Raw genomic sequence first — 115343 nt, 5'->3', positions numbered from 1 at the left:
ATACCTCGTTATAGAGAAGGCTACCGATTCCAACTGCAATAAATGGTGAAATGTACAGCCACATGGAAGGAAACAGCGGATTCGTATGTGCGACAAGCCAATAAAAGATCGTATGCCCCACCATAGACCCAATGACGATTAAATAGATCTGAGAACCAATCACTTCTAAAGATAGCAGTGATTCCAGATGAATACGTTCGCTAAACACGGACAATAGGAGCAGCAGTATTCCACCACATAGCATTTGTGCCGCATTTTGTGCAATTGGTGATGTATCAGAAAAACGGCTTATCACTTTTTTAGAGTACAAAGCACCACCTGCATAAAATAGCTGTCCAACTAAAATAGCGATACATCCCAGCAGCCACACACTGTCTGTTCCTAGCGATAGTTGTGGAAGGACTAGCACAACTACCCCTGCCAAACTGATAAAGCTGCCGACTATTTTTCTGCTCTCCACACGATCTCGATACATCACCGTCTGCAGCAATATCATGACGATTGGAGCTGTTGCGGAAAGAATAGCGGCAGTACCTGAACTCACATACTGCTCTGCCCAATACAGCAAGGAAAAGGTGCCAAACGTGAGTCCTAGTCCAATCAACCACATTTCTTTACGTAGCAGCAGCGTAAAGCTCACTTTCTTTTTCCAAGCCATCCACATAAGGATCAAGAAGCCTGCCATTACAAATCGACTACCCGCTGAAAAGAAAGGAGGGGCACCAGCATCCACACCTACCTTGATTGCCAAAAAAGTCGTACCAAATACGATACACATCAAAACAAAATTTACGACGATCATCCATATGCCTCCTTGACAGTACACTTGACATCATTATAATGAGGCGATGATAGAACAGTTTAGTTTGAATAGAACAGATTTGGTACATGCAAGCGAAATAAGAGTTCGTTACATAAGGAGGCATTTCGCCATGAACCATATTGAATTGGACCGATCACAAGGAAAACCGCTGCGTAGACTTGTATACGAATATGTATGGAATCGAATCCAACGTGGAGAATGGCCAGAACATCATAAGCTGCCATCGGTTCGCGTGCTTGCAGAAGAAATGAAGGTCAATCGACTAACTGTATTTAAAGCTTTCCAGCAGCTTAAGGATGAAAAGAAAGTTTACGTCAAAGACAAATCTGGCTATTACGTTCAACCTGGTGTAACAATGCCTTTCGACAATCTGGAAAGTCCCATCGTATTTTCCTATGTACATAAAAGTCACCTATCCGAAATCCATCGCGTACCTGCGAACTATCAATTTTCGTATGCGCTTATCGATCCGAGTTTGCTGCCTAATCGCTATTTTTCCGAATCCATGATCGATATTGTGACACGCTACCCGAAAATGCTTAGCACCTATTCCACGCCCCAAGGGGATGAGGAACTGCGGCAGTCACTGTCTCACTTTTTCACCAACAAATACGGATTTCATCTGACTCAAGATGACATTATGATCACATCAGGCTCCCAACAGGCAATTGATTTGTTAGCACGAATGCTTGTCCAGCCTATGGACGTGGTGCTCATGGAACGCCCGACTTATAGCGCTGCCATTGATATGTTCAGAAATCAAGGAGCGCAAATTATTCCGATTGATATTTATCCATATGGATATGATCTGGAACAGGTAGAAACCTATATGAAACAGTTTAAGCCACGCTTGTTCTACCTTAACCCGACTTTTCATAATCCAACAGGCTACACCGTCCCAGCTGAACAGCGGAAGAAGCTCGTTGAGCTCGCCGAACGGTATCGCTGTTTAATCATCGAAGACGATCCAATGCATGATATTTACTTTCAACACAAGCCTCCTCTGCCTTTATTTTCATACAGTACGGAAGGCTATGTCATTTATATTTGCAGCTTTAGCAAATACATTGCACCTGGACTGCGGATTGCCGCGATTTGCTGCCAGCCAGGGGTTATGAAGCATCTTCTGACCATAAAGTCATTAGCGGACAATGGAACACCATTGTTAAACCAGAAAATTTTCTTGCATTACTTTATGTCCGAACGTCTGCAACAGCATACTGCGAAGCTTCGAACTGCGTTAAGCATCCGTAAAACCGTTATGGAAGAAGCTCTTTCGGTAACGAATTGGAAATGGGATAGCCCTGATGGAGGTCTCAACTTGTGGATTCAACTTCCCGAAACGCTTTCCTTGGAAAAGCTTTTAGCTAAAGGCATCGAGCATTCGATATCATTTGTTCCTGGTTCCATTTGCGATCCGACTAAGGAACTGCAATCTTGGATTCGTTTAAGTTATTCGTATATAAATGAGCAGCAGATCAAAGACGGTATGAAACTACTCATTCAATTAGCGCAGCAAATAGAGCATGCAGATCGGCATATATAAATTAAATGCCTTGGAAAAGGATGTGTGAGATCAAATTCCAAGGCATGATATCTATTACTAATTAATCAGCTCCGCATAACGAAGGCAGCGTTCTAGTATTTTTACAGTTTCCGCCCTTGTCGCCTGCTCCTTCGGAGCGAGCTTATCTGCGGTTAGGCCAACCATCAACTTACTGGATACTAGCTGTTCCATTGACGACTGCGCCCAACTGCTAATATGGCTAGCATCACTATAATAATTCCCCAACGCTAGGGCGTTCTCGGGCATCATTTGCAGTTCCGTATCAACAAGTTTCATGAATCGATCGATCATGACAGCCATCTGTTCGCGCGATATTGGCGCATCTGGTTGGAAAGAGCCATCCTGCATCCCTTTCACCAAGCCAAGTTCTGCCGCCGTCTGCACAGCGCCAGCAAACCAGTCATCTACACGGACATCCTTGAAGACATTCGATTGAAGCGGAGAACTGTCTTTCAATCCAGCCGCTCGGACAAGCATCGCTGCGAATTCAGCACGCGTAACCTGCCCATTTGGATCGAAGCTGTTGATACCAACTCCTTTGACGATCTGCTTGGCCGCCAAATGCTCAATGGACGACTGCGCCCAGTGTCCAGCCGTGTCCTTAAATGCTGGTTGGGATGAAACGACCATATAGATTTCATTTGCTGCGTGATGCTTAATATTCACTGTCGTTACGCCATCTACCGACGTTTGGAACACAGCTGGGACAAAGCGTATCTTGCGCGTAGTCGGATCGACAGCTACAACCGTCGACTTTTTCGAATCGATGTTGAGCTTTGAGCTAATACTCAACGTTTTGTTAATAACATTGTTGCCTAACGTTGCTATCGTCACTTGCTTGCCGTTAGGTGTGGCGGCCGCGATGTTAAAGGAAATGGGCTCTGACACTTTAGTGATTCCATCGCTCAACATGATTTGTTTCTCTTTCTCCGTGAACAGCGAGGTCATCGTTCTCGTCGTTACAACAATGTTCATGTCAGCAGCGGAACTGTTCAAGGTACGCTCTAACTGAGCGGTGTTAATACCCTTAATCGGCAGCTCGATTGATGCTCCGTGTGCTTGAATGGCAACAAACGAATTTGGGACTATGCTCTGAGCATCTTTCAGCACACCCGCTGGAAGCTCTACCCTAGCACCCTCGACATCACTGCCCTGATCAGGAACCGTGACCCCAACAACCAATGCTTTTCCGCCTTCGTTCGGTTTAGCCTTCAATGCTTCGAACGCTGCGGATAGCACCGTTTTATCTACAGTGACTTTTGCTAAAGATGCTCCATTTTCATTCACTTTCGTAACATTCATAGCCGAAGATGGAATAATAGCTGTAATCTCGCTTCCATTCTCATTAACGGTTATATCAGCTTTTTCGGCAGGTGGCGTTCCACCGTTGTTTCCGTTGCCAGAGCCACCTGACGAACCAGAACCGCCATCCGACTTCTTCGCAACCGTAAACGTTTGCTGCGTCACTTTATCCGGTCCACCCTGACCAACGATCACCGTGTAAGTGCCTAGCATCGCATCACTTGGTAGTGTGATCATATCTTTATATGCGCCTTGTGTCACTTTCACAGCATTGTAGTACAGTACGGTTCCATCTGGACGGACTATTTTCACGATAACATCGCTGAGCGGCGATGCTCCGGTTATGTGAATCGCATCGCCAGGGTATTTCGTAGATGTATCCAGCTTTAGCACGGGCACCGCTTCCTTGGCACCTACCACAACTGGTATAGATACCATAAGCATGGTCACCATGATGAAGGAAATAAAGCTTCTCTTGTTCCCCAAGCAAATCTCCTCTTTCTTCGTTTGTTTAGGCCGCAAAATTGCGCTGAAATGCACAGTTTTGCGGCAATACGCACCTTATTTCAGTGTTACAGGCTCAGCAAGCAGTGTACCTATATTCGTCAAGTCAGCGCTGAAATCGGAGACAACCAGTACTCGAACCTGATAGCCGTCTTTGCGGTTCACATTAAATTTGGCATTAAACGTGCTGCCTTCAGCCGGCACCTTTGCTTCATAGGCTGCAAGGCTAATCGGTGTGTTACCCTTCATCAGCTGGAAGACAACAACAGCCTTGTCCAATTTACCAGTTGGCTTCAACGACACCGTTGCATCAACCATTGCTGTATTGGCATTCATTGCTGCATTCGTCACGACAAACGGGCGCTCGACGGGCGGTGCAACACCTGTATCCGTAATACTTACTTCTGCGTAAGTCATCGATTCTTTACCTTTACCCTCGGAAAAAGCAAGCAGCTTCGTAGCCCCAAGTGGCAAGCTCGTTCCCGCAGGAATCGTATACCCGATGCTTCCACCTGTCTTCGCAACTGATGCAATTGGAGCAAGGCCAGCAAGCTTGCCGTTGTCATCACCCCAATACAACACATATTGCTCAATGTTCATTTCGTTCACAGCTTGTGTGATTCCAACTTCGCCGCCAACCTTACCTACATTCGTATCCGTATCCGTGAATGCTAACGCTTGCGGAGCCTCCAATTGGTCGACCACTTTGTCCGATACCTCGAATGTTACACGTCCAAGCTCCAAGTTATCATTGTCTGTCCGGTATTCCGATTCCCCAACATACACCGCATCGTATTTGCCTGGTGCAAGGTTCAAGCCTGCGAATGTTATCGTTCCGTTAGGCTGTTGGACGCTGCTCGTTCTTTGCTTCGCGATTGGTTTCGCGGACTTGTTTAATACCGTACCTTCAGGGAAAATACCGATCCAATCTTCTCTCACCGAGCTTGTATAAGCCACTTGTACCGCTTCCGCTGGTGTGAAGGCTCCTTTGACCATCTTGATCGTTGGATTGCTCAACGTTAAGTCAGGGTCATTTGCTGGATCGACAACTGGAATCTGTGCCGGAACACTTACCTCGAACTGTGCATTAGGGATCCATTTATCATTTCTGAAATCTCTACCCTTTACCAGCACTTTATCATCGTAAACTTCCACGAAATAACCTTGGCTTCCGTCCTTGCTCTTATTTTCATCCGTGTACAAATAGGATGTTGCTGCTGCATTAAACATCGTCGCATACTTCGCATTGTACATCGTATCCTGGGCACCCAATTCCCAATGGGTATGACCGCTAAACAAAATGGATTGCGGATACTTCGTCAAAATTTTCTTCAATTCCGTATCCTGTCTCACACCATACCAATAGTTCGTTTTAAGCCTTTCTTCGTTTGCCCCAGCGACTGTATTTTTCAAAGGCTGATGATGGAAAATGAATTTAGGCTTGTCCTTAGACGCGTTTTCAGCCAGCTTCTCGTCCAACCATTTTAACTGCGCTTCCGATAAATAAGAGAAATCCTTCAGCCCTTTTTCTGTACCGATAAAAATAAAATGATAGCCATCAATCCATACGTCAAAATAATTCGATTGCATATTCGTGTACTTTGCAAACAACTCGGAACTCTTGCCCCAATCGCTCCAACGGACATCATGGTTTCCTTGTACAAAGTACGTTTCTGGAAGATCATTTTTATATAGGTTGAAAATACGTTCAAGTTCCTTATATTCCGACTCCGTGCCATTTTCGGTATTGTCCCCGACCATCATCAGACCGGAGCTATCTGGATTCAAAGCAATGATATCTTGCAGCGCATCCTCAATATTTTTGTTATGAACATGGTTCTTGTTGTTCGTAATATGCATATCCGTAATGACTTCAAAGCTAACTAGTGGCTTCTTCACAGGCACACCAGGAATGGCCATTTCAACGCCTGCTGCCGATTCGCCCGCTAATGACTGGGAATAAGCAAATAGTTTCGTAGCGCCGTTCGGAATCGAAGTATCAGGTGCGAATGTATATGTTTCATACTCCGCATACGTTGCACCAGTTACCGTCAATGGTATGTTAGCGATAACTGAATGACCAGGCAGCTTACCAACATCATTGCCCCAATACAGGTTGTAGTTGAGGATGTTGGATACATCCGCTGGATTTTTAATTTTCACATCGCCTGCTACTTGATCAGGATCGGAATCTGTATCCACGAAGCTCATGCTTTCTGGCGATTTCAACGAAATAATAGCAAACGGTACACGTTCAAAAATGTTATAACCACCGTCCTCCATGTAGATCGCCTCGTATTCACCTGGCGGTAATGCTTTTGTAAATGTTAGCTTGCCATCAGGCTGGCCCGTTACATCCGTATAGCTCCATGTTAATGAAGGACTGCTGCCCTGAGGAGCGGTGCCTTTCGGGTATAAGCCGATCCAATCTTTTTTTGAAGCTCCTGTATAAGAGAGCGTGATTGGCTGGCCCTCTATGTAAGCCAGCTTATCCATCGTGATAGTTTGATTAGCCGCATTAGCCTCACGAGCAGGAACAGCCTGAAAAATAGCCATAAAAGCAATAACGACGCAAAGCATAGCAGATAAATGTTTAGAAGCGGATTTCAACATGAACCAGGCACCTCTATTCGCATATGAATGGTAGATTATTTTGATAAACACAATCAGAATCAATAATTCTATATTTTTAAATTAATGCTCAATTTTTCTTTAAATCTATAAATTGCACCTCCATATTTGATGTAAAACACCATTTTCGTACAAAATAATTGTAATCCCCTTGTTTTCGTATTGTGTCAAATGGCTGTTAACAGAACATTAAAGTTATTTGCAAATGTAATAGGAATGTTATCTCTCTTGGTTTCCTACAAAATAAAAAGGATCGCACAGAGAGTCCCCCTGTCGATCCTTTTGCGCTGACCTATTATCGTTCGTACTTACTAGCAAGAAACTTCCTTACTTGCACAGCAGATCTCAGCCTCATTCATGATTGTCTCTTCCAACTATCTATTTATACCACCTCTACCAGAAACGTGAATATGATAATCATAGATTGGAACCTTATTAACTCTGAGGAGAGCACCCATATGCCAAGTAGAAAAATAAATAATAGAAAAGCTGTCCGTAAGCATAAAAATCAAGGCTTAATTCTGCCACCATCCCCCAAAAGTAAACCTTTTTTGCTGCCACTTCCTACCCAAGCTGCTGTAAAAAATGGTGGATTTGAAAACCGAACGTTAGCTCCTTGGGATCCTGGCCCGAAAACACCTTCAGGCGAAATATTTGTTACAACAGTTAATCCTCATAGTGGCTTGCAGGCTGCACGAATGCAATGTATAGGTAATACATCGATGACGTTGAAGCAACGAATTACCCAATTACGAAGAGGTAGAAATTATCAACTAACTATTTGGATACGTAGAAATGTAATTTCCACATTAGGTTTAGTTATTTTAAGATTGGCAAATACAACTATCGTATATCCTATTACGAGTATACCCATGACCACCTACGGACGGTTTACAAAAACGATTCAAATCCCCGGAAACTCAGGGTCTACTTCTAGCAATTTAGAAATACAGTTAGTATCCGGCACTTTGGGTGCAGATATTACGATTGATGATGTTTCTATTACTCAGCTAAATACGTAATTCGCAAATGCAAACTGTTTTCTAACTATATCGTTATTTGAATGATTAGCAATCGGCAGTAAACTCCACACAAGAAGCTGTTTCCAGTACTGCTGGACACAGCTTTTTTGCATATCAGACGTACCTCTTTACCATTGGAACGTTAACCTGCATCATTTTATCCCAATCCCCCCTTCTACTAAAGCAGCTCCATGGTCAAATGTAATATCTGAACATGTCACTTACATGAGCACGAGATATACCACAGGGGAAATTAGTCCACCCTTAACAAACCGGCAATTAGAATGGAATTTATCATTATATAAAGATCATTTTCGTAGAAAAACGACCAATAAATGTAACTTATTGATACGATGCCAATCTTTTAAGCCGCTAACTTCTATATACTAATTTGATTTATTGGTACAAATATACTTTTTTTACCTACACACAATCAAAACCTTAATCTATAACATTTTTATAAAGTTCAACTTTACTTAGCCACTAATTATTGAGGAAAAATATCATTTCTTTTTCAAAATTCATTCCGTTTTCTTTATTTCAAAGTGAATAGATCGCACACAATCTACCGCTAAGCTATTATCCGCGGCAATTCGAAAGTAAATTCCTGTAATTACTTCCTCGCTATATGATACTATTCGTCGATTTATAAATTTTTGGGTACAAGCTTTTGACTTAAATCTTCAAATTGCCCTCATATTATGCAATCCTGTTCAATAGAATGGTGTGTGGAAAGGAGGAGTGATAAGACTTAGAAGCAAATAAATCAAAACCCATATTTCGAGGAGGTAGTTTAATGTACAAAACGTTTAGTATGTCTCGCTTCACTCTGAAACATCTATTCATTGGGGGTGGCGCAGCAATTGTTGCACTGCTCGCTTTCATGCTTTTCTCTCAACAGGTGTCCGCGCACGGTTATGTAGATGGACCAGCTAGCCGAGCCTATCTGTGTAAACTAGGACAAAATACAGATTGTGGCGCCATTATATATGAGCCGCAAAGCTTAGAAGCACCTAAAGGATTCCCCGCTGCTGGACCTGCCGATGGAAAAATAGCCAGTGCAGGCGGTATCTTCCCAAAACTTGATGAACAATCTTCCACTCGTTGGGCGAAAGTAAATATTTCATCTGGAACCAACACATTTAAATGGACGCTGACTGCACGACATTCAACAGCAAGTTGGAAGTACTATATTACGAAACCAAACTGGAATCCAAATGCCGCACTTAGCCGCAACTCCTTCGACCTGACGCCATTCTGCGATGTCCCTTATAACCGTACTCAACCGCCTGCAACTTATACAGATACGTGTAATGTTCCATCCCGCTCTGGATATCATGTCATTCTAGCCGTTTGGGAAATCGCTGACACGGGCAACGCCTTCTACAATGTTATCGATGTAAACTTTGGCGGCTCCAATCCAGTCGATACGACTGCACCAACTACTCCAGGCGCACTAGCATCTCCATCCAAAACTACTAATAGTATTGCATTAACGTGGAGCGCATCTACAGATGCTGTAGGTGTAACTGGATACAATGTTTACTCTGGTTCCACACTTGTAGGAACGGTTTCCGGAAGCACCCTGAACTATAATGTTACTGGATTATCACCAAATACAGCATATACGCTGAAAGTAAAAGCATTCGATGCCGCAGGAAATCTGTCCCCAGATAGCAACAGCATAACCGTCACGACCAATCCGCTCGTACCAGACAATACCCCACCTACTGCACCTGGCAATCTGCATGTCATGGGAACGCCAACAGGTAATAGTATTCAGCTCATGTGGAATCCTTCCACTGACAATATCGGTGTAACAAATTACCGTGTCTACAACGGCACTGCTTTAGTAGCAACCGTATCTGCCACTACAACTTCTTACACGGTAACAGGGCTTTCACCATCCACATCCTATACGTTTAACGTAGTTGCCTTAGACGCGTCTGGCAATCAGTCGCCAGCTAGCACAGTGACAGGTACAACTACAGCTCAACCAACTGTTCCTGCGTGGACACCGAATACAGCTTATACGACAGGTACCCTTGTTTCTTATAACGGAGCTGTCTATAAATGTCGCCAACCGCATACTTCGCTCGTAGGCTGGGAGCCTGCAAACGTTCCATCTTTATGGCAGCTGCAATAATCACTTCTATATCTTTCAGATAAAAATAGGGACTAGCATCGTTCGAGTTAACGTGCTAGTCCCTTTTACATAAGAGCCCTCCTTATCTAAAAAGGACCGTCCCCAATGGACGATCCTTCGTTTACACCCTATAGACTATGCTTTCACATCATACTCAATCAGCCAGCAATCGCCCAGTTCGCCCTCATGCCATTCATGCTTCTCTAAGTATTTTTTCTTTACAAAGCCCGCTTTCTCGTACACTCTCAACGCTCGTTCATTGCGAACTTGTGGATCCATTACTATTTTCGTCGCGCCCTTATGATCGATGAGATAAGCAACTATAGCTTGAATGAGTTGAGTACCAATCCCACGATTCCAATGATCTGTCTCCCCAATAAACTGATCCATCCCATAAACTCGGCCATTATAAGACTCATACTCATATTTCTTAATTTCATCTTCACCTATCGGATAAAATTGAATATATCCAATATTTTTGGATTGATATTGGATGATACATCGCGCCTCATCTGCTTCTTGATCACCGAAGAAACTTTCTATGACCATCTCTTTATCATGTGGACGATCACGACCTTCATAGTACATGAGTACGGCAGGATCTGATAACCATTTCACAAGTAAATCAACATCTCCACGTTCAAGTTCCCTAATAGAAAGTTCTTGTTCTTGAAACAGTACCATGCATCCACATTCCTCTCCCATGTATTCCTCTAGCTAACAAATCCCTTATATTAGACAGTCTCATTTCCTTTTACACTTAAGTAATAATGATAAAAATCTTCGTCACGGCCATATCCATTTCGCTCATACAAACGTTGGGCTTGCTTATTATCAATCGCTGTGGACAGCTCAAGGCCTTTCGCTTTAATCGACTGAGCATATTGCTTCGCTTCATCCAGCAAGAGTTGTGCTATTCCTTGTCTACGATACGATTCACCCACGTACAAATCATTTAGAATTAAAGATCGCTCCATTGAGATAGATGAGAAGACAGGATAAAGCTGCGTAAAACCAGCAATTGCCCTCGTACTCTTATCTCTTACGATGAAAATAATAGATTCCCGATGCTCAAACCGATCAAATAAAAAGGCACGGGCTTGGGTTACATCTGACTGTTGTCCATAAAATATACGATATTGATCGAATATTTCTGCTACTGCCTCTAAATCTTGTATAGTTGCTTGGTATGCTTCAAATTGTGCACTCATTATAGTCATCTCCTAGTAATAAAATGATAGTTACAACGGATGTTACAAACTTTATCTTTCAATTAACAGGCTCGACACCTAACAACGGCTTAAATACAGCTTGTCCGGACTCGATTTGACTTTTATCCAAATACAATAGTGAACTGTTTGTACCTTTATTGATTCGCATAAACATATAACGTTCGTCACCCGCGACAAGATCAGGATCTGGCGGTAATGAAGACATATCCACTTCATGAACTTTTTTATTTTGCTTGAAAATTTTCATAGTTACCGGTATGTCTAATTTGGAGGAACGAACATAACCTGCAGAAGGATGAATGTAAGCGTAATTCTTGTCCTTGTACATATGCGAAAAGACCGGAGGATATTCGATCTTCTCCTCTATGATGTTCTTGCCATGAAGATCAGATGAATACAATTTGTGAGACCTCTTGTCCTCCATTTCCCGGTATAAATAAGAGAAGTAAAGTCTGTTTTCTGAAATACTTAGTAAGAAGTTATAGCTTCCATCCTTGCGATCAAAAAGGGTCTTTATCTCTCCATTGAGAGAATCATATCGCTGAGTTTTATAGTTATCTTTTGCGAGTATCGTCCAATACAGTTGATTCCCATAAGGAGTAATAGTCATAACTGACATAATGTTATCCGTTTCGCTATAGAGAACTTCTGGACTTTTGTCGAGTGCCGTAAGCTTTGCCTTCAATACTTTGGCTTGTTCACTACCGTCCTTATTGTCCTCCCAAATCGAATAATAAAGATAACCGCGATGCAAGGCTAACCAATCTGGCGGAGCTTCAAATGTCTTCACAACTTTACGATTGCTACCATCAACATCCATGCTAGTTAGTTTCCATGTTAAGTATGATCGTTCATTCTCTTTTTCAGGATTCCGATCGTTCTCCAACACATATAGTTTAGAATCATAATACTGCAAAAAACGCGGCGGATCGATAAATGTATTTCCTCTCTTATACGTACGATGTGTTCTTTGTACATACGCTAAACAATTGCTACGGTTTGGACTATCTGCACACTTATTATCGACTCGCGAATCGATTAATTGCGGTTTCGTGTCACCGTGTTTCATAAAATAAATCAAATTATTGAGTAAAAAATAATAGCCTTTTTCCGTTCGCGCAGTCTCCAAACCTTGTCCAACATACATATACGGGTAGTCCCATTGAGCATGATAAGCATCATCCTCAGGGTATGTCGAGCTTGTACATCCTGCAAGAACGAGCAGAACGAACAACGCCCCTACCAAGAAGCTTTTCTTCATCGAATTCCCCCTTTATGTCTATACATCAGGCAGATGAAAACTCAAAAAGCCTTAGAAAAGGATACCAGGATGTCCAGTTCTAAGGCACAGGATGCAGGATACTACAGCACGATGATTGATACATATTTTACCACGCCAGTATTGAATATGTACATATTTAATTACTTGCACTATTTCACTCTTTTTATGACAAAAGCATTATCTGCCTTGCTAAAACCAAGCTTTTCATAATAGTCCATGGCACCTGGTGCCGATAACAATACGAGTGAACATTCCTCACCAATCTTCTCTCTTACAAGATTGACGAGCTTCTTTCCAATACCGCCTTTTTGATAATCTATGTCTATTGCCAAATCAGATAAATAACAGCAGTATGAATAATCGGTTACAGCTCTCGCTATACCAATCATTTTTCTATCATGCCATGCTGTAATGACAATATCCGAGTTCTCCATCATTCGTTGCAATCTTTCTAGGTCTTGATAAGGTCTCTTAATGCCAGACGTTTCGAACACACGTGAAACATCTTCTGCTTGAATTTCATTCGTAACCATATAAATGATTTCCATAAAGATGCGCAGGAGTTTCACTCATGAATCTCTTAAAGCCTTATTTCTGAACGTTCATCTCGTACTTTTCAAAGGCTTCAAGACCTTTCTCCTGCTCCCCCTCTCTTTGTAAAAGAACTATATTCATCTATGATTCTTTGCTAGTCTACCACTAAGAGCACTTTCCCGGTACTATTTCTGCTTTCGACTAATTCATGCGCAAGTGCAGCATCCTGTAAGGAATAGCGGCTGCCAATGTTTATCTCAAGCTTCCCCTGTTCAAACAGTCGAAATACTTGTGCAACTGCTTCGCGCAAACTTTCAGGCCGTTCTTTCCTCGTCGTCCCAAAGCTGTATCCAAGCACAGAGCGACAGCTTGCATGAAAGTTCTTTGTATTCAATTCTCCATACTCCCCACATGAATTGCCGAACACGATAAGACGTCCATAGGGAGCGAGATAATGCATACTTTCTTCTGTTATCTTCCCACCTACGGAATCCAAGATAATATCTACGCCTCGACCTGCTGTAAGCTGCATAACTTGTTCGATAAAGTCCTCGGATTCATTATGCAATACGTAGTCAGCACCAGCGCTTTGGGCTGCTTCTAGTTTGTGTACACTGCCTACCGTCCCAATAATGTTCGCTGCACCTAACGCTCGAGCAACTTGTATCGCTGTCGTGCCAACACCACCTGCAGCTGAGTGAATAAGTACAGATTCTCCTGCTTTCATACGAGCTATTTCGACCAGCAAACTATAGGAAAGTAAAGAAACAATGCCGCATGCTCCCGCAGTATCTTCATCCATATGGTCTGAGATAGCAAAAGTTAAATTCTCATCAGCCACGATATATTCAGCATACGACCCATTGTGCGGAAAAGCGATAACACGCTGTCCAACACGTACAGAGGTCACCTCATCCCCAACCTGTTCGACGACTCCCGCTGCCTCTAGTCCAGGTATGAAGGGAAGCTTGCCTTTCCCTTTGTTTCCATGCCTAGCTTTAATATCGGCGAAATTTACACAAGTACGCCGCACACGAATTAACACTTGTGTGGAGTGAAAAGAAGGTAGATCAACGTCAACGTATTTCATATGTTCTGTCGAACCATACTGCTCAACCACAACAGCTTTCATCGTACTCCTCCTCAATGGTGTCAATGGGTCACTTATATCGTGTTTCTCGTTACCATTTTATAACTGTCACAGGAGAATGTCACGAAACATGTGGATAAACGTTACTGCTTAACAGCCGTACGCTCAGAGCGTGGCAGTGTGATTCTAATAACTATTTCCGCTAAAATAGGAAGAATAATAAGTGCGCAATAAATGCTTATCGTATAGCTGCTAACATATGCCAAGCCCAACCCTTTATGAATAACAAATGTAATCAAGTGTATAAACGTATTCGTAAAGCAGTAGGCAAAACTGCGAATCATCCATTTACGATGCTGAAGCAGCCGCTTTTTACGAATACTTATAATCGCCATCCCCGTCATAAAAGGCCAGATGATATTCAGCATGTTAAATGCAATACTGCTTGCCTTACCACCGGTTGAATAAGGCGCCATGTATCCTGAAGTAAGGGCCACCATAAATACAGATACAACATAGATGTATCCATTCACTCGATGAAACTTGCGATTATTATGCAGCAGCCAAGTAGAAAAGTTCAGCAATCCAGACACAAGTGCAATACAAGCGAACACTACATGTATATACATCACATTCAACCATATCGGAAGCTGAAGCGGACGCTTAAGTCCTTCTTTGTGGTTTAAAAATTCTTCTGCTCGTGGATCATGAATAAAATTGATGTAGGAAACGTAAGCGATAATTCCGAATGAAACCAGCACTAGCACTGTATAAAATGACTTACCTTTAAGCAAAATCCGACCACCTTTCTAGTAGCTGCTGCTACCATTCAGTTATAGACCTCAGGTCAACAGATTAATAAATATCCATTTTGTAGTTATCAAACTTGTTATGGCACAAGATTATGTAAAAAGATATATTTGCACGCGCATGTAACTTTTAAGACAGCTCCCATTATACGACAAAGCACTATTCAGATGGTTTTTTAAATTCGTATAAAATGGTAACTCTGGCTGCACACGGTAACAGATTGCATAACCCATCATTAAAAAAGTAAAGGATAGCAGGCTTCTCGTCGAAAAGCCGCTATCCTCCATTAGCTCGTTCAATTACAACATAAGACGTTTTTTAGGACTGTTTGCCCTCTTGTTTTTGCTTAGACCCTGACTCGTCAGCCAGCTTATCTCCAAACTGCTCAAGACGGCTAGGGCTTGATGCTGGTCCATTATTTTTCGGCTTACTGTTTCTTCCTGCCATTATGTTCACCTCCACAGTCCATAAGATGGGCCTAAGAAGTTATTTTCATACGACACGTGCAAATTCATGCTGACAGACGAATAAGCCAGCAGATGGCGCTTGCATGCGCATTCACTGGCTAAACATCAAATGATATGAAAATCGTCCCCAGCCTCCCATTCCAACTTCTATGCAGGATTCTTATATACATGTAAGCTTACAATGTACTTGATTGCTCATATTGAATAGGAGTTTCGATCCTCAGCTTCAGCAGCGTTCTTGCAACTTGTTCGCTACTAAGTTTGAACACCCAGATTTCTGTTTTAACTTCTGCAGCGTCACAATATGGTCGTCCAATTCTTGACTTAAAGAAACCACTTTCTGATCGGTTAAACTCTTTCTTTCTTCAAACGCTTTAACTAATTCTCTTTGAACGACATCGAATCTTCTCACTGGTATTTCCCTCATTTTTCACCAAATTGCCAAGCTTTCATGGAATTATTTCCATTTTTTCTACCATTTTAGTAGTAGTTTCTATCGGATATTGCAATATCTTTTTAAGGAAACGACTATCTACTCGAATTGTGTAATCTGCTCTTTGTGCCACAGCTCGACTCCACTCACGTATTTAGTCTAAGTAAAAGCGTTTATCTCCAAATCCTATATTCCCTACATTGCTGTAAATAGATATGTACAACAAATGGCGATACAGAAACTACACACTGTACCGCCATTTTGTTAAGATGACTACTTGCGACAGCTCCAGACTTTATGCATCAATCGGTTACATAGCTATATAGCTATTTATTCTTCCTGCTCCTCTTTAATCGTAACAATAACCTGATTAGACTGTGTACTAGTGGTAATGGTTCTTCCTTGTGGATCCCTGAATGTAAATCGTACTGTTGCCTGATTCACGAGCTGGGTTACCCTTGATTTCTTAATTGGCTCGACTTTTACTTTGAACTGCACTTCAGCCTGCTGTCCAGCAGCCAAATCTGGGACGGTAATTCCCGTCTCTAGTTGTTGATTCGTGACAGGACATCCGTTAAGCTTCAGGCTGCCCACTACAAAAGTAGAACCTATAGGAATGTTGTCTGTTAATGTTATATTGCTAACCGTGGTCGAACTCGTATTCCGCAGAAGAATCGTGTACGTCACAATTTCGCATTCAACGACGGATTTGCGGTTAGCAGACTTTACAACTTGAAGCGGTGAAGCTGCAACATTTACAGAAACAGATGTACTCACAAGTCCTGTTTCGTTGGAAGTCGCATTAAATGTATTCGTAATCGTAGTACCAGGAACCGCATTGCTTGGTACCGTAAATGGCACAATCGCTTCTCTAGACTCTCCAGGACCAATAGGTGCCCTCGCTTCGACTCGAATATTAAGCAGCGGATCGGTTACGACAACACCTGTTAATGGGACATTGCCCGCATTCCGCAACCGAAGTCTAAATTGGATACGTTCCCCAGGGATAGCGGATTGTTTGGATGCCGTTTTGGTAATGACAAGCCTCGGGCTGCTGCCTACGGTCACACTTGCAGATGCACGTTGAACGACAGTCTCATCTGATAAAAATACGGCTTCGTTGACAATAACCGTTCCTGCTGCTGTTCCTAGTGGCACAATAAAGGATGCGCTAAATGTTAATGTCGCACCTGGCTCCAGTCGGGAAACTTGCTCTTCAATGTCAATCACGGGATCAAACAACCGGAGGTTCGTTAATGTGAAACTCGACGAATTCGTTATCGTCAGCGTGTAGTTGACCTGCTCTCCCGGTAAGGCAACTGTGCGATCTGCCACTTTCGTGAACTGGACCGTTAAGTCTGGGATAATTTGAATGGTGGCTACCACTTGTTGTGCAGCAGTTTGATCAGAAGAGATCGTAGCCGTGTTCGTCAGTTCAGTCCCTGTAAAATTCCGTGGAACCTCAAACGGAATAACAAGGTCGAAGCTTGAACCGACTGGAATGATACTTATGTTGTTATTTAGATTAAGCAACGGATCTGTGATTCGTACATTCGTAATGTCTGTATTCCCACTGTTCGTAATTCGGAACGTATACAAAATAGGTTCACCTGGAACAGCGACTGTTTGTGAAGGAAGTTTCGCAATAGTCAATGTAGATACTGGAAGTATAGATACCGTTACACTTCCGGTTACTGTGTCTGTCTCGTTTGCAAAAACTTCTGTCGTATTTACAAAGGAACCTGGTAATTCATTGCTCGGAATCGTAAATGGAACCGCCAGCACTTGAGAAGCTCCAGGGCCAAGCGACGGGATCGTCTGCGTGAAGCCAATAAGCGGGTCACTCACTAAAATATTAGTTAACGTCACTGCCGATAAATTAGTAACTGTAATCGAGAATACCACTGGTGTCCCAGGCGCAGCTTCTGCTGGTGCTGCTGTTTTGCTAACTTGAAGTCCTACAATTGGTTCTACAATGATTCTTTCTGTAGCCGTAATTGGAGTCGTCTGATCCGAAGAGGCGGTTACTGTATTTAAAAATACGGTTAATGCTGGTGTAGCAACTGGTATAGGGAACGTTTGCGTGATCGTTTGCTCTGCCCCGCTTGCAAGCAGCGGAATCGTCTGATCAATGCCGAGCATCGGATCTTGAACGATCACATTTGACAACGGAACATTGCCTGTATTACTCACTAAGATTGTATACGTAACCGTAGCACCAGGCACGACACTCGTTTGATCTGCTGTCTTCGTGATTGTCAAATCTGGTGCAGCGCCTATTTCCACTGTAGCCGTAAAGCTCTGTGTAGGCACACTATCCGCAGAAGCGGTAGCGGTATTTTCGAAATTGCCAATAGGAGTTCCAGCAGGAATGATAAGGAATGAAGTAATGTCTACCTCTCCACCAGGCGCTAAGTTCTCTAGCACGGTATCAAGCTCAACGATTGGGTCTGTAATACGCACATTCGTAAGTGTACGATTACCTGTATTTCGAACAATAATCGTAAACTGAACTTCGTCACCAGGAAGAGCAGTAGCAGGCTCAACCGTTTTGGTAATTTCCAATCCAAAAATCGACTGAACAGGTAGTACATTCGTGGTCTCTACTGGCAGTGTTTGATCCGATGTAGCTGTGACCGTATTAACGATAGAAGAACCATCAGGCGTATCTAACGGAACCGTGAAATCAGATTCAATAATAAACGAATCACTAGGCAATATCTCTGGGATAACCTGATTAATACCTAATAGCGGGTCGATTACATTCACATTTGTCAAAGAAATAAAACCCGTATTTGAAATAATGATAGTATAGGTAATCGTCTCCCCAGGAGCGGTTGTCTCACGATCTACAAATTTGCTTAATTCAATAATAGGAAACGCTGGCTGAAGTACAGTAACGGTCGCTTGTGAAGTTTGAGTTCCAACTTGATCGGATGAAACGGTAACCGTATTGGTAATAACCGTACCCGGTGGAGTGCCAAATGGAATATCCAACGCACCCGTTATTATAAATGCTTCGCCTGGTTCCAAAACTGGGACGACTTCATTAATATTTAATTGAGGGTCGGACACGACGACATTGGTTAACGTGACATTTCCTGCATTTCCATATTCGATCTCAAACATGGCCGGAGATCCAGCTTCCACTTCAGGCTGTACGGCCCGCTTGCGCACAAACAACGCTGGCTGCGGAGTAATCGTGACCGTTTCACTATCACTCACAGTCGCAGCTTCGTTAGAAGTCCCCGTTGCCGTATTCGTAACCGTACCCGATGAACCCACCGGCACCGTGAACTCGCCAAACACAAACTGACTTTCTCCTTCAAGCAGCGTTCCAATAAGTGTATCAATACCTAATAACGAATCTGTTACTCGTACGTTAGTAAGGGTGCTATTTCCCGTGTTAACAACTTCTATCGTGTAAAATATCGTATCTCCCGCTGCTACCATCGTTCGATCTGCCACTTTATTAATGGATAGTGACGGTGCAGCCAACACATTCACTTGGAAAAAGGCTTCATCTGATGTTTCATTCGTGACAACAGCCGCTCTATTCACAAATATCGAGCCCGCTGGCGTCCCAAGTGGAATTGTGAAATTAATCTCAAATCTTAATGATTCCCCAGGAGCCAACATGGAAAGCGTTTCGTTCAATCCTAGCGTGGCATCCGTAATTCTCACATTGGTTAATGTCGCACCGCCATTATTAAGAACCGTAACTGTATACAGTACATCTTGACCTGGAAGAGCGGATGTTGGGGTGGCTGTTTTCGTAATACTGACCGAAATCAAGTTGACGACTACTTCGTTGGATACGACACTTCCCTCTAGAACAGGCCCTCCTGGAACACTTATAAATGTAAATGTCGCACTCGATGTATTCGAAATTTGTGGCGGCACCCCACCTGTATTTACACGTACCTGGAACGTAACTCTTCTACTTCCACTGACAGGAATGGTGCCTAAATTAATTCCGGTTATAGGGCTTAGACCTGTTTGCGGGGGTCCACCATCAATCGATACGGTGTTTGGAATAAATGTCGTTCCCACTGGAATCGGATCGGTGAAAATAACGCTGTCTGCATTAGCAGCACCACTGTTTGTAATAACAGCAGTATAAGTAATAACATCCCCTTCACGAGCAGTAGTGGTACTACTCTCCTTGTCAATCGATAATAAAGGCTGATTGACATCGATCTGAATCCCTATTCCATTCGGAAGAATAACATCCGATGAGGTCGTAATTCGCAGTACGCCAGACGTCTGTGAGTTAAACAAACCAGCTGAGGCATCTACATTTGTAATATCATAGGCCAAGCGAGATCCTGTCGTATAGAAGCCTGGGTTGCCTGCAACTGCATTACGGTTCCCGAACGTACCTGAAGTATCTAAGTTGCCTGAGTCATTATTAATTTGAGCTTGGAAAAAGTTAGTTGCTAAGTTATTAGGTCCCGATAATGTCACTAAGCTGGACGTATTGGGACCGAACATGGCAACATCCCCACCTGCAAATGGATCTCCATCATGCGAAGATAGGAGAATTCGACCAGTTACAGGGCCTGTTGTTGGAGATGAAAAGCCAGAAACCGTAATGTCGATATTAAATATAGGGGGAAGGCCCACTAAATCCTGCCCCACAAAAATAGATTTATTCCGAAACGGAAAAGCAGGATTCCGATAGGATACCGCCAGTGTCCAACCGGAATGAGTGGTTTGATTATCAGCTGCGGCAATAAATGCTGGTACACTCCCCGTTGCATAAGTACCTGCTCCGCCAGCCTGCACAAGTGAAGTAACATCAGCGGTATTGGTATACCATTGGACACTTGGATTAACTGGGCTGGCATTGGTAAAAAAGTTTGTCGGAGTAATCGTAAAAGTCCCTTGCGGAGTTCTAAATTGAACCGGATCTCGAATAAAAGGCGTTACATTCCCAATAGGTGTTGAGTAGTTCGCTGACCAAATTAACTCCGCATGCTCTATCGTACTGCCTGATGGAATGCGAAGCACAGCTGCAGAGGAGTTGAGCGTATAATCAAGTGTCGTTCCTGGAAACCAGCCTGGAGCTGTAAGTGCGGTGTTCGTCGTAATAAATGTCCCCGAAGCATCAAGAGTTCCTGGCAGAAGCTGATTAGCAATTTTCGTTAAAGATAAAGCGTTCCCTGTGAATGTGAGTGCACCTGCACTGGTCACGGTGAACCGCTGTACGAATGGCATCGTTCATCCTCCTTTCACCGCTATCACATGCGATGAACATCATAATATCATCTATATGTATATTGAGGTTCGAGCACGAAATTGCAAGTCCGTTACTCAGGACAAATCTAATTATTTCACCCTCTAACACATATAAAGAATGAAGTGGATAATAGATAAACAGCACGCAAAAAAAGGAGAGCATATCGCTCTCCTTGGCTTCATTTATATATATATCACGTCAATGGCTTTCCTACTGCTGTCTGGACACATAGAATAATGCAACCCAAATGAGAACAAAGCCTGTTAATTGTGCAATTGTAACCACTTGATTGAAAACAATCCAGTTCATCATCATCCCTACAAGGGGGAATGACAGCTCTGCTAGCGTAGCGTAGGATGCCTTTGTTTCGGACAAGCCTCGGTAGTACAGTAAAATACTGAATAACCCTAGCAGTACCGCTTGCAAAATAATATAAAATGTAATCGATCCGTACTCACTAGGCGGCACGCTCCAACTCGCATTCTCAGACCAAGTAAAGACGAACAATAATGGAAGTGCCAGTAAAAATCTTAATGCCGTAACCGTTTCATATTGCATTTTATCAAGCATGAATCGCCCCATAACCGTCGATCCACCCCATAGCAATGCAGCTCCCAATGCCAGCAAACTGCTCATACCTACGACATCATTCATCGTACCTTGTGGCAATGACCATCCGAATGTAAGTAAATACGTGCCGATAAGTGCTACAGCTAATAAATAACCAAATCGATTCGGCAGCTTCTCCTTCAGAAGAAAGCGTGCTAGTATAACGGCAAATAACGGTTGCAGTTTCTGTAACAGAAGTACAGTGTTCACATTTCCTGTTGCAAATGCTTCTGTGAACATAATGGTTGCCATTACAGAGCCTCCCCAAGAAACGAAGAGCAAAGCACCCCAATGTTTCCAATTGGCCCCTTTTAACTCTGCACGATGTTTCCACACGATAGGTGCAGCAAACACCAACAATACGAGATGTTCCAATAATACGATTTGTGTGGATGTTAAATACTCCAACACAAGTACACGGAACAGCGGTCCTAATCCCCAAAATGCGGCCCCAAGTGCAACGAGCCACACCCCTTTGCTTGAGAATGTACTCCGCTGATCAGCCAATGCATGCGTGTCCATATTCAATAACCTCCTGGGTCGTTGAATATAGGATCTTAGCTGAAAAGGACAAACATCGCTTATCTGTCATTGGATGACTCGATATAAGCTGATCTCAACAATAGACCTAAAATATTCAATTGGTCATGCGAAACGCTTATGCGATCTTCTCCCATCCGGACTTTAACCGTCGGCCTTGGATTCACACCAAGTCAGTCCCTACGTAAACGCAGGGAGTCGCGGGCTTGAGCTATCGAACAGCTTTTACCGCCGGTAAGGAATTTCACCTTGCCCTGAAGATCCATATTCAATACGAATATATAGTAGCTTATTTTTTCTCCGTTAAGCTCTATCCACTATTATAACGAATTATTTTCATTTTGGGAATGATTCGTTTTATTGCATTTTCTGCCTAAGAAACAATTACGACCTCCATTATTTTGGACCAACCCATTTCATGTTAATACGTTGATAGATGCTGTTCTCAACTCATTTACCATCATCATCCAGATTAAATGACTACTAGTGGTCACACAATAGATGGAGAATTCAAGCAACCCATTACGTTCTTGGTGTTCAAATACTTAATCAAACATAAGGTGATACGTATGCGCAAACAATCAGGCTACTGGCTCCTTCTCGTATTTTGTTTCATAATTGCCACCCAAACAGCATTTTCAGCTCCTGCAAAAAGAAGTCGGCAAGAATATGAACAACAAGGTTCAATCATATGGGAGGCAAAGACAGAACATAAAATGATGGCACTTACGTTCGATGATGGTCCGGACCCAAGACAAACAGTGGCCATATTGGATATTTTGAAGCGATATGACGTAAAAAGTACGTTCTTCGTCATTGGCAAACGCGTAACCAAATATCCTCAGCTCGCCAAAAGAATTGTAGAAGATGGACACGAAATGGCCAATCATACGTACAATCACGTATATTTCAATCGCAAGTCATCTCCCAATCTGATCCTTAAAGAAATCCAGATGACGCAGCAAGCCATTCAAACCGCGACTGGACAAACACCTACTTTGTTCCGACCACCAGGCGGTAATTATAACGACCTTATCGTTGATACGAGCAAACAGCAGGGGTTGAAATGTATTATGTGGTCGTGGCACCAAGATACGAGAGACTGGGATTTACCTGGTATTAACAAAATTAAAAACAAGGTATTAAACAATGCGCGAAATGGCGATATTGTTCTGTTCCACGATTATGTACATGGGCGCACCCAGACTCCACAAGCACTTGAATTAATTTTGCCTGAATTAAAACGAAGAGGCTATCAATTTGTAACGGTATCTGAATTAATTAAACACTCGGATCCACAGCGAAAAGTTCACCAAAAGCGCCAAGAAGGAAGAGAACGAAAACAGCCACGTTTATGAATCAAATACAGGCAATATACAAATAGTAATACAATAACCGCACATAACAGGAATTTATCGTAAGGAGTTACCTATGCTAAAACGTTATTTTGCAGCTCTCTTGGCAATTGCCATCTTGACTGTTCCATACGGACTATCTGTACAAGCAGCTGCCTACAGCCCGACTTTCCATTTTGGATTCAAAAAGAGCAAGAACGGCCAGCTACCTTCCATTGATGAGGAAGGGTTTAAAAGCGTTATTGAAAAGCATGGCTCCATTTTTCTTGGAAACACTCGCTCGAAAACGCTCTATCTCACTTTCGATAACGGCTATGAAAATGGATTAACCTCCAATATACTTGATACGTTGAAATCCAAAAAAGTACCTGCCATTTTCTTCGTGACAGGCCATTATATTGATACGCAACCTGACTTGCTAAAACGCATGATCGCAGAAGGTCATCTCATTGGTAACCATTCCTGGAGCCATCCTGATATGACCACGATTTCTGACGCAAAACTTACCGAAGAATTGGAGAAAGTTAAAACGGCAGTATCTGCTGTGACGGGTCAGAAGCAAATGCGTTATCTTCGTCCCCCTCGTGGAATATTTAACGAACGCTCACTTGCGCTTAGTCACAAACTTGGATACACCAATGTATTTTGGTCCATCGCTTATAAAGATTGGGATGTCAATCAACAGCGCGGGGGCCAGTATGCATACGATAATGTCGTTCGACAACTGCATCCAGGAGCCGTACTTCTGCTCCACTCTATATCCAAAGATAATGCAGCAGCCCTTGGCAGAATTATCGACGAAGCTCACAGACAAGGATATGAATTCGCAAGTTTAGACCATTTGATGGCACCTCCCCAGCTGCCAATTGCTCCAGCACCTGCAAAGTGATACTTGTACGCGCAGGATCATAATTACAATTTTCAGCCTAGCCGCCTCTTGCTTTTGTGCAGGAGGCATTTGCCTTCTTAGGAATCTCCCTTTCTAACTAATGTTATCTTGGTCAATTCAGGTGCATTCATAAATCGGATCGGCAGCCGAGTTGTCCCAATGCCGCGATTCACATAAAGCTGCATCGGTTTATTTCCATCACGGATCATATACCTTCCCTCTACATAGGTTACTGCTAATGGCGGTGTATAAATAGGCTTCGACCATGGCGTTTGCACTTGACCACCATGACTATGTCCAGATAGCTGCAAATCTACTGGATAATTAGCAATTTCATCTGCCAAATCAGGCTGATGCACAACTGCAATGTTAAAGTCCTCTGCTCGCAGTTGGCTAAGCGTATTCGGGATATCTGGATTACCTAGCATGGCATCATCAAGTCCAGCTAATACTATTTTCTCTCCATTAGGTAACACGATAGGATGCGTTTCATTCATCAGCACTTCAAATCCTGCTTCTTTTAAATACCGTTCATACTTGCGACTTCCGCCTCCACCGCGATCGTGGTTGCCATAGACGGCATATTTACCTAAATGAGCTTTCATTTGGCCAAGCAATTGCTGTGCCTCGTCCCGTTTCGCGCCGTACTTGCTGTAATGATCGAACAAATCTCCTGTGAAAATAATCAAATCAGGATGTAATTGATTTACTCGGTCAACCAGTTTCTTTAGATTTTCGTTATCATAATATTCACCTATATGTGTATCTGAGAAATGAACGATTGTCATATCATCAAACGAAGGTGGAATATACTCACTTGCAATGTTAATATCCTTTACTCTTAACATCTTCGGCTCTATGTAAGTTGAATAGGCTAACAAGGTTAATAACAGTATAAATACTATTCCTGCGGCTACTGCAACTCGACGAATTAATTTATAATCATGATGCCGTTTATTTACATGCAACTCCCTCACCTCAAAAGTAATGATACGCTTGCTTTGTTACACCAATATGACATATTACAGAAACAAAAGTAGTATACAAAAAGGCAGCCCTACGGCTGCCTAAACTTTTTTGTCCAACTTATTCCATTTAAGTTCTAGGTTCTAGCTTCACAGCTGATACAACTGAAACAAGCTCACCCGCTAGAGAACTCGACCTCAAAATAAAAATCGATGTCATTATTGATCGTTCTAACACCAAAGTCTGATTGATGCTTCAACAAAATCGTTTTGACGATAGATAACCCTAGTCCTGTCCCGCTTAACTGTTTGTTGCGCGACTGTTCCACCACATAAAAGGGTTCCCATAGAAAATCCAATTGTTTTTCATCTATAGGCCCAACTCCATTTTTGATGGAGCAGTGTATCAGATTGCCTTGTCGTGCCAAAGTAATATCTATTCGTCGATTGGTTGTGTAACTTATTGCATTACGTATCAAATTGCTCCACACGATCATCATCTTCGTTTTATCTGCTAAGACCATATACGCAGCGTCCTTATCATCATGCATCGTCAGCTCTATTCCTTGCTGTTGAAGCGTCAGTTTATACGTATCAACCACCTGAGCAACTAGCTCTCTCATATCAAACGAAGCAACTGCATAGGGCTCGACTTGCAGTCTCGACAGCTCTAGAAGCGTTTCCACCATCGTCGTCATATCATCCGCTTGCTTCTCAATCACTTCCAAATAGCTGCCGTCATCATAACCATCTCTCATTCCAGCAGCGTAAGCCTTGATCAAAGCAATCGGCGTCTTAAGTTCATGAGACACATCAGAAATAAAGCCTTGAAGATTCTGGTTGCGAATCGCCAACTCTTGATGTGCTTGCTGCAACTTGTCGCTCATTTCATTTACACTATGGGCAAGTGACTCCACTTCATCTCCGGTCTTGATTTCTACTTTACGAAAATGTAAGTTAGCGATATCTTCCGTTGCACGCTTTAGCTGATCAAGTGGACGCAGCAGCCGGTTCGAGAACAAGCCGACAAGTACCAGCGTCAAGACCAACGCAACGAGCAAAATCCAAGTATGGAATTGGTTCGCCATCATTATCGTTTCTGTTGCATGTGCAATCGAATCCGCAACTGCAAAGACGATATCGTCTTTCATCACAAATGAGACGAACACTCTCGATTTGAGTTTCTCCTGATCATATAACTTGTTAACATGCGTCCCGCTCTTCAGCTTCTCCATACTCTCTTCTGTAATCCAGAACTTACTCATAGCGATACCACGACTGTTGAATTTATCACGCAGTGTTCCGTTAAGATCGTTAACACTGCCATCGTGACGCGCAAATACAATCGTTACATTATGTTTGTAAGAAAGCTGCTCTGCTTCTGCAGTCAAGCTGCTTGCAGACATTGTATCTAATTGCTGCATAATTTCAGCCATATTAGACTTTTTCTCATGCAAGAAATAAGTGGGCAGAAGATACGTATTTGCCAAAAAAGTCAGCACATAAACAAATGCAATTATGCATGAGATAGTAAGAAATAGCTTGCGGCCAATTTTATTCATGGTTATGTTCAAAACTGTATCCAAGTCCTCTATGGGTTACAATCCACTCTTCACCGATTTTCTCTCTCAGCCTGCGAATATGTGTATCTACAGTTCGATCTTCGCCAACATAATCAATGCCCCACACTTGATCCAGCAATACCTCTCGGGTAAGGACACGTCCTCGATTGTTCATAAAACACTTCAGCAGTTGAAATTCCTTCTTCGTTACGTGCAAATCTTTGCCTGCTTTCCATACTTTATGACCTTCCCTATCGATAACTAAATCTCCAATTCGAGCTTGTCCGTCTATTTGCAGCAGCTTCTTAGCTCGTATAAGCAATACACGCGGATCAAAAGGCTTTTTCACATAATCATCTGCTCCCGCTTCCAACGCTTGGAGTTCTGCTTCGTGATCGCCTTTTGCGGTTAACATCAATACTTTTATTTGACCCCGTCGCTTCATCTCTTTACACGCTTGAATACCGCTCATAATCGGCATCATCCAATCCAGTACCGCCAGATCAATGGAGTGATGTTCAATAATTTCAAGCGCTTCTTCCCCATTTTTGGCCGTATGCACTTGAAATCCTGCTTGCTCAAAATATACTTGGATCAACTTCACCATTTGCCATTCATCATCTGCGACTAAAATATTCATGCAACTGGGTTCAACTGTACAGCTGCCTGCTTACCACTTAATTGAATGCCCGATTGTTTCACACCCACGGCTGCCAAATCACGCAACAGCTCTTCAAGCAACTTCTTCGCCTTTTCGCCTTCCTTGCCCGAAATACGAACGACGAGAAGAACGGCATCCCCAGCTCGTAAAATACGTTCTGCCTGCTGCTTCTTAGTCTCGTAATCATGCTCTTCAATTTGAGGAGTTAGGCGGATCTCTTTCACTTTTGCATTCTGCTCGCGTTTACGAGCTTGTTGTGCTTCTTCCTTTGCCGCTCCAGCACGTACCAGCTTACACGGAGGTGGGCTGCTCATCATCGATGTACAAACGAGATCAACTTTCAACCTCTTCGCCATTGCCAGCGCCTCTGATGTTGGTACAATCCCGAGATCTTCTCCATCTATACCAGTCAATTGAACCTCAGCAGCTTTAATCTTGTTATTGATAATCATTGTATACCACCTGCTCCTTCGTTATAATGAATGAACCCATATTACCTTCTGTAAGGAGATTTATCAATGAACACGAAAGAAATGGAAGAACAAATTATCCGCACCTATCAACAGGAAGAGAACATGATGATTCTTATTTTTGCGCAATGGTGCATCAATAACAATCTTGATCCTGTGGCGCTCTATCAAAAAGCCTACCCGAAACAAGTAGACAACCATTTGCTCCAGCAAGCAATGGAATTGACCGTATCCAAGGAAGAGGCAGGAGATATTCTCGATGATACCGTACTCGCAATTCTCTCTCTATTCGGAAATGAGGACCTTGCTTTTGTTGTAACGGAAGAGATACAAGCGCGTTCTGATAAGAAATAACACTGAGTCTTCCGCAGTGAAAAAACTAGAGCTGATAGGTTTCGTTGGTTCTAGTGAATCCATACCTCTTAATAAAAAGCCCTTTAACAAGGGCTTTTTTATTTGGGACAAAAGTTCAAAAATACTGAGGAGTGATAGGTTTATGAAAAAAACGATCATCAGTCTTGCAGCTTTTGCTCTTTTGACTTCTGCCGTCCCAGCTCTTGCACAGCAAATCCAACAGGCCCCTGCTCTTACTACATCTACTAAAGCACAAAACAGTGTGACACCCCCTACACTTAGCTATATCACATCTCAAATAAATTAGGATTAAATCCCAAGTGCGGAAGGTTATCAAATTATCGTTTTCAACTTAATGAACGGTAATAGCGTAGCCCAAACTACAGTACCAGCGAGTACTACGAATTATACCGTTCAATTAACTGAAAATCATAATCATTTAATAATTCTCCATGCTCTTAAGCAAGAGGGAGTTGTAGTGGCTGCTGGAGGATATCAAGCCCTCCCTGTAACTCCAAGTCATAGTACCATTACAATTCACTTGCAATAGTACACCAAACTATTTTAGGCAAAATGAAAAAGCGTCGATCACCTCATTTGACTAGTGATCGACGCTTTTCATCTATTTCTTCAATAACTCTTCTTCATGAATAACGAATTGAGCAATATTTTTACTATGGTCTCCAACACGCTCAAGATTACTGAGGATATCGAGATACACGGCTCCAGAACTGCCTGAGCATTGATTTTGATTTAGGCGCTGAATATGATTTTTACGGAATTTCTTCTCCATCTCATCAAGTTCACGCTCATATTCCAATACCTGCTGCGCAGCTTGAGCATCCGTGTGCTCCAAGGAGAACAATGCCCGCTCCACTGTCTTATCTGTAAGTGTAGTCATCTCTTTTAACTCAGCCCCAGCTTCGCTGGACAAATCTACTTTCTTATTAATGCTAAATTCAGACAATTCCGCAATGTTCTCTGCGTGATCGCCAATTCGTTCGATATCATTTATCAATTGGAACCAGCCAGATGCTTTCTCCGACTGCCCTTCAGACAGTCCATTCTGCTGATTGATTCTCACCATATAGTCCGTAATTTTACGGTTCAACTCGTTAATAAGCGCTTCTTTCTGCAAGGCAAGCTCGCCAACTTTAGCATCCTTAGTGAAGAAGTAAGTAGAAGCGTCATTCAATGTCTCGCGTGCAAATTGACCCATACGCAAAATTTCATGCTGTGCTTGGCCAAATGCTACCGCTGGAGTTGCTAGCAATCTTTCGTCCAAATAAATCGCTTTGAACTCAATCTCTTGTACTTTTCCTGGGATGACTTTCGTTACAAGCCATGCCAAAACCGGAATGAACGGCAGGAAGAGCAATGCGTTGGTCGTGTTGAACATTCCATGCGCATATGCGATCTGCATACGGATGTTCACCCCTTCTCCAAGCCACAGCACAATACTGTGTACAAGCGGAAGCAGCAGCATGAAAATAATCGAGCCCACAACGTTGAAAATGACATGCACGAGTGCCGTACGCTTTGCGACTACGGTAGCACCGATGGAAGCAAGAACAGCAGTAACCGTCGTTCCGATATTATCACCAAACAGGATCGGAAGTGCACCCATTAAACTAATCATGCCTTCGTCAGCGATAGTTTGCAAAATACCAATCGTTGCACTGGAGCTTTGTACAATAAGTGTAAATACAGTACCTACTAATAGCGCAAGAACCGGTTGATCTTGCAGCTGAATCATAAAATCAGTAAAAGCAGGAAGCTTGCTAAGCGGCTTAACGCCACTGCCCATCGTGGACAATCCTAAGAATAGTGTACCGAAGCCAAAAATAACTTGGCCTATGTACTGAAGCTTCTTCTTAGTGAAAAAGAACAAGAATATCGCACCTACTGCGATAATAGGCAGCGCATAGTCATCAATTTTAATGCCAACGATAAACGCTGTCATCGTTGTACCGATGTTCGCACCAATAATAACACCAATGGCTTGTCTTAATGTCATAAGACCTGCATTCACTAAGCCAATTGCCATTACAGTCGTACCTGACGAAGATTGAATCAGCACCGTAACTCCAACACCAACCAACAATCCAAGTACCGGGTTCGATGTATATTTCTCTAACAAACCCCGCATTTTATCCCCTGCTGATTTTTGCAAACCGTCGGACATATACTTAATCCCGAACAGGAATAAACCCAATCCACCTACAAATTTAAAAATAATGTCTTGCCAATCCAAGGATGATCCTCCTCTAATCTAGTAGTTAGGCACTTTCTTCCCTTTAACAATTTATCATATTAAAGCAAAAATTTGTTGAATTATTTCGAAAGTTTTCAAACCTATTATTTCCTTTCAATAGAAAAATTTTGATTGTAATCACAACACTTCATTACCCTAGTTGGTCAATCAGCACAATAACATTCTATTATCAATGATTTCCCCACTACATTTCTTCTACATTCAAATATGACAACTAAACCCATTGTTTACAATCCCAAATATATGTATAATAAATACAAACATACGTTTGGTTATTCAATAATCAAATCCGTGTAATACATAAGTAGTAGGAGGAAGTATGAAAGGAACTACCCATTTGGCAATTGGCGTCACGATCGGCATGGGAGCTGCTGCTTATTTTCCATTCTCCTTTAAGAGTGCGGGCTTATACGTAGCCATATCGGCATTTTCTGCTCTCAGTGCAGATCTAGATGGACCAAGTATCCTAAGCAAGCGGATTGGACAATTATCACGTTGGATTCGCGAATCGATCGTATGGCTTGGCGCTGTACTCGTTGCTGGTCTTGGTTATCAATATGTGATAAACGAGCATGTAAATATGGAATGGGCTATGTGCGCATTTATTATTTTCTTACTTGGTTTCGTCACTAAGGAAGGTATTATTCGCAATTCCATCGTCAGCCTAATTGGGGCTGTATTAATGTTCATCGGTTGGCAGAGCCACATGTATTGGCTTATTGGATTCGGACTGTTTGTGGCTTGGGCACCTTGGCTTAGCCATCGAGGATTAACGCATACAATATGGGCGGTCATCTTCTGGGGAATGATTGGCTATGGATTAGAACAGCAGCTTCAAGTTGAAGGTATTATGGCTGTAGCTGTGCTCGGATATGTATCTCATTTAGTGGCTGATACGTTAACCCCACGAGGAGTAAAGTGGTTCTATCCATTGTATAAGAAGTCGATTCGATTATAACCTCATTACAAATAGTCGTTCTTGAGATCACCATGTCGAGCGTGGTAGTTGACCGATAACTGCACGCTCGATTTTTTTATACGAATGACACCTTCCTCCAACTCCTTCCATCGCCTACATTTCGATATTAATCTAGTTGCCATCATAATCCTATATACATATTTTCATATTAATCATTTAATATCACACAAAAATGTCAAAAAAACTTACAACTTTTATATAAAAATAGCGAAACTTTTTAAAACTCACTTCCGTTATGGAAAAAGTTAGTTATAATAGGCTTTAGATTACACAAATAAGACACGAGCTGAGATACGATCAGCTGACGATGTCTAAAAAGGAGTAGGAGTAAGAAATGCATATGCAAACATTGCCGTCTTGGGTGTGGATGGTCTATTACAGCTTTTTATTTATCACCCTAGTAACAACTGTCATTAGTATTATTCGTAAGAAAAACACCTTTTTCTCCATTATTGTGGCTGCTGTCACCATGTTAGTACCCGCCGTATCGCTGATTAACAACATCGGAAGAGATGGAAATGAATTTGAGTATTGGTTTGAACAATTACAGGAAGGACAAATGTGGTCGATTTTCGTTACCATAGGGTATGTCATTATCGTTATCTGGCTGCTGACATTTTCCTTTAATAAACAACAATCCAGCAGTGATAAGTCATCCGAATAAAAAAACGAGCAGCACACGCTAGCCGCACGTCCGTGAACTAACTTATCCAGTATATACTCCGAAATCACCTCGCTTGCTCACTTTGCGAGACTACCGCTTCTTGTAAAACTCATAAATACGAGGTACCTATCGATTGCTTCCTAATCAGCTAACACAGGATGTATAGGGTCAACCGAATGAAATGCATCTGTTGTCCCTACTTGCGTCCTACCGCTATAGAATGTGTCCACCATACGGACCATACTACCATCCACTCTATCGAAGTAAACCTCTTGCTACTAGGAAAGCTTCATTTCACCTTGATCGCTGCTCACTTATGTAAATAGGTTTGCGAACTTCGAACAATCATCGAACGAAGAAAAGTTTGAGTCTGTTTAGCCCGATTCCATCGCGCCCAAATAGAAAGAGACTTGCGGTGTCCCTCACGTATCGCAATGGATTCCAGCAGCAATGGATGCCATTCCTCCGGAAGCTCGTTCAGCACATGCCTTACAGCCTTAACTTTAGGAGCAACTTGTTGATGTTCTAGACTGAACATAATCCTGCACATCGTACATACAGCGTCCGCACGAATGCCATCCTGCAAAAACGGCAGACTGTTGTTGGATCTACGCTTCCAATAATGATTGAGGTTATAATCCAATGTCTGCACAACATCATCCCAGCAAAGATCGATGAGCAGTTCCTTACACTCAGGCCCATAGATCGTAATGCCATGTTGTTTCAATGTCCACCATGTCACTGCATTTAGATCCCATTTCCCTTTTCGTACCTTTCCATCCGTGACATACAAATAAGGTGGAACATTGTCATTTTGTTTGCCTAGATAACGAATAGGAATGAACATGCCGTCCATCCGTTTCGCTAAAGGATTAGCCGATACTAGCGATTGATGAATGTGGGTGATCGTTTGTATGGTAGACTCTGTTGGATCAGTATGTAATAGTACTACAATATCAATGTCACTGTTTATAGGGTCATATGCATCTAGTGCAATCGATCCGTATAAATAGATGCCGTAGATTTGATTAGGAAGCTCGATAAGTAGCTGCTGCCGAAATGCCTGGAGCAGCGTTTCTACTTCACGGGGTAGATTCGTTGTCAGACCCATTCTATCACTCCTATTTTCCAATCTTATATCATCTAGTCCATAGAAGAATCACAATTCGGACTACTAATCAATCGAACAATCATTGCATGCACAAAAAAAGTATCCTATTCCCACTGAAGTGGCAACAGGATACTTTTTATTATATTCGCTATACAGAGCAAGTTCCATCGACACATCCCGAACCAGCGGCATCCTCGTTAGTCGACACTTCTTCAGATTGTTCACGATGCTGCCACGCATACTGCAGCGCCTCTGTAAAATGTTCACTCGACTGTGCACCAGTAACCGCGAGTTTGCCATCCACTAAGAAATAAGGAACACCGCGGACGCCCATCGCTTGTGCACGCTGTTCTTCTGCCAGCACTTCTTGTACGTATGCATCTGATTCCCACAACTGTGTTACTTCAACACGATCAAGGCCAATTTCAACGGCCAAATCTGTTAACACGTCACGATTACCAACATGTTGAGATTCCGTAAATGCGGCGAAGAACAATCGTTCTGTCATTTGAGCCCCTTTGCCTTTATCCGAAGCATAACGAGTAAGTCGATGAGCATCACGAGTGTTGGTGTTTATCATCTTGTCAAAGTTAAACGTAAGACCAACAGTCGAAGCTTGCGCTGCAACCTGATTTTGCATCGCACTTGCTTGCTCAATGCTCATGCTGTATTTTGCAGCCAACATTTCTACTACACGTTGGTTCAAATCACGGGGCGCATGTGGATCCAACTCAAAACTGCGATACGTCAGCTCCACTTGATCTCGATGCTCAAATTGCTGCAGCGCCGTTTCCAATCGTTTCTTCCCAATATAACAAAATGGGCACATATAGTCCGACCAAATTTCGATTTTCATTTTAAACCCTCCCATCATCATGTTTCTTTAAAGTATCACACTATTAATATGAAAGCAACTATACTGACGTAACTGAAATCACGTTCATATACTTCACCTTGCATCGTAACACAGTTGAATCTTCATAACCTACAAACTATAATGTTGATTAGTAAACCGTCCAGACGGTATAGTAAGGTGGTTGCGAACATGTCCAAACGCGAACAGATTTTGAATGCAGCTTCTCAGGTTATCGCCTCCAAAGGGGCGAATCAATTGACACTTGATGCTGTAGCAGCTGAAGCTGGTGTTAGCAAAGGTGGTTTGCTGTATCATTTTCACAATAAAGACGAATTAATAAAGGGATTGAACATCCATGTCATTGCATGCTTCCGGAAGATGATTGAAGCCGAGTTGGAATCCGCTATCCCGTACAGCCAGGCCTACTTACAAGCAACGATGAAAGCGTCCGCAGATCCCGACTTTCTGCTCGTCAACTCTAGTCTGATAGCGACCGTCTCGAACAATGCAGAGCTTTTAAATTTGTGGGCCGAAGAATATGAGCGTTTTCATCAAGCTTGGGAACAAGAAGGTTTGTCCAAAGAGAAATCTGTCGTGCTTCGCACCTTATGTGATGGATTGTGGTTCTCATCCATGTTCCAGCTCTGTCCTGTTGCTGAGGAGGACCACCAGATCGTGTTCGATTATATGATGAAATTACTGAGGGAGGAACCATCGTAATGCCTTATGTTTTATTGCTTTTTTCGATTGTATTTGAAGTATTCGGATCCTTTATGCTGAAGCTATCCAACGGATTTACACGGGGACTGCCTGTCGCAGGTGTAGTTGTCGGTTATGGGCTTTGTTTCTATTTGCTTTCTAACGTACTTCAGTTTCTGCCATTGGGTCCGGTATATGCAACTTGGAGTGGACTTGGGACGATTTTAACTGTACTCGTTGGTGTTCTTTTCTTCAAAGAGCGAATCAACCGCACAGGTATTATCGGTATCCTTCTGCTTGTAATAGGTCTTGTTCTGTTAAATATGACAAAATAACGCTATCCACATAAGGAGTTCGATTTATGAAAGGTATATTTTTCTTATCCTTATCTATTATCACAGAAGCCGTAGGTACTGTGATGCTGAAACTTTCTAATGGCTTTACGGCCATTTATCCTACGCTCGGCTTTGCTATCTGTTATCTCGCAGCATTCACTTTCTTAAGTTTCTCGTTAAAAACGATACCGCTATCTTCTGCCTATGCAACATGGTCAGGGATCGGCACCGCATTAGCAGTCATACTCGGCATTATTTTCTTCCAAGAAGAAATTAGCATGCTGAAGATTGTTGCCCTACTGCTGGTCGTTGTCGGTATTATGATGCTGAACAAAGGCACAACAAGAAGTGATCAAGGCTCCGAAACAGCGGATACCACATCCAAAGCGGTCTAAGTCTTGTAGTGAAACAAGGATTTGTTAGTTCTTCGCCAAGCTTCCCTACATATAAAACATATTCATAGGGAAGCTTGTAGAACCTTGTTATTTTGAAAATATAGAAAAAAACAACTCGTGGGAAATCCCTAGAGCTGTTTTGATTTTCGTTATAGATTTATAAATTTCATTGCATTCTGTTTTAGTTATATTTGTTTCCTTAAAAATAGATTTATTTTGATTATACAGGCAAATCACTTGAACATTTTATCATGTAGTCATGGCTGGCTGACCAATTTAATAAACTCTCCCAATATTTTTCGCATGAATTAATAATTTGTTTTGAGTCAGAAAGATCTCCCGACATCACCATTTTGCAGAGCTCGTCAAATCCATCAGGTTTATCAGTAAAAGACATGGCCTCGGGTAATACTTGAGCTGATGTTGTAAAATATCGTTTGTTGTGTAATCCTAAAATCATCGCACCTGTAGTTGATATTTTCATCGCCAATGTAGGTAAGAATGTTTTGGGACCTTGAAATTCTATATTTCTTAATTTCCCAATGTATTCATACATTTCCTCGACTAATGTTTTACAAATGGCCTCTTTGAAAAAGCTATTTTCTACCGAACCAGCTTTTTGTCTTAACTCTTGGAAAAATTCATCAGGATCATAAATTGGAGATATATTGAAGAATTGTCCATGTGTAAGCGGCCAATCTTCCTCAACTGTGGTAGCCTCTTCTATAATATCTTTTACGCAATCCATGTTTACCTCTGCCTTCCAATCTCCTGATGTCCATTCATAGCTATAGCCCTCTTCTAAAGCATTTAAAATACATTTAATTTCAATATCAGAAAAGGGACCATCTGTTTTTCTAGCTAAAGAGCCATAGATCCCAATAGCTTTAACGTTTGAACCATATTTTATTAATACTTGATTTGCTATCGTATAAGCAATTTCCATTCTTTCTTCTCTTGTCACTTTTCTTGGGCCAATCATATATCATTTCTCCTTTTTAAATAAAATGATGAATGGGATAATATATGAATGGTCAAGGAGGATCACGCGCTTAACGAGGAATTTTATCTGCTGTCATTTACTAACACCTCACAATAATAGTAAGTATACTTTATTTACTTTCATAAAGCTTACACACCATTCAACTAAAAGACTTGTATATAAGAGATTTTGGCTGTTTTGACTTACAGAATATTCATGATAAAGACGCGCACTAGGTTTATTTGTGATGCATATCTTTATTGTGGCGGTAGAATTTTCAAACTATCACACTCACATATACTTTCTTAGCCCCTTAGCTTGATGGCGATGTGGAATCTCCCCCTAGCAACAAGCATTGTCAGGGGGAAGAGCTACTTACAATATCCCAAACCCCTCTTTCCATATAAAAAATCTAGTTACCATGCAAAACCTGCACCATAACTAGATAATAGTCGCTATATCAATGTTAACTTGCAGATAACTTATTCTTTTTCTTAAAGTAATGAATAATTTGTGCAATTGCACCGTCACCCGTAACGTTGGTAGCTGTACCGAAGCTATCTTGTGCGATATACAACGCAATCGCCAAGCTAATCATCGCATCATCAAAACCGAGCATCGTTGTAAATAGACCCAACGCAGCCATTACCCCACCGCCCGGTACACTTGGGGCCGCAATCATCGTGATGCCAAGCATCAAAATGAACGGTACCATTACCTCAAGCGACAGTGTATGTCCATTTAACAGCAAGATGGCTGCTGACACCGACGTCAACGTAATGGTCGAGCCTGTAATATGAATCGTTGCGCATAGCGGAACAACAAAGTCTGCAACTTCCTCATCTGTACCAAGCTCTTTTACCTGCTTCAATGTCACCGGAATCGTCGCTGCTGACGATTGCGTGCCTAGTGCTGTAAAGTATGCTGGCACCATTGTACGCAGCATGCGGAACGGATTACGTCTATTTAATACCCCTGCAACAGAAAATTGCAAGATCAGAATAACCAAGTGCAGCACTAGAATAATCACAAACACTTTAACGAACACCTGTAAAATCATCGCCACTTCGCCTGCTTGCGTCATATTCATAAAAATACCCGCAATATGGACTGGCAGTAGCGGTACAATAATCGTGGAAATGACTTTACCAACGATGTCTTTCAATTCAAGCGATATTTTCATCAATCCATCGGCCTGTACAACTGTAATCCCAATCCCAATCAGGAAAGCAAGCAGCAAAGCGGTCATAATATCAAATACAGGTGGCATTCCAATGTCAAAATAACTCTCCAACAGCTTTTGTCCCATACCATGATTCGTTTGATCAACATTAGACGCATTGAGAAACTTCGGAAATGTCGAATAAGCCACGAAATAAGCCAGGAAGCCTGCAACTATTGTAGACATATAGACTACACCTGCCGTTAACCCGACTAACTTACCCGCTCCACGACCCAACTCCCCTATACCTGGAATAATAAATCCAATAATAATAAGTGGAATAATGAAGCTCAGGAAGTTACCAAATACTTTGTTAAAGGTAACAAAAATGCGAATAATCCAGTCCGGTGCGACAAGTCCAAGTCCAATTCCGAGGGCTATAGCAATAATAATGCGCATAAAAAGTCCAATTCGTTTCATCGCTGTATCTCCTTAGCATGTTCTATCCATGGAAAAATCATCACTTTGTCCTCTGTAAAAAGACACTTGTTCTCTTATTGAGAACAAAAATGATATTAGCATAAATCCACGGAAATTTCATTTACAATTTAAGGGGATTGTTTTTCCCACTATGGACGACAACCTACATATCAAATAGGATTCAATCATGACTATTTAAGCCAGCTTTTCCCCCTATCACTATAATTCTGTCCTGTATGGGTGGCCGCATTAACTTATCGCCGCACTCTATTCATAGCAAATTCGCTATTTTTTCTCGTCGATATCTATTCTCCTTTTCGTCCGAATGTTGCTTGAACGCAGATATTCAGGGTTGCCGATACTTGTCCAATATGACATAGACGACATATCCAAATCTATGGGACGAGCTGCTCAAGTTTGGAACCAATCTGATAGAGTCCTCATAGATTGGTGTTAGTTCAAGAGAAAAGGAGGTGCAAAACTATGATGATGGATGTTGCACAATTACTAGGTGTTGATCTTTCGGTAGCACTTGAAATTATCCGTAACCTAATCGATACAGGTATCCTTCCCCCACAGCTCGAGCCAATTAGAGGACTTCTCGAGACTCTTATTAATCTTGGATTAATCGATACTGCTGTAGCGCTGTAATACCCTATACGAGTACACCTGATAGATTTAGGTGTACTTTTATTTATGTCTATTTATGTAATTCAAAATTATCAAACACATCATGAGGTGAAAAACAGCATGAAAATCAACCTAAAGCAAGTATGGCAAGAAGAAAAGAAACGCTTTATTTTAGCTGCCTTGTTTCTATTAGCGGGGCTTTTACTTGGAATTACTTTGGGCAACTATGTCGATATTGATCCAAAAACGTACTATAATCCACAGTACCCCGAGTGGTATACGCTAGCGTTTAATAATATCGTGACGGGACTCATTATTGCTGCTAGCGGCATTTTACTATCCATTCCTACGATTATGTTTTTGTTATTCAACGGGATCATGATCGGGTTTGTTTCCGTCTTAGCCACATCCTTTAGCTCCGTCGAAACGATTTTGGCAGGCTTGCTGCCCCATGGAATATTAGAAATTCCTGCCTTGCTAATTGCAGGCGCAATCGGTTTGAAGCCGCTAGTCTGGGCAGCGCGCTTCATTAAACTTAAGCAGCGTGTTAACTGGAAACAAGAAGCAACCAGAATTGGCTTATTGTTAGCTATCATGACGATTCTACTCATAGGTGCGAGTTTCATTGAGGCATATGTGACACCGAATATTATGGATTGGACTCGATAACTGCAACAAAAAAAGCTTGCAGCATCATACGCCACAAGCTTTTCTTCCACCTTTACCTATTATAAATCTATGAATCTACTAAAAGTTCATATAAATGAATTCCGTTGATTCACCTGAAAAGAACAAGATTCCTAATACGACAACGATCATCAATGCTGCTCCAGCAAGTGTAACAAGCCCTAGAATCATATAACGACCTATTTGCTTACCAAGCGGCAAAGGCTTGGACTTATGCTTCTCTAAGCGACTACTTGTTGGTAATTCCATATGCTTTCAACCTCTTGTATAGAATTTCGCCAAACAGCTTATTGCCTGCATCCGTCATATGCGAAGGATCGTGATAGTATTTATGATCCACGACATTCGTTCCGCCGTTGAACTCAATATATGGATATCCACGAGATTCAATCAGCTTTTTATAAGAACCCATTACTTTGTTGTAATCTTTCCAATCCAGCAGCTTGCGTTTCGTTATCAACGTCTTGTCCAGCGGTGCCGAATAGAAGACCGCTTTCTTATTATGCTCTTTAAGCAAATCCAACGTCTGCTCCATCATGAACAAGCCGAAGCTATTGTTAGGGTCAAATGGTTTCTTCCACGTGTAGAGAGACTTGAAATGTTTATCTACCTTTGCCTTATAGGTGTTGCTAAATGAATCATATGCACGATACGGAGATACAGCTGGTTCGGGTTTAACCCCTTTCTTCGCATCCTGCTGCTTTTTCATTTCCCGACGCAGTTTCTCCATCGGCGTACGTGTTTTTAAGAACTTATAACTGAGCGCATCACGGTCATGGAATAGCGTCCAGTTATTCAGCACATTTGCCGTCATCCAGTTATGCGCATCACTTGGAAGAGAGCCTTTATTTTTAGTAGGGAATTCATCCAGCCAATCTTTAGGGATACTTTGGCCAAGCTTGCTAACCATTGTCGGATATACCATAACATCTGGCTCATTCTCAGTTACTACAGCTATACCATAGTTCACCTCATAGACGACATAATCAATCTCATCGATCATCGACGCAAGAATCGCATATGTCTCTGTAAAGCGACCACCTGTAAGTCCGAGGTTATAAACGGTTTTGTCTTTCATATGCAGCTGGAGTACACCAGCTGTCGTGTTTTTACCGTCCTTTACGGTAGTGCCAAAGACGGTTGATGGTCCAAACACACCGACTTTTTGACGTCCATTATCAGGCTGCTCTTTCAAATGCTCGATCCAGAGCGGCATATAGACAATAGAATCATAAGCGGGCACACGCAGTTCCTTCTTCGCGTGAGTCACGACTTCCTTTTGCATATCATTCACGATAGGCGTGGCCCACTGATTAATGCCAACAACACCTAACGTTGCGATGGACACCATTAACACCGACAGCGACTTCCATGGAAAAAAGTTACCCATTGCTAAACATTCACTCCTTTAGTCCATTGTTTTGAGAGTTCTTCATACAAATACAACTTGTAGCTACAACCATCATAAACGCAAATAAGGAACGTTTATTTTAAGCCGAACAACCGCAGCGTCAAATCCCAGCCCGCTAAAATAGGTAATACAAAGAATACCCTGCTAATCGTGACGCCAAAGAATGTAATCGCGATCGACAATACGGTAGTACCCGGTTTTAACCATTTCGGAACAGGCGGGAACTTCGGCTTAATTTGCTTCAAAAAGAAACGATGAATACAGAGCATGACTCCGTGGAACATTCCCCAGACAACGAAGTTCCACGCTGCGCCATGCCATAATCCTGAAACGGTCATCGTACACATCAAGTTAAAGTAAACGCGCGGCTGCGATACTCGGCTGCCTCCAAGCGGGAAATACACATAACGTGTCAACCATGCGCCAAGCGAGATGTGCCAGCGATTCCAGAATTCCGCAATACTTCGCGCCATGTATGGATTTCGGAAGTTCTCCGGTACCACGATGCCGAACAGTCGAGCCGTACCGATCGCGATGTCTGAATACCCTGAGAAGTCAAAATAAATAACGAATGTATAAGCAACTAATGCAATCCACAATGTAGTCGGGTCCGACTGCGCGATTCCAGCTTCCGTATATATAGGCGCCGCTATTACCTTAATGCTCTCTGCCAGAACAAGTTTCTTGAATAAACCAATTCCGATGCGCCCAATGCCATAAGGAATGTTCTCCCATTGAAAGCGATTCTGCAGCTGTGGATAGAACACTTGGAATTGCTTAATTGGCCCTGCCACCATTGTCGGGAAGAAGAAGATGAACGCCAACAGACCAATCGGCTTGTGTTCGGGAAGATTGCCACGTTTGCGCTCTACCAAATAATGAATCAATTCAAATGTGAAATATGAAATACCTAGTGGCAAAATCAATTGTTCCACCGTTGGTAGGAACGGCTGATTAATAAACGAAAATAACTCCTGTAAGGTTTCAATCAGCATGCCGCTATATTTAAAATAACCTAATACAAGCACAGTCCCTATTATGGCTGCAGGATATATCCACTTGCTAGACTTCTTGGTTGCCCAATAGATGAGCAGGAGTGCAATGATAACTTCACTTAAGAGCAAAAATATAAAGGAGCCCGCGTAATACGTATAAAACGTAACTCCGCCTGCGAACAGGACGTAAGGTCTCACACGATAAGGCACAACATAAAATAAAATAAATGTTGCAAGTACGAATAACCAGTATAGCCAATCTGTATAAATCATGTCCTCAGCTACCACCATCCACTTTGTAATCTATTTTTTCCACTGTTTATGTAATTCGAGATTCTTCTTGTCAGTATAGATTAACATTCGAATCTCTCTACCAACATCTACGTGCTACTAGAATCTACGTTTACACATAAATATGAGTATACCTGTTAGATGCATAAAACGTCCAAAAGTTTTGTAAATTGTAATTTTTGTATTAGATAATTTTGTATGAATAAGCAACAAAAAACCACAAGCGGTTAGCCGCATTGTGGTTCAAAGTAAGCTATCATAGCTCTATTGTCTATAATCCGATGGTTGCAACTAGGTTTCATTTATCATGCCCCTCCATAAGGAGTAATGGAACCTTCACACTCACTATTTATCAACTTGGCTACAGGCTGGTTCAAAATTCCTTCTTATTCGTATTAGCCCTATTCCATAATCAACACTAGCAAATACGAGCAAGGCCGTTTGACCATATACCATCGCACCTGTATGAACAGCTTCTTGTAAAGTCAAAAAGGGATCACTTCCGAGGCCGTTCACTTCTGTCCATTCCGATCTTTGGTAGAGAGATATGCCTGTTTGAGCGGCTATGCGCTCAACCTGACTGATCCACTTTGCTGACACATGCTGTACGATCATCAAATCCGTCTGCGCATGTTCTCCCTGCTTCACCGACGATTCCAATTGTTGTACTAAGCCATCAATAGCTTGATCGTAATCATCGCTTGACCAATGAAACATATCCGTTGCCAGATAAGCAGGCCTGCTCGCATAGGATAGTACTTCAAATTCACCGCCTTGCGAGGATACACGACACCACATTGCCATATCTGCTTTCAAGTATCCATCCCAATGACGTCTGCTGAATGGATAGACCGTCTGGTCAATAATCGCAAGCACCGCGTGACTTGTATTATCTTTGTGCAGCAGCCGTTCCAACCATCTCAAACCTAGAATACATGCTAGACTGCCATGCTGGCCAATAGCCAAAGGCAGTGTACGCGCATGTCCTAGTGCTTGTGCTAGTTGGAAACTAGGCATATAAATAATAGCTGGAACAACGGTTTCATGACAGTAGCACAGATAGGATGCGTTGTTGTATCGCCCTGATTGAATCGCCTCTGCACAAATCGAATCATACGGCTGTTCATGAAAAGCTGGAATGAGAACAGGGGCTACTATTGTTGCTATTGAATGGTTCGTGGTTCCAGCATTAGCAGGATGAACAGGAACACGACTTTCCGCACTTGGAGGCCACAGAGGCGGCACATCAGAATCGTGAAACAAATTCCCCCTTTCTTCAGCCATCTTATCAAGCTCGTATTCCATTGCTTCACCGCATTGCTCAAATGTTTTAAAAGTATCTGCCGTCTTTATGCAAAGATCGCTTAGAAACAAACGTGAGGATAGCTCAAGAACCATTATCATCCACCTACTTCTTCGTAGTTTCGAATGATGGGCAATACTGATGAAGGGCACACCCAAAGCTGCCACCCGTACCAGTCGTCAAGGATAAATAATAATCGCCATCCGTAAGCGCTTCGTGGGTAATCGCATGTTCCAGATTGAAAAGAACATCCGAGTTCGTCATATGGCAACCCGTATGCAAGGAAGGCCTATAAAACTTCTTCAATGATATGCCTGTTGTACGTGCTACAGTCTCCCATACGAAATTAGGCATGTTGTTGCAAAATACAAGTTTAATATCTTCAACCTTAAGCCCATTTTTCTTAATCATGCGGATAATAAATTGCCGTATGTGCAAGTAGTACAATTGGTAAGCTTGATTAATCTTTTCTTGGTCATTGTCATAGACGACTTTATCATGCTTGCATTCTACGGCAAGGAGCTGATGTGCTCCTTTTCCGTATTCTAGAATGCAGGCAGAAGAACTATCGCCAACGAACACATAATCGGTTACGTAATCAAGCGGGTGTCTTCCTTTATCGCAACCTATAAATAGAATAGCCTGGTTGGGATCATGCTCAAGTATAAGCTGTGCATTTTTGAGCACGGAATGAAAGCTGGAGCAAGAGTACTCCTCCAATGCATAGATAGGTACATGCTCCAGCCCCCACCGTGCTAATACAGGTTTAAAGAAATTCCGATCATGCCAGGCAACCATAGAAGTTTGGGCAAACCATATTTCCGCTATCATGGTTCCTTCTTGCCTGCATTTTTCAATCAAGGGATCCACTACCCGCTCAATCATTTGAAGGTGAGTCAAATGTTGTTCCATCGCAACCGTATATATGCCTTCATGATTGAAATCTGCCTCGTCCCTCGTAAAGACGTAACCTTCCTTCTCAGCATTCCGTATTACATCACGAATCGGTACCGTATCAGGTTGGTACAAGGACCATGCAGATATATGAAAGGTATCGGTTGTCATCGCCGCTCACTCCTCCTCATTCAGCAGACCGTTTATCTGCCATGATTATAAAGGAGAACACAACGGGAGCACACAGGAGTCAGTCCTTCACCCAATACTTCACGATGACGTCGGAATGAATCGCTGTGGAATACTTCTTGCAGATCATCTTTACTCAAATCACCAAGCGTAAATTCAGGAAAAAACTTGCATGGATTGACCTTTCCATCCGGCATAATGTCGATGCGATTCGAAATGGATAAACATTGTGTTCGTTTCATGGCAGGTTTTTCAGAACCAAGTACAAAATCTCTCACTTCTCCTGGTTCAAGTGCAGGCTGGAAGCGTATACGACTGTCCCACACTCGAGAATTGATCCGCTTCATCTCGTCTTGCAGCGGCTCAATATTTTCTTCAGACACGCGGAACGTAAACGAATGCCAACTATATCGCTGCTGCATTTTTGCCGCCTCAAGCCAGTTGAAGCGCTCGCGATAATAGTCATCCATTTTATTGGCAACATCTTCTGGAATGTACCAAGGAAATACGAAGTAAACCGTATCAATACCTAATGATTCAAAATATTCCATAAAGTCATACAACTTCCCGATCATGGCATCGTTAATCGTCAAGCTGATCGAAATTCGACCTTTATACGTGCCCGCTTTTTGCATTTCGAACAGCATGTTCATTTGCTCAACAACTTTTTTAAACGTTCCTCTACCTCGAATCGCATCATTTTCTGCCTCAAATCCTTCAAGGCTGATTAGCAATGTAAGTCCTTCTGATATTTTCAAAATCGAATCCAATTTATCCTTAATAAGCAATCCATTCGTACAAATCGTAGTCGTACGTGGATCTTCTGCCAAATAGTCTGCCAATGCTTCAAATTTGGTATAGTATAGAGGTTCACCCCCCCAAAGAAATAGGCGTGAACTTCGATGCTGTGTATCCATTAACAATTGGCGTAGCAGGTCAAAATCAATCTCTGCGTTTTTTACCTCTTTTGACATGTCATTGTGATACCCGTCACTATTCCATTCAAAGCAATGCTTGCAGCGCAAGTTGCAGCCATTGTTTAGCTTAATGCCAATATCATCTGGCACATCCAGCGCAAATGTAGGATCATGCCGCTGTGCTCTGCGAGACACTGACATATTGCGAATGGTCCGTTTTACATTTTGAAATGTATTCCGGTCAAATTTAACATGCGTACGTGGTTGCATCGCCTGCCTCCCTCCAAATATTACGTATTATTTTCACGTAACCGACTCTCTAGGTCTGTGGTTGAGCTGCCTTTGATACTCGCAAGAAAGCTGAAAAAATTTCAATCGATGATAAATGGTCATAGTCGAACGTATCAAAGTCAATTTGGATATCAAACTCGTCTTCTATAGCTAGCATAAAGTTAATCATCTGCAAAGAGTCAAGACCCGCATCATTCACAATATCTGAAGTTGGCTGCAACGTTTGTACTAGAGATGGATCTTCCTTCACTTCACTTAAGATAGCAATAATTTTCTCATTCATCTTGACTCCTCCTAATCTATAACGATCGTTGTTGATAGCATTCGAGCTTCGTTGTATAGCTGCTCGAGAACCTTTACTCGTTCACCTGTCTGAGCAAAAGCATCACTAGAAATTCGATTTATAATGACATCACTGAAATACTGCCATTGATTTGAGAAATAAGACTGCTTCTCATACCCTATGCTCTCAACATCTCCACTTCCGGTGTGCTCAACTTGTATAGCGAGCTTGCAGGGTGCAATGCCTGGGCGGAAAATATCTTGCAGCACAACCTTGCAGCGCTCAAATTGAAAAACAACACTTGCCTCATACTGCTCCTCAAACGAACCTTTAAAAGTGGACTTCAAGCCATTCTCATACATTGCCTCTGCACGAAAATTCCAATCTGTACGATTAGGCCCGTCAAAATTAGAACTAGCTTCGGCATGTACCATGTTCAATCCAACGATAGCTTGAAGCGTTTGAAGCCAATACGTACCGAAATCATACCAAGCTCCACCGCCCTGCTCTGGGTACATTCGATAATCATCCGTTCCTTCTCTATCCACCCTAACACTGAGATTCATGTCCACGGCATGCAGCTCACCATACTCACCAGACTCAACAAACCTTTTCACCGTTGATTGCCATGGATGATGTTGAATCATAACACCTTCCAATACGTCAAGACCGCTCCGTAATCGTTCTGCTGCAATTCGTTCATACTCATTCATCGTCAAGCACATTGGCTTCTCAACCAGGACATGCTTGCCCGCTTGCAAAGAACGTATTACCCACTCCACATGCTGCTCATTAGTCAAAGCAATATAGACGACGTCAATATCTGGTGAAGCTAGCAACTGCTCGTAACTTCCAAACGCATGCGGTATAGCATACTTGGAAGCAAATTGCTCAGCCCGCTCAAGGGAACGGCTGGCAATGCCATGAACCGTTAAATTAGGCACACTGCGTAAAGGTTGTATCAGCGCTCTTCCCACAATACGAGCGCAGCCAAGAATGCCAATACGAAGCACACCATTCATCTGTATATTGCTCATCTTATTTCTCCGTCTTTGTTTTGAAATTCAAGCAGCATGCTTGGCAAATAGGAAAAGAATTACGTTTTAAGTAATTGCGATATTCCTTGTAGCGAGGCCCTTTCCAAATGTCTAAAAGGCGCTCTTCATTTACATTGCCTAAAGTAAGGTCGTAGAAAGCGTGGCAAGAGGTAACATCGCCGCGCGCATTAATCTCCGTGCTGAGCCAAGGGAATTCACAACGTTTTTTCGCATGCGACAGCTCGTGGCTGTTGCCGCTGAAATAGAGTTCAATCGTTTCCTCGGTCATATTTTGAGGGTAAGCGTTGAAATAAACGCCTTTTTCTTGGCAATAGCGCTCGATATTGCGCACTTGACGAGACAGCTCTTTTCTATCCATTTCACTAAATTCAGACAATTTACGAACAAATCCATTGGAAACTTGCGCATTCGTGTCTAGATTGAAGTTGGTTTTCAGTATGTTACGATATTCAACATGATCTTCTGGAGTAATAAATGACTGGAACTCTAGACTAATATGATCCAGCTTCGTAATATCAATGTGCTCGAAGAACAACCGCTCCACATGCATATAAGTTAAAGGGGTAATGATAAAAATAATCCCTACTTTAGGAAACTCCAAACCTTTTGCTTCCCTCAGGTCAAATAATTTCTCTATGCCCCGTCTAGCCTTCTTAAATACGCCTGGGCCCCGCTGCGCATCATTGATTTCTTCTGGTCCATCCATAGAAACCCATACTCGATGCGCCCCATGCTCGATAATCGTTTCCGCTTTCTTTTCCAGCAAGGTGCCATTGGTAGGGAAGGCCACCTGACTGCCATAAAACTTTAATGTTTCAAGCACCTCATCAAAATGCTTGTACATTAAAGGTTCGCCACCGAACAAATCATAGTACGGCTTCGCGTGACTGCAATCCTCGATAATTTGCTTTACAACATTAATGTCTAATTGAGCTAGCACCGGTCGCTCTTTATAGGCGCCATTATCGCCCCATTCATAGCACATCTTGCAGCGCAAGTTACATGCCTCTAACAATTGCAGCCATATCCATCGAGGTGTAGACGTGTTGATAACAGACGGTATCCCTTCTTTGTTTACCTGAATTGCCATCTTGTATCTCCTCCTCATCATAAAAGTAGGTTGGTTGAACTACATATCTCTGACAAGACAACGTACGATACTACGTCACATCCGAATTGCAGTCTCTTTCATCCTCACCTCCTTTCATGGCTGCGCTTATACTTGCGCCGCTGACAGGGGACTATTTAGTTTATAGGTACATGTAAACTGGCAATAAGCTCTTCTACAACATCTACTGCGTTATTGCGTGCCCTCATTAAGTTGTCATGCATCTCCCTTAACAAATCGTTAGAAAACCCTGCTTCCTTCCACAACTCATAACGAATGCCGAATCCTGCTGATTCCCATAGTTTCATATTCGCTTCCTCATGACTGCCAAATGGCTCCAACATAATAATAGGAGTTGCCGCAGACAATGAGTCTACTAAAGTTGCACCGCCTGGCTTGCTAATAACAGCACGACTGTTACGAATGAGATCGAATACTTCAGGATAAGAGTTGCTGCTGCATGATGGAAAGGCAACATCCCCTTGCTCAGTAACCTCCGCAAATGGTGGAAAACGATGTTCACCCTGTTCATTGATGTCCCAAGGATTCCACGCAGGATCGATCATATAATAGCGATGAAGATCACGTTTATCAGGAATATCTTCAATATAGTAAGCGATTACATTTAGTGCAAGCTGCTGTTGGCGTGCTGGATCGATTATATTTTGATACGTGCCAATTCCCCATCCGCCACCATGAATCGTATAGCGGTCAGCACGCGACTCGAATGGCAAGGGTGCTTCCTTGCTTACAATGAGCTGCCGGCATAATTGCTGTTGCTCATTCCCTTCGAACATCCATACATTGCGATAAGCGTCTCCGAGCCCTTTATGCACGGCATAAGAAGCAGATTCTCCTGCATCAAGTCGAACCAATTGAATGGTAAGGGGCGTGCCCCCCATTATTTCTTTATATCGCTCAATTACAGGAATCCAGAAACCAGTCATCACAATAAAATGCTGCCTACCTTCTTCCTTCCATTTGGATAGCAGCACTTCAACTTGAGCCGTCTCCAACGTATCGCCCAAATTCTTTGCCAAGTGATAACCTGTCTTTGCGACTCGAAAGCTCTGATGGAAAGCTTTGCGATAACGAGGGATGCTGTCCCGCGTCACCGATGGATATAATTGCTCCAACATTTCTATTTGAACCTGCAACCCTTGAGATCTCAACTGATGCTGCAGCAGCTTCGCAGGAACATAAATACCTAAGGAATTAGCTGCACTTAATACGGTAACGAATGCGCTCATTTTCCATCCACCTCCTCCATAGAAGGAAGTGTAAACCGCTCGAATCGCTCGATCATTTGTTGAAATGAAACAGCATCTTGTCCTAGAAATAGAAGAAACACTCTATAATGCCATCGTTCAGCGTGTAGATGGACTGCATACGTATAGATAACGTAGCGGTGACGAGTATCTGGCTCAAGTGCCTCATCCAGCAATGCTTTCAACTCTGAAAATGTGTACTTACGCTCGGCATCTACACGTATATAACGGCTCTCAGCATAAGCATACGTACGAAGTTGAGTTTCCACATACGGAAGCAAATACGTCACCTGCGTGAAACGTCCGTTAATCTCGATTACCGGATACAGGTCTCCTAGTTCATCCACAATCGAATCCACGCCAATGACCCCTATATATCCTTGCTGCTGAAGCAGGTGACCTAATCTGAGCATCTCTTTCTCATAGGTTTCACGCAATGCTGCTGGGATTTGTGGTGCATAGTCCGTGCCTACATATACGCCGCGCTCCTGAATGCGCTGCTCTGTAATCGCCAACAAATGCACTTCTTGCGGCTGAATAGAAATTTGCGCATTCAAGGAACGTTTAATCGGGTGCCAAGCTTCAAGCAAAAGCTCGAACGTAGCAGCACGCCTGCGAATGAAAGCAATCATCTTTTTAAAAGCCAACTCACTATCAAGAACAGATAAACCTTTCCCAGAAGAACCATGCGGCGATTTGAGGACTGCCTGGGTGAAACCTTGCTCACGAATCATTTGGTAAGTTTCTTCTAATTGTTCAGGCGTATGACAGAAGTAACCTTTAGTAACAGCAAAACCGTTCTTCTCTACGAATCTTCGAACCTGATATTTGTCATTTAGCTTACGAACATAATCAGCATCGTCATATCGCAATTTCCAGCCGTTATCTTGTGACCATTGTCGAACCTGTTCCGTTAATAGAAAGGGAAGAAGGAGAGCTTCTTTATCCTGTTTATGCTGTACAGCATTGAAACCTGAGTCGCCGATAAGTGATACCTGAATGTACGGCAGCGTTCCTTGTCCTCGCTCCACCTCGACATAGGCTACAAATTCATCTTCAGGTTGATGATGAAATAATACTGTATCCCCGCTCTCAGCTACCCAAAGCAGCTGTTGTTCTTGCTGAACAACTAGCTGTGCTTGCACAGGATCATTTAAAACCGGGAAATATTTTCTAGTGTTCCACGCCTGATCATCATTCATATTGGCATACCAAAACGCGATGGATGAAGCTGGCTTAAGCAATTGGATAGGACTTTCTGTAATATAGCTTGTCATCCTTATAAACACCTCCATCGAAATGCTGCTGCATATTCGTTAGTCGTTCAATTAGATGAGTTATAAGCTGGAACTGTTATATTGACGAAGTGCATATTTCCATACGGTTCGAATGAGGAAGAAAAACAATACGGGCGCTAGCAAAGCCCAAATCAACTCGGCCGTTGAAAGTTTGCCCAATACAAACAATGGCCCATAGTTCGTGATTAAGAAAAACGGCAATATGAATGTTCCAATATGCTGAATCGCACGATGATAGAGGCTTGCCGGCATATTGTTAGCATCCCATAACGCATAAGAAATTTCTGCTGCTGCACTTGTATCCAGCAACCAAAAAGACAAGAGCGAAGGAATGATCATAAGACAATAGGTCAATATGACACCGATAAGTAAAAAAACGATAAACCCGACCACCGTTCCCCACGTCCACATCACCGAAGATGCATTCCAACCTTTCGTAATTAAGACAACACCTGTTATCACGTTAGGCAATGCCATTCCTAAGTCAATATGCCGTAAAGACACTAAAAACTGGAGCGATATAGGTTTGGTCATCATCATATCAAGCGCACCGCCGCGAATCGTTTGACCTAATATCAAAAAGTTTTGAAAAAAGAACCCCATGTAAATGCCTGTAAATACAAAATGCACGCCCAAGAACATCAATATAACTTCTGGTGATAAACCATCAATGTGCAGATTCGTTTTGAAAACGAGCAATACGTACAGTAGCTTTGCTATAAGAAATGCAACCTCGGCCACGATGCCTGTAATAAAGTTAAAGCGATATTCCATTTGACTCATGAGCGAATATTTGACAAAAAGACGGAGGATGTGCAAATGTCTTTTCACTTCTGTCCAACGTGTCATCGCTTAACCTCCTAAACCCAAATATCGCTTGAATCCTAGCTTCCAACTTGTATAAGCCACACCGCCCAACACCACACTCCAGCCTAGCTGCATCAGTAGACCTAGCCATAGCTCTGAAGATGGTATTATGCCTGTCCACACATTTACTGGCCAGTAAATCATGTAATAGAACGGGAGTACAGATATAACGGAGCGGAATCCTTCACCAAATAACTCAAGAGGAAACATGCCTCCACTTACAATATTAATAACTAGAGAAGTTACAACGAAAAAATAGGAGATGTCGGCCAGCCAGAAAGCAATAGCAGAAACAGCGAAAGAAAGAAGAAAGCTTATGACCATTGCCATAACGATCGATAAAATGAAAATAACGATTCGTTCAGGTTCATGCTCTAGATGACGAGATGCTGGTGAAACGAAGAGTATTAGAGTAATAATGACGATAAAGCCGATGATATAGAGCAGCTTCTGACCGAAGTAATGACATAAACGAAATCCAAAATAGCTGATCGGCTGTATCAGATATCGATTCAAACCACCTGTCTTAATGTCATTGGATACTGCATGCTCCATATTGGTCATGACGAGTTTGGATACTACTGCAGCTAGAATCGTATAGGCAATCATCTGCTCATAGGAGTAACCGAATAAAGTTGTATCGCTATAACTTTTATAGACAGTAGACCAAATATAATACTGTACAACCGCTGGAACAAATGCACTGATGAGAGATAGAAAAAAGTTGGAGCGATATTCCAAGGCATGCTGGAGACCGAAGCGAAATGTGACAGCATATTTATTGGCGTTCTTCATGACTGCCTCTGAAATAAAGCCTCGATGCCTTCTTCGGCACCGATCTCAGCAATAAGAACATCCGAGACAGGCAGCAGCTCCAACAACTGCCGCGATGAACTCGCAATATTAGCTGATTCTAATTCGATTACTGCGGTTATACCGTCGTGATGCAGTATATTTCCAAATGGCAGCAACCTCTCTCGATCAATGTGTTCATGGAATTGCAGCTTCATAATGCGTTTATCACTATAATCAGAGTTAACATCCTGAAGTTCGCCATCATACGTGATACGACCTCCTTGGATCAGAATCACTCTAGGACAGAGATCTTCGATATCTTTCATATAGTGGCTTGTTAATATAATAGTTGCATTCGTTTGTTCATTATAATGCCGTAGAAACTGTCGGATTGCTTTCTGAGCAAGCAGATCAAGACCAATCGTTGGCTCGTCCAAAAAAAGCAGCTTCGGACGATGAATTAAGGATGCGATCAACTCCATTTTCATCCGCTCGCCTAACGATAATCTTCTAACTTGTACATGCAAAAGGTCCCTGACACCCAGCATATCGGTTAATTCGTCTAATGTTCTCTGATAACTATCTTGTTCAACTTGGTAAATGCATTTATTTAGATAGATGGAATCTGCTGCAGGAAGGTCTGGCCATAGTTGACTTTTTTGTCCCATGACGATGGAGAATTGCTGTTTGAAGTCCTTATGTCGTTTCCAAGGAGTATAACCCATAACCGTTGCGGACCCGCTAGTCGGATGGAGAATACCCGACAACATTTTCAAAGTTGTTGATTTCCCTGCCCCATTGGGACCAAGGAACCCTACCATTTCTCCTTGACGAATGGAGAAACTCACATCATCAACGGCTATTTTGGTTAGCGTATTTCGGTGAATAAGATTTTTGAACGAGTGGAGAATGCCAGTGTCTTTCTTATAGTAAGAAAACGCTTTCGTAAGTTGTTTTACTTCAATAATATGTTCCATGGAACATCCCCTTTGTAGAGAACATACTGCGATAATCATTCATTAGCAATATTGTAGGCGCTATAATGACAAATGTCCACGAATTATGTTCATATCCCGAAAAAAATCACTACTGTCCGTATTATCCCCCTCTTCCATTACCAATCCCATACAATTCTATGCTATCATTTCTATCACTACCGTTTCTGTAAAAAAAACAGTATAATAGTGACTATGTGAACTTTTATCTCGTGATGTAGGAGAGTGACATTGTTGAATTTGTGGGAATTGTTTGTGGCATTCATACTGGGCATTGTGGAGGGCTTGACGGAATTCGCTCCGGTCTCATCTACGGGCCATATGATACTCGTAGATGACTTTTTACTTCATTCCAAAGAATTATTCTCGGCGCCTGTGGCGAATACATTCAAAGTCGTCATCCAGCTTGGTTCTATCCTAGCTGTTGTAGTCGTGTTCAAAGATCGTATCTTGAACCTGTTCGGCTTAAAGAAAAATATACCGGGTACGGAAAGTGGACCAAAACTAACGCTTGCACAAATACTTGTTGGTTTAATTCCAGCTGGTGTGCTGGGTGTATTGTTTGAGGATTACATTGATGAGTATCTATTCTCTATTGAGACGGTGCTCATTGGACTCGTTATCGGTGCTGTATTGATGATTATTGCAGACTATGCTCGTCCAAAGCGTCCTTCTGCTGAAACAGTTGACCAGATCACATACAAGCAAGCGCTTGGAACCGGATTGTTCCAATGTCTTGGTCTATGGCCTGGCTTCTCTCGTTCAGGATCAACGATTTCCGGAGGCGTTCTGTTAGGAATGAGTCACCGTGCAGCTTCTGACTTCACCTTTATTATGGCCATTCCGATTATGCTTGGCGCGAGCGGATTATCCTTATTAAAGAATTGGAAGTACTTCACGATTGACGCGCTTCCATTTTTCATCGTCGGCTTTATTAGTGCATTTATTTTCGCCTTGATCTCGATTCGATTCTTCTTGAAGCTTATTAATCGCGTCAAACTCGTACCATTTGCGATTTATCGAATTGTGTTGGCAGCTGTTATTTACTTCGTATTCCTGTAAGCCCTACAGCAACTATGCTAATTAGCACGTAATCGTATATAGTTCGAATATACACTTGTGCAGCTTCTGCTGCAAAGAGGCTGTCCCAACGTCAATGTAAATTGACTTCGGGGGCAGCCTCTTTTGCATACCATCAAATATCAGCTCTAATTGTTTTTTCCGAAATGGAAATAAGCTACCTTCTTAAATCAAATGGAAATCGTTCACATTCATTTGTGAATTCGCTTTCACTACTTATAATGCTGCAACTTTTCTGCAAAAAAACAACATGTCGACTTATTGTTGACTTTTCCAATCGGAATAAAATAACATTGCTAACATCAACAAACGAGTTGTTCATCACAAGGAGGATGTCTATGAAAAAACAAATATTGTCCCTGTTCATCGTACTACTTGCTTCATCTGTGCTATTCACAGCTTGCGCATCCAACGAATCGAAACCGAGTCCATCTACAACACCATCTACTTCAACGAATGCCAATGCTGGCAGCGCCAATTCTACAGCTCAATCCAATGCGCCAGCCCCAGCAAGTACACAAGTAGCGGACTTGGGCACAGGCATTATTCAAGCCTCCGATCCTTCCAAATTACCAGATTCGGCAAAACAGCGTAACGATACCTTTATCGCTGGTCTTACAGAGCCAAGCGGTGCTTTCACACCGCATTTCCACCAAAGCGGCTATGACGGCAACGTAGCATCAGTCTTATTTGCCCCTCTTGTCACGGTAGATGAGACTGGAAAAATCATTCCTTACCTCGCGGAGAAGTGGGAAGTCTCCAAAGACCAGCTTACTTATAAATATTACTTGCAAAAAGATTTAAAGTTCAGCGATGGTTCACCGTTAACAGCTGAAGACATAGCTTTTACACTTACCATTTTGCATGACAAAAACTATGATGGCGGAACCGATATTTTCTCCAGTCATATTAAAGGCGGCTTAGCTTACAAAGAAGGAAAAGCAACGACCGTTGCTGGCATCAAGATCATTGATCCTCATACCATTCAAATCGAAACGGAACAAGTCAATGCAACCGCACTACTGACATTAGGCGGTCAAGTCCTTTCCAAAGCTTATTACGGGAAAGACTACAAGTTCGGCAGCCTCGACTATATTCGAGAGCTTCACGCCAAACCAGTAGGTTCTGGTCCATACAAGCTAGAAAAGCATATACCAGGCCAAGAACTGCGCTTCATGGCTAATGAGCATTTCTTCAAAGGCAAGCCAAAAATCGAACGCTTTATTTATAAAACAACCGAAGGCGATACATTCCAGTTTGTTGAGACGGGTGAGCAAGATTATGCAGCCTTTTCAGCCACTCAAGATAATTTGGAGAAATTGCAAAAGCTAGGTTACCTCAACCTTAAGCTAAATACATCAACTGCCTACGGCTACATTAAATTTAATCACAAGAAGCCATATTTCAAAGAGAAAAAGCTTCGTCAAGCACTCATTTACGGACTTGATCGCAAAACGATTGTTGAGGGGGTATCCCAAGGCTCTGCACAAGTAGCGAACATTCCTACCTCCCCTACTTCATGGTCGTATACCGAAGAGGGCATTAATCCATACAATTACGATCCTGAAAAAGCAAAAGCATTGCTCGATGAAGCAGGCTGGAAAGAAGGCAGTGACGGCGTGCGCGAGAAAGATGGCCAGAAGCTGGTCATTCGCTATCTCTCTTCCAAGTCAAAAGGAAGTGACGCCTTTATCGCAATTGCGAAAGAGAATTATACGGCCATCGGCGTTCAGTTTGAGCCAGAACAATTCGCGGACTTTAACGCGCTGCGTGCCAAAGTCGACGGCGGCGACTACGATTTAGCTTCCTTCTCTACCCCGATGCTCTTGGATCCGCATAGCGGCGTATCTGAGTTCGCAACAGAAGAGGCAGAAGGATACTCTAATCCAAAAGTTGACCAACTTATTAAGGAAGGCATCAGCACACTTGATATTGACAAACGAAAAGAGGTTTACAAGAAACTTTATCAGGAGCTGAATGAAGATCCACCGTTTATTTTCTACAGCTACTCCAAGCTGCTATACGCCTACAATTCTCGCATTAAAGGATTGGACCCGAATCCGTACCGCGGAATCGCAACAAGCTTGCCATTGACTAACATTGAATAAAAAAGGAACGGGACAGAGCCTTTCATGGCTCTGTCCCAACCTTACTCATAGGAGGCATCTTCATGAGCACTTATGTCATACGCCGAATCATCTACATGCTGCTGACCCTTCTGGGTGCGTCCATGCTTATTTTCTTTTTATATGCGTTAACACCTGGTGACTTCGTCGACAACAATATGAATATGACCGAAGAGCGCAAAGCTGAACTTCGTGAAATATATGGTTTCAACAAACCTCTTTTCGAAAGATATACGGCTTGGCTTGGCAACGTTCTACAGGGTGATTTCGGCTATTCCTTGCAGCATCAAAAACCGATCATGACTTTATTTAACTATTACATCTGGAACTCATTCCTACTCGCGACCGTCTCCACCTTCCTTACATGGTTTATTGCTGTCGTAGCCGGCGTACTTTGCGCTTATAAATCCTACTCTATTTTTGACAAAAGCGTCACGATCTTTATATTCGCAGCCATGTCGATTCCTTCGTTTTTCATTGGTCTTTTCTTCATTAAGATCTTCGCCGTTGATGCCGGAATACTACCTCCGGGAGGAATGATAACGACTGGAAGCAATGCGGAAGGTTGGGATTATTTCATAGAAGTCGCGGAGCATATGATTCTGCCCGTACTCGTCGTCACCTTGCTCGGTACAGGGTCACTGACCCGTTACTTCCGATCTCATATGCTGGAGGCGATGAAGCAGGATTATGTTCGCACCGCCCGCGCGAAGGGATTGAAAGAGCGAATCGTATTGTATCGTCATGCACTGCGCAATGCTGTACTTCCAGCTATTACGCTAATCGGATTTGAGCTGCCAACGCTGTTCGGTGGTTCGATCATTATTGAAAAAATATTTAACTGGCCCGGCATCGGACAATTGTTCATGCAGTCGTTTACGATGCGAGACTATCCGCTGCTGATGGGCTTCACCATGTTAATTGCCATTCTCACCGTTATCGGCACATTTGTGTCTGACTTATTGTATCGATTTGCCGATCCACGTGTACGTCTTTAGAAAGGAGTATGTGACATGTCTATAGCAATTGAACAGCTTGCTCCTGAGCAAACTACTTCTCCTGCACGCACTGCTGCTCCTACCTTCGAGCGGTCATCTTTATGGAGGCAATCGATACGGAAGCTGCGCCGCAATCGTATGGCTATGCTAGGATTTATATTTATCATCGTTATGTTTGCTGCTTGCTTTATTGCACCCATATTTTCACCCTATGCAGCAGGTAAAGTGAACTTGGCCGTCATGAATCAGGCACCTAGTGCTGCGCATTGGCTAGGTACGGATCATCTAGGTCGCGACGTTTTGACTAGATTGCTGCAAGCAGGACGAATATCACTAACTGTTGGACTTGTAGCTATGCTTCTTTCCGTAGTGATTGGAACCGTACTCGGCGCAGTTGCCAGCTACTATCGGGGGATCGTCGATCAAGTCATTATGCGTATCGCTGACTTGCTGATGACGATACCAAGCATGCCTTTGTTGTTTATTATTGGCGCTATATTGTCTGAATGGAAGGTGCCTACCGATTATCGCTTATATATCGTCATGATAATGCTGAGCATGGTAGGATGGCCAGGCTTAGCCCGCCTCGTTCGCGGAGAACTGCTAAGCCTGAGAGAGCGAGACTTTATGCAAGCCGCTGAAGCACTGGGATTAAATGATCGCCGCAAGCTGTTTGTGCATTTGCTGCCGAACATTTTCCCGCTGCTCATTGTCGTTGCTACCTTAAGCACAGGTGGTGCCATTGTAAGTGAGTCGACCCTTAGTTATTTTGGGCTTGGAGTCATGCCACCAACACCAACTTGGGGAAATATGATCGATGCCGCAAATACACTTATCGACTTCGAGAAGCGTCCATGGTTGTGGATTCCACCAGGATTAGCGATTTTCGCCACGGTCATCGCCATTAATTTATTCGGTGACGGATTAAGGGATGCGCTTGATCCGAAGCAGGAAAGGCGGTAGTGGATATGAATCTTCCTTTACAGCATGCAGTAGCAGACGAAGCATTGCTGCAAGTTAATCATTTGCAGGTCCACTTCCCTACAGCTGGTGGAACTGTGACAGCCGTCGATGATATCAGCTTCCAAGTGAAGGCTGGTGAAACCGTATGTATCGTCGGAGAATCAGGATGCGGCAAAAGCGTAACTGCACTTGCCCTTATGGGATTGTTGGCTGAGTCAGAGGGTTGTCAGGTTAAAGGCGACATCGTGTTGGCCGACCAGTCTTTGAATACGTTGACTAAACAACAACTGCGACGGCTTCGCGGTAATCAAATGAGCATGATTTTTCAAGAGCCAATGAGTTCTTTTAATCCTGTCTTGACGATTGGCAGGCAATTAATGGAGCCCTTGCAGGAACATTTACGGTTGAAGAAGAAAGCGGCGCGTACAAAAGCTGTTGAGCTTATTCGTTCGGTAGGCATTGCACGTCCAGAATCGATGCTTGAAGCCTATCCACATGAATTAAGTGGCGGCATGCTTCAACGTATGATGATCGCGATGGCGATTGCCTGCCGCCCTCAGCTGCTTATTGCAGATGAACCTACTACTGCATTGGACGTAACCATTCAAGCACAAATTCTTGATTTGCTGCGGCGCATTAAAGAAGAGCACGGAACGTCCATCATTTTTATAACACATGATCTGGGCGTTGTCGCAGAAATGGCTGACTATGTCATCGTTATGTATGCAGGCAAAATCGTAGAGCAAGGATCCGTCATTGAACTATTTGATAATCCGAAGCATCCCTATACACAAGGCTTGCTTCGATCCAAACCCGTTCTGCACAAACATGAAGAGACATTGTACTCCATTCCCGGCCAAGTGCCTCATCCATTGGAAATCGGAGATTACTGCTCCTTTTATGAACGTTGCGACTATGCGACAAGCAAATGCCGTACGAGTAGACCTTACTTGCAAACGATCGGTGAAGGACACAAATTAGCGTGCTGGTTGCATGAAAAGGAGGCAGCTCATGATGACACCAAGCACACAGCAACCGCTCATCGTCGTTGATCGGCTCAAAAAATATTTTCCCGTAAAAACAGGACTGCTGCAGCGTACAAGCGGTCATGTCAAAGCCGTAGACGATGTAAGCTTTGTTATAAATAGAGGCGATACATTCGGTTTAGTTGGCGAATCGGGCAGCGGCAAGAGTACACTTGGCAGAACACTGCTCCGTCTAAGTGATAAGACCAACGGTACCGTACAGTATCAAGGTCAAGATCTGCATGATCTATCGAAGTCCGAAATGCGTAAGCTGAGACCGAAGCTGCAATTTATTTTCCAAGATCCTTATAGTTCCTTGAATCCTCGGATTCGTATTGGTGATGCGATAGGTGAAGCACTACTCCAACATGAGCTATGTGCACAGGCTGAGGTTCATGAACGTGTAGCAGAGGTGCTGGCACTATGCGGCATGTCCAGTTACCATATGGATCGCTATCCACATGAATTTTCTGGTGGTCAACGCCAACGAATTGGAATCGCACGAGCGATTATTTTAAATCCTGACTTTGTCGTCGCGGATGAACCGCTTTCCGCACTTGATGTTTCCATACAAGCTCAAATTATTAATTTGTTTCGAAAGCTGCAAGAACAGCGCAGCTTAACTTATTTATTCATCTCTCATGATTTAAGTGTCGTTCAGCATCTGTGCAACCGTATCGGAGTGATGTACTTAGGTTCGTTAGTCGAGCTAGGTCCACGCGACGAATGTTTTAGCAAACCTCTTCACCCTTATACACAAGCTCTGCTGTCTGCCGTACCTATTCCAGATCCACGGGTGAAGCGTGAGCGCATCGTATTGCATGGCGATCCACCTAGCCCAGTAAATCCACCGATTGGCTGCAAGTTCCATACTCGCTGTCCATTGGCACAGTCTAAATGTCGGGAAGAAACTCCACTGCTTCTACATCACGGAAATGGCCACTATGCAGCCTGTCATCTGATTTAACTCTCCTTCACCTCTAGCTGTTAGCTTCTCCCCATTTTGCTAGCGGCAGTCTATTATAACTCATCTATAACAGTCCCCTGCTTCAATACGTAGCTTCCATCAAAAAAAGAACCTTCCATCACACGATCCAGTGTGAATGAGAAGGTTCTTCCCCCTTTTATTAAGCTTGCTGCGTCGAGTTGTCGTTACTTATTTCGCACAACTGCAATTAGCCGATCTACAAAGAAAGCCGCAAACATTAATAAGAAAATAACGTTTGGATATCCATAGCGTGAGAAAGCGACAAACGGCATGTAAATAGCAGTAAAGTAAGCGAGCGTCAGCAGTACAGGCAGCATTCTTGTAAAAGGTACACGGATGAATGCCCAGATTATTCCTAACACGCTCACACCCATTACTATCACTTGTGCCACATTCATAAATGAACGACTTATCGGCCATATTGGACGCCAATAGTACGGGATATTGTACAAGTTGTGCAGTTTGCCAATCGTATACCAGTGGACATAATTCCAAGTATCATAGACAAATCCATACTTCAAAATGTCCAACCCTTTACTTATCGCTGAACCGTCTGAACCTGCAAATATCGTCTTCGGATCATATTGCGGATAAGCGTCGAAGAATCCTGCTGGCGGCAGTTGATAATTAATTCTAGTCCCAAGCAAAAATGGACTTCCTGCTGAATTGGTAAACAAGATAAATCGGTCAAATGTAATCATGTTGCGTATCCACCATGGCGCTAATAACACCATATAGACACCTGCTATTAAGAACGTATATCGCACCATATCCCGCCACGGTACTTTATGCTTCCACCATAGGATAAGTAGAATGGCTGGATAAAGCGTAGCATGCGGCTTAAAGTAAGCCAAAAACGCGACTATAATTCCAATCCAAATGTACCACGATGTCTTGCCTGATTCTACGGCCACGATAATGATGCAAACCAACAATAGCAAAGCCGTGCGAAACATCGTCTCGGAAAGAATAACACCTGAGGAGAAATAATCCGGCATGTAAAACATGCTAATACCGCAAACGATAAATGCTGTACGTGTATTAAACGTATACCGTGCAATAAAGAAGATTAAAAATATCGATATCGCTTGCAGCATACATTGAAAAAGACGAAAGGCAATAATTGCCCCATCTCCTTCTCCGAATACAGCCATAAAGCCCGCTAGTATAATCGAAATTCCAGGCATTATAAACGCAGATGGATCATTTCCTGAGTTATACGTGAGTGTTCCTTCATTTAATAATACCCTTGCGCTATGTAAGTATTTTACGTCATCATTGTTAGGCTTGTGCAGGTCACCTAGCAAAAAGTAATTGTGGTGCGCTAACACAAAAAAGGATGATAGTAGAAATACAAAAAAGGCCATAATCAATAATGTTCGTTTCGTTTTAAAATCCATGCTAAAAAAAGACGTCATACGTTCACTCCTATATTGATAATAGATCAGTTACTTCGCTATTAAATACACACCTATGAGAATGACACCCGCCCCAACCCATTTTGTTGCCGACACAGGTTCACTAAATATAAAGAAGGCAGCTGCAATTCCAAGAATATAAGAAATGCTTTGCAGCGGATATGCGACACTTAACGGTAATCTGCTTAAAACTACGAACCATAAAATGGTGGCGATACCGTACAAAGACAAGCCGCCAATGACATACCACGAAGTAATAATTTTGTTCCATACTAATCCTCCAGCCTTTTCAATCCCAAGCTTAAAGAGGATTTGTCCTGTAACGAGCAATATAATGTTGGCAAATAAAATAATATAATTAATCATGATCGTGTTCCGCCACACCTCGTTCTCGTAATATCGTAATCTCTTGAGTTAATCGAAGTAACTGCTTCGACATCTTCGTAATGACAACGGTGAGATGAATAATAAGCGCAAAGCAGAACAACAAGCCAAAAAGAAACAATAAAGCAGGTGCATACTTTACATCAAGCCATAGCGATATGTTCTCAATCAGACGAACATCAATAGATACGATTATTAGAAACAAACTAAAACCAATCCATAGTAATGAATACTGCTCTTTTAACTTCTGACGCCGCACCAATTCCAAAATTCCGATTAGAAACAGCACGGAAACTAATATAGATATTACATAAATACTCATTGGCCTATCACCTCTCGTATCGTAACGCAGTCATTAAAACGGCCAACGTTACTTTTGTCATGTAGTAGACCGAGCGTATTGGAGTAATCGAAGAATTGCCGCCTAAACGAGCGCGCATTTCCGTTGAAACTTCCGAAATTCGGCAGCCTTTTCGTTTCAAATAAACGATGGATTCCACTTCAGGGTAATCCGTCGGATAGTAAGATGAATACAAAGCAATAACACGTCGGTTCGCTACGCGATAACCACTCGTTGTATCTGTAATACGTTGTTTGGTAATCCATGTGATAATGTTTGAGAAAAAGATCATTCCGATTCTGCGCATTTTCGATGATTGATACGAGGTCGTCTCCACATAACGAGATCCAATCACAAGATCATGATGCTTAGCGTGCTCAATTAGTTTAGGAAGATCCGATGCACAGTGCTGACCATCCGCGTCCATCTGAACGGCGTAATCATAATTCATGCGATGTGCATACATGTAACCAATTTGCATACCGCCCCCGATTCCTACATTGTAAGGAACGGTAAAAACTTTAGCCCCTGCCCGCTCAGCAATTTCTGCTGTTCGGTCAGTAGAACCATCATTAATAACAACTACATCTACTTCTGGCATATAGGTTTGAAGCTCATCGATTACATGATGTATCGTTGCTTCTTCATTATAAGCAGGAATGATGACGAGAACTTTCATTACTAAGAACCTCCACTTACAGAATAATGTTGTGTCTGCTGCTTCATCTTTTTCTCATATCGAGCTGCACAGATCCTGTCCATGAAGAAAGCAGCAAAAATAATGAGAAGGAACATATTTGGGTACCCATAACGTGAGAAAGCTACGAACGGAATATATATAAAAGTGAAATACCCTAGTGATGCGAGCAATATACCCGCATTAGGCCACTGCCTCAACTTCCTTAACGTCATAATCACGCCTGATGTTCCAATTAATAATAAAATGACTTGGAAAATATGTACTGCTATCATCTCTATACCCAGGAGCGGCTTCCAATAATAGGCGAGTACATATAGGGATCCGACTTTCCCTATTGTGAACCAGTAGAGTAAAAGAAGCGGATTATGTTTCAAATGATATGCAAGCATATCATAGCCTCTTTCTTTCAATTGATTATCAGATCCAAGCATAAGCACATCTTTATGTTCTGGATACTCCGCGTAAAAGCCAGCATCAGGCTCTTGGAAATTGATAAACGTTCCTAATAAAAAAGGATTCCCTGATGATTCCGTAAAAACTACGAATTTATCAAACGTTACTACGTTCCGAATCCACCACGGGGACAATAAAATGATAAACACAAGCCCAATGGCTGCTGTATACTTCATCATTTCCTTCCACGTATAACGTTGCTTCCACCAAAACAACAGAAATAGAACGGGCAGCAATGTCGAATGCGGCTTAAAGTAGGCAGCAACCGCTACAAGTAAGCCAACGAGCAAATACCAGCTTGTACGACGTTTCTCCAGCGCTACTATCATGACGATAATAAGCAGAAGGAAAAGGGATCGAAAAATACTTTCTGATAAAATAACACCTGATGAGAAATAATCGGGTAAGTAAAGCGCGCTTATTCCAATTGCAATTAACGCCGTTCGTACAGTAAACACACGATGAGCCAGCCAAAATATTAATGGTATGCACAATGCTTGCAAGAGGCACTGAAATAGACGGATCGCAATGACAGCTTCATCCCCTTGACCGAAGACGAGCATAAAAGCAGCAATGACAAAAGGCATGCCCGGCATAATGTAGGTACTGGGATGATCATTCGTATTGTAAGAAAGTACACCTTCATTAATAAGAACACGAGCAGTATGCAAGTATTTCACATCATCATTATCTGGACGTTCAGGATTCCCTAAATAAAAATAATCACCGTATCCAAGTACGATGAGCGAAGACAAAAGTCCTACAACAAGTGTAACAACCCACATGAACCGCTTTGCATATCTTGGAACAGTTGACCAAGCCTTCGATTCATTTACCATATATTCACCTTATCCAAACACCCTTCTCCCATCAATATCCAGAAATAGAACCAATAAACTATATCATAATCTGGATATTAACCCAAGTCAATTTATGGTTTAAGAGGATAATTAATCTCCATATACCGACTCATCATAAAGGAATAATAAAAAGCCCATCTAAAAATCAGATGAGCTCAATAACCTTGTTCAATTGGTTCAACGCTATTTCTTATACTAGTGGTGGCCACCGCCATGCCCATTATTGGACGGGGTCTCATTTTCATTTGAGGACGTATCATCTTCTGCTGTGCTACCATGGTCGCCATGTCCTTTACCACTAGCAGACACAATCTCCAACATACTATCTATTTCCCCTTGTGCTTCAGGCGTAAGATCCTTCTCATTGCCTACAATCCACGCATGATTAAATGGTCCTTCAGTTGGTGTCACCTTATACTTAGGCTGTAACGTCATTACATAATCCATAACCGAATTAGGCATCTTTTCTTTTTCTGTCCATATAAGCGGTGCATGTTTCCCAAGATGAGAGAATGGTGCTGCCGAGATCGCCAACAAGTGATTGTCAGCGGGAACAAAGGATAAGTTATGACCTGGTGTCGTAATCCCCCAGCCAAAGCCCGTCGTTTCATCCTTATATTTAGCAAAGGCAATTGAATTCTCAATCGGGTTCTTACCTGCTATCCGCTTTACCGTACCATACTGCTTCAACTTATTCTCTAAATCAGCAGATACGACGGACTCAGGTCCGATAACATATATGTTTGCCCTGCCTTTGCGCTTCTCTAATGCTCTTATCGTTGCTTTTGGTATTTCCTTCTTCGTCACAAATAACAGCGGCTCAAGCATATGCGCAATCCAGTTCCCCGCTGGAATCGTATATTCTGGACTGTCGAGAGAGCCTACAATGACACCATCTGGCTGCGAGCCGGATGCTTTCGTATAAAGTGTATCAATCTGTTCAGCAATCTCTGCATCATCTTTCCCGGCTACAAACGAAGCTTTAAATCCAGCTTTGTTCAATTGTTCCTTTACTTTATTTGAACTTCCTCCAATAACAATGACCTGCTCTTTAGCTTGTCCAATACCAATCGGCTTCAGGCGCTTTATTTCATCTAATGTCGCTTGAGGAATACCATTCTTGTCCATATATAATAGTGGCCCATTATTCGGATGATGCACCAAATCCAAACTAGCCAATGCGGCCCCCCAGCGTTCTGTTGATGCAAGGATGACAGCACCAGGTCGATTATCATTTGCTGTTGCCGGCCATAACGTTTTAGACACGAGCACAGCCGACTCCACCGGATTTGAAGAATTGATTCGAGTTGTATTTTTCGTTGCAATCCAAGGCGCTGCGACATTCGTCACGCTCTTCCCTACTTCATTTTCAGCTTGTCCATCTTTTTGTGAACTGCAAGCACTTAGTAACAAAATAGTGAACAAAAACAGCGTCACAGCTTTTATTGAACGATGTAGTTTCATGATATTACCTCCTACAAGACTTTGTTGCCTACGATATCCTTAATTTGTGTAGATTTTGTGTAGGAAAATAAATCATAACGACACCTTTATAGACGAAATTGATTTCTAAATCTGTATGACGCTTTTATGAAAGTGCATTATTTATACTAATTAACAGATTTTGCATCTAAAATAAGGAATTTAACGGAAATATGGAGTTTTTTTGAATAAAAATTGTGACAATTAGGTGTCTTTCCTGTAAAAACATCGTCAACTATCCTTTTAGAATGTATTATCAGTGATGAAGATATCGATGAGAGTCGTACAGACCATGAACAATCGCCACGTTATTGATGTCTATCTAAAAGATCACACATGGCAATCGTCAACATTACCAGCTTGGATAATGTTAACGTTCTCTCATTGAAGATGTGGCTACACATCAAAATTGACAAACATGCATCACAAAATGCATCAAACAGAAAGGGGTACCTTATGAAAAGGAAAGGATCGTTACTAGTTCTTTTCACGCTGCTAACATTCCTTCTAAGCGGCTGTTCACTGGAAGTTCTCAATCCAATGGGTCCAGCTGCAGGGTTGCTGTCTGAAACGATTATTTTCTCTATGCTTATGATGGCTGGAGTTCTAATCGTGGTCTATGTATTGTTCGTTGTCATTCTGGTTAAATACCGTGCCAGCAAGAGCAGTCCAGACTATGAGCCTCCTCACGAAGAAGGTAGCATTAAGCTCGAAATTATTTGGACACTTATTCCGGTCATTATCGTTGCGATTTTGTCGGTTGTAACTGTCAAAACGACGGTCGCTGTAGAAAAACCGCCAGAGGGTTACGAGAATCAGAAGCCGCTTATTATCTATGCTTCTTCTTCTAATTACAAATGGCACTTCAGCTATCCGGAGCAAGGTGTTGAAACGGTTAACTATCTCAACATTCCGACGAATCAAAATATCGAGTTCCGTTTGTACTCTTACGGTCCGATTACGAGCTTCTGGATTCCTCAGCTAGGTGGACAGAAGTATGCGATGTCTGACATGGTTACGAAGCTTAATCTCGTTGCTGAGACACCTGGAGACATGCTTGGTAAGAACAGTAACTTTAGTGGTGAAGGGTTCGCCCACATGCAATTTAACGTTACAGCTATGCCTCAAGCAGAGTTCGACGAGTGGGTTAAAGAAGTAAAAGCTAGAGAACCTGCATTGACTGAAGCAGAGTTCGATACATTGCTCGCTACAAAGTTCCCAGGACAAAAATCCTACTCTTCTACACATCTTGAATTTAGACCGGCACCAGAAGATCATGCCAGCCACTTCAAGAAGCCAGGCAAGAATGAGGAAAAGTCCGTAGATAAAGAAAACCATGAGAATCATGGTACACAGAACGATCAAGCAAACGAAGTTGAGGATCATTCGAACCACTAAGAGCCATCACTTCATGAAAGGAGTCTACAAGGAATGAATTGGGATATGTTTATCGTTGACGGACTCAAGCACGGCGACCCTCTAATAATCGGCGCTGTTGTGAGTATTGTCTTAGTCTCCATCGGCATCGTTGCTGGCCTGACCTACTTTAAGAAGTGGGGTTATCTTTGGAAAGAGTGGTTAACGACTGTCGATCATAAAAAAATCGGGGTTATGTATATTATTTCCGCTATCGTCATGCTTTTCCGTGGTGGCGCCGACGGACTTATGCTGCGTGCACAACTTGCGGCACCAGAAATGAAATTACTAACCGCGCAGCATTATAACGAAATATTCTCTGCACATGGTATTATCATGATTCTATTCATGGCAATGCCATTCATTATCGGTATTATGAACGTCGTTATTCCGTTGCAAATCGGTGCACGCGACGTAGCATTCCCGCGTCTGAACGCAGTCAGCTTCTGGTTGTTCTTCTTCGGCGCAATGCTCTATAATATCGCATTCGTAGTTGGTGGAGCGCCTGATGCTGGTTGGACGTCTTATTTCCCGCTAGCAGGCACAGAGTTTGCTCCAGGTGTTGGTAACAACTATTACGCAATTGCACTTCAAATTGCGGGTCTTGGTACATTGATGACAGGTGTTAACTTCATCGTAACGATTATGAAGATGCGTGCACCTGGTATGACACTTATGAAAATGCCAATGTTTACTTGGTCTACGCTAATCACTTGTGTCATCATTATTTTCGCATTCCCTGTACTAACAGTTGCTCTTGCTTTAATGACGTTCGATCGTCTATTCGGAAGTCAGTTCTTCACAATGACTAACGGCGGTATGGATATGCTATGGGCGAACTTGTTCTGGGTATGGGGACATCCTGAAGTATATATCGTTATCCTTCCGGCGTTCGGTATTTATAGTGAAATTATCGCAACGTTCTCTAGAAAGAACCTTTATGGCTACAAGTCCATGGTTATGAGTATGGCTGTAATCTCCATACTTTCATTCTTGGTATGGGTTCACCATTTCTACACAATGGGTCAAGGAGCAGCAGTAAACAGCTTCTTCGCAATTACGACGATGGCTATTGCGGTTCCGACCGGAGTGAAAATATTCAACTGGTTGTTCACATTGCGTAAAGGTAAGATTAGCTTTACTGTACCGATGATGTGGACACTAGCGTTCATCCCTGTCTTCACAATTGGTGGAGTAACAGGTGTTATGCTTGGTATGGCAAGTGCCGATTATCAATATCATAATACGATGTTCTTGGTCGCTCACTTCCATTACACATTGATTCCAGGTACCGTGTTCGCGGTTATTGCAGGTCTCTACTACTGGTTCCCGCTTATCGCTGGATTCAAGCTTAATGAGCGTCAAGGTAAAGCTGCGTTCTGGACAATTGTACTCTCGTTCAACCTAACGTTTATCCCGCTCTTCTTCTTGGGCTTGGATGGTATGACACGCCGTACGTACACGTACTCTGCTGAGTCTGGCTTCGGTCCGTTGAACTTGCTTGCAACGATCGGTTCCGTTGGTATGGCTATTGGTTTCTGTTTGTTGCTTTACAACATCATCTGGAGCTTCCGTCACGCACCACGCGAGACAAAAGGAGATCCATGGGATGGAGCTGGACGTACGTTGGAATGGGCAACACATATTCCAGTACCATCGTACAACTTTGCTATCGTTCCTGAAGTTGATGGTCACGATCCGTTCTACCATGCGAAGAGAGAGAAACGTTCTGTCTTCAAAGGCAAGCTTGAAAAAATTCATATGCCAAGTGATAGCGGTCAACCGTTCATTCTCGGCGCAATCTTCTTCTTCTGGGGCTTCTTCATGGTATTCAGCATGTGGAAATCTGCCATTGTAGCAACTATCGCAATCATTGTCATGCTTGCATGGCGTACATTTGAACGCGATCACGGCTTCTACATTCCAGTTGATGAAGTGAAGAAGACGGAACAATCATATGGAGGTGATTCGGTATGAAAATAGACAACTCATTGCCTCTTGAATACCGGACAGAAGAAAACCGCTTCCGTATAACTGGATTTTGGTTATTCTTGGGTGCGGAGATCGTACTCTTTGCTACCTTGTTCTTGACTTATCTCGTACTTTGGACTCGTACTGGTTCTGGCCTAACAGCACAAGATGTATTCGTACTTGAACCAGTACTAGCAGAGACGTTCATTCTTTTGACAAGTAGTTTCACTTGTGGACTTGCTATTCACGCAATGCGCCAAGGCTTGAAGAAACCAATGATGGTATTCATGGGTATCACACTATTGCTTGGTGCATCGTTCTTGGGTATCGAGATTTATGAATTCTTCACGTATGTTCATGAAGGCTTGACGCTTCAGACGAGCGCATTTGCTTCCAGCTTGTTCGTTTTGCTTGGTACACACGGTGCACACGTAACGTTTGGTCTCCTATGGGGAATCGCTATCATGATCCAGTTGAAACGTGAAGGCTTGAATGAGACAACTGCAAATAAATCATTCATCTTCTCGCTTTACTGGCACTTCTTGGACGTTGTTTGGATCTTCATCTTCAGCTTCGTCTATCTGAAAGGACTGATGTGATCATGATGAAACGACTGTTCCCTATCGGTCACGTGATGGGATTCATTTTTTCCCTCGTTTTGACGTTAGTCGCTTTGCTTGTCGTGTATACAGATATGTCTTATGCAATGGGCATGACGATTCTTGTTTCTACAGCTATCATTCAAGCCACTGTGCAGTTGTTCATGTTCATGCACGTGAATGAATCTAAAGAAGATAAGAATACGGTAATTTCGAATATTCTTTACGCTGTTGTTGTCAGTGTGATTACTATCTTTGGTTCCATGTGGACGTTGCTTTGGGACTGGTAGACTATTGATCAAGAACCCCATCAAGTGGATGCTTTCAAGCTCCCTTGATGGGGTTCTTTTCATTTATAATTGCATACAAAAAAGCACTCTCTTTCGAACGCAGACGTTCCATTACCTTCACGTAAGTTCTTCTGGAGAAGTGCTTTTTATGTATACGTATATGTATTTTCCGTACTTTTTTATTTAATAGGAATCATAGACCAATCCTATCTTTGATTTTTATCCAAAGCTCTTTACGCCAATTTGCACGTCGTTCTTTTGTTTGTTGCTTCGCTATTCTTTTTTGATTCCGTCGTTCTCTTCTCTTAGCTTCCAGCTTAGCGATTTGCTCATTTAAAAATTCTCCTAACAAGTATACAATCAGTGCAATTACTAAACAAACTACTAGGATAGCGATACCACCGATTGGCGGAAATAGTATGCTCCCTACGATTAACCCTAAAATACCTATGACAACCCAGAACTCCCAAGTTAACATCAACATTAGAAATTCAAAGATGAGCAGCAAAAATTCTAGCACAGCCATCCACCTCTCCTCCTTCCCATTCACATATGTTCCTCTTCTATCATAATGGATAACACACCCATGATAAATAATAATGCTTTAGTTTGAAAGATTGGTTTTCAACATGCACAATTATATAATAAATGAGAATAATGCTTTTGCTGAATTTTAGGAGGAAATAATTAATGATCTCCCCTTCCCAAACCTGTCGAGTCCTCATCGTCGATGATGAGGCAAATATGCGTAACTTACTGCGCATTCACCTTAAACGGCATGGCTATCTTACTGAAGAAAGCCATGATGGAGAAGAAGCGTTAGCAATGCTTAAAGAACAGTCATTTGATTTAGTTATATTAGATATTATGATGCCAGGCATAGATGGCTGGGAAGTCGTTCAACGCATACGCCAGACGATGAGCATACCAGTCATCATGCTTACTGCTCGTTCAGATAAGAAAGATATGATTAACGGGCTATCCATTGGTGCTGACGATTATTTAGCTAAGCCTTTCGAGCCTGATGAACTGATAGCTCGAATAACTGCCCTGCTTCGGCGCTCACATTTCCAATTATCAGCTCAGGAGGTACATCATAAAGCTTTGCATTTTCCTCATCTCATCATTTACGAGGAGAGCCGTGAAGTGGTCGCAAATGGCTTGCATTTGGAGCTGACACCGAAAGAATACGATGTCCTGCATCTTCTAGCTACTCACCCGCAAAGAGTCTATGATCGAGAGACGATGATCGAGCATTTATGGGGGTTGGACTATGATGGAGATAATCGTTCCGTAGATACGCATGTAAAAAATGTAAGAATGAAAATGGAACAAGCCCAGTTAGGCTACAATCCAATTCAAACCGTATGGGGTATTGGATATCGCTTCAATGCCAAAGGTACTGCTTATGAGAAGTAGAATTGATTTGAAAATTGGATTGTCGATTATGTCTGTATTTCTACTGCTCTTCCTACCCACAGCTTGGCTGATGGATCGTTTAGTCGTATCGCATACGTTTCAACAGAAGCATAAAGAAATGAACGAGCTTGCGCTCCACTTCGTCAGTATGATTAACAACGATACAGCGCTAAAAATGGATGCCATTGAAACGATGGCAGATTTCACACGTGTAACCTTATTCGTGCTCGATAGCCAAGGAAAAGTGACAGCTACGTCTAATCACCATAAAGAAATCAATCCAATATTTTTAACAGACGAATATGTACGGACATTACAAGCCGGAAACCAGCTTGAAAAAAATATTACAATTGATGGAGCGAGCTACACGCTAACTGGTGTGCCTATGATCACTCACGGCAGCCTTCAAGGTAGTATCGTTATGTTGAATTCACTTACAGATACAGAAGAATTGCTTCAAAGTCATCGGCAAATTTTATATCTAGCCGTTCTTGCTATTATGACAGCGGCGGCAGGCATCATCTATTGGCTTTCTAGACGCATATCCAGACCGATGCGACAAATGGCCGATGCTACTCGTGCAATCGCTGAGGGACAACTAGAGACGCGTGTAGAGGTGCATTCTGACGATGAGGTAGGCAGTTTAGCAGATGCAATCAACCATATGGCAGAAGAACTTAAAAGATATCGTGATTCACGCAACGAATTCATCGCTAACATATCTCATGAGCTGAAGACTCCTGTAACGTATTTAGAAGGCTATGCGCAAGTCATTCGACAAGGATGGTATGAGACAGAGGAAGAAAAGCAGCAGTATATCAGCATCATTGCAGATGAAGCCAAGCGTCTTAATCGTATCATTCAAGATTTATTTGATCTTACGAAAATGGAAGAAGGTCAGCTCAGCATATTACCTGAGCAAGTCGACATGAATGTCATTTGCCAAAGCTCCCTGTTAAAAGTTCAGCATAAAGCGGAGCAAAAAGGCCTTCAATTGCAAATGTTCTCTGCTGAACCCCATCCATACATTTGGGGAGACCCCGTCCGCTTGGAACAAATCATGTTGAATCTATTGGACAATGCCATTCGATATACGAAGGCAGGAAATGTATCGATTCGAGTTACAACGAGAACGGACCAAATTTATCTAACCATCACCGATACAGGACAAGGCATCCCAGCAGACGAGCTATCTTATGTATTTGAGCGCTTCTATCGAGTTGAGAAGTCACGTTCAAGACAATACGGTGGCAGCGGCTTAGGATTAGCCATCGCAGCTAAACTCGTTGATATGCATCAAGCTACCATTGATGTCCAGAGTCAAGAAAGCATAGGCACAACGTTTACGATCACATTCCCTCGCCTTCTTCCCTAACCTTAAGGGCGGCACTGATAAGTTGCTTGAATAACACTTTGTTTCCTTAGGGAAACTATGCAGACAACGAATTTGCAAAATTAAAGGAAGTGTTGTCTGCATGCTCTATATTTACAGCCTAAGCAGCTTATTGGCAGGACTATTTATCGTAAATGCGATATTCGCTTATCAAACGAAACATATTGATCCTGCCTTATGGCCTACTGTCAAATATCAGCTTATTGTCCTCCCCTTGTTTTGGCTGGCAAGCTTAGCAATCGGTTATGGGATTAAATTCGGATATAAAGCAATTGGCCAACTGACCTTCGTCTTAACTGCATCAAAAGGCATTGAGATCGTTGTTTGCATTGCACTAGGGTACTGGTTTATGCATGAGGTACCGACATGGAAAACATGGGCAGGCCTCGCGATCGTAGTTGTTGGCTTTTTTATTTCCAGACTAAAATAGCACCGTTAGTACCCCATTAACTGGGTCGTAACGGTGCTATCTCTTCTTATGAACTAAGAGGGTTTACGTCGTATCCATCCAACGATCAACGCAATAACAACCATAATCAGAGCTATATGAAATATCGTGCTATTTGAGTACATTGCCTTGCCCAATACGCCTTCTATCCATATCGAAGGTGCTTTGCCTATAATCGTCATTAACGTAAAGTCTAACATACTCATCGTTGACAGTGCTGCAATGGCATTGACCACACCTGATGGTACCAAAGGAATGAATCGAGCAACAAGTACTAGGCAAGCCCTCGTCACTCTCCCATATTGATGAAGCCGCTGCAACCAAGCCCAGCGCTGCTGTTTTATCGCGGGTATATTGGATAATCCCCTACGATACAAAATGAGTGCTGAAACTGCACCCAATGTCTCACCAATCAAAGAGACGGCAAATCCGAGCTCAGGGCCGAAGGCAATTACATTGGCTCCAGTTAACCATATGCTCGGGATTACTCCTGCTACACTAATAACAATATTTAAGATCAAGCTGGCTGCAATCGCCCATGTACCTAGTGACTGCAGCCATACGGTAAACGCATCAAGATTAAGTCCATCCAGCATATATGATTAATTAGCCTGGCGGACAACGTAGAACGTAATACGGTCCCCTTTTTTCACTGCAGCACCCGCTTCTGGCTCCTGCTTGAAGATAGTGTTTGGTTCACCGCCTTCATGATTCTCTTTGAGGAAGGAATATTTGAGTCCAGCATTCTTAGTAAGCTGTTCAGCCTCTTCCAGCGTCAATCCGACTAAATTTGGTGCTGTGCCCTCAGCTGGCAATTCTGGCTTTGGACGATTCGGATCCAGAGGAGTCACATTCTCGCCTGTAGGAGGTACAATATTGCCACCAGGATTGTTCGGATCTACAGGAACTGTAGGATTTGTAGGATCTGGCTGAACCATTCCGTTATCCGTTCCTGTGCTCGGCTGCTCATTCTGATTCACATCCGGTGCTACAGGCTGCTCCTGATTATTGGTTTCAGGTGTAGTTGTAGGAACAGTTTCTGGCTCCTCCGACGGTACAGTCGTCCCACCATTATTTACATCCGAAGTATTCGTATCTTGTTCTTGTGTATCCGTTGAATCATTAGTTTCATTCATATTGGAAGAATTATCCGGCTGTGCCGTTTCTTCGCTACCTGGTTCAGTTGTTTCTTGCTGCTGTTCGGTAGTTGGCGTTGTTGCCACAGTATCGTCATTCGTTAGAGACTTCGCCCATACAACTGCCCCTACAAGCAAAGTAAAGAACAGAGCAATTCCTGCTATCATAATACCAACCTTGAAGCGGTCGTTGCGGGATTCTTTACGGTCAAATTCTGAACGTTCTTCAGGTGATAACGCATAATCTTCTGCCTTCACCTTATTGTGCGACTCAACAGCCGAATTGTTGCTGCGCTGCTCCACCTTCGGTTCCGCATTCGGATTCGTACGACTTAGCTGCGCAGGCGGCGCAGATGGTACTGTCGGAGGTGCTACAGTCGGTTCCGCATGCACCTGGCGCTCCTCCCGCACCTCTTCACGTACTTCCATAATAGGAGCTGCTGGTTTCACAAATGAATGTGGACGTTCACGAATCTCTTCGAGCGTATGTACATACTCCCTTACTGGAACATCACTTTCATATACACGCTTCGTAAGTGCCAACACAGCTTCACGTTGAGCTGGAAGCTCATGCTTCAATATGGATTGAACACGACTAGCATATATATCATACTGACGTGGTGCTAATGCATGAAGCGTAGAGAGCTGATAAAGCAGCTGAGACATACCAATCGATCCTGTACGACTCCCTACAGCCTCTTTCCAATAATTCATAACAAGTATCTCATCGTTATCCGTAATCCAAAGATTATCAAAGCTTACCGAGAAAGAAGGCATTCCAGAGCGCTCACCTTGAAGCAACAGCTCACCTGCTGTTTGTACCCAGCGCAGCGTTGTTTGCAGCTTAACTGCATGGCGTTCCGCGTATTGGTACATCGGCATTCCTTTGCGAGCATGGAATACAACATAACGCTGCTCTTCATTTGTGCCTGCATTTAATATTTGAAGGAAAGATTCATTGCTAACATGTCCTACTTCGCTAAATAATTGCGGAAATGCCTCTGAATAAGCTCTAGCTTCTGGGCGAATTAGCAAAAGAAACACTTCACGGTTAAGTGAAGTATCTAACGCGCGATACCAGATCCCATCATCAGATTGCATGATTTCTCCATTTAGTTCATAACGATCGGCTATCCATTGATTCTGCATCGTTCTCCTCTACTTTCTATATCATTATCGTATCGGGAAGGTTGTCTCTATTTGTGTATGTTCAACTAGGTCACTAGCTGCTCACCTTCTATTATTATACAGATGCTGTCGAATTTCAAAAGCTATTGTCATACCCAACGAATAAGAGCTTATAAGAATGCCCTATACACTGTCAATCACTACGCACATTGTGCTCAAAAGTTTCTTAGCATGACATGGAAAAAAGCCATTCCTGCTGCATACACAACCAAGAACAGCAACCCATTGTATGAACGAGTCCATTATTTAAACCGATCTATCCAAATGAGTTGAGCAACTGGAAGCGTCTTTCCTTCATGCTGCTCCACATCAACCATGATATGACCATATGAAATATCATCTACATACAAATCCAACTTCCATCGTCCTGTATCTGGTAAGTTCAACATAGAAGGTACGACTGTTTTGTTAACCGTGTTATCCGGACTGTGATACACCATTCCATGGTTATCTAACAGGACAACAGAATGATCCGTTCGTTCATGAGTAGCTACTACCTTCATCACTTTGTTATAGAAATACTTCACAGGCCTATTAAAGAACCAGCCGACTTTATTATTCCCCATTTCCAATGTTGTGTCAGAAATACTGAACGCTAAAGGTGAAGCTGCCACATGATCGTTGCCCTTTGAGCATCCTACTAACACAAAAGCCATAACAGCAATGATCAACCATTTCTTCACTGAATCTTCCTCCTCTAGACCATGTATAACTATTATAGTCGCAAGAGGGTTTTATTTCCAATCAATGACACAAAGCTACGCTTCGCACAAAGAACAACGGGTATTTCTATAAGAAAAGATTCGGGAGCCACCACAACAAATCAAACTCACCGCGAATCCCCCAGTAGGAGATAGACATCCGCCCAGACACGCTAGTTAATACCAACGAAATGAGCGCCCAAATGCTCCATTGTGGACGTTTCGCCCTCCATAAAATATATGCTAGCACTTTGTAATTGTTAACCATTCAATTAAGGACTGTTTCCACTAGTTATCCCTAATCTATGTGATAGGTGAATAAACAACAAGATCGAGTGAAGGAGCAACTATCCCCTCTCACTCGATCTTGTTGCAATACCCATTTGAATTAGGTTAATCTACATACATTCCTATTAAGACGCTGTATGAGTGCTGCATAGACACTACGATATCCACATTCCTAATAGCATAAGCTTGTCTTGTATGCTAACTCACAGCTAATTATGGTTTGCTAGCAATAAGAAGAAAACGATGGCAAGTTGTATCTACATAACGTTCCTCAACTAGGCGCTCGTCAAGTTTGCGCAGTTCCTTTTCATATGTAATGACAGAGAAGTCAGGTATTTGCCAACCTGATACAACCTGAAGATAAGCAATTATCGTGCGAATATCATAAAATCTCGTTTTGACCTCAACTTCTATTGCTTCTTCAATCGTTAATCCTGCTTGCTTCAAATTGTTTACAGCCGTATCCAAGTTCCAATCGATAAAGTCCGGGTATGGTGCTCCGAGCCAATCATTAAATTCCAAATCATTGTGCCCACCAGCCTGCTGTGTAACAAATGTTCCGCCCTTCTTTAGCATTCGTGCAACTTCAGAAGCGTCGAATGAATCATGACGGTTTATAATCATCTGAAAGTGCTCAGAAGGAAGCGGAATATGTTCGTCGGCACTAAACGGAACAACGTTTACCCCAAGCGGTCCCAACAACTCTCTTGCCACCTCAACGTTAGGTGCATAACCTTCTGTTGCATATGTACTTGCTGGAAGAGGTGTACATTTGCTAAGGAACTCCCCGCCCCCTGTCCCCATATCCAGCAAACTGTCTACTTGCCGTACCCGAGGCATCACGATATGGGCATAATTCCAAGGCAGAGGAAATTCCTGCATTCCCCCGTATTTTGCTAATGTGCTGAAATCCCAGCCTGTAAAATGATATATAGAATCATCGTTTGTCCAATCGCTTTTCCATCGCTGCATGTCGAATCCCTCCAGTTGAACCACACAATCTCCAGCCTCTACGACAGGCGTACATGCACAATATACACCGATTTGCATCGTTTTGGCTAGCCCGTCTATCCAATCTGTCCTTGATTCATAAAGCGTTCCGATTGTTCCCATGCTAATTCTGCAGATCTTCGGTTGTAAGTTACTGCATGCGGATTCGCAAATCCATGGCTGCCTTCAGGCGCATACACTTGCACAGTAGGATGCTGCTGCAATTTATCTAACAACGTCGGCACATCAAATAAAGATTCTTGCTGACCATATATAAGAAGAGAAGGGCATAATGGAACACTATCCAAGTAATCTCGAATACGTGATCCATAGTACGCAATAACACGATCAATATTTCCTCTGGCGCTGCATCGCCATGCGATCGTCGCTCCTACACTATATCCGACTAAACAGATTCGATTGTAATCATGTCGCATGCTCGAAACCACTTTAAGCACTTCATCTACTGGACGTTCAAAGCCGACATTTTGCATAAAGTATTGGTAAGCTTCTTGTTCCTTATCTGCTTCGAATGGTTCACGATTTAAAAGATTGAGACAAATCACATCTGTCCCAGAATCATGCCATTGTTTGCATACATGCTCCATATGCCGATTGAGGCCATATATTTCATGAAGAACAATGATTAACGTGTTCGACCCTTGTCTGATGGAGAACAATATAATCCCACCTTTTGCCAGTGAATATTATTCACCATCATACTGAATCTATAGTCGAGAATCAAGTTTGTAGTGAATTTTTTCACTATTTCAGGGTGTATTTCCTATTTTTCAAAACCTTTGCAGCTATCGGGGCAAATGAACAACCCTTCCACAAGCATCATCCATATAGTATATCATCACCGAAAAGGAGTTGTTGGTATGTCTTCTCGCCATGATTGTTACCCGCAAGTAAAGCCTATCGTATGTCCACCTATCAAACAAATTAATAACTGTTACCAGCCACAAGTCGTTCCTGTTATCCATCCAGTAGAAATTATTAATAAGGTTCACACTGTGCCAATTCCTAAACACATCTGGACGTACAACGAAACGACAGTAGGCGGTGCAACATTGCCTCCAGGACCAGGATTCCCTAATGGCGGTTTCCCAAATGGTGGCTACCCTGGACCTGGTGTTGGCGGTATCGGAACTGGTTGCAATCCAAATCCATGTTGTGGCTACAGACGTAAACGCAGATAATAGCCTCAAGTGGATGAGCGTTAAGTGATTTACCAACAATACTCGCACTCTCTGTAAGCCACAGAAGAGCAGGATTCTCCTGCCTCTGTGGCTTCTATTCATCTATCATCCTATTTTATTTATTCAATCCATATACGTTATGATACGCATCAAAAATTTGTCTTGCTATCGGGGCAGCACCGTAACTACCATACCCGCCCTCTGGAACGACGACTGCAACCGCCAGCTTTGGCTTATCTATAGGCGCATAAGCAATAAACACTGCATTTTCTACACGCTTGCCACCGTATACGTCCTGCTCAGATGTTCCCGTCTTTCTCGCTACCGTATAAGGTGCGTCTTGGAATCCTTGTGCGCTTACAGCCAACATAGCATCCTCAATAACGTCCCAATGCGCTTCGTCAAATTCAATCGTGCTAAGCACTTCTCTACCGTATCGCTTGACTACTTTATCATTTGCATCTGTTATATGAGATACGAACTGCGGCTTTACCCGCTTGCCGCGATTCGCCAACGTCGCCGTATACTGAGCGAGCTGCAATGCTGTATATTTACCTTGCTGGCCGAAGGAAGCAAAGGCCAATGATGATTGACCAGACTGCCCTTCCTGCATATAATCGCTGATGCCAGGCGACTCTCCAGGGAAACCGCTTCCTGTTGTCTGCCCTAATCCAAATGCTTTCATATAGTCATCCCATATTTTAAGACCTTTTTCTTTGCCATATCTCTTATACAGCGGATCTCCAACCTTCTCAATCATGAATGTATTGGAGGATTTCGTTAAAGCTTCTCGCGTATCTACGACACCATTAGCTTTTCTGCTTGCATTATGAATCGGGGTTTGCCTGCCTTGACGTCCAATATAAGTTACTCCTGTATCAGGATAAGTAGTATTTGGATAAATAAGCCCTTCCTTAAGCCCTATAAGAATCGTTAAGGGCTTCATCGTCGATCCCAAATATAAGAGGGAGGAAGGATGGCGCCAATTCTCCTTCTTGTCCCCATAGTCTTGAGCAACCTCACGTACTGTGCCATTTAAATTATTAGATCCCAACTGTTTAAACTCTTCTTCACTTAACCCATCCTGATAAATATTCGGATCATACTGAGGATGGTTCGCCATAGCAACAATATTGCCCGTTTCCACTTCCATCGCTACGGCATAAGCCGTAATCGCATTAGGTGCATACTCGTACCTATTGGACGAATTCCGAATTTTTTTCAAATGATCAATCATAACTTTCTGCGTATGCTTCTGGATTTCAGGATGAATCGTCATATGAATGTTATGTCCGCGCGCAGGCTTCGTCATTTTCCCTGCACCGATAATCCGATTTTGAGCATCGACCGGATATTCTCGTGCCCCATTCTTTCCTTTCAATGCCCACTCATACATATATTCTAGTCCAGCAACCCCAACCTCTTCACTGGCCAAATAACTATTTTTCGTTCCCTCTTCTACAGCCAGCTTTTCATAATAAGGATAGCGCTTCAGATTATTGGAAATACCCTTATATTTCTTCATATGCCCTACAAGTTGAGGAGCGACTGGAGTCGTATCATACTGCCTTATGTTTTCTTCTACCACTTCCAGCATCGGGAATTCATTTCTATGTTCCATAAAATAAGCTGTCTCTTGCTTAGACAAATTGGTTTTTAATTGCCGGGGGTAGATACCTAATGTTCGCTTGCCCTCAACATCCATCGCATAAATGATTTCCTTCACTTGCATCGGTTTACTTTGCTGAATGCCGCTCTTATCGAAAGCTGTCTTAATTTTTTCGGCTAACTCCATTACTTCTTTATCTTTCTCTGACTTATACGTTTTCTCCATTCGAAAATACAAGGACTGAGTCGGCATCGAATAAGCAATCTCTTTTCCAGCAGCGTCATAAATCGTTCCACGTATCGAGACAAGGTCGAGCGATTTTGTGCCTATCTGAACAGCGGCTTTGCTTAATTCAGGACCTTCTATAAACTGTAAGACAGCGAGTCGAACAATGAGAATTGAAAAGATAAGAAACATAATGAAGAAAAAAATGCTCAATCTAACATTGTTTTTGATGCGCAGAGCTTTAACCCGCTCTTGAGGATCTGGACTGCTTGATAAGTTCATGACGCTCTCCCTTTCCATACCAAAACTCCGTCAAACGATTGCACCCTCATAAAAGAATATTCTACCAGTCTCTTTTTTAAGTATAAACTTGGAAACTTACTCTTTCAATCCTCACCCTTCGCTAGCATAGATAATGAACAAAAACAAAAAAACTGCCCCACCCATCTTTTTTCGATGAATGGAGCAGCTTCTATGCTACATAGCCAATATAAGCGATAAACATAATCGTCAGCACATACATAATCGGATGCACCTCACGGAACTCACCTTTCGCTACTTTAATAACCGTATATAAAATGAAACCAAGAGCGATACCTGTCGCTACTCCAAATGTGAGGGGCATTGCCACAATCGTAATAAATGCTGGAATCACAACATCTAGCTTCTCCCATTTAATGAAGCGGGCTTGCGAAGCCATCATCGCGCCTACAAGAATAAGGGCTGGTGCGGTAACTTCTGTAGTAACGACTGACAACAGTGGCGAGAAGAACAACGCTAAGGTGAATAACCCTGCCACAACAACTGATGTAAATCCAGTACGTCCTCCAGCTGCAATCCCTGCTGACGATTCGATACATGAAGCCGTCGTCGTTGTTCCTACTACAGCGCCAAATAACGAAGCTGTTGAATCCGCAACAAGCGCTTGACCTGCCTTTGGAATTTGGTTGTTTTTCATAAATCCTGCTTGCGTCGAAATCGCAATCAACGTTCCCGCTGTGTCGAAAAAACCTACAAATAAGAACGTAAAGATTACCACTAACAGTTCAGGTGTAAATGTCGCTGACAACTGATTGAATGCCACGCCGAACGTCGGTGCCAAGCTCGGGATAGATCCTACAATTTGCTGAGGCATATCAATAATGCCGAACATCATGCCGACAACGGTTGCAATGACCATTCCGTAGAAAATGCCTCCGTGCACGTTGCGCACAAGCAGAACCACCATAACGATAAAGCCGAACAAGGCCAACAAAGTGGATGGTGAGCCTAAATCGCCAAGTGTTACATAAGTGGCCTCACTGCTTACGATGATGCCTGCATTTTTTAATCCCATAAATGCAACAAAAAATCCGATCCCGCTCGCAATTGCATATTTCAAATCTTCAGGAATGACGTTAATTATTTTTTCGCGAATTTTGATTACACTTAAAATGATAAACAGTACACTCGATACGAGTACACCTGTTAACGCCGTTTGCCATGGAATGCCCATACCAATCACGACAGAATACGTAAAAAACGAGTTCAACCCCATGCTGGAAGCAACGCCTATCGGATAGTTTGACAACACACCCATTAGCAATGAACCGAAAATGGCAGTCAATGCGGTCGCTGTAAATACAGCATCCCTATCCATCCCCGCATCACTTAGAATGAGTGGATTGACAACCAAAATGTAAGCCATGGCCAAAAAAGTTGTCACACCTGCCATGATCTCTTTCCGGTACGTCGTCCCTCGTTGTTCGAACTCAAAAAATGATTTCATGCTGCGCCTCCTGATGATTGCTATTCTACGATCATGCCCCTCGCTACCATTGCTATTCTAAAAAAACGGCACAAAAAAAGCTCTGACCTGTCCATTCCACGACGGGAAGAAGGTCAAAGCTTGATCAACAAGAGATTCAATACAACAATATACACGCTGCCATACAGCCTAACGGTCGTATAACGATCGAGATAAATACGGTTTATCGATATCTCCTTGTAGCCAAGCTTTTTACGGTAGCATTGTAGAAACGTCCGCGCCTTATTCGCGAACTTATACAAGGGACTATTAAAATATATTCCTATAGAATATCAGGATGTTTAACAGGCGTCAACTGTTTATTCAGCCCACAATCTAGTGACTTCAACTAGCTTTTGATCCTGGAATTCCGCTCCGTTAGCCCTCTGGTTCTCTCATTTCCTTCTGTCTTTGGAGAATCTCCGTGCCTTACGAAGTAGATATAAGTTTTCATAGAATAGCTTCCTCATTAATATTGAGAATCAATTTCATTGACAGCAATGATCTGACTTTTTACAATGAGAATGTTATCCATAAATTTTGTTAATTTTTTATTTTTATAAAGGAGAATTTCATATGAGTATTTTGGCAAGTACACGCTCCAAATGGATCGTCCTCCTGCTAGGTATTGCCTTGCTTGGTGCAGCATCCCTATGCAGCCTATTGTTCGGACTGGAGCGGTTTACACTAGCAACACTGTGGAATTCTTTCACAGCCTTTGATAATTCAAGGGAACATCTGCTCATCCAGACCGTACGTGTTCCCGCTACGCTCATTGCGATCACAGTAGGCGCTTCATTTGCGATTGCTGGCGCTATTTTGCAAGCGATGACACGGAATCCATTGGCTGATTCGTCTTTGCTAGGGATCAACTCTGGTTCGTCGATGTTTATCGTCCTAGCCATTAGTGTATTGCAGATCGACATGGGCACACAAGAAGTGATATGGGTATCATTCATAGGAGCTTCCGTCATTGCTATCTTTATAATGGCTATCGGTGCAATAGGATCAGAGGGCAATATGCCCATCCGAATTACGTTGGCAGGTTCTGCTGTAACTGCACTTGCTTCTTCGGTCACATCTGGCGTTATGGTATATGACAACTTTACGATGGATCAAGCGTTATTCTGGCTGACAGGTTCCGTTTCGGGACGCACGATGGCACATTGGATGTCGGTCGCCCCCTATATTGCAATCGGTCTCATAATAGCATTTCTGATGGCTAGCGCCATTAATGTTATGGCAATGGGCAATGATGTTGCCAAAGGACTAGGACAACGCACCTTATTTGTTAAGATCTGCTGCCTATTTACGGTTATCCTGCTTGCCGGCGGCTCAGTCGCTTTGGCTGGCCCTATCGCTTTCATCGGATTGATGATTCCGCATATGTGCCGTTCTCTAGTAGGTCAAGACCATGTTTGGCTATTCCCTTATTGTGCAATCGCCGGCGCAATTCTATTACTAGGGGCGGATACGGTGTCTCGCTTCATCCTTGATGGGGAGTATATGCCTGTAGGGGTTATTACTGCATTTCTTGGCGTACCATTTCTAATTGTAATCGCGAGGAGGAAAATACTGCGATGAAGTATATTACACTGCGTGGAAAGTCTTCCCGCTTCTCATTTCAAATTCATGCTCGCGGGCTAATCATTACAATAATCGCAATGATCTCTTTGTTTGTACTTTCATTGGCCAGCATTTCTTTTGGCAGCATGTACATTCCTATAAAAGATGTATTTTCAGTACTTATATTAGGGGTAGATAATCCTACATATGAAATGGTTGTTATGAACCTGCGTCTTCCTCGACTGCTTATGGCTCTCATGATTGGCGCATCCTTGGGCGTTGCTGGTCTCATGCTGCAGGCGGTCATCCGTAACCCGCTAGCTTCACCAGAATTGTTGGGCGTTAATGGCGGCGGTTCTGCTGCTGCTGTTACATTTATAACTCTAACAAGCGGATCATTAAGCATTCATTGGCTGCCACTCGTAGCTATATCAGGAGCAATGGTTACAGCGATTCTTATTTATTTGTTCGCTTGGAAAGATGGAATATCACCTTATCGACTCATATTGATCGGGTTAGGTATTTCTACAGCTGCGGGTTCAATTACAATGTACATGCTCGTAGCTGGCCCATCCTTCTTAGCTACGCAAATCATTACTTGGATGACAGGTAGTGTGTATGGTCTCTCGATGGACTATGTATGGACACTGCTGCCCTGGTTCGTCGTATTCATGACCTTGTCATTCTTTATGACCCGTCATCTAAATACACAAGTGCTAGGTGATGCAACTGCAAGCAGCGTTGGTCAATCCGTCGAGCGATATCGTCTGCTTATTCTCTTTATTAGTGTTGCACTAGCGGGCTCCGCAGTCGGCATGTCTGGGCCAATTGCCTTCGTCGGCTTAATCGCGCCTCATATTGCAAGGAGTTTAATTGGACCGATGCATGGCTGGTTAATCCCGCTTTCAGCAAGTATTGGCGCCATGCTATTAGTCGGTGCAGATTATATCGGTCGATTGCTGTTTCAACCTACAGAGATACCAGCAGGCGTATTCACGGCAGTGCTTGGAGCTCCATTCTTTATCTATTTGCTGCTTCAGAATCGTAAGCAATTATAAAAGAATTCAAAAAATGATTGACAAACTTCCCCAACTTATTTAATAATGAGTATATAGATAATGATAATCATTATCACTCAAGAGGGACTACATACATCAATCGGAGGGGTTATTAACATGTCTTCAACTCAGTCAAAAAGATCTAAGTTCAAACTTCGTCTTCTGCCTATCATGCTAGCTTGCGTGATTGCATTGATCGCTGCAGGTTGCGGCGCGAAAGACAGCGGCACGGCGACTCCAGCTGCACCTAAAACGAGCACAGAAGCTCCTGCAGCTACAACAGATGAAGTTCGCAAAGTAAAACACGCAATGGGTGAAGCTGAAATTAAAGGCACACCGAAAAACGTTGTTGTTCTTACAAATGAAGCAACTGAAGCTGTATTGGCACTTGGCGTAAAACCTGTTGGTGCAGTTAAATCAGGTTTAGGTGATACATGGTTCCCTCACTTGAAAGATCAATTGGAAGGCGTTACGGAGCTTGGTGAAGAGACCGAGCCTAACTTAGAACTAATCGCAAGCTTGAAACCAGACTTGATTATCGCGAACAAAGTTCGCCATGAGAAAATTTATTCTCAACTACAAGGTATGGCTACAACTGTTGTATCCGAGGATCTTGCAGGCGATTGGAAGCAAAACTTCACTCTTTACGCTGAAGCTTTGAACTTGAAAGAAAAAGGCGCAGAGGAAATGAAGAAATACGATGATCGCGTTGCTGAAGCGAAAACAAAAATCGGCGACAAATTGTCCACAAAAGTATCCATGGTACGCTTCGTACCTGAAAAAGTTCGTATTTACATGAACGATACATTCTCTGGTGTTATTTTGAAAGACTTAGGCTTCGCTCGTCCAGCAGCACAAGATAAAGATGAGTTCATGGAAGTTGTAACGAAAGAGCGTATGGCTGACATGGACGGAGATATCATGTTCTACTTCAACGCTGACTTCACAGAAGAGAAGCTTGGAACAAAACAGCAAGAAGAATGGATGAAAGACCCACTCTTCCAACAGCTAGAAGTTGCGAAGAACAAGAAAACTTTCAAAGTTGATGAAGTCATTTGGAATCTTTCCGGTAATATTATATCCGCTAATTTGCTCGTTGACGAACTCGTCAAATATTCGGAGCAAATGTAGTTAATCAACAACCCTCTGCATGGGATGCCCCCACTCCTTCCGTGCAGAGGGTTGTCTTTTTACTTTGTTAATACTATAAGTGTTATCATACATGCTCACCTCTGTTGACTAGTTCTCAGCTAATCAAATAGCGATATTTGCCTCGGCGCCATCGGCGCTGCCTGCTGCCCTAGCAGCTTCATAAATTGTTTGGCATTACCCGCAGCATGTCCGCCTGAATTGTTGTTAAAAATGACAATGACGTGCTTAGAGTGCTGTTCTAGCTGTCGAACATGCCCTACCCATTCTTGCAGCTCCTCCGCGTTATAATTGTACAGGTAGCGCACTTCTCGCCAATTATCGCTGCTAGCCTCATTTATCCATCCCGCCATATGACGCCCATGCATACGTACCATCGTCATATCAGCATGCGTCCCCTCTATAACCGCAGGAATGGATCCTTCCCCTGCTTGGGGCTCGTCACATACACTGTGAATCCAATTCTCCTCACGCATGAACTCAAGTGTCTTCTCCCGCATATCATCTCGAAACCAACTTTGATGGCGGAACTCCAACGCTATTGGTATTTCACCCATCCACGCACGAGTTCGCCTTAAAATGTCTACATGCTTGCGTTCACACTTAAACCACGGAGGATATTGAAATAGGACACAAGCAAGCTTATTCGTCTCTATCATAGGGGCAATCGCCTGCTTAAATGTGTCAAACATGTGAATATTCGATGTAAATGCGGAATCCATCTTGCGATGACCCGTCATCCCTTGGTAAGCTTTCACTATAAAGTGGAAATTAGAAGGAGTCTGTTCTACCCATCTGTGAACAATTTGTTGCGAAGGTACTGCATAGAAGGTGCTATCGCACTCAACCGCAGCAAAATGTTCATGATACCGACCTAACTTACTAGAGCCTTTCGTCCCTATTGGGTACAACTCATCATGATCGCCCCATCCTGCCAACCCAACACGGATCATTGCCTTTCCTCCCTATAATTTTTGGATTAATTAATATAATCTTTGTCACCATTCATGAAGCTATGATACTATAGATTCGTTGACTTGCTTTTTCCATATTATTGATGAACGGATTCGATTCTCTTTCTATATATGTCACACAATCGATAGTATCAATGATGCTGCAAGTATACGATACAGTGGTCTATTACATCAACGCTTCCCAACTAACAAGCCTACTACCTAGCAATCGCTCTTCTTATCATCTTGTACCGCGAATTCCTAATTCATAATTAGGCGATTCGATTACATACTTATCCAGCATGAATCCATACAACTTAGATGACAAAGCAATTCATTGCGAGACTTTTGAAGTAAGCCTATACAAGCATATCAGGAGGAGAATGTTCATGGTTAATCATCTTAAGAAATGGATTATGGCTTATCTTTTGCTAGCAGCTGTTGCAACCGCTGTCTTCATTATGATGGAGAAGGTTGTCAATCCAGACGAGCCATTGGCTAAAGGCGGCCCGAAAGGACCAGAGATGCCGGCGGTCACATTAGATGCTGCGCAAGCAGAAGCGTTGTACAAGCAAAGCTGCTTGTCTTGTCACGGTGGTAATTTGGAAGGTGGAATCGGTCTACCTCTTAATAAAGTAGGCAGCAAGATGGATACGGAAGCTATTTACAAGCTTATACATGCCGGTAAAGGCAGCATGCCTGCTTTTGAAGGACAATTGAAAGATGAAGAGATTGCACAGTTAGCTGCATGGCTAAGTGAGAAAAAATAAGAATAAAAAAACAGCGGTAGAGCCAACAATGTTGGACTACCGCTGTTTTTTTATGTAGCATATTAATGAAATTTCGCAATTCAATTTCGTATATTTCTAGAAAATACTCCAGTCCCAATCTTTCGATAAATGACGCAGCAATTGTACGCCTGCCACACTGTTTCCTTTACTATTCAATGCAGGCCCAATGATACCGATACCCCATTTTCCAGGAACAACCGACAAAATCCCCCCTGACACACCGCTTTTGGCTGGGAGTCCTACCTCAATCGCAAATTCCCCAGACGCATTATACATACCGCAAGTAACCATAAATGACTTGGCTATTTGTATGTAGCGACGCGGTATAATCTGCTGCTTCGTTACCGGATCTACACCATCAGAAGCGAGTACAAGTGCCATGTGAGCTAACTGCTTGCAGTTTACAACAATCGAACATTGGCGGAAATACACTTCCAACGTTTCTTCTACATCATCTTCCAGCACGCCGTTATCCTTCAAATAATACGCGATGGAACGATTGCGATGAGCCGTTTCCCGTTCTGACTCATATACAGCTTCGTTATAATCCAGCCGATTATCGTGAGCCAATGCTCGAATAAATTGCAGCAGTCTTTCGCTCTTTTCATCTGGCCCATCTCCGTGAATGAGTGAAGCGATCACGATCGCTCCTGCATTAATAAATGGATTAAACGGCTTACCTGGATCAACAAGCTCCAACTTCAGAATGGAGTTAAAGTCATCACCTGTAGGTTCCATACCTACTTTTTGAAATACCGCCTTCTCTCCACTATCCATCAATGCAAGAAGCAGTGAAAATACTTTCGATATACTTTGCATCGTAAAGTGCAAATCCGTATCACCGGATTGAAAAAACTGCCCGTCTGTGCCCCATAATGCAATGCCTAACGCATGCTGCGGTGCTGCTGCCAAACCTGGTATATATTCAGCAACACGACCTTTGTATGCTACTTTCCGGCTTTCCTCCACCGATTCATCTAGACGCTGCTGGTAAAAGCGCTTCGTCTGCATAGTCCTCTTCCTTCCAAGATGATATCATCGCTATGTTGCCTTATTTTAGTTACAATCATCCACGACGCAAAATAAAAAGGATCTCTGCACTGTTCAACGGACAGCAGAGATCTTTGTCAGTAATACAATTCGGTTAACCTTTACATGCCATCCAGAATGAATCAAAGAATCCATAATAGCTTGACGATAAAGTACACACCAACTTAACTATCCTTGCTCTTAAACCAAGTTTTCCACCAATGCGGAATAGGCTTATTCGTCTGAGCCGGCTCCACATGCCCTACGAGACGATCCAAGCGACTAATTTGGAATCCATAACGGTACATCGATGAAGCCACTAGAGCTAAACGCTGCATGCCAGCCTCTTCATCCGAACTATGCTTGATCATGTCATTTAGAAACGCATCCATCTTCAACTGCATTTCTTCGATTTCTGTACTTTCCGGCTTTACTTTGTCCTGCAGCTTAAGATGAACAAATTCATGTCCCTTCATTAACGCTTCCACATGATCATCAAACAGCTTATCGATTGCTTCCGTCCGCGGTGATTGAAAATAATGCTCATCAATCGATTCCAACACATCCAAGCCAATTCTAAGCGTGTGCACGAGTTGTTTATATACAACGAGTTGACGCGTATATCGATATTTAGGCTTATGCAGCTTCTTCGTCTCTTCCTCAAAGAGCTTATATTTATCTGTCAATGTTGATACAGCTTTCTCCAGTTCATCCTTTTCCGCCTTAAACGCTTGCTCCTTCATCTCGTCGGAAATGACGGTACGAAGCAACAACGATAGACGATTAAATACGGATTGAATCTGATTGTTAAACTGCTCTTTTGGACGTGGAGGCATCACAATGACGTTAATTAGGCAAGCACAAGCAATACCAATTAACACTTGTGAGAATCGATCTAGGGCGAACTGCCACTCGCTCGATGCTTCCATCACGGCAATAACCGTAACCAGTGTCAAACCTATCGTTTCTTCCATCTTCATCTTAAGACAAATGACAATAACAACGATGCAAACGACTCCTATGGCAAATGGCTCATTGGAAACGATCATCCCTGCTGACAACGCCAGTATCGCCCCAAGCGTATTTGCTTGCAGCTGCTCACGGAAATGTCGCCAAGAGCGATAAATAGATGGCTGAATGGCAAAAATAGCCGCCACAGCAGCTATGACCGGACTTTGGAAATTCAATAATTGACTAATATACAGTGCTAAGGTAACTGCTATTCCTGTCTTAAGTACGCGTGCTCCCAAATTCACAGCTACCTCCTTTTTAATCGATTCATTTGATGAATAGATAATTACTCGTTGTAGGGTTTGTTGTCTCGCTTGAAAGTGATGGAACCGTACCTTATTGTATACGCCCTCCGCTCTGCAAGCAAGTAGTCAATATGTATGTTCTATATTATATGAAAGATGAGCATTTCTCTGCTCGGGGAGCCATTCAATACGAATCATGCATCCTTATATCGATACAACCCACATAGACAGCAATAAACCCGCCTACAGCTATCAGGCGGGTTTATTATCATACCATTTATTTTATGAAAGGCAAATAATTGAACAATTGCAAATGTTACGAATGAGTTGGTGTTGCAGATGCTTCAGCAAGCTTCTTCCGTGCACGTGCTGCTGCCTCTGTCATATTTTTCAGCGCTTCGATCGTTTCTTTCTCACCACGAGTTTTAAGTCCGCAGTCTGGGTTAATCCAGAACGTGCGTGCAGGCAATACTTCAAGCGCGCGAGTAATACATTGCTCCATTTCCTCCACAGAAGGGACACGTGGGCTATGAATATCGTATACGCCTAGTCCAATGCCAAGCTCATAGTGATTGCGTGAGAACGCTTCTACGATGTCTCCACCGCTGCGTGCCGTTTCTAGCGAAATTACATCGGCATCCATATCACGGATAAGGTCTACCATGTCAGAGAAGTCGCAATAGCACATATGCGTATGAATTTGCGTATCAGGTCTTACGCCTGCTGTAGCAAGACGGAATGCATCAACTGTCCATTTGCGATAATGAACCGCATCGTCTGCATGCAGCGGCATGCCTTCCTTAACTGCTGGCTCATCAACTTGAATCATGCCGATGCCCGCTTCTTCAAGCGCAATAATTTCTTGGCGCAATGCCCATGCCAGTTGATAGGATACCTCTTCACGAGACAAGTCATCACGAACGAACGACCAGTTCAAGATCGTAACCGGTCCTGTCAACATACCTTTAACCGGCTGCTTGGTAAGCGTTTGAGCAAATTCTGTCTCTTCCACAGTCATGGCAGAACGGAAAGCGATATCTCCGTAGAGCAACGGTGGTTTTACGCAGCGGGAGCCGTAAGATTGAACCCATCCATTTTGCGTAAAGACAAAGCCATCAAGCTTCTCGCCAAAGTACTCAACCATATCGGTACGCTCGAACTCACCATGCACAAGCACATCGATGCCAATCTCTTCTTGAATCTCGACCCAACGTTTCATTTCTGCTTGCAAGTATTCCGTATAGGCAGCTAAGTCCCACTCCCCTTTACGGAAACGCTGACGCGCCTTACGCACATCCAACGTCTGCGGAAGACTTCCGATTGATGTCGTTGGCAGCAACGGCAGCTGAGGCCATCTTTGCTCTTGCAGCTTCAAACGCTCTTGGAACGCTTCGCGCGTCAATAGCTTCTCATCCTGATGGATGTCCTTTAACGCTTCACGAACTTGTGGGCGCTGTCTTTCTGGAGCTGTGCGCCAAGCTTGAACAGCCGCACTGCTTGCAGCAAGCAGCTCTTTCGCTGTGCTTGGATCGTTCAAAGCATTTGCAATCGTTACGATCTCAACAAGCTTCTCTTCTGCACCAGCAAGAGCATCAACCATCAACTGTGAAAGCTTGCTCTCTTCGCGCAAAGCAAGAGGAACATGAAGCAAGCTGCAAGATGGCTGCACGATCCATCTTTCTTTTGCGACAACAGGCTCGATTGTCTGCTCCAATTCGGTTACGACAGCTTGTAGATCAGTACGCCATACATTGCGGCCATCTAGTACGCCAATCGCAATGCGTTTGTCAGCTGGGAAGCCATGCTGCTTCAGACTTGCTTCGTTGCGTGCTTTGCCGTGTACAAAGTCTAAACCGATCACATCAACTGGCAAAGAGGTAATGAATGTGTAGTCTGCTACAGCCTCAAAGTACGTTTGAACCCATAGCTCAAGGGACGGAACCGCTTGACGCAGAGCATCATAGGTAGCTTGCACTTGCTGCTGTTCTTCTTTATTCAATGCCCAAATCCATGCGGGCTCATCGAGTTGTACAACTTGTACGCCCTCTGCTTCCAATGATTGCAATAGTTGAACATAGACAGGCGTAAGCTTTGCGATAACTGCAGCGCGTTCTGCTGCAGGGATACCTTTCATCAAGCGAACAAACGTATAAGGTCCTATTAGAACAGGCTTCAGTACAGCCGCACGATCAGCTAGAGCTTGCTTCGCACGTTTAACTGCCAATAATGGCAAGTTCACAAGCAATTGTGGTTCTTGTCCGCTCCACTCAGGTACGATGTAATGATAGTTCGTATTGAACCATTTCGTCATCTCACTTGCCGGATGCTGCGCCGTTCCTCTTGCGATTGCGAAAGCAAGATCAGCCACCTCTTGTGGAATAGATGTTTGACCTGCTTCTATCTGACTACAAGACTCGATCTGCGCAGCCAGCGAATGGAAACGCTCAGGAATAATACCAAATGTAACACTTTGATCAAGCACATGATCATACCATGAGTAGTCATTCACAGGAATATAGTTTAATCCGGCATCAGCCAAATGCTGCAACCGATCTACTTCGATTCGATCCAATTCCGCTACGGTTTGACTATAGTCGCTCTTGCCTGCCCAATAGGCTTCCAAAGCTTTTTTCCACTCACGTTGTTTCCCAATTCGCGGGTAACCAATCACACTTGCTGTAACTTGTGCTGCGTTATTCTGTCCTGTCATCTCATACGCCTCCCAATGTGCTATCGCTAATTGTCCCAATCAACAAAAAAAGGCATTCCTATCTCTTTGAGAGATAAGAATGCCCGTAAACGATCAATGAAACATGTATGTACGTTGATCATGCTACACCGCACCGTTGGACTTACGTTGTCCTACCGATACGAAGTTCGAATCGTACATCACTATTAAGTCCATAGCCTAATGCACCTAAAACACACAAATAAACTTGTGTCATGGCACAGCGCTGTGTTTACGTAACACCTCCCTATCTCCCGTAGGTTAAAAACAGTGTCGTCAGAACAGGTAGGTCTCCTGGCTCAAGCTTCATAAATAACAGCTACCTTCCCAGTTAGAATAACCAGTGGCATACTTGCTGTATCTCCGCTATTACAGTGGCGGGACCGCGTCGGAATGATGTACCGAACTTCCCTATTAAGCTTAGACGTTACGCTAAGCACCTATTCTCCCATATTTAGTTAATGGTCTTACCCGATGGGACTGATTATAGCCCGTTCCTATGCCGTTGACAAGACTTATATTAAATAAATTAAATAAATCCAATAGGACAGATAGGAATTAAGGTAAGAATTATTTAAAATTTACATGCACAAAAAGAGATTTACGCCCGTATGAAAGCGATTTCTTCGTGCTTCTCATCTATCGTAAGTTCTTGATCTTCCAAGAACCAAACATCGTTTTCTTCCATAAAGAACGTAATACCTTCTACACTTTCCGTAACCGCTGGATATCTTGGCGCTTCTTTAATAATACCGAATGAATACGGACCCGAACTGCTGAATCCGCTATACCTAACAAAGATACGAATATGGTCTCCGTTTACAAATCCCCATTCGGATTGAAATCGCTTCACCGCTTGTTCTGTTACTCGCAGCTGCATATTGATGACCTCCTTCAAATCCTGTTCTTTGTCAAACTGAGCAGGTTATGTTGCTATATAAGTGTATAGATAATTTTTTACCAACTGCCCACCTGCACAAAAAACGGCTTACCCTCCACAACAAATAAGCTGTAGTTAGAGCAAACCGTTTGGCGTGGAGCCCATTCTACTGTTTAACAGCATAAAGAGACATCCTGTTACTTTATGAGACATACGCTCATTAGATTGTGTACTCATTTTGACATCATTTCCTGGAGCTTTCCATTGCACTAAGATTAAACGATGTCGTAGCCTTGATCTTCAATCGCTTCACGAACTTTATCCAAAGAAACAACCGATTCATCATACGTAATTGTTACTTGCTTGTCTGCCAAAGAAACTTCAGCTGTCGCCTTTTCATTCGCTACAGCTTTCTCGATTGCAGCTTTGCAATGACCGCAAGACATTCCTTCTACTTTCCACGTTACTTGACTCATCCTGTCGTCCTCCTCAAAATAATGACTGTTGTCTACTTCATCAGTTTATTCATGGTCGTAAGAAGCTCTGTTATGACTTCTTCCTCTCCTGCTTGGAGTCGTTCTACGACACAAGATCGGATGTGACCGTCTAATAACAACTTGCCTACTGAATTAAGTGCAGATTGGATGGATGCAATCTGATGAAGCACCTGATCACAATATACATCTCGTTCAATCATAGACTTAACGCCTCGTACTTGGCCTTCGATTCGATTCAGGCGATGAACAAGCTTCTGTTTCGTTTCCGCAGAATGATGACTTTTGCGCTCTCCATCCGCTTGATGGTGGGCACACACGCTATCAGATGTACAGCACGATGATGGTTGTTGATCTTCTGGTACTTGTTCTAGGTCTTTTTCTGTCATAGTCTTCTTATTCACCACCTTTAGTTGAATTATAACATACCCCCTACCCCTATACAATAACTAAAATGAATTAATTACCTGTTGAGTGGTTAATGTATAATAGGGTTACGGATATGTTGGAACTATACGTATTTTTATAGTTTACATGGTTTCATCATTCGAATCTACTACATACAGAGGAGTGTACCCGATGAATCCAACGAATAAAGTTGCTAAAGTTGCTCTTATTGGTTCCGGCTTTGTTGGCGCTAGCTATGCGTTTGCCATGCTTAACCAAGGAGTTGCTTCTGAACTAGTCATTATTGATGTTAATCATAAAAAGGCTGAAGGCGATGCGATGGACTTGAATCACGGTTTGTCCTTTTCGAGCAATATGCGCATTTGGGCTGGAGACTATTCCGATTGCAAAGATGCCGATATCGTCGTCATTACAGCAGGCGCCAATCAAGGGCCTGGCGAAACCCGACTTGATCTAATTGAGAAAAATGCAGCCATATTCAAGTCTATCGTAACATCTGTCATGCAAAGTGGATTTGATGGTATTTTCATCGTAGCTACCAATCCCGTTGATGTGCTAACGTATGCGACATGGAAATATTCTGGTCTTCCTGCACATCGTGTAATCGGCTCAGGTACAATTTTAGACAGTGCCCGCCTGCGATTTGAGCTTGGTTCTGAACTCAACGTTGACCCACGCAACGTCCATGCCTATATAATGGGCGAGCATGGTGACACAGAGCTTCCAGTATGGAGCCATGTCAATATTGGTGGACAGCCCCTAAGAGATTATATACAGGCTCATGGCAAGCCAAGTCAAGAGACATTGAATACAATTTTTACAAATGTACGAGATGCTGCGTATCATATCATTGAACGCAAGGGCGCTACATACTATGGCATCGCAATGGGACTTGCCCGTCTGACGACAGCTGTCCTTCGCAATGAAAACAGCGTATTGTCCATATCTGCCCTACTCGAAGGACAATATGGACTGAATGATGTATATATTGGTGTTCCTGCCGTCATTTCACGCGAGGGCATTAAAGAAGTGGTAGAACTTAAATTGGAACAAGAGGAACTGGACAAGTTCCATCACTCTGCCGATGTTTTGAAAAAAGCGATTCATACTGTATTTCCTAATTAAACTGGGCATACCGGATAATGAGCCCCGTCCCTTTCGACAACATTCATCTTTATGAAACATGAACTTGCCTATCACGCTGTATTTATTTGCGAATAAGGACGGTTTATGACTAGTTCTGCGCTTTCCCGAGAAATAATAAAAGCAGAGAGCCTCTTAATAAGGCTCTCTGCTTTATGTTTACTTTCATCCTTATACAAGTCCAAACAATCGGCGACAACGACCTGGACGGTCTGCACGGAATCGTTCCACATTGCCTTGATCCTGCACAGTGACATATACAGTACGACCATCCGCTCCTCCGAACGTTACGTTCGTTGGATTTTTGCCATGCAGCTGAATTTCTTCAATCAGCACTCCTGCTGGATTGAGAATAGCGATGGTACCTTTCCCGTAACGAGCTACGTACAAGTTTCCATCCACATCGCTGCGCATCCCATCTAAGCCGAAGTCACTGAACTGAGCGAATAATCGTTTGTTGGAAATCGATCCATTCGCCGCCAAATCATACGCCCAAATACATCGTTGAACCGATTCGTTAACGTAAAGTACGTTTTCCTGCGGACCTACTTCAATTCCATTCGTTGTCCCCATGCCCGCTTCCATTAATGTGACCTCACCATGCGGCAGTATACGCCATAGCTGCCCTGTGTTGTCTGCCCATTTCGGGTCACTTGCGAAAATGATATCATGAGCAGTAATACAAATATCGTTCGGTTGATTCATCCGTGGTTCATGTGCGAACACAGATAGTTTCTGAAAGGCAAAATCATAAACAAGTATGTTGTGCTTCGTGTAGTCCGCCATCAGCATCCGTCCATCTCGCGTGAAACGGATGCCGTTCGCGATACTCCCATTCGGCAATTCAAGGAAGATAGAACTTGAGCCGTCAGGCGTTACACGCCCAATCGTCCCCTCACGAGCATAATTAACCGCGTAAAGATTGCCTTGTCTGTCACAAGCAGGCCCTTCAATACCACCTGTGAACCCATGTGCTGGAGTCCACACCTCACTCTTACGTGTTGTTACTGACGCTTCGTTTCCGTTCATCCTTCCCATCCTCTCTCCCAATTAGCTATTCTTCTTGTCTTAACACTCGAAGCTTTTCCTTTTCCTGCACATACATTTCTATCATATCTCGTTTCAGCTGCCAAGCCTTCGTGCTGTAATCAACATGAAATGGCTCAGGATTCTTTTTGCGCAAATGCTCCGGCCAGAACAGATTGATCTGCTGCTCATGATAGGCACGAATCTCCTCTAGCTGTGGTCGATCATACACAAGTTGTCCCGAGCGATAAATTGGCTGCAGCAGCTTTTCTGCCTCATACTTATCCACATATTTATGGATATAAGGATGAAGCGGATCAAACAACTTCAGCTTCTGCTTGCGCTCTACGTCTGACTCTGATGCTAAGCACACATAATCAGCGATTGCTTTGTGCTTTTTAGGATGAATAATACGGTAAACATCCTTTTTCCCCGGAGCGGTTACTTTTTCTGGATTAGCAGAAATTTTGATCGTCGGCTCTAGTCGTCCGTTAATTTCGCGTGCCACAAGCTTGTACACACCGCCTAAGGAAGGCTGATCGGCTGCTGTAATCAGCTGTGTGCCCACGCCCCAACTATCCACTCGAGCCCCTTGCTCCTTCAAGTCTGCAATCGTATACTCATCCAAATCATTCGAGGCCACAATGCGTACATCGTACAAGCCAGCCTCGTCTAACATTTTACGTGCCTCGATCGACAAATATGCCAAGTCTCCGCTATCCAAACGAATTCCTTGCAGTTTTTTGCCCTTTGCACTCAATTGCTTCGCTATTTGGATCGCATTTGGGATCCCACTATGAAGCGTATCGTACGTATCTACTAGCAGTGTAACTTGATCGGGCAGCGCCTTTGCAAAAGATTCGAAAGCTTGCTGCTCACTTGCGAAGCTCTGTACCCATGCATGTGCATGTGTGCCTTTCGTAGGGATCGAGAAGCGCTTGCCCGCCAACATATTGGATGTCGCATGGAAACCCGCTATATAAGCCGCCCTAGCTCCCCATAACGAAGCATCTGCCTCTTGCGCACGACGAGTTCCAAATTCCATCAAAATATCATTTTTAGCAACTCGTTTAATCCGTGACGCTTTGGTTGCTATAAGCGTTTGGAAATTCATAAAGTTAAGCAATGCCGTCTCAATCAACTGCGTCTCAAACACACGGCCTTCTATACGCACAAGCGGTTCATTAGCAAATACAAGTGTACCTTCTTTTACAGCGTCAATGTGACCATTGAAGCGGAAATTTCTCAATTCCTCCAAAAATGCCGCCTCATATTGCTCTTCCTGTTCACCTAAATAGGCAATATCGTCGTCTGTAAAACGAAGTTGTTCCATATATTCAATAATGCGCTCTAAGCCAGCAAAGACAGCATATCCATTGCCAAATGGCATTTTGCGAAAGAATGCTTCGAATACCGTCTGCTGGTTATGCGTATCATTTTTCCAATGCGCATACATCATATTGATTTGATATTTATCTGTATGTAAAGCCATCGAGTGATTCATTGCGCATCACTACTCCTATCCATTTGTGTCTATCGTTGAAGCTAGCTGATGGTAGTAGCACCAAGCGAATTGCGGAAATGCTCTAATGCCCATACATGGGCTTGTCCATTAAACGTAGCAACTGCACGCTCATGAACAACGATCTTATAACCCAGGTTATAAGCCTCAATCGCAGTATGAAGGACACAAATATCCGTACATACTCCTGCTAAATGAACTTCTTGAATACCTCTCGCTCTTAGCCTCATATCCAAGTCTGTCCCACAAAAGGCACTATAGCGAGTCTTGTCCATCCAATAAATACGATCTTTGTGCTGCTCATACACATCCATAAGGCTGCCATACAAGTTTCGACCGCTTGTCCCTCTAATGTTATGAGGCGGAAATAGCTTTGTCTCAGGGTGGTATGGGTCCTGCTCATCATGGATATCGACTGCCATGACCACTTCGTCCCCTTGTGCTACAAATTGCTCTACAAGTTCTGTAATTGGCTTTTCAATAGCGATAGCCGGATCACCACAAGGCAGCTTACCATCTACGAAATCAACTGTATAATCAATGACAATCAACGCTTTTGTCATGTTTCTTCTCCCCATTTCTACATAGGCTTCCAACTTGTACAGCCATTATGACAAATATGATTAAAAAGTCAATCTTATTTCTTTATGCCACGGAACGTAGCCGTTCCTATTGCTCCCACTGTACCGTCTGCTTCGCGAACTTCAGCATAACAAGTTAACGTTCGCTTGCTGCCGTGCAATACTTTCGCATGTGTCATAATGACAGGGCCTTTCAAAGGAGCAACAAAATGAATATTCAAATTGCTTGTTACCATATTATATTCCGGTCGCAATGCACCAGCCATCATCCCCATCGAATTGTCCAACAGAGACGAGGACACCCCTCCGTTTACAATGCCTAACATATTCATATGGTGCGGGCCTACTTCCAAGCTGATAACGGTCTCATCTGCGGTTATAGACACTACTTTGCAGCCGAGAAAGCCCCAAAAAGATGACTCAGCCTTCTCTTCGAAGGCAGCCCATTCCTCAGGAGATATGCGCAGCTCAGTTTCTCTCTTTCCCTCCAAAGTGCTGTTGTTATCGTTCTCATGCTTATAGTCTAGATGTTCCATTCTATTATCCTCCTTGCCATGATGACGGGCCAATCCTATGATGATAGTTCCGTTTACAGTCAATCGCACAAGACAAATCAAAAGTACAATGAAATGCACGATTGACTGCAACCACTTCTACAAATCATGAATGCTTTTACGTTAACATTACCCTATGAAGTCCCTTGCAATCAACTTTAATGTCCACTCCCACTGTACACAGGCTCAAACCATGCTCAATGGCTTCTCAAAGCATTTATGTGCATTTATGTCTCTTCATCCTGAGATGGATTAGAATCGTCTCTAGGCTGCTTTCTTGCGGCCTCTTCTGCCACTAACTGACGCCGCAGCACTTTCCCGACCATCGTTTTTGGCAGCTGAGTTCGAAACTCGACAATCCGCGGAACCTTAAAGACAGCAATTCGATCTCGGCACCATTGTTTGATGGCGTCCTCATCTACATCCGTCGCCTTTTCATCCAAAATGACAAATGCTTTTACCGTTTCTCCACGATAGGCGTCCGGTACACCGATAACAACAGCTTCCTTGATCGATGGGTGTTCATACAGCACTTCCTCGACTTCGCGAGGATATACTTTAAATCCGCTCGCATTAATCATATCTTTTTTACGGTCAACGATGTAGAAAAATCCCTCTTCATCCATTTTACCTAAGTCGCCAGTATAGAACCATCCTTCTTTTAAGACGGCTGCTGTGTCTTCTGGCCGCTTCCAATACCCTTTCATTACTTGCGGTCCGCGGACGACAACCTCCCCGATTTCCCCAACATCAAGCTGTTCACCTGTCTCAGGATGGACGATTATCGCATCTGTATTTGGATAAGGTATGCCAATAGAGCCTATTTTGCGATAGCCCCATATATTATTAGCATGGCTGACAGGCGATGTCTCGGTTGACCCATAACCTTCAATAAGTCGTCCGCCTGTGATCCGCTCGAACTTTTCCTGCACCTCATGCGGTAGAGGAGATGCACCGCTTACACAGGCACGAATGGAATGTAATTGATAGGATGAATGATTAGTGTCGTGAACGATTGCATTATACATGGCTGGTGCGCCAGGAAAGATCGTTACTTTGTATTTCTCAATATGCTGTAACACTTGTTTTACATCGAATCTAGGTAATAAAATAAGCCTGCCTGCATTATAAACCGATTGATGCAGCAGTACCGTTAAACCGAATACATGGAAGCAAGGAAGCGCTGCCATAAATACTTCTTCTCCTCGTTTGGCACGATAGAACCACCGCGAATTCTGTACCGTATTGGCTACCAAGTTATAGTGCGTCAGCATAACACCCTTTGCTACGCCTGTCGTGCCACCTGTATACTGGAGTATCGCGACATCTTCCTGTGCATCCACTTCAGCAAGGACAGGGGTCGAGCTGCATGTACGCAGCCAACGCTTAAAACGATAGATGTCATCACCAGCCGGTACAACTGTAGACTGACCATCTTTCTTCATTTTTAACGGGTATAGCACATTTTTGGGGAATAGCAAGTACTCTGCAATCGAAGCAACGATTATCGTTCTTAAGGAAGTTTTATCTCTTACTCTTGATACCCGCTCCATAAATAAATCCAATGTAACAAGTACCGAAGCTTCTGCATCATTTAGCTGATGGGTAAGCTCCCCCTCCTTATAGAGCGGATTCGTCATTACCGCAATAGCTCCATAGAGAAGCGTACCAAAATAGGCAATCATCATTTGCGGACAATTCGGAAGCATGATAGCTACACGCTCTCCCTTACTCACACCAAGCTGTGACAAGCCATTTGCAAATTGATAGGCCGAGCTAAGCAATTTCTTGTAAGTTAAATTGTAACCCATAAATGAACATGCGTACTGGTCTGGATTCGTTTCTGTCGCGTGGACAAGCATATGCCCTGCGTTAATACGAGGATATTCATATGAGGATGCTACTTCACTTGGGTAATGCTGCAGCCAAGGCCTTGAAACCATCATCTCCGTCCCTCCCTCTCACTTCTGAATAGTGACAAGCATGCCATCATCTTTACGATTGGATAGAGGGACAGATTGAATGAATTCGCCTATAGAAGACGTGCTGGAGCAGCTTATAGTACACTGTATTTCTGCTTAGATGATGACCTTTATATTTTTATGTTATGCGGATATTTATAAATTTGTCGCCTAATAAACATTTATTTCTGTGCATATACAAAAAAAAGCATCCCACTCACTCCTAAAAGTGAGATGGCATGCTTCTTCGCTTGTCTTATTTTAAAAGGTGTGCCTCACTATGTACATGCAACTGCACAATCATGCGGCAAGCCCCATTCTTAGTCACTGCAGCTCTCAGGATCATCTTCACGACCCGCTTCTACATTGATCTTCTCCGAAACGGAGTCACGAATAACACTCATAATCAACTGCAGCAAATAGTTCACATCGGTTTGGCTTTGCTGGAACTGTACCACAAGCGGGACATTATCAAGCTCATCTTGTAACGCATCTAGTTCAGCTTCAATCTTTTCCACCATAGCCGTATTGTTGAAGGATTCAAATGCAACAATCTCTTTTTGCTTCTTCTTGAGCATCGCGATTGTTTTTTGTACTTGATCATGCTTCTGAATCAACTTTTCTGCTTCCTGATACTGCTTTACTTCCTCTGTTGTGCAGATTAGCTCTGCCAAATGCTTCGCCTTCTGCATAATATCTTCACGCACAAGTACTTCAGCCGCTTCAAACTTTGGCACACCACATGTTAATTTTGTTGCTGGCTGACTCTGTGTCTCTTTGGATTGCTGTGACACCTCAATCTCCCCCATCTACAGGTACAATCTTCCTTTTCCATTGTACCTGATGCTGTTATCATTTTTAAGAACTCATCTGCATCTTTTCTGTGACAAGCTCGCCTTTTATATAGAAAGATTTAATATCTGTCACTTCCACATGTACAAACTGACCAATCAACTCTTTCGAGCCTGTGAAATGAACGAGCCTATTGGTACGAGTACGGCCGGACAAGATTAGTTCATTATTTTTACTTTCACTTTCAACTAATACCTCTACCGTCTCACCAAGCAATTTCTCATTTCCTTTGCGACTATAGTCCTTCATCAATGCATTGAGACGCTGCAAGCGCTCCTTCTTCACTTCCATAGGCACGCTGTCTTCCATTTGAGCTGCTGGTGTTCCTTCTCGCGGTGAATAAATAAAGGTATACGCCTGTTCAAACTCCACTTCTCTCATCAAAGACATCGTCTCTTCAAAATGCTCGTCTGTTTCGCCTGGGAAACCTACAATAATATCCGTCGTAAGCGATACGTTCGGAATCGCAGCCTTAATTTTATGTACAAGCTGTAAATAATGCTCGCGTGTATACTTGCGACTCATCTTCTTCAGCACTTCACTACTACCCGATTGAACAGGAAGATGAATATGCTCCACAAGATTCCCCTGCTTGGCCAACACTTCGATTAAATGGTCGTCGAAGTCACGAGGATGTGAAGTTGTAAAGCGAATACGAGGAAGATTAATGGTACGAATCTCATCCATAAGATGCCCAAACGTATACGTTCTATTAGCAAAGTCCTTGCCGTAGGCATTTACATTTTGACCAAGCAGTGTAATTTCCTTATAGCCCTGACGTGCCAACTCTCGGACCTCTGCAATAACATCCTCTGGCAAACGACTCCGTTCCTTACCTCGCGTATATGGCACGATACAGTACGTACAAAACTTGTCACAACCATACATAATGTTTACCCATCCACGCATGCCTGCACGCTTCTTAGGCAGGTTTTCGATAATATCGCCTTCCTTGGACCATACATCAACAACCATTTCTTTATTGAATAAAGCATCACGAACGAGGAACGGCAGACGATGAATATTATGAGTTCCAAAGATGATATCAACAAATTGATGCTTGCTCATAATGCGATTGACGACATTCTCCTCTTGAGACATGCAGCCGCATACCCCAAGAATGAGACCAGGCCGCTCAAGCTTAAGTGTTTTCAGATGGCCTAATTCTCCAAATACTTTGTCTTCAGCATTTTCACGGATCGCACATGTATTAAGTAAAATGATATCCGCTTCTTTTCGATCTTCTGTCTTCTCATAACCCATCTGTTCCAACAAACCGCTCATCGTCTCTGAATCGTGCTCATTCATCTGACAACCAAACGTATAAATGATGTAACGCTTTCCCTTACCCAGCTCACGTAACGTCTCAGGAACAGCCTCTTCATAATGCACCTGAATGTCCTGTTTGCCACGCTGCTTTTCTTGACGCTGATTCGGTTCTGACATAATATAAATTTCACGGCCATTAAGACGAATCTTCTTGCCGTTCTCATCCTCTGAAATGACTTTGGCCTGAGAAAAGTCAAAATACTTAGCGTAATCCTTCCCCTTGCTCATCCTCTTGGTCACTCCCTTTTGTATTTATAATTTTGTCTACAATCATCATTCATTTGATTACAAAGTGAGTTCGAAACACAATCCAGAATATTATACCATTGATTTCTATTCGATTCCAAGATAGGACGTTGCAGGAAATTAAAAAACGGCCCCATCAGGGACCGTTTATGATGCTTTATTAGTCAATAATTTCAGCTGTGTCGCCGTTCTTAACACCTGCAGCATTTGCTTCATCTGTATCGATATGCATGTCCAATGCAAATGTAGGATGTACACGAGCAAGTACATTTTCGAATACGACGCCACGCTCTCCGCCTACACGTACACGCAATGTTTGCTTATCTTGAATTCCCCACTTCTCAGCATCGGATGTATGGAAGTGAATATGACGAGCAGCAACGATAACACCTTGATCCAATACAACTTCGCCATGCGGCCCTTTAAGAGTAACACCAGGTGTATCAGCAATAGCGCCAGATTCACGCACAGGAGCTTTAATACCCAAAGCGAAGGAATCCGTACGAGAAACTTCCAATTGAGATGCTGGACGAGCTGGTCCCAAAATACGTACTGTATTGAAGGAACCTTTAGGTCCGATAACTTCTACTGTTTCTACTGCTGCGAATTGTCCTGGCTGAGACAATGCTTTGAATTCTGTTAGTTGAGCGCCGGGTCCAAATAGTGCCTCGATGTGCTCTTGTGTTAGATGAATATGACGACCGGAAACGCCTACTGGTACAGTTTTCATGATTCTTCCACCTCTCGAATATCTCTCTAGTCTAGTTCATATACCAACTTTTATTATACTATGAAAATAAAAAAAGCATACATCTTTCGACATATGCCTTTTTAACAATTAATTGAATTTATTTATAATTACTTAAATTCTTTAAGCAAGCCATTGAAATCATCTTCCGAGAGAGTCAAATCATGATGCGCCAAGGACTCTTGAGAGAAGCCAGGTACCAAGTTCTCATACGAACGACGGGAAGTATCTTGATAAATAAGTCCTGTAATCATTCCGTTCGTCTCCATTAGCTTCGTCATGGCCATCACCCGGTTCGTCGGATCGTAGCCTTCCACCGTTGCCAAGTTAACGATATTCTCTTTAAACCAGTCATACGTGTTGATTTTGTTAAATGTGACACAAGGACTGAACACGTTAATTAAAGAGAATCCTTCATGATTGATACCCTGCTCGATTAAAGATGTCAGCTGCTTCAAGTCGCTAGAGAACGATTGAGCTACGAAAGTCGCTCCAGCAGCTAGTGCGATCTCCAACGGAGCTAGCGTTGTCTCTACCGAACCTTCCGGTGTACTCTTCGTCTTGAAACCAACAGCACTACGCGGGGAAGTTTGACCCTTTGTCAATCCGTAGATTTGATTATCCATAACGATATAGGTCATATTCACATTACGACGAATCGCATGCACCGTATGTCCCATACCGATTGCAAATCCATCACCGTCACCGCCAGAGGCAATAACCGTCAAATCACGATTCGCCAGCTTTACCCCCTGTGCAATTGGCAATGCGCGACCATGTATACCATGGAAGCCATACGCGTTCACATATCCTGAAATACGACCGGAACAGCCGATACCTGAAATTACGGCTAGTTGTTCAGGCTCCAAGCCTACGTTGGCCGCTGCGCGTTGAATTGCTGCTTGAATCGAGAAGTCACCGCATCCCGGGCACCAGTTCGGCTTCACATTGTTGCGAAACTCTTTGAACGTTGCCATCTTACACCAACTCCTTGCTTCGGGAATAGATTTCGCTTGGTAGGAAAGGCGTTCCGTCATACTTGAGCATATTACGAACTTTATCTCCACATCCTACGTTAAGCTTAATTTGATCCGCCAATTGTCCTGTTGCGTTATTCTCCACAACGACAATTTTGCTTGCTCGATCCGCATATGGTTCGAACAACTCTGTTGGGAACGGATAGATTTGACGAACTGTAATATGGTTCGTTTTAATACCCTCTTCCTCTAATCGTACACGAGCCTCATCAATCGTACCACCAGTAGACCCCATACCTACGATAAGCAGCTCTGGCTCCTCATGAGGCGCATCTACATGAATGGCATTCGTAATGTTTAGGCTGTTCAATTTCGAAAGACGCTTATCCATCATCTTCTTGCGGTTAACCGAACTCTCAGATGGGCGTCCAATCTCATCATGTTCTACACCTGTCACATGATGAAGACCGCCTTTTTCACCTGGAATTACACGAGGTGAAATACCATCTTCCGTGAGCTCGTATCGTTTGAATTGCTCATGCGTCTCCAACGGCGGCACATCTGATACGAGCTTGCCGCGATTGATGACGATACGATTGTAATCAAGCATTTCACAAGATTGCTTACCCAAGGAGAGCTGCAAGTCAGTCAACACAATAACCGGACATTGATACTGCTCCGCTAAGTTGAAAGCCTCGATCATATCATAGAAACACTCTTCAATGGAACTAGGAGAAATAATGATCTTTGGAATCTCTCCATGCGTTCCATAGATCATTGCGTTTACGTCACTTTGTTCTTGCTTCGTCGGCAACCCCGTACTTGGACCTCCGCGCTGAGTATCAACAATAACGAGAGGCGTCTCTGTCATACCTGCTAGACCAATAGCCTCCATCATAAGAGAAAGACCTGGTCCAGCAGATGCCGTCATTGTACGAACACCTGCATAGTTAGCACCGATAGCCATCGTTGCTGCTGCAATTTCGTCCTCTGTTTGAACAACCGTTCCACCGAATTTCGGCAGTTTTTTAATTAAATATTCCATAATTTCAGAAGCAGGCGTAATTGGATACGCAGACATTATTCTGCATCCCGCTGCCAACGACCCAAGTGCCATCGCATCGTTACCAATCATAAATAGCTTTTGCTTGCCATCAGCAGGCTCCAATCGGAATTCTTCCAATGGCCCCCCGGCCTGTTCAAGTACGAAGTCAGCGCCACGGCGTACTGCTTCAATATTTTTCTCTACGACAGCTGCGCCTTTACGGCCGAACTCTTCTTCAACTGCCTTATTGAACACTTCTAAAGGCAGACCTAATAGAGCCCATGAAGCACCAGATGCTACCATGTTCTTCATTAGTGATGTGCCAAGTTCCTCAGCTATCGCTGTAATAGGTACGGCAAACAATCGCGCAGTTGCTCCTTCAGGTACAACTGGATTAAACTTTGCATCCGCTACGATAACCCCGTTAGCGTGCAACTCATGTGCATTTAAATCAATCGATTCTTGGTCAAATGCAACGAGAATATCTAAATCATCTGAAATGGCACGAATAGGTTTCGTGCTAATACGAATCTTATTATTGGTATGTCCGCCTTTAATACGTGATGAAAAGTGTCGGTAACCGTATAAGTAATAACCTAAACGATTCAATGCAGTAGAGAAAATACGGTCTGTACTTTCCACACCTTCCCCTTGCTGCCCCCCGATTTTCCATGACAATTGACTAATCAAGCTCGCCCACTCCTTTAAGGTGACTCGAAAATACTGCCTATCCATGTTACACATCATTTACGCATCTTGTAACTATTAAATAGTTGGCAATGGCTTATTGGCCTGAGTCATAATCATTCTATGTCCAGTCTTAGTAAAAGGCAAGCGTTTTCCCATCTTCGCTCATAGCACCTTGAGATAAATATGATGCAAAGATGTGATAGGTAATAAATATTATTTTGCTATACCCGCTGCGGCAAATATGTCTTTAGGAACCTATTTGCATTCTCATATGCAATTTTGTTCATGACTGCACTTCCATAACGCTGCTCAATCATTGCGAGTAAGTTTGGATGATGTCCGGCATGCTCTAAGTTGTGAATTTTGTCATCTATGCCATCAAAGTCTGAGCCGAGCATCAGATGATTCTCTCCACCTAATTGAATAATATGATCGATATGCCCCAGCAAGTCCTCTATCGTGACAAGTTCTTTTTCTGCTACGAATAGCGGCACGTAAGTCACACCTATTCTACCGTCCCGTGCGATGATGGCACGAATCTGATCATCTGTCAGATTGCGAGGATGCGGCTGTAAGGAAGCGCAGTTCGAATGAGAAGCAATGACCGGTCGCGTTGTACCGTCCATCAGTTCCCAGAACGCACGTTCATTCAAATGTGACACATCTAGTATAATTCCTAATCGATCACACTCTTCAATTAGCTGCCATCCTTCTCTCGTAAATCCTCCGGAGCGCGGCTCACCTGCTCCATCTACTGCCCAGTTGGCATGATTCCAAGACAGTCCAATAAATCGCACGCCTAGCTCATGCAACGTACGTACATAAACCATATCTCCTTCTAGTGCATCTACCCCCTCCAAAGAGAGAATGGAGCCTATTAGCGAACGGTCATGTTCCAACGTCTCCAAATCTTCTTTCCATTTCACCCAATGCATTTCTGGCAGCACAGCAATCTGCTCACGAAACAGATCGATAGCACGCAGCACTTGAGCAAATCGTGGAGGTCCTATTAATGGAGCTGCTTCTAAATAAAGAGCAAATACTTGAATGCCAACTTGACCTTGCTTCAATCGCGGCAGCGTAATATCCAACAGTTCGGTATTCTCGAAATCCACCTTATTTTCATAAAGCATTTTATAAAGTACATCACAATGGAAATCAATGATTTTTGCATTCATGCGATTTTCATCCCTTCTATCTCTTTCATGTCCCTCATCGCTGCCTTCCATTATAGCCTATTCCAGCGGTCTAGGCATCTTCGTGTATATTAGATGTACCTAATTAGGTACTCATAAGATTTCCTTCTTCAAAAAATGAACAGCAAAAAACCTGCTTACAGCGTAAACAGGTTAGTACGTACTCTTCGCAGTTTCCATCTTAGTTGCCTACTTCCTCTCTTATCTTGGCTCTACAATTAATTTGATTGCTGTACGATCTTCACCATCAATCACAATATCGGTGAAGGCCGGGACACAAATCAAATCTACACCGCTCGGCGCAACAAATCCCCGTGCAATGGCGACCGCCTTAATTGCTTGGTTCAAAGCACCTGCACCAATCGCCTGCAGTTCGGCCGCTCCCCTTTCACGCAAAACCCCTGCTAACGCACCAGCTACCGAATTTGGATTGGATTTTGCTGAAACTTTTAATACTTCCATGAAAGTACCTCCTCGGGAATAATGGTTGATTCCACTATTACAACATATTCGTAAACAGGCTAAAAATACCACCAATATATCCCTATACCCCAATTGGCCAAAGCAGAACCTTGACTAACCTGGGCAAGCAAAAAAAGAACCTTAGCTGCTTATAGCATGTATACAGCCAAGGTTCTCGAAATATTCATAATGTTAGCTCATAATCCACTCATCTTCACGGATACGGATTTTGTTAATTCGTAGTGCTTTTCCTGTTGAATCATCAATCTCAACAAGTACAGCATGGAAATGCCATTTCCCCTCGCAAACCGTAAACCGAACGGGCAGCTGGGTTTTGAACTTGCGAAGTACCGCATCGCGTTCCATGCCTAGCACGCCCTCTTTGGAACCAACCATTCCACAGTCTGTCAAATATCCTGTTCCATTTGGCAAAATCGTATCATCATTCGTTTGTACATGCGTATGTGTACCAACAACGAAAGATGCTCGGCCATCCAAATGCCAGCCCATCGCGATTTTCTCAGACGTCGCTTCAGCATGAAAATCGACTAGGATCGCTTTGGATTGCTTTCCTGCTCGCTCCAGCAGCTCGTCCGCAGTACGGAAAGGACAGTCGATTGGAGGCAGGAATGTCCGCCCCTGCAGATTTAGAATGACTAGTTCCTTGCCATTAGCCTTAATGGTCGTCATTCCTCTTCCAGGTGTTCCAGGCGGGAAATTTGCCGGACGAACGACACGTTTGTCGTCATCGATCCATTCAAATATATCACGGTTATCCCAAGTATGATTCCCCATCGTAAACCCATGAACACCAAGATCCACGAATTCTTTAATAATTGCAGCAGTAACACCACGTCCACCTGCAGCATTTTCTGCATTCGCAATGATAATATGCGGGTTATGTTTGCTCTTCAACTCTGGAAGCAGCGTCTTCACTGCTTTGCGCCCCGTGTTGCCCACAATATCACCGATAAACAATACTTTCATCGGAAACAAGTCCTCCTTAACAAACGGAGAAGTGGCCGACGCGGCCACTTCTCCAAGTCCAATATGTCTATTATTATTTGGCGTATTCCACCGCTCGAGTCTCGCGGATAACTGTAACCTTAATGTGCCCCGGATAATCCAGTTCACCCTCGATTTTTTTCGTAATCTCGCGAGCAAGACGATACGCTTCCGTATCATCAATTTTCTCAGGCTGTACCATGACACGAACCTCGCGTCCAGCTTGAATCGCGTACGATTTCTCAACACCTTCGAACGATTCAGAGATATCTTCAAGCTTCTCCAGTCGTTTGATGTATGTTTCGAGCGTTTCGCGACGAGCTCCTGGTCTTGCAGCAGACAATGCATCTGCAGCAGCAACGAGCATTGCGATAATCGATGTTGCTTCGCAATCGCCATGGTGGGATGCAATACTGTTAATAACGACAGGATGTTCTTTGTACTTCTTCGCCAATTCTACACCAATCTCAACGTGAGATCCTTCAACCTCATGATCTAACGCTTTTCCGATATCGTGTAGTAAGCCTGCGCGCTTAGCAAGAGTTACATCTTCTCCAAGCTCTCCAGCCATCAAACCTGCCAGATACGCAACTTCCATGGAATGTTTAAGTACATTCTGTCCATAGCTTGTACGGAATTTCAGGCGACCAAGAATTTTAATTAAGTCAGGATGCAAACCATGCACGCCCACCTCAAATGTAGCTTGTTCACCATATTCACGAATGCGCTCGTCCACTTCCTTGCGTGATTTATCGACCATCTCTTCGATACGTGCTGGGTGAATACGTCCGTCTGCAACCAGCTTCTCAAGTGATGTTCGAGCAATCTCACGACGAATTGGATCGAACCCAGACAAGATAACCGCTTCTGGAGTATCGTCAATAATAAGATCAATACCCGTAAGCGTCTCCAATGCGCGAATGTTACGACCTTCACGACCGATAATACGGCCTTTCATCTCTTCGTTCGGCAAAGCAACGACAGATACCGTAGTTTCAGCCACATGGTCAGCTGCACAGCGCTGGATTGCTAGCGTAATAATATTACGTGAGCGCTTGTCCGCCTCTTCTCGAGCTTGCTGCTCGATTTCTTTAATCATTTGAGCTGTCTCATGACGGACTTCTTGCTCAACATTCGTCAAAATAATCTGTCTAGCGTCTTCCATGGACAGATTCGATATGCGCTCCAATTCCGAAACTTGTTGTTGATGGATGCGCTCAACTTGTTCTTCTGTCTCTTCAATCTGTTTCTCTTTGTTAGCTAGTTGTTCCTCTTTACGTTCGAGCGAATCTAACTTTTTATCCAACGACTCTTCTTTTTGTACGATTCGTCTTTCTTGACGTTGAATTTCGTTCCGGCGTTCACGGATATCTTTCTCCGCTTCAGTGCGAACTTTGTGGACATCGTCTTTTGCTTCGAGCACCGTTTCTTTCTTCAGTGCCTCCGCTTCCTTACGTGCGTTATCCACGATTTGTTCCGCAGCATGCTCAGCACTCGTTATTTTCGCTTCCGCAAGCGATTTGCGAATCAGATAACCGATTCCAAACCCCAAGAATAATGCAGCCACAACGAGAACGATTGCGAGCCAAATGTTGACGTTCATTGCCTCACCTCCCCGTTGGTTACTCCAAGCACTGCTTGGGACAGGTTTCATTTGTTTTGTTACAGTTTCATTTGATTCATACTCATGGATCGACCGGCACCCCTATAGATGTCGGTAAAATTGCATGCATTCGCACACACGATCATCACCCCTACATAGTGACAATCGGAACTATGACATTGGCGAAATGAATCAGTTAAAATCAACTTCTGGAAGGGGAAATTGATTTCGTGAAAATAAAGATACATGTTCATTTTATTATTGAGGAAAAGATATTGTCAAGCAAAGCTCAACTTCTCTTTTACCAAGTCTCTTCACCTTGATCATTTCTGACTGACTCATCAGCCACCAGTTGAGCAGCCTTACGCGACATTTCGCTTGAAAAACCTCTTCTTGCTAAATAGGCTGCAACTTTATACTTTCGAATATGCGTTTCTCCACGAGTTTGTCGCCACTTCTTCGTAGCGGCCCCAACTGCACTTTCCCATTCCTGTTCCGGAGCAATGGAATCCATGGCTGCACGAATATGGTTCTCTTTCACGCCTTTTTGTTTCAGCTCATGTCGAACCCAGCGACTGCCCTTGCTATGTCGAGTAATTCGCTGTTCTGCCCACTGCTCTGCATACGCAGCATCATCTACAAGCCATTCACGCTCCAACCTATCCAGTACGATTGGTATCGTTTCGTCGTCGTATTCCTTCTTCTGCAAATACTTAGTCATTTCCATTCGTGTACGAGGCTTGCGCTGCAAATAAGTCAACGCCTGTATGTAGGCTTTGTGCTGCTCATCTGCTCGTATAATCTCCTCTAGAAAGGAAAGAGACACCTCTGAGCCTTTCGTAAGGCGATACTTTACTATCGTATCAACATGTACATTAATTGGCTCAGCATGCTCAAAAAAAATGATATATCGATTACGCTGTTTCTCATCCAGCTGAACTTTTACTATTATCGTCTCATCTTGCTGCATCTATATCCCCCACATTGACTATTTTGTGACCCACCGCAATAAGGATGGCGCTTTTCATAACAAGTAACACGGCAACTACAACAAAGACAAGCACCTTTACCATTTGGCAAGGTGCTTGTCCATCATCCAATTATTCAGCATCAAGTGCCAACAATTCTTCCTCGTCCTCATCAGTTTCGTCCTGAGAAGATGCAGGAATAACCGTAGTCAAGTTGCTAGCTTCACGAATCAAGTTCTCGATCTTCAATGACATTTCGACATTCTCTTTCAAGAATTGCTTCGCATTCTCACGGCCTTGACCCAAACGTTCGCCTTCATAGGAGTACCAAGCACCACTCTTCTGAATGATGTCCAGCTCCGTTCCAATATCGACGATGCTGCCTTCCTTGGAAATTCCTTCGCCATACATAATATCGATATCCGCCTGCTTGAATGGAGGAGCTACTTTGTTCTTCACAACCTTAATTCGAGTACGGTTACCAACCATATCGTTTCCTTGCTTGATCGTCTCAACGCGACGAACATCTAGGCGTACGGAAGAGTAGAACTTCAATGCACGACCACCCGGAGTTGTCTCAGGGTTACCGAACATAACCCCAACCTTCTCACGCAACTGGTTAATGAAGATTGTAATTGTCTTCGACTTGCTAATCGCACCAGATAGCTTACGAAGTGCTTGGGACATAAGACGAGCTTGAAGACCAACGTGGGAATCACCCATGTCACCCTCAATCTCAGCCTTTGGAACGAGCGCTGCAACAGAGTCGATAACAATAATATCAACAGCACCACTGCGAACAAGCGCTTCAGCAATCTCTAGCCCCTGCTCGCCCGTATCTGGCTGAGATAGAAGCAGCTCATCAATATTAACCCCAAGCTTGCTTGCGTATAGCGGATCAAGCGCATGTTCCGCATCAATAAACGCAGCTTGTCCACCAGCCTTCTGCACTTCAGCAATGGCGTGCAGGGCAACTGTCGTCTTACCTGAAGATTCTGGTCCGTACACTTCAACGATACGCCCGCGAGGAAGTCCACCTGTGCCGAGCGCTATATCTAACGCTAAAGATCCACTTGGTACAATCTCAACCTGCATATGATTGGATTCGCCCAACTTCATGATGGAACCTTTACCGAATTGCTTTTCTATTTGACGTAATGCCATCTCTAATGCTGCTTTGCGATCTGACACACACTCACATCCTTCATTCATTTTGTACTCTTATCATACCTTTTTTTGAGACGATGCACAAGCATTTTTTCGAACATACATTCGTTTTTTTCTACCCTCCTCTTCCAACCTTAACCAGATAAATCACAGTCGATTAGACTGTTAAAATAGCGCGAAAGCGTTAATATACATAAAAAAACCGCAACGCACCAACAAACTTGGTACATTGCGGTTCCTCCGCTTCTTAATCGTATATCTATTATATGATTAACTAGAGCGAATAACAAGTGGCATATCCCGCCCAACTACCAAACGCCCATAATACCTGCATGCAAACCTATGAACCACTTTTAATCAACTTACTGCTTTAACATTTTCCATAATCGATGCAATACCGTTTTAACGGTACGCACCCGAACCATCTCGCGATTACCGTTTATTCGCAAAGACTCAACCACGGTACACTTATCGCGTTCAGCAATACCTATATAGACGAGCCCGACAGGCTTTCCTTCTGATTCAGTCGGACCTGCAACACCCGTGATCGAGATTGCAATATCCGCATTCGTACGCTCCAATACACCTTCGGCCATCAACGTTGCCGTTTGTTCACTAATGGCACCCGGAGCACCTTCACCTTCTAGGACATTCATTGGAATGCCTAACAAACGATGCTTCATTACATTCGTATAGGTGACAACGCCACCAAGATACATCGCGCTTACACCAGAAACCGAAGTAATCGTTTCAGCAAATAGTCCACCTGT

Annotated in this window: 108 protein-coding genes, 1 pseudogene and 3 riboswitches (2 of these 112 only partly in view); of the genes and pseudogenes, 33 read left to right on the top strand and 76 right to left on the bottom strand. The window is 43.1% G+C overall.

The genetic code is table 11. From position 1 onward, the window contains the following. On the bottom strand, positions 1-802 hold the 5' portion of the coding sequence (locus tag NQ117_RS18110) for a DMT family transporter (RefSeq protein ID WP_258279405.1). It extends 149 nt beyond the left edge of the window; 802 of the gene's 951 nt are visible here — the first part of the coding sequence; it begins with the start codon at positions 800-802; the stop codon falls past the left edge of the window. A gap of 130 nt (positions 803-932) precedes the next feature. Between NQ117_RS18110 and NQ117_RS18105 the strand changes: the two genes are divergently transcribed. Then, entirely contained in the window at positions 933-2369 is a 1437-nt protein-coding gene (locus tag NQ117_RS18105; protein ID WP_258279404.1) for an aminotransferase-like domain-containing protein, read from the top strand. Positions 2370-2426: 57 nt separating this feature from the next. Here the strand turns inward: NQ117_RS18105 and NQ117_RS18100 are convergent, their stop codons facing one another. Then, positions 2427-4178 carry an S-layer homology domain-containing protein gene (locus NQ117_RS18100; RefSeq protein ID WP_258279403.1) on the bottom strand — a complete coding sequence of 584 codons (1752 nt, stop codon included), beginning with the start codon at positions 4176-4178 and terminating at the stop codon, positions 2427-2429. Between the two features lie 75 nt (positions 4179-4253). Further along, complete coding sequence (locus tag NQ117_RS18095; protein ID WP_258279402.1) at positions 4254-6809, bottom strand: metallophosphoesterase family protein; 2556 nt, start codon at positions 6807-6809, stop codon at positions 4254-4256. A 476-nt stretch (positions 6810-7285) separates the two neighbouring features. Between NQ117_RS18095 and NQ117_RS18090 the strand changes: the two genes are divergently transcribed. Together NQ117_RS18090 and NQ117_RS18085 are read left to right on the top strand one after the other, a co-directional pair. Further along, positions 7286-7849 carry a carbohydrate binding domain-containing protein gene (locus NQ117_RS18090; protein ID WP_258279401.1) on the top strand — a complete coding sequence of 188 codons (564 nt, stop codon included), beginning with the start codon at positions 7286-7288 and terminating at the stop codon, positions 7847-7849. Positions 7850-8645: 796 nt separating this feature from the next. Then, a complete protein-coding gene (locus NQ117_RS18085; protein WP_258279400.1) occupies positions 8646-9995 on the top strand; it encodes a lytic polysaccharide monooxygenase in 1350 nt (449 codons plus the stop codon). 135 nt (positions 9996-10130) lie between these two features. Here NQ117_RS18085 and NQ117_RS18080 read toward each other — a convergent pair whose 3' ends face one another. From NQ117_RS18080 to NQ117_RS18040, 10 genes are all read right to left on the bottom strand, one after another. Further along, complete coding sequence (locus NQ117_RS18080; protein ID WP_258279399.1) at positions 10131-10679, bottom strand: GNAT family N-acetyltransferase; 549 nt, start codon at positions 10677-10679, stop codon at positions 10131-10133. Positions 10680-10729: 50 nt separating this feature from the next. After that, positions 10730-11206, bottom strand: coding sequence for a GNAT family N-acetyltransferase (locus NQ117_RS18075; RefSeq protein ID WP_258279398.1), 477 nt, complete (start codon positions 11204-11206; stop codon positions 10730-10732). Positions 11207-11264: 58 nt separating this feature from the next. Further along, positions 11265-12488 carry a DUF5050 domain-containing protein gene (locus NQ117_RS18070; protein WP_258279397.1) on the bottom strand — a complete coding sequence of 408 codons (1224 nt, stop codon included), beginning with the start codon at positions 12486-12488 and terminating at the stop codon, positions 11265-11267. 170 nt (positions 12489-12658) lie between these two features. Next, positions 12659-13078 carry a GNAT family N-acetyltransferase gene (locus NQ117_RS18065; protein WP_375163090.1) on the bottom strand — a complete coding sequence of 140 codons (420 nt, stop codon included), beginning with the start codon at positions 13076-13078 and terminating at the stop codon, positions 12659-12661. Positions 13079-13197: 119 nt separating this feature from the next. After that, positions 13198-14175: a quinone oxidoreductase family protein gene (locus tag NQ117_RS18060; RefSeq protein WP_258279396.1), complete on the bottom strand. Its 978-nt coding sequence runs from the start codon at positions 14173-14175 to the stop codon at positions 13198-13200. Positions 14176-14276: 101 nt separating this feature from the next. Then, positions 14277-14927 (bottom strand): DUF2306 domain-containing protein, encoded by a 651-nt coding sequence (locus NQ117_RS18055; protein WP_258279395.1) that lies wholly within the window; start codon positions 14925-14927, stop codon positions 14277-14279. A 334-nt stretch (positions 14928-15261) separates the two neighbouring features. After that, entirely contained in the window at positions 15262-15390 is a 129-nt protein-coding gene (locus NQ117_RS18050; protein WP_258279394.1) for a hypothetical protein, read from the bottom strand. Positions 15391-15636: 246 nt separating this feature from the next. After that, positions 15637-15837, bottom strand: coding sequence for an aspartyl-phosphate phosphatase Spo0E family protein (locus tag NQ117_RS24210; RefSeq protein WP_144990697.1), 201 nt, complete (start codon positions 15835-15837; stop codon positions 15637-15639). Positions 15838-16173: 336 nt separating this feature from the next. Beyond that, positions 16174-21063, bottom strand: a complete 4890-nt coding sequence (locus NQ117_RS18045; RefSeq protein WP_258279393.1) for a DUF7507 domain-containing protein — start codon at positions 21061-21063, stop codon at positions 16174-16176. 232 nt (positions 21064-21295) lie between these two features. Continuing rightward, positions 21296-22216, bottom strand: a complete 921-nt coding sequence (locus tag NQ117_RS18040) for a DMT family transporter (RefSeq protein WP_258279392.1) — start codon at positions 22214-22216, stop codon at positions 21296-21298. A gap of 139 nt (positions 22217-22355) precedes the next feature. Next, positions 22356-22500, bottom strand: a riboswitch (FMN riboswitch). A gap of 303 nt (positions 22501-22803) precedes the next feature. Here NQ117_RS18040 and NQ117_RS18035 point away from each other — a divergent pair. Together NQ117_RS18035 and pdaA are read left to right on the top strand one after the other, a co-directional pair. Further along, the gene (locus NQ117_RS18035) at positions 22804-23592 is read left to right on the top strand and encodes a polysaccharide deacetylase family protein (protein WP_258279391.1); all 789 of its coding nucleotides are present in this window, start codon (positions 22804-22806) and stop codon (positions 23590-23592) included. Positions 23593-23665: 73 nt separating this feature from the next. After that, positions 23666-24478, top strand: coding sequence for a delta-lactam-biosynthetic de-N-acetylase (gene pdaA / locus NQ117_RS18030; protein ID WP_258279390.1), 813 nt, complete (start codon positions 23666-23668; stop codon positions 24476-24478). 77 nt (positions 24479-24555) lie between these two features. Here pdaA and NQ117_RS18025 read toward each other — a convergent pair whose 3' ends face one another. The 4 genes from NQ117_RS18025 to infC all read right to left on the bottom strand — a co-directional run bounded on the left by NQ117_RS18025 (position 24556) and on the right by infC (position 28118). Then, positions 24556-25446 (bottom strand): metallophosphoesterase, encoded by an 891-nt coding sequence (locus tag NQ117_RS18025; RefSeq protein ID WP_258279389.1) that lies wholly within the window; start codon positions 25444-25446, stop codon positions 24556-24558. A gap of 173 nt (positions 25447-25619) precedes the next feature. Then, positions 25620-26879, bottom strand: a complete 1260-nt coding sequence (locus NQ117_RS18020; protein WP_258279388.1) for a sensor histidine kinase — start codon at positions 26877-26879, stop codon at positions 25620-25622. A 118-nt stretch (positions 26880-26997) separates the two neighbouring features. Next, positions 26998-27645: a response regulator transcription factor gene (locus tag NQ117_RS18015; RefSeq protein ID WP_258279387.1), complete on the bottom strand. Its 648-nt coding sequence runs from the start codon at positions 27643-27645 to the stop codon at positions 26998-27000. Further along, positions 27642-28118, bottom strand: a complete 477-nt coding sequence (infC, locus tag NQ117_RS18010; RefSeq protein WP_258279386.1) for a translation initiation factor IF-3 — start codon at positions 28116-28118, stop codon at positions 27642-27644. Before infC ends, NQ117_RS18015 begins: the two co-directional genes overlap by 4 nt. Positions 28119-28184: 66 nt before the next feature. On the opposite strand from infC, the gene NQ117_RS18005 reads away from it, so the two are divergent. Continuing rightward, positions 28185-28490: a hypothetical protein gene (locus NQ117_RS18005; RefSeq protein WP_258279385.1), complete on the top strand. Its 306-nt coding sequence runs from the start codon at positions 28185-28187 to the stop codon at positions 28488-28490. 142 nt (positions 28491-28632) lie between these two features. Further along, positions 28633-28797, top strand: coding sequence for a hypothetical protein (locus NQ117_RS18000; protein ID WP_258279384.1), 165 nt, complete (start codon positions 28633-28635; stop codon positions 28795-28797). Positions 28798-29112: 315 nt separating this feature from the next. On the opposite strand, the gene NQ117_RS17995 is transcribed toward NQ117_RS18000, so the two are convergent. Beyond that, positions 29113-30744, bottom strand: a complete 1632-nt coding sequence (locus NQ117_RS17995; protein ID WP_258279383.1) for a Na/Pi cotransporter family protein — start codon at positions 30742-30744, stop codon at positions 29113-29115. A 340-nt stretch (positions 30745-31084) separates the two neighbouring features. Between NQ117_RS17995 and NQ117_RS17990 the strand changes: the two genes are divergently transcribed. Next, entirely contained in the window at positions 31085-31723 is a 639-nt protein-coding gene (locus NQ117_RS17990) for a metal-dependent hydrolase (protein ID WP_258279382.1), read from the top strand. Positions 31724-32078: 355 nt separating this feature from the next. Continuing rightward, positions 32079-32408, top strand: a complete 330-nt coding sequence (locus NQ117_RS17985; protein ID WP_258279381.1) for a hypothetical protein — start codon at positions 32079-32081, stop codon at positions 32406-32408. A gap of 310 nt (positions 32409-32718) precedes the next feature. Here the strand turns inward: NQ117_RS17985 and NQ117_RS17980 are convergent, their stop codons facing one another. Further along, positions 32719-33519 (bottom strand): aminoglycoside adenylyltransferase domain-containing protein, encoded by an 801-nt coding sequence (locus tag NQ117_RS17980; RefSeq protein ID WP_258279380.1) that lies wholly within the window; start codon positions 33517-33519, stop codon positions 32719-32721. A gap of 148 nt (positions 33520-33667) precedes the next feature. Next, on the bottom strand, positions 33668-34375 hold the full coding sequence (locus NQ117_RS17975; protein ID WP_258279379.1) for a DsbA family oxidoreductase: 708 nt from the start codon (positions 34373-34375) through the stop codon (positions 33668-33670). A gap of 189 nt (positions 34376-34564) precedes the next feature. Here NQ117_RS17975 and NQ117_RS17970 point away from each other — a divergent pair, with 189 nt between their 5' ends. Genes NQ117_RS17970 through NQ117_RS17960 form a run of 3 tightly spaced genes read left to right on the top strand, consistent with a single transcriptional unit; the run spans position 34565 to position 35804 of the window. Then, positions 34565-35095 carry a TetR/AcrR family transcriptional regulator gene (locus NQ117_RS17970; protein WP_258279378.1) on the top strand — a complete coding sequence of 177 codons (531 nt, stop codon included), beginning with the start codon at positions 34565-34567 and terminating at the stop codon, positions 35093-35095. Beyond that, positions 35089-35409, top strand: a complete 321-nt coding sequence (locus tag NQ117_RS17965) for a DMT family transporter (RefSeq protein WP_258279455.1) — start codon at positions 35089-35091, stop codon at positions 35407-35409. The genes NQ117_RS17970 and NQ117_RS17965 overlap by 7 nt, the downstream gene beginning before the upstream one ends. Before the next feature lie 26 nt (positions 35410-35435). Continuing rightward, complete coding sequence (locus NQ117_RS17960) at positions 35436-35804, top strand: DMT family transporter (RefSeq protein WP_258279377.1); 369 nt, start codon at positions 35436-35438, stop codon at positions 35802-35804. A gap of 220 nt (positions 35805-36024) precedes the next feature. Here the strand turns inward: NQ117_RS17960 and NQ117_RS17955 are convergent, their stop codons facing one another. Next, positions 36025-36786 carry an ANT(4')-I family aminoglycoside nucleotidyltransferase gene (locus NQ117_RS17955; RefSeq protein ID WP_258279376.1) on the bottom strand — a complete coding sequence of 254 codons (762 nt, stop codon included), beginning with the start codon at positions 36784-36786 and terminating at the stop codon, positions 36025-36027. A 466-nt stretch (positions 36787-37252) separates the two neighbouring features. Further along, the gene (locus NQ117_RS17950; RefSeq protein WP_258279375.1) at positions 37253-38428 is read right to left on the bottom strand and encodes a dicarboxylate/amino acid:cation symporter; all 1176 of its coding nucleotides are present in this window, start codon (positions 38426-38428) and stop codon (positions 37253-37255) included. Positions 38429-38911: 483 nt separating this feature from the next. Between NQ117_RS17950 and NQ117_RS17945 the strand changes: the two genes are divergently transcribed. Both NQ117_RS17945 and NQ117_RS17940 read left to right on the top strand, forming a co-directional pair. Further along, a complete protein-coding gene (locus NQ117_RS17945) occupies positions 38912-39079 on the top strand; it encodes a hypothetical protein (protein ID WP_258279374.1) in 168 nt (55 codons plus the stop codon). 99 nt (positions 39080-39178) lie between these two features. Beyond that, positions 39179-39727 carry a stage II sporulation protein M gene (locus tag NQ117_RS17940; RefSeq protein WP_258279373.1) on the top strand — a complete coding sequence of 183 codons (549 nt, stop codon included), beginning with the start codon at positions 39179-39181 and terminating at the stop codon, positions 39725-39727. 78 nt (positions 39728-39805) lie between these two features. Here NQ117_RS17940 and NQ117_RS17935 read toward each other — a convergent pair whose 3' ends face one another. The 14 genes from NQ117_RS17935 to NQ117_RS17870 all read right to left on the bottom strand — a co-directional run bounded on the left by NQ117_RS17935 (position 39806) and on the right by NQ117_RS17870 (position 53690). Beyond that, positions 39806-39994 carry a hypothetical protein gene (locus tag NQ117_RS17935; protein ID WP_258279372.1) on the bottom strand — a complete coding sequence of 63 codons (189 nt, stop codon included), beginning with the start codon at positions 39992-39994 and terminating at the stop codon, positions 39806-39808. After that, complete coding sequence (locus NQ117_RS17930) at positions 39975-41135, bottom strand: SGNH/GDSL hydrolase family protein (protein ID WP_258279371.1); 1161 nt, start codon at positions 41133-41135, stop codon at positions 39975-39977. Before NQ117_RS17930 ends, NQ117_RS17935 begins: the two co-directional genes overlap by 20 nt. A 95-nt stretch (positions 41136-41230) precedes the next feature. Beyond that, on the bottom strand, positions 41231-42424 hold the full coding sequence (locus tag NQ117_RS17925) for an MBOAT family O-acyltransferase (RefSeq protein ID WP_258279370.1): 1194 nt from the start codon (positions 42422-42424) through the stop codon (positions 41231-41233). Positions 42425-42787: 363 nt separating this feature from the next. After that, on the bottom strand, positions 42788-43840 hold the full coding sequence (locus tag NQ117_RS17920; RefSeq protein ID WP_258279369.1) for a hypothetical protein: 1053 nt from the start codon (positions 43838-43840) through the stop codon (positions 42788-42790). Positions 43841-43850: 10 nt separating this feature from the next. Then, positions 43851-44810, bottom strand: a complete 960-nt coding sequence (locus NQ117_RS17915) for a 3-oxoacyl-[acyl-carrier-protein] synthase III C-terminal domain-containing protein (protein WP_258279368.1) — start codon at positions 44808-44810, stop codon at positions 43851-43853. A 32-nt stretch (positions 44811-44842) separates the two neighbouring features. Beyond that, positions 44843-46015 carry a radical SAM protein gene (locus tag NQ117_RS17910; RefSeq protein WP_258279367.1) on the bottom strand — a complete coding sequence of 391 codons (1173 nt, stop codon included), beginning with the start codon at positions 46013-46015 and terminating at the stop codon, positions 44843-44845. A 49-nt stretch (positions 46016-46064) separates the two neighbouring features. After that, positions 46065-46319 (bottom strand): phosphopantetheine-binding protein, encoded by a 255-nt coding sequence (locus NQ117_RS17905; RefSeq protein ID WP_258279366.1) that lies wholly within the window; start codon positions 46317-46319, stop codon positions 46065-46067. Positions 46320-46330: 11 nt separating this feature from the next. Next, positions 46331-47356: a Gfo/Idh/MocA family protein gene (locus NQ117_RS17900; protein ID WP_258279365.1), complete on the bottom strand. Its 1026-nt coding sequence runs from the start codon at positions 47354-47356 to the stop codon at positions 46331-46333. Position 47357: 1 nt separating this feature from the next. After that, positions 47358-48467, bottom strand: coding sequence for a radical SAM protein (locus NQ117_RS17895; RefSeq protein ID WP_258279364.1), 1110 nt, complete (start codon positions 48465-48467; stop codon positions 47358-47360). A gap of 155 nt (positions 48468-48622) precedes the next feature. Beyond that, positions 48623-49735 (bottom strand): glycosyltransferase family protein, encoded by a 1113-nt coding sequence (locus NQ117_RS17890; RefSeq protein WP_258279363.1) that lies wholly within the window; start codon positions 49733-49735, stop codon positions 48623-48625. After that, entirely contained in the window at positions 49732-51030 is a 1299-nt protein-coding gene (locus NQ117_RS17885) for an ATP-grasp domain-containing protein (protein ID WP_258279362.1), read from the bottom strand. The genes NQ117_RS17890 and NQ117_RS17885 overlap by 4 nt, the downstream gene beginning before the upstream one ends. Positions 51031-51090: 60 nt before the next feature. Then, a complete protein-coding gene (locus NQ117_RS17880) occupies positions 51091-51900 on the bottom strand; it encodes an ABC transporter permease (RefSeq protein WP_258279361.1) in 810 nt (269 codons plus the stop codon). Between the two features lie 3 nt (positions 51901-51903). Further along, complete coding sequence (locus tag NQ117_RS17875) at positions 51904-52713, bottom strand: ABC transporter permease (protein ID WP_258279360.1); 810 nt, start codon at positions 52711-52713, stop codon at positions 51904-51906. Continuing rightward, positions 52710-53690 carry an ABC transporter ATP-binding protein gene (locus NQ117_RS17870; protein WP_258279359.1) on the bottom strand — a complete coding sequence of 327 codons (981 nt, stop codon included), beginning with the start codon at positions 53688-53690 and terminating at the stop codon, positions 52710-52712. The genes NQ117_RS17875 and NQ117_RS17870 overlap by 4 nt, the downstream gene beginning before the upstream one ends. A 258-nt stretch (positions 53691-53948) precedes the next feature. On the opposite strand from NQ117_RS17870, the gene NQ117_RS17865 reads away from it, so the two are divergent. From NQ117_RS17865 to NQ117_RS17840, 6 genes are all read left to right on the top strand, one after another. Beyond that, positions 53949-54770 (top strand): undecaprenyl-diphosphate phosphatase, encoded by an 822-nt coding sequence (locus NQ117_RS17865; protein WP_258279454.1) that lies wholly within the window; start codon positions 53949-53951, stop codon positions 54768-54770. Between the two features lie 356 nt (positions 54771-55126). Further along, positions 55127-56896: an ABC transporter substrate-binding protein gene (locus NQ117_RS17860; RefSeq protein ID WP_258279358.1), complete on the top strand. Its 1770-nt coding sequence runs from the start codon at positions 55127-55129 to the stop codon at positions 56894-56896. Between the two features lie 62 nt (positions 56897-56958). Next, positions 56959-57912 (top strand): ABC transporter permease, encoded by a 954-nt coding sequence (locus NQ117_RS17855; protein WP_258279357.1) that lies wholly within the window; start codon positions 56959-56961, stop codon positions 57910-57912. Positions 57913-57927: 15 nt separating this feature from the next. Further along, the gene (gene opp4C, locus NQ117_RS17850; protein WP_258279356.1) at positions 57928-58875 is read left to right on the top strand and encodes an oligopeptide ABC transporter permease; all 948 of its coding nucleotides are present in this window, start codon (positions 57928-57930) and stop codon (positions 58873-58875) included. 5 nt (positions 58876-58880) lie between these two features. Further along, positions 58881-59927 carry an ABC transporter ATP-binding protein gene (locus tag NQ117_RS17845; protein WP_258279355.1) on the top strand — a complete coding sequence of 349 codons (1047 nt, stop codon included), beginning with the start codon at positions 58881-58883 and terminating at the stop codon, positions 59925-59927. Next, positions 59887-60867: an ABC transporter ATP-binding protein gene (locus NQ117_RS17840; RefSeq protein WP_375163089.1), complete on the top strand. Its 981-nt coding sequence runs from the start codon at positions 59887-59889 to the stop codon at positions 60865-60867. The genes NQ117_RS17845 and NQ117_RS17840 overlap by 41 nt, the downstream gene beginning before the upstream one ends. Before the next feature lie 185 nt (positions 60868-61052). Here NQ117_RS17840 and NQ117_RS17835 read toward each other — a convergent pair whose 3' ends face one another. From NQ117_RS17835 to NQ117_RS17810, 6 genes are all read right to left on the bottom strand, one after another. Then, positions 61053-62306 (bottom strand): glycosyltransferase family 39 protein, encoded by a 1254-nt coding sequence (locus NQ117_RS17835; RefSeq protein WP_258279354.1) that lies wholly within the window; start codon positions 62304-62306, stop codon positions 61053-61055. A gap of 30 nt (positions 62307-62336) precedes the next feature. Continuing rightward, on the bottom strand, positions 62337-62672 hold the full coding sequence (locus tag NQ117_RS17830; protein WP_258279353.1) for an EamA family transporter: 336 nt from the start codon (positions 62670-62672) through the stop codon (positions 62337-62339). Next, positions 62665-63012: a DUF2304 domain-containing protein gene (locus NQ117_RS17825; protein WP_258279352.1), complete on the bottom strand. Its 348-nt coding sequence runs from the start codon at positions 63010-63012 to the stop codon at positions 62665-62667. The genes NQ117_RS17830 and NQ117_RS17825 overlap by 8 nt, the downstream gene beginning before the upstream one ends. 7 nt (positions 63013-63019) lie before the next feature. Continuing rightward, positions 63020-63709 (bottom strand): glycosyltransferase family 2 protein, encoded by a 690-nt coding sequence (locus NQ117_RS17820; protein ID WP_258279351.1) that lies wholly within the window; start codon positions 63707-63709, stop codon positions 63020-63022. Positions 63710-63711: 2 nt separating this feature from the next. Next, positions 63712-65022, bottom strand: coding sequence for a glycosyltransferase family 39 protein (locus NQ117_RS17815; protein ID WP_258279350.1), 1311 nt, complete (start codon positions 65020-65022; stop codon positions 63712-63714). A gap of 216 nt (positions 65023-65238) precedes the next feature. Beyond that, complete coding sequence (locus NQ117_RS17810) at positions 65239-66507, bottom strand: cell wall-binding repeat-containing protein (protein WP_258279349.1); 1269 nt, start codon at positions 66505-66507, stop codon at positions 65239-65241. 474 nt (positions 66508-66981) lie between these two features. Here NQ117_RS17810 and qoxA point away from each other — a divergent pair, with 474 nt between their 5' ends. Genes qoxA through qoxD form a run of 4 tightly spaced genes read left to right on the top strand, consistent with a single transcriptional unit; the run spans position 66982 to position 70801 of the window. Continuing rightward, the gene (qoxA, locus tag NQ117_RS17805; RefSeq protein WP_258279348.1) at positions 66982-67923 is read left to right on the top strand and encodes a cytochrome aa3 quinol oxidase subunit II; all 942 of its coding nucleotides are present in this window, start codon (positions 66982-66984) and stop codon (positions 67921-67923) included. A 33-nt stretch (positions 67924-67956) separates the two neighbouring features. Next, a complete protein-coding gene (gene qoxB / locus NQ117_RS17800; RefSeq protein WP_258279347.1) occupies positions 67957-69918 on the top strand; it encodes a cytochrome aa3 quinol oxidase subunit I in 1962 nt (653 codons plus the stop codon). After that, on the top strand, positions 69915-70511 hold the full coding sequence (gene qoxC / locus NQ117_RS17795) for a cytochrome aa3 quinol oxidase subunit III (RefSeq protein ID WP_258279346.1): 597 nt from the start codon (positions 69915-69917) through the stop codon (positions 70509-70511). The genes qoxB and qoxC overlap by 4 nt, the downstream gene beginning before the upstream one ends. A gap of 5 nt (positions 70512-70516) precedes the next feature. Then, positions 70517-70801: a cytochrome aa3 quinol oxidase subunit IV gene (qoxD, locus tag NQ117_RS17790; protein WP_258279452.1), complete on the top strand. Its 285-nt coding sequence runs from the start codon at positions 70517-70519 to the stop codon at positions 70799-70801. 193 nt (positions 70802-70994) lie between these two features. Here the strand turns inward: qoxD and NQ117_RS17785 are convergent, their stop codons facing one another. Continuing rightward, entirely contained in the window at positions 70995-71327 is a 333-nt protein-coding gene (locus tag NQ117_RS17785) for a hypothetical protein (RefSeq protein WP_258279345.1), read from the bottom strand. 164 nt (positions 71328-71491) lie between these two features. Between NQ117_RS17785 and NQ117_RS17780 the strand changes: the two genes are divergently transcribed. The 3 genes from NQ117_RS17780 (at position 71492) to NQ117_RS17770 (ending at position 74043) form a co-directional block, all read left to right on the top strand. After that, positions 71492-72220, top strand: a complete 729-nt coding sequence (locus NQ117_RS17780) for a response regulator transcription factor (protein ID WP_258279344.1) — start codon at positions 71492-71494, stop codon at positions 72218-72220. Beyond that, entirely contained in the window at positions 72192-73595 is a 1404-nt protein-coding gene (locus tag NQ117_RS17775; protein ID WP_258279343.1) for a sensor histidine kinase, read from the top strand. The genes NQ117_RS17780 and NQ117_RS17775 overlap by 29 nt, the downstream gene beginning before the upstream one ends. 100 nt (positions 73596-73695) lie before the next feature. Next, positions 73696-74043: a hypothetical protein gene (locus NQ117_RS17770; protein WP_258279342.1), complete on the top strand. Its 348-nt coding sequence runs from the start codon at positions 73696-73698 to the stop codon at positions 74041-74043. Positions 74044-74096: 53 nt separating this feature from the next. On the opposite strand, the gene NQ117_RS17765 is transcribed toward NQ117_RS17770, so the two are convergent. The 6 genes from NQ117_RS17765 to NQ117_RS17740 all read right to left on the bottom strand — a co-directional run bounded on the left by NQ117_RS17765 (position 74097) and on the right by NQ117_RS17740 (position 79044). Beyond that, complete coding sequence (locus tag NQ117_RS17765) at positions 74097-74657, bottom strand: TVP38/TMEM64 family protein (RefSeq protein WP_258279341.1); 561 nt, start codon at positions 74655-74657, stop codon at positions 74097-74099. A gap of 6 nt (positions 74658-74663) precedes the next feature. After that, positions 74664-76346 carry a PASTA domain-containing protein gene (locus tag NQ117_RS17760; RefSeq protein WP_258279340.1) on the bottom strand — a complete coding sequence of 561 codons (1683 nt, stop codon included), beginning with the start codon at positions 76344-76346 and terminating at the stop codon, positions 74664-74666. A 281-nt stretch (positions 76347-76627) separates the two neighbouring features. Continuing rightward, a complete protein-coding gene (locus NQ117_RS17755; RefSeq protein ID WP_258279339.1) occupies positions 76628-77068 on the bottom strand; it encodes a hypothetical protein in 441 nt (146 codons plus the stop codon). A 106-nt stretch (positions 77069-77174) separates the two neighbouring features. After that, positions 77175-77354 (bottom strand): YvaD family protein, encoded by a 180-nt coding sequence (locus tag NQ117_RS17750; protein WP_258279338.1) that lies wholly within the window; start codon positions 77352-77354, stop codon positions 77175-77177. Positions 77355-77587: 233 nt separating this feature from the next. Beyond that, positions 77588-78487 (bottom strand): class I SAM-dependent methyltransferase, encoded by a 900-nt coding sequence (locus tag NQ117_RS17745; RefSeq protein WP_258279337.1) that lies wholly within the window; start codon positions 78485-78487, stop codon positions 77588-77590. Then, positions 78442-79044: a dienelactone hydrolase family protein gene (locus tag NQ117_RS17740; RefSeq protein ID WP_258279336.1), complete on the bottom strand. Its 603-nt coding sequence runs from the start codon at positions 79042-79044 to the stop codon at positions 78442-78444. Before NQ117_RS17740 ends, NQ117_RS17745 begins: the two co-directional genes overlap by 46 nt. Positions 79045-79245: 201 nt before the next feature. On the opposite strand from NQ117_RS17740, the gene NQ117_RS17735 reads away from it, so the two are divergent. Next, complete coding sequence (locus NQ117_RS17735; protein WP_258279335.1) at positions 79246-79566, top strand: hypothetical protein; 321 nt, start codon at positions 79246-79248, stop codon at positions 79564-79566. A 115-nt stretch (positions 79567-79681) separates the two neighbouring features. Here the strand turns inward: NQ117_RS17735 and NQ117_RS17730 are convergent, their stop codons facing one another. From NQ117_RS17730 to NQ117_RS17720, 3 genes and pseudogenes are all read right to left on the bottom strand, one after another. Beyond that, positions 79682-81682, bottom strand: a complete 2001-nt coding sequence (locus tag NQ117_RS17730) for a peptidoglycan D,D-transpeptidase FtsI family protein (protein ID WP_258279334.1) — start codon at positions 81680-81682, stop codon at positions 79682-79684. 190 nt (positions 81683-81872) lie between these two features. Then, positions 81873-83168, bottom strand: a complete 1296-nt coding sequence (locus NQ117_RS17725; RefSeq protein ID WP_258279333.1) for an NCS2 family permease — start codon at positions 83166-83168, stop codon at positions 81873-81875. A 199-nt stretch (positions 83169-83367) separates the two neighbouring features. After that, positions 83368-83469: riboswitch (purine riboswitch) on the bottom strand. An 87-nt stretch (positions 83470-83556) separates the two neighbouring features. Then, positions 83557-83640, bottom strand: a pseudogene (locus NQ117_RS17720) (histidine phosphatase family protein); the annotation flags it as partial. A 122-nt stretch (positions 83641-83762) separates the two neighbouring features. Between NQ117_RS17720 and NQ117_RS17715 the strand changes: the two are divergent. The 3 genes from NQ117_RS17715 (at position 83763) to NQ117_RS17705 (ending at position 86941) form a co-directional block, all read left to right on the top strand. Continuing rightward, the gene (locus tag NQ117_RS17715) at positions 83763-84770 is read left to right on the top strand and encodes a FecCD family ABC transporter permease (RefSeq protein ID WP_258279332.1); all 1008 of its coding nucleotides are present in this window, start codon (positions 83763-83765) and stop codon (positions 84768-84770) included. Next, a complete protein-coding gene (locus tag NQ117_RS17710; protein ID WP_258279331.1) occupies positions 84767-85810 on the top strand; it encodes a FecCD family ABC transporter permease in 1044 nt (347 codons plus the stop codon). The genes NQ117_RS17715 and NQ117_RS17710 overlap by 4 nt, the downstream gene beginning before the upstream one ends. Before the next feature lie 117 nt (positions 85811-85927). Then, positions 85928-86941, top strand: coding sequence for an ABC transporter substrate-binding protein (locus tag NQ117_RS17705; protein ID WP_258279330.1), 1014 nt, complete (start codon positions 85928-85930; stop codon positions 86939-86941). Positions 86942-87060: 119 nt separating this feature from the next. On the opposite strand, the gene NQ117_RS17700 is transcribed toward NQ117_RS17705, so the two are convergent. Next, positions 87061-87912 (bottom strand): DUF72 domain-containing protein, encoded by an 852-nt coding sequence (locus tag NQ117_RS17700; RefSeq protein ID WP_258279329.1) that lies wholly within the window; start codon positions 87910-87912, stop codon positions 87061-87063. 389 nt (positions 87913-88301) lie between these two features. Between NQ117_RS17700 and NQ117_RS17695 the strand changes: the two genes are divergently transcribed. Further along, complete coding sequence (locus NQ117_RS17695) at positions 88302-88682, top strand: c-type cytochrome (protein ID WP_258279328.1); 381 nt, start codon at positions 88302-88304, stop codon at positions 88680-88682. Positions 88683-88778: 96 nt separating this feature from the next. Here NQ117_RS17695 and glsA read toward each other — a convergent pair whose 3' ends face one another. From glsA to NQ117_RS17665, 6 genes are all read right to left on the bottom strand, one after another. Next, positions 88779-89714 carry a glutaminase A gene (gene glsA, locus NQ117_RS17690; protein ID WP_258279327.1) on the bottom strand — a complete coding sequence of 312 codons (936 nt, stop codon included), beginning with the start codon at positions 89712-89714 and terminating at the stop codon, positions 88779-88781. A 203-nt stretch (positions 89715-89917) separates the two neighbouring features. Then, the gene (locus NQ117_RS17685) at positions 89918-90988 is read right to left on the bottom strand and encodes an FUSC family protein (RefSeq protein ID WP_258279326.1); all 1071 of its coding nucleotides are present in this window, start codon (positions 90986-90988) and stop codon (positions 89918-89920) included. A gap of 316 nt (positions 90989-91304) precedes the next feature. Continuing rightward, positions 91305-93698, bottom strand: a complete 2394-nt coding sequence (gene metE / locus NQ117_RS17680; RefSeq protein ID WP_258279325.1) for a 5-methyltetrahydropteroyltriglutamate--homocysteine S-methyltransferase — start codon at positions 93696-93698, stop codon at positions 91305-91307. Positions 93699-93983: 285 nt separating this feature from the next. Further along, positions 93984-94175: riboswitch (cobalamin riboswitch) on the bottom strand. A gap of 142 nt (positions 94176-94317) precedes the next feature. Continuing rightward, positions 94318-94596, bottom strand: a complete 279-nt coding sequence (locus NQ117_RS17675) for a HesB/YadR/YfhF family protein (RefSeq protein WP_258279324.1) — start codon at positions 94594-94596, stop codon at positions 94318-94320. A gap of 275 nt (positions 94597-94871) precedes the next feature. Further along, positions 94872-95072, bottom strand: a complete 201-nt coding sequence (locus NQ117_RS17670; protein ID WP_258279323.1) for a cation transporter — start codon at positions 95070-95072, stop codon at positions 94872-94874. A 32-nt stretch (positions 95073-95104) separates the two neighbouring features. Then, positions 95105-95479 (bottom strand): metal-sensitive transcriptional regulator, encoded by a 375-nt coding sequence (locus NQ117_RS17665; protein WP_258279322.1) that lies wholly within the window; start codon positions 95477-95479, stop codon positions 95105-95107. Positions 95480-95669: 190 nt separating this feature from the next. On the opposite strand from NQ117_RS17665, the gene NQ117_RS17660 reads away from it, so the two are divergent. Continuing rightward, positions 95670-96623 carry an L-lactate dehydrogenase gene (locus tag NQ117_RS17660; protein WP_258279321.1) on the top strand — a complete coding sequence of 318 codons (954 nt, stop codon included), beginning with the start codon at positions 95670-95672 and terminating at the stop codon, positions 96621-96623. A gap of 189 nt (positions 96624-96812) precedes the next feature. Here the strand turns inward: NQ117_RS17660 and NQ117_RS17655 are convergent, their stop codons facing one another. The 17 genes from NQ117_RS17655 to NQ117_RS17575 all read right to left on the bottom strand — a co-directional run. Beyond that, entirely contained in the window at positions 96813-97670 is an 858-nt protein-coding gene (locus tag NQ117_RS17655) for an SMP-30/gluconolactonase/LRE family protein (protein WP_258279320.1), read from the bottom strand. 25 nt (positions 97671-97695) lie between these two features. Then, positions 97696-99171, bottom strand: a complete 1476-nt coding sequence (locus NQ117_RS17650) for a nicotinate phosphoribosyltransferase (RefSeq protein WP_258279319.1) — start codon at positions 99169-99171, stop codon at positions 97696-97698. Positions 99172-99212: 41 nt separating this feature from the next. Continuing rightward, the gene (locus tag NQ117_RS17645; protein WP_258279318.1) at positions 99213-99752 is read right to left on the bottom strand and encodes a cysteine hydrolase family protein; all 540 of its coding nucleotides are present in this window, start codon (positions 99750-99752) and stop codon (positions 99213-99215) included. 74 nt (positions 99753-99826) lie between these two features. Then, the gene (locus tag NQ117_RS17640) at positions 99827-100306 is read right to left on the bottom strand and encodes a PaaI family thioesterase (protein WP_258279317.1); all 480 of its coding nucleotides are present in this window, start codon (positions 100304-100306) and stop codon (positions 99827-99829) included. 245 nt (positions 100307-100551) lie between these two features. Further along, a complete protein-coding gene (locus NQ117_RS17635) occupies positions 100552-102267 on the bottom strand; it encodes a long-chain-fatty-acid--CoA ligase (protein WP_309137892.1) in 1716 nt (571 codons plus the stop codon). A 338-nt stretch (positions 102268-102605) separates the two neighbouring features. Beyond that, positions 102606-103079: a YlbF/YmcA family competence regulator gene (locus NQ117_RS17630; protein ID WP_375163088.1), complete on the bottom strand. Its 474-nt coding sequence runs from the start codon at positions 103077-103079 to the stop codon at positions 102606-102608. A gap of 64 nt (positions 103080-103143) precedes the next feature. Beyond that, on the bottom strand, positions 103144-104694 hold the full coding sequence (gene miaB, locus NQ117_RS17625) for a tRNA (N6-isopentenyl adenosine(37)-C2)-methylthiotransferase MiaB (RefSeq protein WP_258279315.1): 1551 nt from the start codon (positions 104692-104694) through the stop codon (positions 103144-103146). Between the two features lie 178 nt (positions 104695-104872). Then, entirely contained in the window at positions 104873-105445 is a 573-nt protein-coding gene (locus NQ117_RS17620) for a phosphate propanoyltransferase (protein WP_258279450.1), read from the bottom strand. Positions 105446-105570: 125 nt separating this feature from the next. Further along, positions 105571-106437, bottom strand: coding sequence for a 2-oxoacid:ferredoxin oxidoreductase subunit beta (locus NQ117_RS17615; protein ID WP_144990852.1), 867 nt, complete (start codon positions 106435-106437; stop codon positions 105571-105573). Position 106438: 1 nt separating this feature from the next. After that, complete coding sequence (locus NQ117_RS17610; RefSeq protein ID WP_258279314.1) at positions 106439-108172, bottom strand: 2-oxoacid:acceptor oxidoreductase subunit alpha; 1734 nt, start codon at positions 108170-108172, stop codon at positions 106439-106441. A gap of 221 nt (positions 108173-108393) precedes the next feature. Then, positions 108394-109350 (bottom strand): dipeptidase, encoded by a 957-nt coding sequence (locus NQ117_RS17605; RefSeq protein WP_258279313.1) that lies wholly within the window; start codon positions 109348-109350, stop codon positions 108394-108396. A gap of 219 nt (positions 109351-109569) precedes the next feature. Next, on the bottom strand, positions 109570-109830 hold the full coding sequence (locus tag NQ117_RS17600) for a stage V sporulation protein S (RefSeq protein ID WP_005550495.1): 261 nt from the start codon (positions 109828-109830) through the stop codon (positions 109570-109572). Positions 109831-110022: 192 nt separating this feature from the next. Continuing rightward, a complete protein-coding gene (locus NQ117_RS17595; RefSeq protein WP_258279312.1) occupies positions 110023-110817 on the bottom strand; it encodes a TIGR00282 family metallophosphoesterase in 795 nt (264 codons plus the stop codon). Between the two features lie 73 nt (positions 110818-110890). Continuing rightward, positions 110891-112438, bottom strand: a complete 1548-nt coding sequence (gene rny, locus NQ117_RS17590; RefSeq protein WP_258279311.1) for a ribonuclease Y — start codon at positions 112436-112438, stop codon at positions 110891-110893. A 301-nt stretch (positions 112439-112739) separates the two neighbouring features. Continuing rightward, positions 112740-113408, bottom strand: a complete 669-nt coding sequence (locus tag NQ117_RS17585; RefSeq protein ID WP_258279310.1) for a regulatory protein RecX — start codon at positions 113406-113408, stop codon at positions 112740-112742. Positions 113409-113538: 130 nt separating this feature from the next. After that, entirely contained in the window at positions 113539-114597 is a 1059-nt protein-coding gene (gene recA / locus NQ117_RS17580; RefSeq protein ID WP_309137889.1) for a recombinase RecA, read from the bottom strand. Positions 114598-114935: 338 nt separating this feature from the next. Then, on the bottom strand, positions 114936-115343 hold the end of the coding sequence (locus NQ117_RS17575) for a competence/damage-inducible protein A (RefSeq protein WP_258279308.1). 843 nt of this gene lie beyond the right edge of the window; the window shows 408 of its 1251 coding nt (coding positions 844-1251); its start codon lies off the right edge, out of view; it ends in the stop codon at positions 114936-114938.

The sequence above is a fragment of the Paenibacillus sp. SC116 genome, assembly GCF_024733555.1.
Classification (GTDB): Bacteria; Bacillota; Bacilli; order Paenibacillales; family Paenibacillaceae; genus Paenibacillus_B.
The sequence above is the reverse complement of the archived record's forward strand: the minus strand, read 5'-3'. Positions and strand labels throughout refer to the sequence as shown.

What these genes read in the sequence shown, in the direction of transcription:
- NQ117_RS17695 (WP_258279328.1), top strand. Translation starts at nt 88,302, where the DNA reads ATGGTTAATCATCTTAAGAAATGGATTATGGCTTATCTTTTGCTAGCA.
- NQ117_RS18090 (WP_258279401.1), top strand. Translation starts at nt 7,286, where the DNA reads ATGCCAAGTAGAAAAATAAATAATAGAAAAGCTGTCCGTAAGCATAAA.
- NQ117_RS17770 (WP_258279342.1), top strand. Translation starts at nt 73,696, where the DNA reads ATGCTCTATATTTACAGCCTAAGCAGCTTATTGGCAGGACTATTTATC.
- NQ117_RS18075 (WP_258279398.1), bottom strand. Translation starts at nt 11,206, where the DNA reads ATGAGTGCACAATTTGAAGCATACCAAGCAACTATACAAGATTTAGAG.
- NQ117_RS17905 (WP_258279366.1), bottom strand. Translation starts at nt 46,319, where the DNA reads ATGAATGAGAAAATTATTGCTATCTTAAGTGAAGTGAAGGAAGATCCA.
- NQ117_RS17890 (WP_258279363.1), bottom strand. Translation starts at nt 49,735, where the DNA reads ATGAGCGCATTCGTTACCGTATTAAGTGCAGCTAATTCCTTAGGTATT.
- NQ117_RS17950 (WP_258279375.1), bottom strand. Translation starts at nt 38,428, where the DNA reads ATGAAACGAATTGGACTTTTTATGCGCATTATTATTGCTATAGCCCTC.
- NQ117_RS17595 (WP_258279312.1), bottom strand. Translation starts at nt 110,817, where the DNA reads ATGAAAGTATTGTTTATCGGTGATATTGTGGGCAACACGGGGCGCAAA.
- NQ117_RS17615 (WP_144990852.1), bottom strand. Translation starts at nt 106,437, where the DNA reads ATGGCAACGTTCAAAGAGTTTCGCAACAATGTGAAGCCGAACTGGTGC.
- NQ117_RS17675 (WP_258279324.1), bottom strand. Translation starts at nt 94,596, where the DNA reads ATGCAGCTGCGAGTAACAGAACAAGCGGTGAAGCGATTTCAATCCGAA.
- metE (WP_258279325.1), bottom strand. Translation starts at nt 93,698, where the DNA reads ATGACAGGACAGAATAACGCAGCACAAGTTACAGCAAGTGTGATTGGT.
- NQ117_RS17585 (WP_258279310.1), bottom strand. Translation starts at nt 113,408, where the DNA reads ATGCAGCAAGATGAGACGATAATAGTAAAAGTTCAGCTGGATGAGAAA.
- NQ117_RS17975 (WP_258279379.1), bottom strand. Translation starts at nt 34,375, where the DNA reads ATGAAAATCGAAATTTGGTCGGACTATATGTGCCCATTTTGTTATATT.
- NQ117_RS17660 (WP_258279321.1), top strand. Translation starts at nt 95,670, where the DNA reads ATGAATCCAACGAATAAAGTTGCTAAAGTTGCTCTTATTGGTTCCGGC.
- NQ117_RS17780 (WP_258279344.1), top strand. Translation starts at nt 71,492, where the DNA reads ATGATCTCCCCTTCCCAAACCTGTCGAGTCCTCATCGTCGATGATGAG.
- NQ117_RS17880 (WP_258279361.1), bottom strand. Translation starts at nt 51,900, where the DNA reads ATGACACGTTGGACAGAAGTGAAAAGACATTTGCACATCCTCCGTCTT.
- NQ117_RS17775 (WP_258279343.1), top strand. Translation starts at nt 72,192, where the DNA reads ATGCCAAAGGTACTGCTTATGAGAAGTAGAATTGATTTGAAAATTGGA.
- NQ117_RS17745 (WP_258279337.1), bottom strand. Translation starts at nt 78,487, where the DNA reads ATGGGAACAATCGGAACGCTTTATGAATCAAGGACAGATTGGATAGAC.
- NQ117_RS18000 (WP_258279384.1), top strand. Translation starts at nt 28,633, where the DNA reads ATGAAAAAAACGATCATCAGTCTTGCAGCTTTTGCTCTTTTGACTTCT.
- NQ117_RS17725 (WP_258279333.1), bottom strand. Translation starts at nt 83,168, where the DNA reads ATGAAATCATTTTTTGAGTTCGAACAACGAGGGACGACGTACCGGAAA.
- NQ117_RS17715 (WP_258279332.1), top strand. Translation starts at nt 83,763, where the DNA reads ATGAGTATTTTGGCAAGTACACGCTCCAAATGGATCGTCCTCCTGCTA.
- glsA (WP_258279327.1), bottom strand. Translation starts at nt 89,714, where the DNA reads ATGCAGACGAAGCGCTTTTACCAGCAGCGTCTAGATGAATCGGTGGAG.
- NQ117_RS17640 (WP_258279317.1), bottom strand. Translation starts at nt 100,306, where the DNA reads ATGGAACATCTAGACTATAAGCATGAGAACGATAACAACAGCACTTTG.
- NQ117_RS18005 (WP_258279385.1), top strand. Translation starts at nt 28,185, where the DNA reads ATGAACACGAAAGAAATGGAAGAACAAATTATCCGCACCTATCAACAG.
- NQ117_RS17700 (WP_258279329.1), bottom strand. Translation starts at nt 87,912, where the DNA reads ATGATCCGTGTTGGGTTGGCAGGATGGGGCGATCATGATGAGTTGTAC.
- NQ117_RS17645 (WP_258279318.1), bottom strand. Translation starts at nt 99,752, where the DNA reads ATGACAAAAGCGTTGATTGTCATTGATTATACAGTTGATTTCGTAGAT.
- qoxA (WP_258279348.1), top strand. Translation starts at nt 66,982, where the DNA reads ATGAAAAGGAAAGGATCGTTACTAGTTCTTTTCACGCTGCTAACATTC.
- pdaA (WP_258279390.1), top strand. Translation starts at nt 23,666, where the DNA reads ATGCTAAAACGTTATTTTGCAGCTCTCTTGGCAATTGCCATCTTGACT.
- NQ117_RS17655 (WP_258279320.1), bottom strand. Translation starts at nt 97,670, where the DNA reads ATGAACGGAAACGAAGCGTCAGTAACAACACGTAAGAGTGAGGTGTGG.
- NQ117_RS18050 (WP_258279394.1), bottom strand. Translation starts at nt 15,390, where the DNA reads ATGGCAGGAAGAAACAGTAAGCCGAAAAATAATGGACCAGCATCAAGC.
- NQ117_RS17835 (WP_258279354.1), bottom strand. Translation starts at nt 62,306, where the DNA reads ATGACGTCTTTTTTTAGCATGGATTTTAAAACGAAACGAACATTATTG.
- NQ117_RS17990 (WP_258279382.1), top strand. Translation starts at nt 31,085, where the DNA reads ATGAAAGGAACTACCCATTTGGCAATTGGCGTCACGATCGGCATGGGA.
- NQ117_RS17940 (WP_258279373.1), top strand. Translation starts at nt 39,179, where the DNA reads ATGAAAATCAACCTAAAGCAAGTATGGCAAGAAGAAAAGAAACGCTTT.
- NQ117_RS17885 (WP_258279362.1), bottom strand. Translation starts at nt 51,030, where the DNA reads ATGACAAGCTATATTACAGAAAGTCCTATCCAATTGCTTAAGCCAGCT.
- NQ117_RS17665 (WP_258279322.1), bottom strand. Translation starts at nt 95,479, where the DNA reads ATGACAGAAAAAGACCTAGAACAAGTACCAGAAGATCAACAACCATCA.
- NQ117_RS17830 (WP_258279353.1), bottom strand. Translation starts at nt 62,672, where the DNA reads ATGATTAATTATATTATTTTATTTGCCAACATTATATTGCTCGTTACA.
- NQ117_RS18085 (WP_258279400.1), top strand. Translation starts at nt 8,646, where the DNA reads ATGTACAAAACGTTTAGTATGTCTCGCTTCACTCTGAAACATCTATTC.
- NQ117_RS17915 (WP_258279368.1), bottom strand. Translation starts at nt 44,810, where the DNA reads ATGACAACCGATACCTTTCATATATCTGCATGGTCCTTGTACCAACCT.
- NQ117_RS18070 (WP_258279397.1), bottom strand. Translation starts at nt 12,488, where the DNA reads ATGAAGAAAAGCTTCTTGGTAGGGGCGTTGTTCGTTCTGCTCGTTCTT.
- NQ117_RS17895 (WP_258279364.1), bottom strand. Translation starts at nt 48,467, where the DNA reads ATGGCAATTCAGGTAAACAAAGAAGGGATACCGTCTGTTATCAACACG.
- NQ117_RS17980 (WP_258279380.1), bottom strand. Translation starts at nt 33,519, where the DNA reads ATGGGTCTGACAACGAATCTACCCCGTGAAGTAGAAACGCTGCTCCAG.
- infC (WP_258279386.1), bottom strand. Translation starts at nt 28,118, where the DNA reads ATGATTATCAATAACAAGATTAAAGCTGCTGAGGTTCAATTGACTGGT.
- NQ117_RS17650 (WP_258279319.1), bottom strand. Translation starts at nt 99,171, where the DNA reads ATGAATCACTCGATGGCTTTACATACAGATAAATATCAAATCAATATG.
- NQ117_RS17935 (WP_258279372.1), bottom strand. Translation starts at nt 39,994, where the DNA reads ATGGAATTACCAACAAGTAGTCGCTTAGAGAAGCATAAGTCCAAGCCT.
- NQ117_RS17855 (WP_258279357.1), top strand. Translation starts at nt 56,959, where the DNA reads ATGAGCACTTATGTCATACGCCGAATCATCTACATGCTGCTGACCCTT.
- NQ117_RS17970 (WP_258279378.1), top strand. Translation starts at nt 34,565, where the DNA reads ATGTCCAAACGCGAACAGATTTTGAATGCAGCTTCTCAGGTTATCGCC.
- NQ117_RS18020 (WP_258279388.1), bottom strand. Translation starts at nt 26,879, where the DNA reads ATGGCTGAAATTATGCAGCAATTAGATACAATGTCTGCAAGCAGCTTG.
- NQ117_RS17930 (WP_258279371.1), bottom strand. Translation starts at nt 41,135, where the DNA reads ATGGGTAACTTTTTTCCATGGAAGTCGCTGTCGGTGTTAATGGTGTCC.
- NQ117_RS17900 (WP_258279365.1), bottom strand. Translation starts at nt 47,356, where the DNA reads ATGAGCAATATACAGATGAATGGTGTGCTTCGTATTGGCATTCTTGGC.
- NQ117_RS18080 (WP_258279399.1), bottom strand. Translation starts at nt 10,679, where the DNA reads ATGGTACTGTTTCAAGAACAAGAACTTTCTATTAGGGAACTTGAACGT.
- NQ117_RS17605 (WP_258279313.1), bottom strand. Translation starts at nt 109,350, where the DNA reads ATGAATGCAAAAATCATTGATTTCCATTGTGATGTACTTTATAAAATG.
- NQ117_RS17820 (WP_258279351.1), bottom strand. Translation starts at nt 63,709, where the DNA reads ATGAAAGTTCTCGTCATCATTCCTGCTTATAATGAAGAAGCAACGATA.
- NQ117_RS18060 (WP_258279396.1), bottom strand. Translation starts at nt 14,175, where the DNA reads ATGAAAGCTGTTGTGGTTGAGCAGTATGGTTCGACAGAACATATGAAA.
- NQ117_RS17815 (WP_258279350.1), bottom strand. Translation starts at nt 65,022, where the DNA reads ATGGTAAATGAATCGAAGGCTTGGTCAACTGTTCCAAGATATGCAAAG.
- NQ117_RS18035 (WP_258279391.1), top strand. Translation starts at nt 22,804, where the DNA reads ATGCGCAAACAATCAGGCTACTGGCTCCTTCTCGTATTTTGTTTCATA.
- NQ117_RS17985 (WP_258279381.1), top strand. Translation starts at nt 32,079, where the DNA reads ATGCATATGCAAACATTGCCGTCTTGGGTGTGGATGGTCTATTACAGC.
- qoxD (WP_258279452.1), top strand. Translation starts at nt 70,517, where the DNA reads ATGAAACGACTGTTCCCTATCGGTCACGTGATGGGATTCATTTTTTCC.
- NQ117_RS17945 (WP_258279374.1), top strand. Translation starts at nt 38,912, where the DNA reads ATGATGATGGATGTTGCACAATTACTAGGTGTTGATCTTTCGGTAGCA.
- NQ117_RS24210 (WP_144990697.1), bottom strand. Translation starts at nt 15,837, where the DNA reads ATGAGGGAAATACCAGTGAGAAGATTCGATGTCGTTCAAAGAGAATTA.
- NQ117_RS17870 (WP_258279359.1), bottom strand. Translation starts at nt 53,690, where the DNA reads ATGGAACATATTATTGAAGTAAAACAACTTACGAAAGCGTTTTCTTAC.
- opp4C (WP_258279356.1), top strand. Translation starts at nt 57,928, where the DNA reads ATGTCTATAGCAATTGAACAGCTTGCTCCTGAGCAAACTACTTCTCCT.
- NQ117_RS18095 (WP_258279402.1), bottom strand. Translation starts at nt 6,809, where the DNA reads ATGTTGAAATCCGCTTCTAAACATTTATCTGCTATGCTTTGCGTCGTT.
- NQ117_RS18045 (WP_258279393.1), bottom strand. Translation starts at nt 21,063, where the DNA reads ATGCCATTCGTACAGCGGTTCACCGTGACCAGTGCAGGTGCACTCACA.
- NQ117_RS17925 (WP_258279370.1), bottom strand. Translation starts at nt 42,424, where the DNA reads ATGATTTATACAGATTGGCTATACTGGTTATTCGTACTTGCAACATTT.
- NQ117_RS17765 (WP_258279341.1), bottom strand. Translation starts at nt 74,657, where the DNA reads ATGCTGGATGGACTTAATCTTGATGCGTTTACCGTATGGCTGCAGTCA.
- NQ117_RS17810 (WP_258279349.1), bottom strand. Translation starts at nt 66,507, where the DNA reads ATGAAACTACATCGTTCAATAAAAGCTGTGACGCTGTTTTTGTTCACT.
- NQ117_RS17955 (WP_258279376.1), bottom strand. Translation starts at nt 36,786, where the DNA reads ATGATTGGCCCAAGAAAAGTGACAAGAGAAGAAAGAATGGAAATTGCT.
- NQ117_RS17735 (WP_258279335.1), top strand. Translation starts at nt 79,246, where the DNA reads ATGTCTTCTCGCCATGATTGTTACCCGCAAGTAAAGCCTATCGTATGT.
- NQ117_RS18015 (WP_258279387.1), bottom strand. Translation starts at nt 27,645, where the DNA reads ATGAATATTTTAGTCGCAGATGATGAATGGCAAATGGTGAAGTTGATC.
- NQ117_RS17730 (WP_258279334.1), bottom strand. Translation starts at nt 81,682, where the DNA reads ATGAACTTATCAAGCAGTCCAGATCCTCAAGAGCGGGTTAAAGCTCTG.
- qoxB (WP_258279347.1), top strand. Translation starts at nt 67,957, where the DNA reads ATGAATTGGGATATGTTTATCGTTGACGGACTCAAGCACGGCGACCCT.
- NQ117_RS17635 (WP_309137892.1), bottom strand. Translation starts at nt 102,267, where the DNA reads ATGGTTTCAAGGCCTTGGCTGCAGCATTACCCAAGTGAAGTAGCATCC.
- NQ117_RS17825 (WP_258279352.1), bottom strand. Translation starts at nt 63,012, where the DNA reads ATGAGTATTTATGTAATATCTATATTAGTTTCCGTGCTGTTTCTAATC.
- NQ117_RS17920 (WP_258279369.1), bottom strand. Translation starts at nt 43,840, where the DNA reads ATGGTTCTTGAGCTATCCTCACGTTTGTTTCTAAGCGATCTTTGCATA.
- NQ117_RS17600 (WP_005550495.1), bottom strand. Translation starts at nt 109,830, where the DNA reads ATGGAAGTATTAAAAGTTTCAGCAAAATCCAATCCAAATTCGGTAGCT.
- NQ117_RS17875 (WP_258279360.1), bottom strand. Translation starts at nt 52,713, where the DNA reads ATGAAGAACGCCAATAAATATGCTGTCACATTTCGCTTCGGTCTCCAG.
- NQ117_RS17760 (WP_258279340.1), bottom strand. Translation starts at nt 76,346, where the DNA reads ATGCAGAATCAATGGATAGCCGATCGTTATGAACTAAATGGAGAAATC.
- NQ117_RS17860 (WP_258279358.1), top strand. Translation starts at nt 55,127, where the DNA reads ATGAAAAAACAAATATTGTCCCTGTTCATCGTACTACTTGCTTCATCT.
- miaB (WP_258279315.1), bottom strand. Translation starts at nt 104,694, where the DNA reads ATGAGCAAGGGGAAGGATTACGCTAAGTATTTTGACTTTTCTCAGGCC.
- NQ117_RS17710 (WP_258279331.1), top strand. Translation starts at nt 84,767, where the DNA reads ATGAAGTATATTACACTGCGTGGAAAGTCTTCCCGCTTCTCATTTCAA.
- NQ117_RS18040 (WP_258279392.1), bottom strand. Translation starts at nt 22,216, where the DNA reads ATGGACACGCATGCATTGGCTGATCAGCGGAGTACATTCTCAAGCAAA.
- NQ117_RS17785 (WP_258279345.1), bottom strand. Translation starts at nt 71,327, where the DNA reads ATGGCTGTGCTAGAATTTTTGCTGCTCATCTTTGAATTTCTAATGTTG.
- rny (WP_258279311.1), bottom strand. Translation starts at nt 112,438, where the DNA reads ATGAACGTCAACATTTGGCTCGCAATCGTTCTCGTTGTGGCTGCATTA.
- NQ117_RS17845 (WP_258279355.1), top strand. Translation starts at nt 58,881, where the DNA reads ATGAATCTTCCTTTACAGCATGCAGTAGCAGACGAAGCATTGCTGCAA.
- NQ117_RS18105 (WP_258279404.1), top strand. Translation starts at nt 933, where the DNA reads ATGAACCATATTGAATTGGACCGATCACAAGGAAAACCGCTGCGTAGA.
- qoxC (WP_258279346.1), top strand. Translation starts at nt 69,915, where the DNA reads ATGAAAATAGACAACTCATTGCCTCTTGAATACCGGACAGAAGAAAAC.
- NQ117_RS17840 (WP_375163089.1), top strand. Translation starts at nt 59,887, where the DNA reads ATGATGACACCAAGCACACAGCAACCGCTCATCGTCGTTGATCGGCTC.
- NQ117_RS17750 (WP_258279338.1), bottom strand. Translation starts at nt 77,354, where the DNA reads ATGGTTAACAATTACAAAGTGCTAGCATATATTTTATGGAGGGCGAAA.
- NQ117_RS17670 (WP_258279323.1), bottom strand. Translation starts at nt 95,072, where the DNA reads ATGAGTCAAGTAACGTGGAAAGTAGAAGGAATGTCTTGCGGTCATTGC.
- NQ117_RS17910 (WP_258279367.1), bottom strand. Translation starts at nt 46,015, where the DNA reads ATGCAACCACGTACGCATGTTAAATTTGACCGGAATACATTTCAAAAT.
- NQ117_RS17960 (WP_258279377.1), top strand. Translation starts at nt 35,436, where the DNA reads ATGAAAGGTATATTTTTCTTATCCTTATCTATTATCACAGAAGCCGTA.
- NQ117_RS17705 (WP_258279330.1), top strand. Translation starts at nt 85,928, where the DNA reads ATGTCTTCAACTCAGTCAAAAAGATCTAAGTTCAAACTTCGTCTTCTG.